We start from the raw sequence: 114,721 nt of genomic DNA, 5'->3' as shown, positions 1-114,721 counted from the left end.
GCCGAGCCGCGCGATGACGGCTTCCGCCTCGCGGTAGAGCGCACCCCAGCGCACGAAAGACGGGCGGTTGTGGTGGCTGGTGAAGATGTTCTCCGCAACGTCGAGGTCCGGAAACACCATCGGTTCCTGATAGATCGCGGCAACGCCAGCCGCCTGCGCCTCCTGCGTGGAGCGGAAGGTGACCGGCTTGCCGTCCACCAGCATCTCGCCGGAGGAGGGCGCCTGAAAGCCGGTCATGATCTTGATGAGGGTCGACTTGCCGGCGCCGTTCTCGCCCACCAGCGCGTGGATGGTGCCGGGCTCCAGCGTGATCGAGAAATCGTCGAGCGCCCGCGTGGAGCCGAACGACTTCGACACGCCGCGCATCTGAAGAACAGGGGCCGTCATGGCGCCTCGATGGGATTGAGCGGAAGGATGCGCACCGGCCGGAGCCGGTGCGCGAGGTGGGAAGCCTACTTGGAGGCCGCCTCGACATTGTCCTTGTTGTAGACGGTGAACGGCCCCATCAGGACGCGGCGGCCGGCGTCTCGCGTGGGGTCCTTCTCGATGGTGTAGTCGCCCATCCGCCCGGCGGTGAAGCTGTCACCCTCGACGCCTTCCATCTGGTCCGTCGCGATCAGGTAGGAGACGTAGTAGGTGAGGTAGCCAAGGTCGACGAAGTCCCACAGCGCGAACTCGGGCGCGCAGTCGTTCATGGTGTAGCTCACCATTTCGGCCGGAACGCCGAGCCCGGACACCTTCACCTCGTCGCAAAGGCCCTCGTCCTGCATCGCCTTGGCGGCGGCGACGATGCCCACCGACGTCGGCGACATGATGAGGCCGAGGTCGGGGTGCTTGTCGACCAGCGCGAGCGCGCGGCTGTAGCTCTTCTCGGACTGGTCGTCGCCATAGACGGTGTCGACCAGCTCGATGCCGGAATATTTCTCGTCCTTCAGGGCCTCGTTCATGGCGGCGATCCAGGCGTTCTGGTTCGCAGCGTCCGGCGTTGCGGAGAGGACCGCCATCTTGCCTTCGCCGTCCAGAATGGAGAGCGCCATGTCGGCCATCACTGTGCCGATGTCGGAAAAGTCCACCTGCGCCACGAACACCTGTTCGCCCTCAGCCGACCCGATGGGGCTGTCCCACGTGACGACGGTGGTGCCGGCGTCCATCGCGGCCTTGGCGGCGGGGACGATCTGCTCGCCGGCATTGTTGGACAGCATCACCGCGTTCTGCCCCTGCGAGGCGGAGGTGGTCATGATCTCGATCTGGCCGGCGACCGAGTTCTCCGGCGTCGGGCCCGTGTAGAGGAGCTTGCCGGGGTTTTCGAGTTCGGCGTGGGCTTCTTCGGCGCCCTTGTTGGCCTGGTCGAACGGCAGGATGCCGAGGAATTTCGGCAGGAGGACCATGTTGGCCTCCTTGCCTTTCTCGGCCACGACCGTCTGGGCGGTCACTGGAGCGGCCAGAAGAACGGCGGCCACGGTCCCAAGTAATACGGTGCGAATACGGTTTGCGCGTGTCATTTTCTAAATGTTCCCTCCCAATTGCCGGGCCGTTTTCGGCCTCTGTGGTGGTGCAAATTGGTCAGGCCACTTCACAGCGCGGTGCCAGTTGTGTCAACCATGGAATTGGGCGACCGAAATCAGGCCGACGGACCGGGCCGTGACGACGTGCGTAAGTGTGGCCGGCGGTGGCCGATGCTAGCGACTGGCGAAAGTTTAACCTGATGCGCAGGAGCCATCACATGCTGACGCCTCGTCTCTTCGCGATTGTTTGCCTTATGCTGCCGTCCGTCGCCTTCGCGCAGGCGCCCCAAGCGCCCTATTCGGGTCTTCAGGATCGCAGGATCGCCAGCCTTTCAGAGGACGATATCGGCGAGATCCGGCGAGGCGGGGGCTGGGGGCTGGCGCTGCCGGCCGAGCTGAACGGCGTGCCGGGTCCGGCGCATCTTCTGGAAAATGCCGATGCGCTCCAGCTCGGCGCGGAGCAGGTCTCGGAGATCCGCGCAATCTACGAGGAGATGCGCGCCGATGCGATCGCCGCTGGCGAGCGGCTGATTGAAACGGAAGCGGCGCTGACCGATGCGTTCCGTGATGGGACGCCGGATGCGGCGATGCTGTCCAACCTGATCGAAGCTGCGGAAGCCAGTCGCGCTGCGCTCCGCTTCGTCCACCTGTCTCGCCATATTGAAACGCCGGCACTTCTGACCGAGGCGCAGCTCCGCCGCTACGCGGTGCTGCGCGGCTATGCCGAAGACCCATGCGACACGGTACCAGAGGGGCACGACGCGGCGAGGTGGCGGCAGCACAACGGGTGTCAGTGAAGATCCGCCAGGGGGATCGCCGCTTCTGGATGGCGCTCACCCCTGGCAAACTGGCGCGCGGCAATACCGGCGGTTGCTGCGCGGACGAACAATAAGCCGGACTGGGAGAGACGCATGAAACTGACGATCACCGCGTGGTCGTTCACCGAACTCACGCTCCGCGAGGCGTGGGGCGTGACGCAGGCGATCGGGCTTGGCGCAATGGATCTGGGGCTTCTGCATCGCCCGGCGCTGGACCGCGCCGCCATCCTTGCCGACCCGCAAGCAGCCGCCGCCAAAGTACGCGACATCGGGATCAGTGTTTCCAACCTGTACTGGCTGTTCGGCGCTTCGCCGTTCGACAGGGCGGTCAGCGATCCCGCCGCGCTGGACGAGAACCTTGCCGACTTTCGCAAGGTTGTGGCGTTTGCCGCGGCGATCGGCGCGCCGTCGATCTTCGTCCTGCCCGGTGTCGCCCATGCGGGCACGCGGCTTTCCGATGCGTTCGCGGCGTCGGTCCGCGCGCTCGCTGCGCTGAAGCCTGTGGCGGACGAAGCCGGCGTGCTCCTCACGGTGGAGCCGCACGTCGGCGGGCTGATCGCGTGCCCCGAGATGGCCGAGCAGCTGGTGGACGCGGTGCCCGGCCTCAAGCTCACGCTGGACTATGCGCACTTTGTGGCGATGGGTTATCCGCAGGCGGAGATCGACAGGCTGGCGCCGCACGCGGGGCACGTTCACCTCAGGCAGGCCCGCCCCGGCGCGCTTCAGGCCAAGCTCGGGGAAGGGACGCTCGATTTTGTCGCGATGATCGAGACCCTGCGCGCAGCGGGCTACGACGGTTACCTCGCGCTGGAGTACGTCCACCAGGCGTACATGAACACGCTGTCCGACGACGTGCTCACCGAGACGGTGAGCCTGAAACGCCTGATCGAGCCTGCGCTGTGAGTGCGCTACATGGAGCCGAGGAAGCCGCCGTCCACTGCCAGAATGTGCCCGTTGACGTAGGCCGCTGCGGAGCTGGCGAGGAAGATTGCAGCGCCCGCAATATCGGTGGGATCGCCCCAGCGGCCGGCGGGCGTGCGTTTTTTCACCCAGCCATTGAACTCGGGGTCGTCGATCAGCGGCTGGTTCATGTCGGTCGCGAAGAAGCCCGGCGCGATTCCGTTGCAGTTGATGCCCTTGTCGGCCCACTCGGCCGCCATGGCGCGGGTCAGCATCTTGAGGCCACCCTTGGCGGTCGCGTAGGCGGAAACGTTGGGGCGCGTGACCTCGCTGGTCAGCGAGCACATGTTGATGATCTTGCCATGTCCCGCCTTCAGCATCGCAGGCGCGCAGGCCTTGGCAAGGAAGTAGGCGCCATCGAGGTGGATGCCCATGATCCTGTGCCAGTTGTCATCGCCGAACTCGACCAGCGGCTTGCGGATGTTGATGCCGGCGTTGTTGACGAGGATCGACGGGACGTCCCCCTGCGCGGCCAGCGCCGCAACGCCTTTGGCAACTGCGCCCGCATCCGAAACGTCGAACGCTGCGGCAACGGCCGACAGGCCGTCCGCGGTAAAGGTTGCGGCAGTCGCCTCCGCGCCCTGAATGTTGGTGCCATGGATGATGACGCGGGCGCCGGCCTCGGCCAAGCCGCGCGCGATGAAGGAGCCGAGCCCGCGGCTGGAGCCCGTCACCAGGGCAATTTCGTTGTCGAGGCGGAACATGGTGGCGCCGTTCATTGCGCTTTCTCCCTTGCGCCGGAGGCGCTTGTTATCGTTTCGAATAAATCCACCGTTAAGCGGCGGCGCCGGGCCGCACAAGCCGCGCTCCCCTCAAGAAGGTCCTGACCCCGATGAAGATCAAAGCCGTCCGCACCAAGCTGTACGAGTGGACCGGACCCACCGAGGCCCCGTCGCAAAAGCTGTCCAACAATCCGCTCGACATCTTCGAGACCTCGTCCGAAGCCGGCGGCAACACGTTGAAGAGCTTCGCTTTCCACAACTGGCTGATTGTGGAGGTGGAAACCGATAACGGCATCGTCGGCATCGGCAACGCGGCCCTCTCGCCGCAGGTGACGCGCGCGGTGATCGACCATCATTTGCGCGCCATCGTGGTCGGCGAAGACCCGTGGGACATCGAGCGGCTGTGGCAACTGATGTACCGCAAGACCATCGCGTTCGGGCGCAAGGGTGCGGTGCTGGCAGCGATCAGCGCCATCGACATTGCGGTGTGGGATATTCTGGGTCAGGCGGCAGGCCAGCCGGTGTACCGCCTCATCGGCGGCGCGACGCGCGATGCGATCCCGGTTTATGCGTCGAAAATCTACAATCAGCCGCTGGACGCGCTGATTGCCGAGGCGGCGGACTACAAGCGCCAGAATTTCCAGGGCGTGAAAATGCGGCTCGGCTACGGCCCGCGCGACGGGGCAGCGGGGATGGCAAAGAACATCGCCAACATCCGCGCCGTGCGCGAAACCATCGGCGACGAGGTGGATCTGATGGTCGAGGTCTACATGGGGTGGACCTTCAACTACGCCCGGCAGATCCTGCCGCGCCTTGCCGAGTTCAACCTGCGCTGGGTGGAGGAGCCGCTGCTGCCGGACGAGATCGAGGGCTACGCTGAGCTCAACCGCCTCGGCCATGTGCCGATTGCGGGCGGCGAGCACGAACACACGCTGGCCGGCTTCCGCACGCTGGTGGAAAAACGCGCGGTGGACTATCTGCAGTTCGACACCAACCGCGTCGGCGGCATCACGGCTGCGCGCAAGATCGCGACGCTGGCGGAGGCGTTCGGCGTGGAGTTCGTGCCGCACGCGGGGCAGATGCACAATTATCAGGTGGTGATGTCGAGCTATGCGGCGCCGATGGCGGAGTTTTTCCCGCCGTGCCCGATCGAGGTCGGCAACGAGCTGTTCTGGTACATCTTCGACGGTGAGCCGCTGGCCGAAAACGGCACCATCCGGCTTGACCCGAACAAGCCCGGCATGGGGCTCAACTTGAGCGAAAAGCACCTCCACAACTTCCGCATCACGGAAGGCGGCTGAGGTCCGTCAGCGTGGCGGCTCGAAACTGTTGCAGATCTCGATCAGCCGCCGCGCTCCCGCCTCGTGCGAAAATTCGTCGGTCACCGCATTTGCGGCGGCGTTGCCAAGGGCGGTGCGGCGCGGCTCGTCGGTCCACAGCGCGTCCAGTGTCCGGCGAAGGGCAGCCGCATCGCGCAAGGGGGTGAGGATGCCGGTCGTGCCGTCCGCCACATAATCGTCCGCGCCATTGGCGTTTGTGGCAATCACCGCCGCGCCGAACATCATCGCCTCCACAATGGTGACGGTGCCGGCGCCCATGGCCGCGCCATCCAGCGGCACCACATTGATGCGGGCCCGCTGGGCGAGCGCGTGGCACTCCACCAGCGGCAGGCCGGAGCGGACGGTCACGTTATCCGGCAGGTCCAGCCCTTCGGTGGCATGGGGGCCGGCCACAATGGTCGCATTGCCCGGAAAGCCGCGCAGCGCCTCGCACAGCGTCGCATAGTCCCGGTGGTGAGAGCCCATGGCGACGACAAACGGCGCGTCCTCGTCCACCTTCAGGCTGCGCACCTCGCGCCGCACGGTGAACGGCGCAAACGCGAACCGCGTTTCGGGCAGCCCCAGCGCCGTGGCGTAGGCGGGAATTTCGAGGTGAGTGGTCAGGACGAAACGGTCGATCCCGCCAAGGCCGAGTGTCGCCACGCGGCGTTTGATCCGCGAGCCAAGCGCGCCGGTGTTGAAGTAGTAGGCGATCACCGGGACGCGGGACAAGGTAAGGCGCTTCAACAGCCCCACCGCCATGGCAAGCTGCGGAAACACGGTGATGATGCCCACCGGGCCGCGGTGCCGGCGGGCGGCGGCGAGCACGGCGCGTGCCTGCCCGAAATAATCCCCCCACTGGCCGAGCGAGGTCGAGGCGCGCGATCGGTCGTGGTCGTAGGTGGCAGCGACCGTCTCGAAGGTGTGGCCGCAATCCTCGGGCGCAAAGTGCGGCAACCATGTGTGATGGGACTCGCGCGGGTTCGACGGGGCGACGATCCAGTGCATTTCGGTTCCGTTCGGGCGTGGTGGGGCGGCAATGTCGCGGCGCGGAGACTCTAGCGTTCAAAGGCCCGATGGCAAATCGCCCATCGCGGCGGCGGGTCGATCTGACCGTCAGATCTCCATCCGCTCGTGATAACAGCACTGTGCCGGGTTGGCTCGGCCGCCCGAAAGACTGCGCTGGTCTCGCCTGCGAGCTGGCGGCCCCGCCGAAAATCAGGCCGCCCGGTCATCTGACGGCTTATTCCGGGGGGCGCTATGCCGATCCACCCTTGACCACCCGGATTTAAGCTCACTACCGTGCCGCCGCGGGCAATTCGCCTACAGTTTCCGGTTGAAGGTCTGATGAGCACAATTCCCGTTATCATCCATCTGCACGTCCCGAAATGTGCAGGAACTTCAATCAAGTTCAGTTTGAAGGAGCGCATTGGCCTGCGCATGCTCAGCGCAGAGCACAGCGACGAGATGGCCAGGTTCGAGGCGATGCCCGCAAGCGAGCGGGATGCCGCATACGACTGTGTCGCCGGCCACATCGTCTGGGGCATGCATGAAAAGTTCACGCGGCCGGTGATCTACATTTCCGTCGTGCGCGATCCGCTCGAACGGCTGTGCAGTTTCTTCAACTACGTCCACCTCCAGCCAGGTCACCCGGCCCATGAGCGGATCGCCAACACGCTGCCGGATATCAACGCCATCAATCCCCACTGGATCGAGCGCACGCCTGGCTTCCGCGCCCAGTTCACCAATCTCATCTGCCGGCACTTTGCCGGCAAGGAGGTTACGGAAGCCGGATATGATGCGCTGGAAACCCGCCTTCTGGATGATATGAGCGCGGGCCGCTTCGTGACGGGCACGCTGGACGTGGTGGAGACGTGGCTGTCGGAGAACGACGTCGTGATTCCCGGCAAGACGCTGCCACACGTCAACCGCAGCAGCGATTACAAGGCGGACCACCCGTTCGTGAAGGCATCGCCCGAGATGCTGACGCCGCGGACACGCCGCCTGCTCCTGCGCCTCAATGCGCTGGACTACAAGCTGATCGAGACCATCAGCTGGGCCAATTTTGTGGCAGGGCGCGGGCCTCGGCCCGAAGAAGGGTGGCGGCAGGCACAAGCGGCCCGCGCCAAGGCGGCGGAAGGCGAGACCGCCGCCAGAGAGCCCGGCCGGCCTAAGACGACAGCTGCATAAGCGCGTTGGCAAGCACGGTGGCGCCGCGGGCAATTTCGGCATCGCCTGTGAACTCTGCCGGGGCATGGCTGATCCCGTTGCGGCTCGGCACGAAGATGAGCCCGGTGGGGCAGAGCGCCGCCATGGTCTGCGCATCGTGCCCGGCACCGGACGGCAGATGTTGCATCCGGTAGCCGAGGCGCGAGCATTCGGCTGTGAGTAGATCCACGATCGCGGTGTCGAGCCGCACGGGGTCGAGCCAGCTTGCCGTCTCCATTCCGGGCATCACGCCAAGGCTCTCGCCGACATTCGCCACAAGATTTTCAATGCGTTTCATGAGCGCCACCATGACCGGGCGCGCCGTGTCGCGCAGGACGATGGTGAACCGCGCCTCGCCGGCAATGGTGTGAACCGCATTGGGTGACAGCGACACGTGGCCGATGGTGATCCGCGTCTGGTCCGTGCCGTGGCGGCTGGCAAGGTCCGGCAGGGCCGCGCCAATTTCGGCGAGCGCCTGAAAGGCATCGGCGCGCATGGTCATAGGCGTGGTGCCGGAGTGGTTGGCGCGCCCGGTGAGCGTTACGGCCAGAACGCAAACGCCCGAAACACTGCCCGCAATGCCGATTTCGGCGCGGGATTGTTCCAGCACCGGACCCTGCTCGATGTGCAGCTCGATGAAGGCGCGGACCGAGCCGGGCGCTCTCGCCGCACCCGGCACCGCGGCTGGGTCGAGCCCGGCCTGCCGCATCGCGTCGGTCAGCCGCACACCGTCGGCGGCCACTGCGGCGGCGACGAATTCGGCTGTGGCGGTGCCGGTGATCGCCTGCGATCCCAGCATGCCGCCGAAGCGGCCTTCCTCGTCAGCCGTCGCCACCACCTCGATGGCGGTGGCGGGGACGATGCCGCGGTCCTGCATGGTCCGCACAGCCTCCAGCGCGGCAGCGCAGCCGATCACGCCATCGAAGGCCCCGCCGTCCGGTACGGTATCCAGATGCGAGCCGGCCATGATGCACGAGCCGTCCGCCGGGCCATAGCGGCCGAAAAGGTTGCCAGCGCCATCGGTGCTGACGGTCAGCCCGTCCCGTCGCATCTCGTCGGCAAACCACGCGCGGGCGGCCATGTCCGCCTCCGAGAACGCCACCCTGTCGAAGCCGCCCGTCTCAGCGTTGCGGCCGAAGGCGTTGATGCCGCCGATGAGGGCGGCAAGGCGCGCCGGGTCGATGGCGAGGGGGGCACTGGTCATGCTGCGGCCCCGGCGGCGTGGGTGCCGAATTGTCCGGTCCGGTTGTCATCGGCGCCGGTGGTGTGGTTGGCTTGGGCAAACAACGCAGAAGGAGCGAACCCATGGCCCGCATCTTTTCCGCGGTCGTTCTGGCGATTGCGACTGTTGCCGGCGCAATGTTCGCCGGCCCCGCAAGCGCGCAAACGCCGCCCGGCGTTCTCGTGGTCGGCCAGATTGCCGAGCCCAAGTCGCTCGACCCGCACGCCGTCACGGCGGTCAACGACTTTCGGATACTGGTGAACCTCTACGACGGTCTGGTCCGTTTCAAGGACGGGACGCTGGAGGTCGAGCCTGCGCTCAGCGAGAGCTACGACGTCTCGGACGATGGTCTCACCTACACGTTCCAGCTGCGCGATGGCATCACTTTCCACGACGGCACGCCGTTCAATGCCGAGGCTGTGGTGTTCAACTTCGAGCGGATGTTGAACGAAGATCATCCCTTCCACGATACTGGCCCGTTCCCGCTGTCGTTCTTCTTCTCCGCGGTCGACAAGGTCGAGGCGGTGGACGATGCTACCGTCCGCTTCACCTTGAAGGAACCCTACGCCCCGTTCCTGTCGAACCTTGCCTACCCCACGGGCCTCATCGTTTCGCCCGCCGCGGTGGAAGCGGGCGGCGCGGACTTCGGCCGCAATCCCGCCGGCACCGGCGCCTTCAAGTTTGCCGACTGGACGCCCAACCAGCGCGTGGTTCTGGAAAAGAACGCCGACTACTGGGATGGCGCCCCGCCGCTTGAGGCCGTCGTGTTCCGCCCCATCACCGACGCCAACACGCGGCTGGCCGAGATGCTGTCCGGCGGCATCGACGTGATGGTCGAGACCCCGCCTGACGCCGTCGCCCAGTTCCGCGATGACGCGGCCTTCACCGTGTACGAGCAGGCCGGCCCGCACCTGTGGTTCCTCATCTTGAATACGAAGGAAGGCCCGTTCGCCGACAAGCGCATCCGCCAGGCGGCCAACTACGCCATCAACAAGGGTGCGCTGACGAAGGACATCCTTCAGGGCACTGCCGAGGTGGCCGCCGGCCCCACGCCGCCCGCGTTCGCCTGGGCGCATGACGATACGCTGGAGCCGTACCCCTACGATCCCGAAAAGGCCAAGGCGCTGCTGGCGGAGGCGGGTTACGACGGCACCCCCGTCACCTTCTACGTCACCGAGGGCGGCTCCGGGATGCTCGACCCGGTCGCCATGGGCACGGCCATCCAGGCCGACCTCGAAGCCGTCGGCATGAAGACCGAGATCGAGACCTACGAGTGGAACACCTATCTCGGCCTCGTGAACCCCGGCCTCGAAGGCAAGGCCGACATGGCCGAGATGGCGTGGATGACCAACGACCCCGACACGCTCCCCTTCCTCACGCTGCGCTCCGAGGCGCTCCCGTCGGAAGGCGGCTTCAACTCCGGCTACTACTCCAACCCGGAGGTGGACACTCTCCTGGAGGAAGCCCGCCGTGCCACCGATCAGGACGAGCGCGCCACGCTGTATAAAAAGATGCAGGAGATCGTTGCGGACGATGCGCCCTGGGTGTTCGTCGCCAACTGGAAGCAGAACGCCGTCACCAACGACAGGGTGGAGGGCTTCAAGCTCCAGCCGTCCTTCTTCCTGATGCTGCAGGACGTGGCGAAGAATTGAGGCGGGGTGCATGGTGCCGGTGGCCGCCCATCTCCCCCGTCCGGCGCTGAGGCGTGAGAAGCTTCATTGCGGACACGCTGGCGCTGGTGGTGTTCTTCACCATCGTCGGGGCGCTGAACGAGCGCTTCGTCGCGGGGATGGGGTGGGACGAGGTCGCCACCGCACGAATGATCGGCGCGCCCCTGATGGTGCTGACGGCGCGCCCCTACGGCCTGTGGCGGGACTGGTTTGTCGCGCGCACCGCACCACCTTTGCCGCAGTTCGTGGCGGACGCTGTGGCGCTGCTCGTTTTCCAGGTGCCGATCTATGCCGCAATCGTCGCCATGGGCGGGGCGTCCGGCGCCGCCATCCTGCGCGGCTGCCTCGGCTTTGCGGTTCTGATGATGCTGGTCGGCAGGCCCTACGGCATCTGGCTCGATTTCATCCGTGCCCGCTTCGGCCTTGGTGCCGGCGGCATGCGCCCGATGTCGCTCCAGTGATGGCGCATCGCGGCGAGTCGGCTGGGGGGGCGGCATGAGCGCGACAATCCTCAAGCGTTTCCTCGCCGCAATCCCGGTGCTGCTCGGCCTTACCGTGATCGTGTTCGTGATCATGGCGCTGATCCCCGGCGACCCGGCCACCGCCATTCTCGGCTCCTACGCCACGCCGGAAAATGTCGAGCGGCTCAACCGCCAGCTCGGCCTCGACCGGACCTTGCCGGAGCAATACGCCATCTGGCTCGGCAACCTCGCGCAGGGCGACCTCGGCCGCTCCTACGCCCTTAACCGCCCGGTGCTGGACGAGGTGCTGGAGCGCCTTTCCGCAACGCTGCTTCTGGCCGGCACCGCGCTGGTGATCGCGTCGATCCTCGGCCTTCTCGCCGGCATCGTCTCTGCCGTGCGTCAGTACGGCCTCACCGACAAGGTGCTGACATTTCTGGTGCTTGTCGGCATTTCCATGCCGGCCTTCTGGCTGGGGCTTCTCCTCATCCTCGGCTTTGCGGTCACCTGGCGGCTATTTCCGGCAAGCGGCATGGTCGCGATCTATGGCGGCGGCGGACCGGCGGACATTGCCTACCACCTCGTTCTCCCGGCCCTCACGCTTGCGATCGTGGCAACCGGCGTCATTGCGCGCCTCACCCGCACGGCCATGCTGGAGGTGCTGCGGCAGGACTTCATCCGCACGGCGCGCGCCAAGGGGCTGTCCGAGCGCAAGGTCATCTTCAAGCATGCCTTCAAGGCAGCGCTGGTCTCCGTCATTCCGGTCATCGCCATTCAGGCCGGTTTCGTCCTTGGCGGCGCGGTGTACGTGGAAACCGTGTTCCAGTGGCCCGGCATCGGCTCCATGCTGGTCAATGCCATTGCGCAGAGGGACATCCTTCTGGTGCAGGGCGGCGTGCTGGTGGTGGCGGCCGCCTATGTGCTCTTCAATCTCGCCGCGGACGTGGTGCAGATGCTGATCGACCCGAGGCTGCGCTGATGGCCGCCGCCGCAGGGTCCGCCGCCGCTGTCACGCGTCCGGGCGCATGGTCGCTCCTCCTGCGCAACACGCTGGCAACCACCGGGCTTGTCCTTCTGGTGCTCATCGTCGCCATTGCGCTTTTCGCCCCGCTCCTGCCGCTGGCCGATCCCGACGCGACGGCACCCGCGCGGCGCCTGATCCCGCCCTTTACCGATGGCCACCTCTTCGGCACCGATGCGCTGGGGCGGGACATTCTCTCCCGCCTTGTCTGGGGCACGCGGGTCAGCCTCGCGGTCGGTGCATCGGCCACACTGATTGCGGCGCTGGTGGGCTCGGTGATCGGCCTTGTTGCCGGCTATGCCGGCGGCTGGGTCGACAGCATATTGATGCGCGGCATCGATATGGTGCTGGCCTTTCCCTACATCCTCCTGGCGCTTGCCATTGTTGCGGTGCTGGGCCCCGGCCTCATCAATGCGCTCTACGCCATCGCGGTGGTCAACATCCCGTTCTTTGCGCGCAACGTGCGCGGCCTCGCGCTCGGCCTCTCGCGCCGCGAATTCGTGGATGCCGCCCGTCTCTCGGGCCAGAACGACGCGGCAATCCTGTTTCGCGAAGTCCTTCCCAACGTTCTTCCGGTCATCGTCATCACCATGTCGACCACGGTCGGCTGGATGATCCTGGAAACCGCGGGCCTCTCCTTCCTAGGCCTCGGCGCGCAGCCGCCGCAGGCCGATCTCGGCTCCATGCTGGGGGAGGGGCGCAAGGTCCTGTTCAACGCCCCGCACGTTTCGGTGGTGCCGGGGGTGATGATCTTCGTCCTCGTCATGAGCATCAATCTTCTGGGCGACGGGGTGCGCGATGTGCTCGACCCGCGCCTGCGCTCAGGCGCGGTTGCCCGGCCGAGCGCCCGCACCGCGGTGGCTCGCAGCGCTGCACCGCCTGCATCGAGCCACCCCGATGCGGCGCTGGACCTTGCTGGCATGTCCACCGAGTTCCGCCTCGGCGGCGCCACCATCAAGGCCGTCAACGGCATCGACATTCATGTGGGCGAGGGCGAGTGCGTCGGCCTTGTGGGGGAATCGGGGTCCGGCAAGTCGGTGACGGCCATGTCGGTGATGGGGCTGGTGCCCTCGCCGCCGGGGCGGATTTCGGCCGGGGCGGCCTACTTCAAGGGGCGCGATCTGTTCGCGATGCCCACCGGGCTGCTGCGGACCCTGCGCGGCGGGGCGGTCTCCTACGTCTTCCAGGACCCGCTGTCCACGCTGCACCCGCAGTTCACCATCGGCCAGCAGCTGATCGAAGCGATCCGCCTCCACAAGCCGATGGGCCGGAAGGCGGCAGCCGACCGCGCCGCGGAGCTTCTGACGCTGGTGCGGATTTCCAGTCCCGCGCGCCGCCTTGCCGCCTACCCGCACGAACTGTCGGGCGGAATGCGCCAGCGCGTCGGCATTGCGATGGCACTTGCCGGCAGTGCCGAGGTGGTGATCGCAGACGAGCCGACCACCGCGCTCGACGTGACGGTGCAGGCGCAGATCCTGTCGCTCCTCAACCGCCTGCGCCGGGAGCGCACCGTCGGCGTGCTCTTCATCACCCACGACTTTGGCGTGGTTTCCGCGGTCTGCGACCGGGTGGCGGTGATGTACGCCGGCCGCATCGTCGAGACCGGCCCCACCGCCGACATCCTGAAGGCCCCGGCCCACCCCTACACTGCAGCGCTGGTGGCGTGCGTGCCGGTGCTTGGCCAGCCGGACCGGCACCTTGCCACCATTCCGGGCCGTCCGCCCTCGCTGGCGGACCTGCCGCAAGGGTGCGCCTTCGCCGCCCGCTGCCCCCGCGCAAAGGACGATTGCCGCAAGGCGCCGATCGAGATTGCACCCTTCGGCGAAGGCCGTGCCGTGCGCTGCATCCACCCGCTGGAGGCGTCCGATGCCGTCTGACAGTGTGATGCAGATTTCAGACCTGGTGCGCACCTTTGGCGGCGGCCGCCGGCTCTTCGGCGGTTCGGCCCCGGCGGTTCACGCAGTGCGCGGCGTATCGCTTGCCGTCCGAAAGGGCGAAACGCTGGGCGTGGTGGGAGAATCCGGCTGCGGAAAATCAACGCTCGCGCGGATGATGGTGGGCCTTGATGCGCCCACGGCCGGCACCATCCGCATCGAAGGCGAGGGCGGCGCAATCACGCCAGGTGCCCGCCGCGCGGAAACTGCCCGCGTCACCCAATACGTCTTTCAGGACAATTCGGCCGCCCTCAATCCGCGCAAGACCATCCGAGCCGCGCTCGAAATTCCACTGCGTCACCTGACCGCGCTTGGCGCCGAAAAACGCAAGGACCGGCTCGCTGAGCTGATGGCGCTGGTCAATCTCGACCCGTCCTTTCTGGAGCGCTATCCGCATGAGCTTTCCGGCGGGCAGGCGCAGCGGGTGGGCATTGCGCGGGCGCTTGCAGCGGACCCTCAGCTTCTTGTGCTGGATGAGCCGGTTTCAGGGCTGGACGTTTCGATGCAGGCGCAGGTGCTCAACCTTCTGGCGGAGCTGAAGGCGCGGCTCGGTCTCACATTCGTCTTCATCAGCCACGACCTTTCGGTGGTCGAGGCCGTGAGCGACCGCGTTGCGATCCTTTATTTCGGCAAGGTGGCGGAGGTGGGTCCCGTTCGCACGGTGTTTGCCCGCCCGCAGCACCACTACACGGCACTTCTCCTGCGCAGCGTGCCAGCCCCCGGCCGCCCGCTGGACGTTGCCGAAGACGAGGACATGCAGCTCCCCGACCCATACGACCCCCCGCAAGGCTGCGCGTTCGCAGCGCGCTGCCCCGCAGCCGAACCCGTCTGCCAGCGCGAACAGCCCCCCCTCGCAGCGCACGGCGATGACGGCAGCCACACCAGCGCCTGCCACTTCCCCCTCGGTCACCCGTCAAGATAGGGCATCGCCGGCGTCAAGGCCGCGCCCGGAGCCACGCGCAGCCGCAGGCGAGCATGGCGAGGACGTGGCCTTGACGCCGGTGACGCCCGAAAAACGCTCGCATCAGGGGCTCAGGACAGTCGGACGCGCAGCGGCCGGATGCCCTGAATCCCTGCCCGTCGGCGAGATGGGGGAGCGCGAGGGGGAACACCTCGCACCGTTTCAAGTGAGATGCCGGCGCGCAGCGCCGACCTCAATCTGCTGGCTCCGGCCTCAGCCCTGGTTGCCGCCGGCGTAGGTGCCGTGCCAGCCATCCACCATCCGGGTTGCCTCCCTGGCCACCGGCCGGTCGCGCCATGGTGTGGCGGACGCGTCGGAGATGGCGCGTAGTGCCGCGATCCGGGGTCCTGCGGTGCGCCGCAGGAAGTCGTCACGGCCGTCGACGTCGAGAATGTTCATGGCCTCCTTCCAGATGGCACGGCCGCCCAGGAAGCCGGACGCGCCGCCTTCGCACGCGGCGCGCACCTGCATCATGAAATCCTCGAACGGAACACCGCCGGAAAGAACGACCCAGGGAAGGCGGGTTGCGTCGGTCACCGCCTGACAGGCGGCAACCATGTCTTCAAAGGGCGCATCGTCCAGCAGCGGGTATTCGAGCTTGAGGATGTCGGCGTAGGGATCGAAGGTTTTAGCGATCTGGGCAACGAGGCCGGGAAGGGCTTCCTTGAACGCCGGGTCGGTCTTCTTGCCGGACGGGGCGTAGGAGATCGGCTCCAGCACGAGCGCGATGTCGGCATCGCGGCAGGCGTCGGCGACCTTGCCCACGAAATCTTCCTGCGCAGAAGCCGCGGCTTCGGACGGGTGATACTGGACGAGGAGCTTCACGCCGTCGGCGCCCATCCGCTTGACCGCGTCCACCGTCCAGCCCGGTTCCAGCACATTGAGGCGGCCGCCGTCGCTCTTGTCGAAGCCGGAGCGTTCGACGGCCACCACAACGCCGATGGCGCCGGGAATTGCCCCGCTCGCCACAAGCGGGCCAGCGGTGAACAGCGGATCCATCAGGACGGCGGTGGCGTGCCCCGCCATGGCGCGGGCGAGACGCTCCTTCTCGGCAACCACCTGTTCCCAGGTGGCATTGCCGCTGAACATTTCCGCGGTCAGCTGCGCGAAGGAGTTGCGGTGGTCGAGGGCCAGCATGGAGTAGGTGCCGTTGGCAGCGGCCATGGAGTCGAGGCCGCGCAGTTTGCCGAGCGTGAGCATGAAAGGTTCCTTGTTAACAGGGGACTGGGAGGGGAGCTGACCGCCGCCCGGTCTGTGCGCGTGCAAACAGAACGGGGGCGGCGTGGAGGACGGCGTCGCTGCCGAGGATGGCGTGGCGGATCTCCACGCTGGTGCTTGGCACCGGGGCGCGCAGGTGCTGCCGGATGGCCGCAGCGAGGGCATCGCGCGGAAAACCGGGCCGGCCATGGAGGCCGCCGCCAAGCAGGAGCACATGCGGGTCCAGCATGTTGACCGCCGCGGCAAGACCATGGGCGAGGGCACCGACATAGGTCGCAACCCCTTCGGCCGCGGCAGGGTGGGTGAACACGTCCGCCACCGGGACGCCGGCATCGCGGGCAATCGCCTCCAGCGCGTGCCCGGAGGCGTAGGCTTCCAGACAATCGATGTTGCCGCAGATGCAGCGGCGGCCATGGTCGCGGATCGGCAGATGGCCCACCTCCACCGCACCGCCGGATGCGCCGCGATAGGGAACGCCCGCCACCAGCATTGCGCCGCCGATGCCGGTGCCGATGAAGACGCCCAGCATGGAGGCGGCACCGGCGCCTGCGCCGGAAATCCATTCCCCGGTTGCCAGCAGCACCGTGTCCCGGTCGACCACCACCGGCACGCCGAGCTTCTTTGTCAGCTCCTTTGCCACCGCCACACCCTCGAAGCCGGCAAGGTTGGGCGAGGACAGCGCCACGATGCACGCCGCGTCGAACGAGACGGGAAGGCCGACGACGGCGCCGATGAGCGTCTTGCCGTGGGGGACGGCTGCATGGATGATTGCAGCCAGCGAGTCCAGCGGTTCGCCGCCGAGCCGGCTGCTCGAGAAACGGTCCATGTCGCCGGCGCCTTCACGGGTGACGGCGCCCACGCGGGTGGTGGTGCCGCCGACATCCACCGCCACGAGCGTGTCACCGGGGCCGAGGCTGGTGGAGGACGAAACCGGCTCCATCGGCGCTAGAGCAAGCCGCGCCAGCGCCGGGGATCCGGCGCATCGGCGTCCCGGTGCTCGGCGTAGGTGGCAAGGGTCAGGCTGCCGGCCTTCAGCGCCGCAATGCCGCTTGTCCCTTCGGCAATGGCGTCCACCGCAAGTGCGGCGTAGGCGGCGGCGGCGGCGCGGTCGCGCACCGAGGGCGAGCCGCCACGCTGGGCGTGGCCGAGGCGGACCATCCTCAGCCGCGTTGCCACCCCTTCGGCGATGGTGCCGAGCGTCGCCTCCAGACTGGCGACGCCTTCGCTGGCAACGACAAGGGCGTGATCGCCGGCGGCCAGAGCCTCGCCGACCGCGTCAGTCACCTTGCCAAGGTCGGCGTCTTCTTCGGGGATCAGCGTTGCAACGGCGCCTGCAAGCCGGCCGACCGCCGCTGCAATGTGGCCGGTGGGGCCGCCCAGCGTTTCCAGCGCAAAGAAGCGCGGCAGGCTCTCGGCGGTGTCGCGCAGCCTGTCCGCCGCCTCCATGCCGTAGGCAACGGCAGTATCGAAGCCCAGCGAGAGATCCGTGACCGCAACGTCATTGTCGATGGTGCCTGCGATGCCGACCACCGGAATGCCGGCCGCCTCGGCAATCCGCCCCGCGCCGGCCAGCGACCCGTTGCCGCCGAGGATGACGAGGCCACCGATACCGAGCGCGTCGATCGCCCCGGCAATCTCGCCGAGCCGCGCCGGCAGGTCCGGTAGGCGCGAGGTGCCGAGCCACGTGCCGCCCAGCCGGGCAAAGCGTGCGGCCATGGCGGGGTCGATGGGAGCGGCGCTCCGCGCGAGCAGTCCGGCAAAGCCGCCGGGGATGCCGAGGGCTGTCCACCCTCTGGCGGCGGCGGCGCGGTCAAGGCGCCAGACGGCGGCGTTCATGCCGGGGGAATCGCCGCCCGAAGTGAGGATTGCGAGGCGCATCAGCCGCCCATCATCAGGCGGACAATTTCCTCGTCGCTGGTTTCGTCGGGCGTGCGTTCGCCGGCAACCTTGCCGCGCGCCAGCACGATGATCCGGTCTGCCGCCGCAAAGATGTCTGGCAGGTTGTGGCTGATGAGGATGATGCCGACGCCATCGGCCTTCAGCCGCTTGATGAGGGCCATCACCTCACGCTGTTCCGGCACGCCCAGCGCGGCGGTCGGCTCATCCATGATGACAAGCCGCGCCTTCCAGTGGATGGCGCGCGCAATGGCGATGGCCTGCCGCTGGCCGCCCGAGAGGTTGTGCACCGGGAGCGCCGCGTTGGGCACCACAATGCCGAGCCGTTCCAGCACCTTGGCGGCTTCCTCGCGCATTCCCGCACGGTCCACGAACGGGATGCCGGCAATGCGCTTCGTCTTCTCGCGGCCGAGATAGAGGTTGAGGCCGACATCGAGGTTATCGGCGAGTGCAAGGTCCTGATAGATGGTCTCGATGCCCGCATCGCGCACCTCGGCGGGCGGGCGGCCGGAAATCACCTTGCCCTGAAAACGGGCCCTGCCGCCGCTCGGCTCGTAGACGCCGGACAGCATCTTGATGACGGTCGACTTGCCGGCGCCGTTGTCGCCCGCCAGCACCACGCATTCGCTGGGGTAGACGGAGAAGGACACATCGCGCACCGCCTCCACGCCGCCGAACCGCTTGGAGAGGTTTTCTGCAACCAGAATGGGTTCGCTCATGACAGGTGCCCCGTCAGCTTGTCGCGCGACTGGTCGACGAGAACGGCCACGATGATGACGAGGCCGACGGCCACGAACTGCCAGTAGGGCGGCAGGCCCGAGAACACGAGGCCGAACTGGATGGTCGCGATGATGATGGCGCCGATGACGGTCCCGATGATGGTGCCCTGTCCGCCGGTGAGCGATGCGCCACCGATGAACACGGCCGCAACGGCATAAAGCAGGATCGGTTCGCCCGCGTTTGCTGCACCCGCCGAGAAGCGCCCGGTGTAGATGAGCCCGCCCACGCCCGCGGTGAACGCGGAGAGGATAAACAGCATCATCAGGTGCCGCTTGACGTTGATTCCCGCCCGCTCGGCCGATGCGCGATTGGCGCCGATGACGTAGGTGTGGACGCCGAACCTGGTGTGCGCCAGCAGGTAATAGAACGCGATGACGAGCACGATGGCGACGGCGATGGGCATTTCGATGCCGAGGACCTCGCCATTGCCGAAGAAGCGCGCTTCCTCGGAGCGGATGGAGACCGTGGCGCCGCCGGCGACAATCAGCGCCACGCCGCGCGCAACGCCGAACGTGCCCAGCGTGCCGATGAACGATGGCACATTGAGGCTCGCCACCAGCCACCCGTTGACGATGCCGACACCGATGGCGCCGAGAATGCCTGCGCCCATGCCCAGAAACAGCGCGAGAAGGCCGCCGACCATGGGGTCGGTCAGGCGGATGACGAGGGCCATCAGCACGGCGGCAAGGCCGGTGGAGAAGGCGATGGAAAGGTCGATATGCCCGGCGACGACAACCATCGTCAGCCCAAGGGCAAGCACCAGAATCTGGGCGGCGGCGACCCCGATCGCCTGAATGTTGTAGGCGCGGAAGATGAAGGTCGTTCCGACGTTGCGCTGCGCGTAGATCTCGAAAAAGGCAAGGATCAGCGCGAGGAACAGCCAGGACCAGCCGTTGAGAAGAGTTTTGACGATGGATTTGACGGCACTTGGCGAAGCCGAGCCGTCGGAGCGATTGGGGGCTGACATCTGAGCCTTCGCGGAACTGGCAATAAGAGAGACAGCGAACGGGGGCGCGGCGTGCCGCGCCCCCGTTGCCGGCGAAGGGCCGATTATTCGGAGTAGATGAACTTCTTGGTCGCTTCGTCGTCGACATTGTCGGCGTTGATGACCGTGAAGCCGGTGCCGATTGCAGGCGGCACGGACTGGCCCGTCAGGTGGGCATAAGCGGTCATGACGCCGTAATAGCCGATTTCGGCGGGGTGCTGCGCGATGGCAGCATCGACGAGACCGGACGAGATGTTGTCGACAATGGACTGCGGGGCATCGAATGCGATGACCGTGATGTCGCCGGACTTGTCGGCGCCCTGGACGCCGTTGGCAGCGCCGATGGCGGAGAAGAGGTTCGCGCCGAACACGCCCTTGATCTCCTGGTCACGGGCGAAGACGGCGTTGAACTGCGAGGCGGCGAGCGAGGCGTCGTTCTCGTTGTACTGGGTGTCGAGCACGGTCACGTCCGGATAGTTCTCGGCCATCTCGGCCTTGAAGCCTTCTTCGCGCTGGTCGGTCGTCGAGATGCCGGGGCGCACGTTGGAGACGTAGACCGAGCCCTTGCCGCCGATGGCGTCGGCCATGAAGCGGGCTGCCATGCGGCCGCCGCCGACATTGTCGGACGCGATGTAGGAGACCGGGAAGTCGCCGTCGCCGGAGCCGTCCTGATACTTGCCGTCACCGATGAAGGTGTCGACGGTGATGACCGGGATGCCGGCCTCGTCGGCGCGGCGCAGCGGCTCGATGAGCTGCGTGGTGTCCGTCGGCGCAATCAGGATCGCGTCGGGGCCGCGGGCGATCACGGCGTCGAGCACCGGGGTCTGAAGGACGGGATCGAATTCTTCGGCGCCCTGGAAGTCGACGGTGATGCCGAGAGCTTCGGCAGCGGCCTGCGCGCCGCGGTTCATGGTGATGTAGAAGGCGTCCGTCGTCAGGCCGGGCACCAGCGTGATGGTGACGTCCTTGTCCTGCGCGGTTGCAGGGACGGCGAGCGTAAGCGCGCCGAGCGCCGTCATTGCGGCAAGCGTCATCGTCTTGAGCATTCTTGTCTCCTCCTTGGGTGGCCCGCCTTGCCCGCCGCAATCTATTCGCGCGATCAGGATGGTGGTGCCTTGTTTTGTTCGTGAAACCTACGCGCCGGTCATGGCGGTTAGCAAGACGAATCATTGGACTTGTCGGGCAAGGATGACGTTTGCAAGAGTGCAAACAAAACGAGCAGGAGGTGACTTTGGGCGCGGCCGTCACAATAGTATCCGCAGGCGAAATCCTGGCTGAATTCATCGCTGTGGACGCTGCGGGTGTGCCCATCGACGCGTCCGGGCAGGACCCGCAGCTTTACGCCGGACCCTTTCCCAGCGGGGCGCCGGCCATTGCCGCCGACCAGGCCGCCCGGTGCGGCGCCCCCACGCAGATGTTCGGCGCGGTTGGGGATGATCTTTTCGGCCGGGCCATCGTATCGCGGCTGAAAGAGGGCGGCACGGACGTGTCCGGCATCGAGATTGCGCAGGATGCGCCGACCGGCACGGCACACGTCGCCTATCATGGCGACGGGTCCCGCGCGTTCGTGTTCCACATCGAGGGCAGCGCGGCCGAGCGTTGCCTCGTGCCCGCTGTTCCGGCCGGCGCGATCCTGATGGTGTCCGGCTCCACGCTGGGGATTCCCGCCTTGCGCGCCGCGGTGCTGGATGCCGCGGTGCGGGTGCGCAAGGCCGGCGGCCGGATTGCGGTGGACCCCAACGTGCGCGCGGAGCTGATGCGCGAGCCGGGGGCGGCCTCTGCGCTGAACGCCCTTCTTGCGGGGGCCGATTTTGCAACGCCGAGCGAAGAAGACCTTGCCGCACTCATGCCGGGGGCGAGCGTTGCCGAAGCCGCTGCCAGCTTGCGAGAGAGCGGGATCGACACCGTGGCCGTCACCTGCGGCGCGGGCGGCGTGCGCGTGTTTCACCCTGGCGGCGAGCTGGCGCTGGACGGGCACGCGGTGGACGTGGTGGATCCCACCGGGGCGGGCGATGCGTTTGCTGCAACCTTCGTCGCCACGCGTGCAGCCGGGGCGAGCGTTGCGGAGGCGGCGCGGTTCGCCAATGCGGCAGGCGCGCTCGCTGTCACCCGGCTGGGCCCGATGGAGGGCAACAGCAGCCTTGGCAAGATCCGCGCCTTTCTGGGGGACGGCGGCTGAGCCAGAGCTGGCGGAAACACCCGAGTGGACACTCACGGGGCTGGACAGGCTGCACAATCCCGCGGCACCCTTGCTCAGCCGCAACGCGGCGGATAAGGCAGGATCGAAGCGCGCCCGTGGGCAACCGGCGGCGCGGCAGGGAGGACTGATGGCGCGTTTCCGTGTCGCAATCAGCGGCGATTTCATCAACCTGGATGGGTCTCCCGCTTTCTTCGACTTCGACATGTCGTCCCTTCACTCAGACCTGGACATCGACCTTGAGGTGGTGGGTCCCCGCAGCGGCATCATCCCGGCGGGGGCGCTGGAAGGGTTCGACGCGCTGATCCTGATGTCACCGCGTTTCACCGCGCAAAGCGTGCCGGCGGACGGACGGCTGGCGCTGATTGCCCGCTACGGCGTCAGCACCGACAACGTGGACCTCGACGCCTGCACCGAAGCCGGCATTGCCGTATCGATCACGCCGGACGGGGTGCGCCGGCCGGTGGCCGTGTCGATCCTCACCTACATTCTGGCCCTGTCCCAGCGGCTTGGCATCAAGGACCGCATCACCCGCCTTGGCAGCGAAGGGTGGGCGGCGCGGGACCACCACATCGGCACCGGCCTCAAGGGGCGGGTTCTGGGTTCGCTCGGCATCGGCAACGTGGGCGCCGAACTCTACCGCCTGGCCGCGCCCCTGGAGATGGAGCACATCGCCCACGACCCGTTTGCCGACCCCAAGTCCGCAGGCGTATGCGGCGTGCGCCTCGTCGGTCTGGATGAGCTGTTTGCACGCTCGGACTTCCTGTCGGTGAGCTGTCCGCTGACGGACGAAACCCGCCGGATCGTCAACGCCGACAGGCTGGCGCGGATGAAGCCCACGGCGTTCCTCATCAACACCGCGCGCGGCCCCATCGTCGACCAGCGCGCCCTCACCGAAGCGCTGCGCGAGGGCTGGATTGCCGGCGCCGGGCTCGATGTGTTCGACCACGAGCCCACCGCGCCGGACGATCCACTGATGCAGATGGCCAACGTCATCTTGTCGCCCCACTCCATCTGCTGGACCGACCAGTGCTTCGCGGACATTGGCGCCTGCAACATCGACGCCGTGGAAGCCGTGCGGCGCGGCGAAGTTCCACACGGCCTTGCCAACCGCGCGGTGCTGGAAAGCGCGGCGTGGCGTGCGCGGCGTGGCTGACCGTTCACGCCCATGACGCCGGCGCGGCATTTCACCGATGGAGCGACCCCATGACCCACCGCGGCACCCTCATCGGCTGCGGCTTCTTTGCGGAAAACCACATGCACGGCTGGGCCGATGCGGCGGGCGCCGAGATTGTCGCCGTCTGTGATCTGGACCGTGCCAAGGCGGACGCGATGGCGGCGCGGTTCGGCATTCCGGCCGTCTACACCGACGCTGCGCAAATGCTCTCAGCCGAGCAGCCGGACTTCGTGGACGTGGCAACCACCGTCCCCTCCCACCGGCCGCTGGTGGAACTTGCGCTCAGCCACGGCGCGCTCACGGTGTGCCAGAAGCCGTTTGCGGAGACCTACGCGGACGCCAAAGCCATGGTCGATGCCGCGGACGCTGCGGGCAAGCCGCTCATCATCCACGAGAATTTTCGCTGGGAGGCGCCGTTGATGGCGCTGAAGGCGGCGCTGGACAGCGGCGTCATCGGCGCGCCCACCTATGCGCGCCTCTCATTCCGGCATGGCTACGACGTTTATGCCAACCAGCCTTATCTGGCGCAGACGGAGCAGTTTGCGCTGATGGACGTCGGCCTGCACCTCTTCGACACCGCACGCTATCTCCTCGGCGATGTCCGCGACATTCACTGCCGCACCCAGAGCCTGAAACCGGGCATTGCCGGGGAGGACGCCTTTGTCGCCACCCTTCGCCATCAAGGCGGCGTGGTTTCCACCATCGAGTGCTCGTTCTTCTCTAAAATCGTGCCGGACCCGTTCCCGCAGACGCTGGCCTGGATCGAGGGCATGGACGGCACGCTGGAGCTGACCGGCGACTACACGCTCCGCCTCCACAAGGAAGGCGAGCTGACCGCGCGCAACGTGGAGCCCGATACGCCCGCCTGGGGCGGCCGGCCGTGGCACGCAGTGCAGGATTCCGTGGTGGCGTTCCAAGCCCATGTGGTCGACGTGCTGGACGGCCGCGCGGAGCCGCAACCCTCCGGCGCCCACAACCTCGAAACCCTGGCGATGGCGCTGGCGGCCTATCGCTCCGCAGAAACCGGCGCGACGGTGGACCTTGCAGCGTTCATCGCCACCGGTGCGGTGTAGGGCGTTTCCCTTCGGAATATTCCCGCGCAGCACGCCCGGAGCCGCGGCGCAACGGTCCCGCTCCAAGCCGGCGTCAACACCGTGGTCGCCTCGGCGGACGAGACGCTGCGGATGGTTGCCGAGGCGGATGTGCCGGGGGGCCGACAAATTCATCGACGACAAGCTGCGCACTCGCGGGCTCTAATCCCGGATGGGTGCCGTCCGCCCCCCTCAAGAAGAACAACAACGGAGAACCCCGATGGTGCAGCTTTACGATGAAACCCTGACGCGGCGCGACGTGATGGCGCGGGCCGGCGGCCTCTCCGCCTTCGCCGGCGTGCGGTTGATGACCCTGGGTGACGGTGTGGAGCGCGGCATCCGCATGCTGGAATTTCGCACAGGCAGCGGCCTTGTCTTCACCGTGCTGGTGGACCGCGGCTTCGACATTGCCGACTGCAATTATCGCGGCCTTGCGATCGGCTGGCACTCGCCCGCCGGCTTCCGCAACGCCGCGCTCCACGAATATGAGGGGGAGGGCGGCCTTGCCTGGCTGCGCTCCTTCTCCGGCCTCCTCGTCACCTGCGGGCTCGACCACATCCTCTTCATGCACGAGGAGGACGCCAGCCACTTCATCTACGGCCCCCGCAAGACGGTGAAGCACTCGATCCACGGCAGGGTCAGCACCATCCCGGCGCGTCTCTCCGGCTACGGCGAAACGTGGGACGGCGACGAGTGCGTCCTGTGGGCAGAGGGTGAGGTGCGGCAGGCAACCGTGTTCGGCGAGGATCTGACCCTTACCCGCCGGATCGAGATCAACGTCGGCACCAACGAGATCCGCCTGACCGACCGGATAGAGAACCGCGGCTTTTACAAGACGCCGCACATGCTGTGCTACCACATCAATGTCGGGCACCCGGTGCTGGCGGAGGGCTCGCGCTACATCGCCCCGATCGAGGACGTGGTGTGGGCCGCCCACGCCGGCGCGTACGAAAAACAGGGGGTCGGCTATCGCACGCTCCCCGGCCCCAAGCCCGGTTTCCACGAGCAGGTGTGGCAGCACGAGATGGCGGCGACGGATGGCGAGGTGCCGGTTGCGCTGGTCAACGACAAGCTCGGGATCGGCTTTGAGCTGGTCACGCGCAAGGACCAGTTCCCCTGCCAGTTCCAGTGGCAGAATTTTGCAGAAGGCCAGTACACCATGGGGATCGAGCCTGCCACCAATCATATTCTCGGCCACGGCTACGCAGCGGACAAGGGCGAGCTGATCTGGCTCGAGCACGGTGAAAGCCGCCGCTACGACACCGTTATGCGCATCCTCCCCGACACCGATGCCATCGCCGGCGCAGAGGCCCGCATCACCGCCATCGCGGCGCAACCGGCGGAGGACTACCCCGCGCCATCGGGCAACCACCGCCCGATCCGAGGCCGCTGATGAGCGCCTTTGCGGTGACGCGCCCGGACGGGACGCGGGGCGCCCCAGCGAGATTGCGCGAAAGCGGTTCATTCCGCAGCACGACGGCCGGCCGAGCCGCCGCTGCGCATGGGCCGACGCCACCGTGAATGACGCCGCGTGATGCTATCGCGGCACACTCTCGCCGCCGTTAAGAGCGTCACCGTGCGCCCCGGTGTTCAGATGCCGCTGAAGCGAACCACAAGCCGCGCCGGCGTCTGACGCGGCGGCAGCATGACCGCCCCGTCCGGCCCGACACCGAGCGGCACATCGTCCAGCGCCGCCGACGCGACGGTCTTGCCCGAGACGGCAAAGCGCGCCGTGGGGCCAGCCGGCAGCATCGCCTCGAATGCATCCGCCTCGAACACGACGTCCGACAACCGGCTCAGCGTTGTGGTGATCCTGAGATCCGGGCCGTCGACAATCAGCCCGCCGCCAGCGGCCACACGCAAGGTTCCGGCCGGGATGGCGACCGGGCCGAGCACACCATCGCCGAGCGGCGCGCCCAGCGAGAGGCCGTCCCACGGGGTCACGTCGGCGGCAACGCCGGTGGCCATCAACGGCAGGAGCGCGCCCCAGGAATAGAACGGGTCGGTGTCGGACTGGTCGAGGATTTCGCCGGTGGCGCCGTTGTAGTTTTCGCCGCAGAGGCGGTCCTGCCAGCCGTGCTCGTCGAACAGGCGCCAGCTCATGGCTGCAAGTGCGCGCGCCTCGGCGGTGCGTCCGGCGCGCGCAAGGCCCTGATAGGTCCAGTAATTGAGCGGACCCCAGATGCGGCCGCGCCAGTAGACGTTGTCCTGATAGGCGGGCTGGTTGCGCGGCGCCGATGGCAGACCGGGAAAGCCGCCGAACATGTCAGGGTCGGCCAGCCACCGGGTGAGGCTCTCCACCTGCTCTGGCGTCGCTGCGCCCGCCACCATGGGGAAAAACGATGTGGGCGCCAGCGGCTCCACAAAGCCGCCGCCGACGAGGCGGTTGGCGAAGATCCCGCGCGAGGCATCCCAGAGATGGGTGCTGATGGCGGCTTTGTGGGTGGTGCTGGCGGCGGTGAGGCGGGCGGCGTCCCCGGATTTGCCAAGGGTTTCGGCAATCATCGCAAGAACCTCGCCGTCGAGCGCGAGGAGAGAGTTGAGCGCGACGTCGTAGGACATCAGGAGGCCGGTTGCCTCATCGAACGGGGCGGGGTCGTGGATGGCCATGTTGTCCATGGACGATTCGTCCTTGGCGGCGAGTTTGGTGCCCTTGTAGAGGCCGTCGCCGGCGTCGAGGCTGGTGCCGTAGACCACGAGGCCGGCCTCGCCTGCGCTGCGCTTTTCCCACCACCAGTCGTGATTGCGCACGAGGCCGTCATAGGCCCATTCCAGGAGCGCGGTGTCGCCGTGGCGGGCGGCAATGGTCCACACCGCGTAGGAGACGATGGGGGGCTGCGAACGGTCCAGCCACGCATCGTTGCCGGTGATGAGGCACGGAAAGTTGCCGGCCTCCGTCTGCCACGCGAACACCGCCGCAAGGTTTTCGCGGGCGCGTGCAAGGTCGAACGGCGACCACATCATCGCGTTGAACACGATGTCGTTCAGCCATACGCCGAAGCCGCCGAATTTTCGCGTGTTCCAGTAGCGGGTCAGCACCGTGTAGGGGCGGTCGTTGACGCTGTCCCACACATGGTTCCAGGCCATCACGTCGTGCACGGCATCCAGTGGGCCGTTGGCCTCCGTGCTGGCGCCAGCCAGGGGCAGCGCAACGGCCGGCAACGGCGGGCGCTTTGGTGTGCCGGGGGCAATGGAAAGCGCCATTGCGGGTGCTTCCTCGAGGTTGAAGCGAAGGGCTGCGACGGTGCCCGCCGTGCCGCGGGAGGCGAGATAGAAGTAGCCGTGCTCGTGAAGCTCGGCCGTCACCGCGTCGATGCTCCGGTGGAAGGTAGCCATCAGCGGCTTTTTGGCCGCGGCGACGGCAAGCCATGCCTCCGGCGCGGAAAGAATGCCGGTGGCGGGGTCGTAGGTGAGCGCGCCCGCGCCGGAAACGCACAGCACCACCCAGAAGCGCAGGCCCCATTCACCGTAGGTGTCGGTCCACCAGTCGATGGTGGCCGCCGGGCCGTTGAAGCCGTAGCGGACCGTGAGCGTGGTGCCGGCATGGGTGACGCGGAAGGTGGCGCTGCTGTCATTGCGGGGGCGGGCGCCCAGCACAAGGTCCGGCCCCATGCCGATCTGGCTGACCGCACCGGCCCGTGCCGAATAAAGCAGCGGTGTCACGGTCAGCCCGCTTGGCGGATGCACCAGTGCCGCTGGCCGGTCTGCCGACCATGTGCCCCAGCCGCGGTCGCTCATGGTGCGCCCCAGGCGGACAGAAGTTCGGCCGTGTCCACCGTTTCCACCTGCTGGTCGAAGCGCGATTGCATGAGCGTCAGGGCGGCGTCGTGGGAAGCGGGAACGGAGCTTGCCATTGCATCGCGCACCAGCACCACGCGGTGGCCAAGGTCGATGGCGGACAGCACAGAAGCGAGAATGCAGACATCGGTCTCCACGCCGCAAAAAACCAGCGAGGCAGGCCCGTCGATGCCGACGCGATCTGCGAAGGGCTGCGCATCGAACGCGTCGTGGGTGGTCTTGTCGAACACGTTGTGCGGCAAGGCGTGGGGGCGAAGGGTCTCGTGGAGATTGAAGGGCGCCGTGCCAATCCGGTCCACCGTCACGCTCGCCCACCTTGTGTAGTAGCGCTGCCAGGCGCCCGATGCAGTCTCCGCACGATCGGCGGAGATGAACCGGGTGAACAGCGTCTGCGCCGGGCGGGCGCGCACCAGCGCTTCGACGTTCGGCAGGATCGTGAGTGCCTCCGGGCAGAACCAGTCGCCGGGCTCCATGAACAGGCGCTGCATGTCGATGCACAGGACGAGCGTGTCGTCCGGCAAGGGGCCGAAGGTGAGGCCCGTCACGGCGCGACGATGACCGCGTCGGCCGGCTTGAAACTCAGCTCCACGGGGGTTCCGGCGGCAAGGGATGCGCCGCCGCTGTTCTGGGTGAACACCTTGATGGTCTCCTCGCCGCGCGCCACCAGATAGCTGACGCTGCTGCCTTGAAAGATGACTTCGGACACCGTTCCGTTGAGCGCGTTGGTGCCGCTGGCGGGGCCTGCGGATGGCGCGATGATAATGCGCTCGGGCCGCACGGCCACAGTGGCGGCACCGGCGGGCACGGCCTCTTCGGGCGCAATCCGGGCGCCGTCTTCAAGCTGGATGATGCCGCTGTCGGCGTTGCCGGCGAAGAGGTTCGCCTCGCCGAGAAAGGTTGCAGCGAACGCGGTCTTCGGCCTGTCGTAGATCTCGCGCGGGGGGCCTTCCTGCACCAGCCTGCCATCGCGCAGGACGCCCACCTTGTCGGACAGGGTCAGCGCCTCTTCCTGGTCGTGGGTGACGAAGATGGTGGTGATGCCGATCTCGCGCTGGATCCGTTTCAGCTCCACCTGCATTCCGGTGCGAAGCGCCTTGTCCAGCGCGGACAGCGGCTCGTCGAGCAGCAGGACGCTGGGGCGGATGACCGTCGCACGGGCGAGCGCCACGCGCTGCCGCTGGCCTCCGGAAAGCTGATGCGGCCGGCGGCGGTCGTGCTCGGTGAGGCGCACCAGCGCCAGCGCATCCTTCACCCGGCGCCTGATCTCTCCGCCCGGCACGCCGCGCACCTTGAGGCCGAACGCCACGTTGTCGAACACGCTCATGTTTGGAAACAGCGCGTAGCTCTGGAACATCAGCCCGATGTCCCGCTTTTCGGGCGGCAGGCTCTCGATGGGCGCGCCGCCGATCTCGATCGTGCCGGCGTCCGGAAATTCGAACCCTGCGATGGCACGCAGGAGCGTGGTCTTGCCGCTGCCGGAGGGGCCGAGGAGGCCGTAGAAGCCGCCGTCGGCAAACTCGATGGACACATCGTCGAGCGCCGTGACGGGGCCGAAGTGCCGCGAGAGATTCTTGACCGAAACGGACGCCATCAGCGGTCTCCCCCGAAGCGATAGAAGCGTGAAACGATGATGAGGATCACCATGGAAGAGACGATGACGATGGTGGAGATGGCGTTTATCTCGGGCGTGAAACCCTTGCGGATGGATGTGTAGATTTCCACCGGCAGCGTGGAAACACCCGGCACCGCAAGGAAATAGGAAATCACGAACTGATCGAACGACACGGCGAAGGCAAACAGTGCCGCGGCAATGATGCCGGGTGCCAGAAAGGGCAGGGTGACGTGCCGCGCCACCTGCCACGGGCTTGCGCCCAGCGAGCGGGCGGCGGCCTCAAGGTCGGGGTCGAAGGCCTTGAGCCGGGCCGAGACGACGATGATCACGTAGGGCAGCGCCAGCGCCACGTGGCCAAGCACCATGGCGTGGAGGCCGCGGCCGACCCCCGTCCAGAAGAAGAACAGAAGCATCGCCGTGCCCGTGATCAGCCAGGGGATGGCAATGGGCGGGAACAGGAGAAGTTGCAGGATGCGCTTGCCGCGAAACTCGTAGCGGAAGAAGGCAAGCGACGCCGCGGTGCCGAGCGCCGATGCAATGACGGTGGTGATGATTGCAATGACGATGCTGTTGAAGCCGGCCTCCAGAAGGCGCTCGTTGCCGGCAAGGTCGTCGTACCAGCGCAGCGACCACTGGATCGGCAGGGTATAGAATTGCGACTTGTTAAACGACATGGCCGCCATCACGGCAATGGGCGCGTAGAGGAACACCAGAACGAGGCCGAGATAGATCCGTCCCGCAACGCCCAGCATCACGCCGCCCGCTTCAGGATGGGGGCGAACAGCGCAAAGATCACGAGCACGCACGCCAGCAGGATGAACGAGAGCGCAGCCCCCAGCGGCCAGTTGAAGACGGCGGTGAACTGGTCCTCGATCACCGTGCCCAGGAACGTGCCTTGCCGTCCGCCCAGAATGCGCGGCTCCATGAAGGACCCGATCACCGGGACGAAGATGAGCACGGCCCCGGCGACAAGGCCGGGGAGCGACAGCGGCAGAATGATCCGGCGCAGGATGGTGCCCCACCCGGCCCCCAGCGAGCGGGCCGCCTCGATCAGGTCGTCATCAATTGCCTGGAGCGAGATGTAGCAGGTGAGGATCATGTACGGCAGGTACGAGTGGACGAGGCCGATCACCACAGCCTCGTAGGTGAACATCAGGTTCAGCTCTGCGTCCGGAAAGACGGCATGGATGGCGGTTTCCAGAACGCCGTTGCCGCGCAGGACCATGGTCCACGAAAAGACGCGGACCAGCGCGTTGCTCCAGAACGGGATGATGACGAGGATGAAGAGCGCCTCGCGCCACCGCCCCTTCACCGTTTTTGCAAGCACGTAGGCGCAGGGAAAGCCGAGGACGATGCAGATCGCCACCACCTCCGCGCCGAGCTTCAGGGAGCGAAGGAGAAGGGTTGCGTAAAAATCCTTCTCGAAGAAGGCGCGATACTGATCCAGCGTCAAGGTGCCGGTGCCGCCGGCCAGCGGCGCTTCGGTCAGGAAGCTGAAATAGAGCATTGCGGCTATGGGCAACAGCACCGTCAGCGTCAGCCACACATAGGCCGGCCCGGTCAGCATGGCGATGGACCGCGCGGCGGACGGGCGCCGCGCGGGGTGGGGCGTGCTGGTGCTCAACGCCGAAGCTCCGGCCTATTCCTGGAAGTAGGTCTTCGTTTCCTGCCACAGCTCAAGCATGTTCTTGCGGGTGTCGTCCGCAATCGGCCCCATGAACTGGAGCCGGCCTTCGTCGGCGGCCTTGGCAAGCACTTCGCGGTTGAACGCGCCTTCGGGCAGCTGGTCCATGGCGGCGGCATTGGCGGAGGCCGGTGCGCCCACGTCGGTGTCCCACTTCACGTAGAAGTCCGGGTCGATCATCCAGTCGATGAACTGGTAGGCTGCGTCCGGGTTCGGGGCATCCTTGGCGATGGAGAGGCCGTCAAGCCAGCCGATGGCGCCTTCCTTCGGAATGACGAATTCGACCGGCAGCTCGAAATTGGTGGCCGACCGGGCCGCCGAGCCGCTCCAGTAGGTGGCAGCGTCGAATTCGCCGGATGCCATGTACTGGTTCCAGTCGTTCTCGGATGTCCAGAATGTGCGGATCTGCGGCTTCAGCGCCCGCAATTTTTCGCGGATGGCATCCATGTCCTTGGGGTCGTTGATGTCCTGCCCCAACGCGATTGCGGTGAGCTGTACCGATTCCACCGCGTCGTCACGCCAGCCGATGCGCCCTGCCATGTCGTCCGCCCACAGCACTTCGATGGTGTCGGGCGCGGCCATCTTGTCGGTGTTGATGGCAAAGGACGTGGCACCCCACACCCAGGCGGCGCCGTAGTGCTTGCCGTCCATCATCAGGTTGGGGTTGTCGCGCAGGTCGGCAATCGCGTCGGCAGCGTTGGTGAGCTTGGCCATGTCGAGCGGCTCGATCAGTCCCTCGCTTGCCGCCTGCGGGGTGTAGGCGCTGTTGATCAGCACCACATCGTAGCCGCCGGGGTTGGTCCGGAGCTTGGTGAGCATCTCCTGCTCGGAGTTGAAATATTCGTGCTCGACGGTGTGGCCGGTCTCGTCCTCGAATGCCTTGACGGCCCAGTCTTCATCCGTGCCGTAGCCTTGCCAGTTGAGGACGCGGATCGTCTCCGCGGTGGCCGCAGTGCTGCCGGCGCCGGCAACCGCCAGTGCAATGGCGATGGAAGCCAGTTGTGGGCGCATCTCTCACTCCCCAGTCTATCCGTGGACATTGACGCACGGCTGCCGCGGTCTGCGTTTGCATGCAAACAGCATCGCCTGCACCGACAAGGTGTCAGGCAGCTTGCCCGGCTGCAAGTCCAAAGCATTGCGGCAATGAATTGATTGTGCCGCCTGTTTCGCCGGTCAGCGGGCGTAGGGGGTTCGGCGCACGCCTTCGATCCCCACATCCACCCGCAGGAGACCGCCGGACATGGGAAGCGCGGCGCGCGCGGCATCGGTCATCTCCACCGTGGCGGTGGTGATGTAGAGGCTCGTGCCGACGAAGGCGCAGGACGTGGCCTTCTCCACCGGCAGATCGAGAATGCGGTCGGTCGAGCCATCCGGCGCAAAGCGGATGAGGCAGCCGCCATCCCACCTTGCGTTCCACAGGTAGCCCTCGGCATCCACGGCCGAGCCATCGGGCGAGCCGGGCAGGGTGGGGTCTGGACGGAAGCTGTCGATCCGGTCGCCCAGCGTGCCGGTGTCCGGGTCGTAATTGTAGGCGCCGAGGTCGCGGGTGGCCGTGTCGGCGTTGTAGAGGATCTTGCCGTCGGGGCTGAAGGCGATGGTGTTGGCGATGCCGATATCGGTCCGCAGGATTTCGAGGCGGCCCGTTGCGCCGAGCTGGTAGAGCGTGCCGTCGCTGCCGCCGGCCATGTTCATCGTGCCGGCGAGGAAGCGTCCGGCGGAATCGGTGCCGGCATCGTTGAAGCGGTTGTCGGCGCGGTCCGCTTCCGGCTGGTGCAGGAAAGGGCTGCGCTGGCCGTCGGCGTTGAACAGCGCGATCCCGTCCCAGAACGCGCCCACATAGTTGCCGGAGGCCGCGGGCGCGAAGCCGGTCAGCGCCGTGTCGAAGGTGAGCGAGGTGACGGCGCCGGAGGCAAGGTCCAGCCGGTGCCAGCGCCGGGTCATGATGTCGACCCAGCGGAACGAATTGTCGGCGGCGTCGTGGACGGGGCCTTCGCCCAGCACATCGTCCGTGTGGGCAGCCAGTGTGATTTCAGCCATCAGGTGTCACCCTCCTTGAGCCTTGTGATACGGGCAAGGTCGGAACTGCCCATGGCAACCAGTTGATGCATCACTTGTCCAGCGAGAACCGGGTCGCGCATCCGGATCGCTTCGAGGACTTCGCCGTGGATCTGCAGCGTCTTGCGGTAGTTGGCCGAGGCGGATGTGGTGAGGCGGAAGCTCATCCGCAGCGCTGACCCGATCACCGCACCGAAGCTGGCATAGAACGGGTTGTGGCTGGCCACCAGCACCGCGAAGTGAAAGGCCTCGTCCGCCTTTGCGGCGTCGTCGATGTCGCTGGTCGTTGCTCGGTTCATCCACGCGAACGCCGCATCGATGTGCCCGAGATCCGTGCTGGTGGCGCGCTCGGCGGCAAGCCTCGCGGCCGCGGGCTCGATCGCCATCCGCGATTCGTTGAGGCTGCGGATGAACGCGTAGTCCGGCTCCATCATCTCCCGCCAGGCCAGAAGCTCCGGGTCGAGGTGGTTCCACTGGGTCGATGGTAGCACCACGGTGCCGGAGCGCGTTCGGCTGGCAATCAGCCCCTTGCCGGCGAGGGTGCGGATGGCTTCGCGCAGTGCCGTGCGGCTGACGGAAAAACGCTCGCTGAGATCAGCCTCGGAGGGAAGCTTCTCGCCGGGCACGAACGTGCCGCCGAGGATCTGCTTGGCGAGTGTGGAGACCACATGGGCGCGCGGGCGTTCGGCGCGCGTCTTGTCAGCGCGTTGGTCTTCCATCCATCAGCTCTTGTTGAGCCGGTATTCGGCGAGGAAGACGGCGAGGATCAACAGCGTTCCCTTGGCAAGCATCTGGTAGAAGGTCGGCACGGAGGTCAGGATCATTCCGTTGTTCAAAATGCCGATGATCGCAACACCCAGAAGCGCGCCGACCACAGTTCCCTTGCCGCCCTGCATGGCGCAGCCGCCGAGGAAGGCCGCGGTGATGGCTTCCAGTTCCAGCCCCTGCGACCCCGAAATCGGCTGCCCCGACCCGGTGCGCGCGGCAAGAAGGATGCCTGCAATTCCCGCGACAAAGCCCGAGAGGATGTACATCGACACCCGGTAGGCGGTGAGGTTCATGCCCGAAAGCCGTGCCACCACCGGGTTGCCCCCGATGGCGTAGAGGTTCCGCCCTTTGATGGACTTGTGCATGAAGATGTAGAACGCGACGGCGACGAGGATCAGGATCCAGATCGGCGCCGGCAGACCCATGACGCGGCCGATGCCGATCCAGCGGAACGCATCGTTGAAGATGGAGATCGACTGCCCGTTGGACAGGATGAACGCTACGCCGCGGAAGATCGCCATGGTGCCCAGCGTCACGATCACCGCGTTGATCCGCCCGTAGGTGATGAGCAGGCCGTTGACGAGCCCGGCCATCGCACCGATGGCAAGCCCTGCCGCAATGCCGACACCGGCAGCGTCGGTCTGCTGGATCGCCATGGCGGTGGCGACGGTGGAAAGGCCGACGATGGACCCGACCGAGATGTCGAGCCCGCCGGACACGATCACCGCCGTCTGCGAGATGGCGAGGACGCCGAGGATCGCGACCCCCATGCCGATGTTGAGGATGTTGCGGGTGGAAAAGAACACGTCGCCCCGGAGCGTCCCGAAGATGACGAGCAGGACCACCAGCGCCAGGATGAGGCTGAGATTGTGGATGCCGACGCGCTCCACAATGCGGGTCAGCGTGGGGGTGGGCCGGGCTTCGGCAGGGCTGGAAAGGGTCATGCGAGTTCTTCCGCGAGGGGTCGCGCCGGTGCGCCATGGGGCATTGCGGCGTTGAGGATGGCGGTTTCGGACACGTCGTCCGCGCTGAATTCGGCCCGGATGCGGCCGTCCGACATCACGAGGATGCGGTCCGACATGCCGATCAGCTCCGGCATTTCCGAGGAGATGACGATGACGCCGAGGCCGTTGTCGGTGAGCGCGCGGATGGTCTGGTAGATCTCGCCCTTGGCGCCGACGTCGATGCCGCGGGTGGGTTCGTCCAGAATGAGCACGGAGGGTTCGGCGGCGAGCCAGCGGGTGAGCACCACCTTCTGCTGGTTGCCGCCGGACAGGCTGGAAACGGGCGTGTCCAGCGACGGCGCCTTGACCGACAGCCGCTCCGCAATGGCGCGGATGACGCCGAGCGCCTTGCCGCGGGAGTAAAAGCCGGCGGAAGACACCTTGTCCGGAATGCACAGGACCGCGTTGTCGAGGATGGACTGCATCAGGAGAAGCGCCTCCTCCTTGCGGTCTTCCGGCGCAAAGCCGATGCCGGCGGCAATGGCAGCGGCGGTGTCGCCCGAGGGGAGCGCCTTGCCGTTGAGCGTCACGGTGCCGGCCTTGCGGCGGTGGAAGCCGAAGATGCCCTTGGCAAGCTCGGACCGTCCGGCGCCCATCAGGCCGCCGATGCCGAGCACTTCGCCGGCCTTGAGGTCAAACGAGATGTCCGTGACATGGTCGGTGGTCATGCCATCGACCTTCAGCACCACGGCGCCGGTGGAGGGATCGCGCGGCGGGTAGAGGTCGCTGAGCGCGCGGCCGACCATCATCTCGCCGATTGTCTCCTCGGTGACGGTGTCGACGGGCACAACGTCCACCAGCCGGCCGTCGCGCAGGACGGCGACGCGATCGGCGAGCGCCTTCACCTCGGCAAGGCGGTGGGAGATGTAGATGACCGCGACGCCCTCGCTGCGCAGCCGGTCGATGATCTTGAACAGGCGCCGCGCCTCGTCGTCCGTCAGCGAAGACGTCGGCTCGTCGAACGCGATCAGGCGGCCGCCGGCGTGGACGGCGCGCATGATCTCGATCATCTGCCGCTGCGCCGGGCCAAGGCCCTCGCAGTGGCGGCTGGCGGAGAGTTCGCTTGCCATGCCGAATTCGGCGAGCAGCGCGTCGGTCATCCGGTTGAGCTTGCGCCGGTCGAGCAAGACGCCGGCGAATTTGGGGAGGTGGCCGAGATAGATGTTTTCCGCCACGCTCATGTGCGGGACAATTTCGGGCTCCTGGTGGATCACCCGGATGCCGTGCCCGTGCGCATCGCTGGGGCCGGAGAACGAGACCGCCGCGCCGTCCACCACAATGGTGCCGGAAGAGGGGCCGAAGACACCCTCGATCAGCCGCATCAGGGTGGATTTGCCAGCGCCGTTCTCGCCCACCAGCGCCAGCACTTCGCCGGCGCGAAAGTCGAGCGTCAGTCCCTCCAGCGCAGTCACCGCGCCAAAAGTCTTGCCGATGCCATCGACCTTGAGAATGGTTTCACCGCTCACGGGTCAAGCCTTTCGGTGATTGTCGGGAAAGGGGGCGGGCCGCGACGGGCCCGCCCGGACGGCCTCAGTTGCAGAGGCGGTCCTTGTAGTCGGCGAAGTTGTCCATGCTGATCAGCTCGGGGTCCGAGTAGGTCGCCGCCGGAAGCTCGGTGCCGTCCTTGATCGAGGCCAGCAACAGCTCCACCGCCTGGCGGCCGTGGTTGGCCGAGTTCAGCCACATGGTGCCGCGGAACGCCGAATCGCGACCCGAACCGAACGCATCGCAGGCGCGGCTGCCGTCGATGCCGACGCCCATGCCGTCCGCCGCCGCATAGCCGGAGTTCTCCATGGCGCGCGCGGCACCCAAAACGCCGTCGTCGTTGCAGGAGAAGAACACCCACTTGGTCGCCTGCGGGTTGGCGGTCAGCGTGGTGGTCATCACGTCGATGGAGTTGACCATGGTGTTGTCGTAGGGAACGCGGACGACGTTCTCGGGGTCGAAGTCCGGCACGTTCTCGAGGAAGGCTTCCTCGGCGCCCTTGTTGCGCTGCATGCAGGTGTCCGCCTTGCGGTCCTCGATGGAGGCAACGCGCACCTCTTCGTCCGCCCAGCCCTCTTCCTTGTAAAGCCGCGCCAGCTCCTCGCCCACGTTGCGGCCGATGGAGTAGGCGTTGAGGCCCACGTAAGGCACCGGCGTGCCGTCCTCGAAGTTGATGTCGTCGTCCACTGCAATCAGCGGCACGCCGGCTTCCTTGGCGCGGGCGGCGACCACGGGGCCGAGCGCCTTGTCGGGCACGACAATGGCGATGCCCTTCACGCCGTCGCCGATCATGGTGTCGAGCGTGGTGATGGTGAGGTCGGCGTTGAACTGCACGTCCTGGCTGACGAATTCGGCGCCGCCGGCCTCGGCCGCCTTCCGGGCGCCGTCCACTTCGGCGACGAACCAGGGGTGGTCGCCCATCTTGTTGATGTAGCCGATCTTCACGTCGTCCTGCGCCGAGGCGGCGGTGGTCAGGGCGGCGAGTGCGATGCCGGCAAGAAGTTGTTTCTTCATGTGGTTTTTCCTCCCGTTGGGGTCAGTCGTGGTAAAGCGCCGAGCGTCCGCCATCGATGACGATGGTCTCGGCGTTGATGAAGGGCGCCTCGTCGGAGGCGAGGAACACCGCGGTCATTGCGACTTCTTCGGGTGATCCGATGCGCCGGGCGGGATGCATCGCCTCGGCCCGTGCGCGCTCTGCGGCGGGGTCGTCGAACTCCGCCCAGTAGTCGCGCGCAATCTCAGTATCGATGTAGCCGGGCGCGATGGCGTTCACCCGCACCCCCTCGGGTGCGTACTCGACGCCGAGCGACCGCGTGAGCCCGATCAGCCCGTGCTTGGCGACGGGGTAGGGGAAGGTGTGCGGGATGATCTTGAACCCGTGCACGCTGGCAATGTTGACGATGGCGCCGCGCTTTTGCGCCCGCATCCCCGGTAGCACCGCCTCCGCCATCGCCCAGCAGGCTTCCAGGTCGAGCGCCATGCAGCGCGCCCACTCCGCGCGCGGCATCTCGTGCGGCCGGTAAAAGACGTTGGCGCCGGCGTTGTTGACCAGAATGTCCACCGTGCCAAGCGTCTGTGCGGCCTGCACGGCGCCCGCAACGTCGGCGGCCACCGTCACGTCGGTGCGCACGAAAAGCCCGCCGATCTCTTCGGCGACCTTCGCGCCGGTCGCCTCGTTGCGTTCGGCGACCACCACTTTCGCGCCTTCGCTGGCGAACGCGCGCGCGATGGCCTCGCCGATCCCCTGTCCGGCGCCTGTGACCAGCGCCACCTTGTTTTTCAAGCGATCCATCATCTCACCAATCCACGACTGTGCCGTCGGGCATGACGGCGTTGGCGGTGTGCAGCACTTCCTGCTCGAAGGGGTGCTTCGCGATCTCGGCCTCGTTCACCTCGATACCGAGACCGGGCTTCTCGGGGCAATCCCAGCGGCCGGGCGTGCGCGCGATGGGCCAGCCGACGACATCGTCGTACCAGGGCACGGCGCCAACCATCTCTTCCTGGATGATGAAGTTGGGCGTGGAGATCCCGAAATGCAGCGCGGCCACCCCCGCGATCGGCCCCAGCGGGTTGTGCGGCGCAAGGCCGATGCCCGCCGTCTCGCAAAGCGCCGCGATCTTCTTGGTCTCCAGAATGCCGCCGGTGTGGCAGATGTCCGGCTGCGCAATGTCGAATGCGTGGCGCGCGACGGCAGGGGCGAACTCGCGCCGCCCCACAAACCGTTCGCCTGCTGCAATCGGCACCGGCGAATGGGCGGTGAGGAAGGCCGTGCCGTCCAGATCCTCCGGCGGCACCGGCTCTTCCACGAACAGCGGCCGGGCAGGCGCCAGCGCCTCGATATAGGCGAGCGCCGCATGGCGCGACGCGGGGCGGCCATGAAAATCGACCATGATGTCGACGTCGGGGCCGACGGTTCCGCGAAGGCCCGTCAGCATCCGGCCGACAGCGTCGATGTTCCGGTTGGAGGCGGTGTAGTGGGTGTAGGGGATCGGCACGACCTTGACGGCATCGTAGCCGGCGTCGACCACCTCGCGGCCCTTTTGCGCCAGCCGCTCGCCCTCCAGCGTCTCGTAGACCGAGCCCATCTCGCCCATGCCAAGGTGGGTGTAGACGCGCAAGAAATCCCGGCACTTGCCGCCCAGAAGCCGCCAGACTGGCTGGTCGAGCGATTTGCCCAGAATGTCCCAAAGCGCAAGCTCGATGCCGGAGACGGCGGACATGCCAACCACGCCGAGCCGCCAGAAGCCGTGCTTGAGCATCGTCTGCATCAAATGCTCGATGTCGCGCGGGTCCTTGCCGACGAGCAGCGGCTCAAGGTCGGAGATGGTGCCGACGACGCCGCGGGTCTTCCACTCCAGCGTCGCCTCGCCGTAGCCGACAAGGCCCGGCACGTCGGTCTTCACCCGGACGAAGATCCAGTTGCGCATGACCGCATTGCACACCAGCGCGTCGATCCCGGTGATCCGCAAGCTCTGTTCTCCCGGCAAGCGCGCAGGCTGGCCTGCACGAAAAAATTGCATTGATCCGAAGCGCGAGGTTGCGCCGCGAGAAACAAGAATGACGGGAAGGCGGCAGTGGGCGCAGCGATGCCACGCGCAAATCCGGCCGCTCCTGACGGGTCCCCCCGGACGTTCTTGTTCTTCGTTGCCTGGAAGCTCCCATAAAAATATTACAGAAGCAACATATAAATACGATATAAAAGCGGTGGGAGCCGAATGAGGGTAGAGGCGGGGTCAAGGCTTCGCCCGGAGCCACGCGCAGCCGGCGGCGAGCATGGCGAGGACGGGGCCTTGACCCCGCGGCTGCCCGCGAAACGCTCGCATCAGGGGTTCAGGCAAGGCAGACGCGAAGCGGCTGATCTGTCCTGAACCCCTGCCACGTGGCGAACGGGGGGAGCGCGAGGGGGAACACCCTCGCTCTTTCAAGTGAGACTCCGGCGCGGCGCGCCGTCCAAACCCTCTGGCGTTGCCGCGTGATGTGGCATCTTCTGGGTGAAAGAGGCGCGGAGGAGGGCTTAATTTGGAAAAGATAATTCTCGTCACAGGTGGATCGCGGGGCATCGGCGCTGCCACCTGCCGGCTCGCGGCGCGGCAGGGTTTTGCGGTCGCCGTCAATTACCGCGCCGACCGCGCCGCGGCGGACAGCATCGTTTCGGAGATCCGGAATGGCGGTGGCCGTGCCATGGCCGTCGGCGCTGATGTTGCGGATGAACAAGCCATAAGCGCAATGTTCGAGGCCGTTGTTTCCGAGCTTGGCGTGCCGACTGCGCTCGTCAATTCAGCCGGGATCAGCGTCCACGGGCGCGTCGAGAATTTTGACGGTGACGCGCTAGCTCATCTGATGCGGGTCAACGTTGTCGGGACCATGCTGTGCTGCCGGGAGGCGGCGCGGCTGATGTCGACTGCCAATGGCGGGAAGGGCGGGGCCATCGTCAATGTATCGTCGATGGCGGCGACCATCGGCGGGCGGCGCGAGGCGAGCGCCTACGCAACGTCCAAGGCGGCTGTGGATGCATTCACCGTCGGTTTTGCCAAGGAGGTGTCCGCCGAGGGCATCCGCGTCAACGCATTGCGTCCGGGCGTGACGATGACGGACATGACGACAGCGCTGCGGGAAAACCCGGCCGTAATGGCTGAGATTGTGGCGACCATCGGGATGAAGCGCCCGGCGGAGGCGGCCGAGATTGCGGCGCCGATCCTGTTCCTGCTGTCGGACGAGGCGTCGTTCGTGTCAGGCGCGACGCTCGATGTTTCGGGCGGCGGCTTTCTTGTTGCGGGGAGCACCGGGGGCCGCTAAGGCGCCCGGCGCGACGGCGCTACCACATCACGTCGCCGCCATTGGGCGAAACGCTCTGGCCGATCATGTAGGTGCTCTCGTCCGACGCCAGGTAGACGTAGGCGTGGGCGGCCTCTTCGGGGGTGCCGAGGCGCTTTGCGGGCAGCGAATTCAGCTTCCATTCGGCCCAGGCGGGGTTGCCGGCCGCGCCGGTGCGCCACATGGGCGTGTCGATGGGGCCGGGGCACACGATGTTGACGCGCACGCCATCCGCCGCAACCTCCTGCGCCACCGAAACCGACAGTGCCACAACGCCAGCCTTGGAGGCGCAGTAGATGCTGTTGCCGGGCGCAGGCTTGTGGGCCAGCTGCGACGCGGTGTTGATGATCGACCCGGAGCCCTGCGCCAGCATGATCGGCACCACGGCGCGCATGGCATGGGCCACCCCCATGAGGTTGACGCTGAGGACAGCGTCCCACACCGCAGCGTCATGCTCCTGGAACGGCTTTTTCGGCGCGGACACGCCGGCATTGTTCACCAGAACGTCGATCCGGCCGAACGCCTCGTGGGCGCGGGCGATGGCAGCGTCGATCTCGGCCGGGTTGCGCACGTCCACTGCGGCGGTGAGGCAGGTTTGGCCCATGGCCTCCACCTCGGCCCGCAGCGAGGCAAGCTCGTCGTCCTTGCCATGGTCGGCTGCCAGAATGTCGGCGCCTTCCCTGGCGAAGAGCTGCACCACAGCGCGGCCGATCCCGGTGCCGCTGCCGATCACCACGGCCTTCTTGCCTTCAAGCCGGCTCATGCCGCCACTCCTTTGGCAGGAGCCGGAAAATTGCGGGCCCAGTGGCGCGCAATGTCGCCGCGCTTGCAGAGCCACACACCCTCGTGCGCCGCCACATGTTCCAGAAAGCGCGTCAGCGCGACCGCCCGGCCGGGATGCCCCGCCACGCGGCAGTGAAGACCGACGGACATCATCCTCGGAGCGGTTTCGCCCTCGGCGTAAAGCATGTCGAAGCTGTCCTTGAGATACTCGAAAAACTGGCCGGCCGTGGCGATGGCGCCGCGTGCGAATTTCGCATCGTTGATGGCGAGGCTGTAGGGAATGACGAGGTGAGCCCGGTCCCGCACGTGGGTCCAGTAGGGCAGCTCGTCGTTGTAGGCGTCGCTGTCGTAGGCAAAGCCGCCGTGGGCGACCACAATGTCACGGGTGTGGACTGTGGGTGCATAGCGGCAGTACCAGCCCATCGGCTCGGTTCCGGTGTGGCGGGTCAGCGAGGCGAACGCGGTGGCAATCGCCTGCTCCTCGGCCTCGCGGCTCAGCGTCTGGTGGCGTTCCCAGCGCTGGCCATGGCCACACACATCGCCGGAACCGCTGGCCACGGCATCGCGGATGGCGGCGGCAATTTCCGCATTGCGCTCAAGCACCTGCGAGCAGGTGAAGAAGGTGGCGGGTGCATCATGGGCCCGGAGGATGCGCAGAAGGCGCCAGAAGCCGACACGGCTGCCATACTCGAACATGGATTCAGCGGCGAGATCGCGACCCTCGAAGGCAGCACCGCCGCCTTCGGCAAGCCCGGTCTCGGAGACCGCATCGCCGTCCGGCACCGACGGTTCGGACCCTTCTTCCACGTTGACGACAATGTTGAGCGCAAGGCGGGCGCCGCCCGGCCATCTGGGATCCGGCGGATTGGCGCCGTAGCCGACGAAGTCGCGGGGGAGGGCTGGTTCAGACGACAATGGCAAAGGCTCCTTCCAGCTGGCGGATCTCGGTGTCGCTGCCGTCCGCGATGCGGCGGATGAAGCCGGCAACGGTGGTCGGTGCCGTCTGCGAGGCCATGCCAAGGTGCCAGGTGCCCACACGGTAGATGACGGCGTGGCGCGGCGGGATGGCGAAGGCTGTGAAATCGCCCGCACCGGGCGTTTCGATCTCCGGCGGGGCGGCGACCACCAGAAGAGGCTCGTCGCCCAGCGGTACGAACACCTGCACGCTGAACGGATGCCGCTCGATGGTGAGGGGCACCGCCGCCTCGGGCGGCAGGACGGAGTTCAGCGACATGCGCGCCTCGCCGTCTGTGGGTTCGCCATCGAATGAAAGCGGCAGCGGGATCCGGTCGCCAACGGCCGGCGCCGGAACGATGGCGCCGAAGGGGGCGAAGTTTTCCGCAGTGGCTGCGCGCGCCTGGAGCGTCGCGGTCGGGTCAATCATGGCCGTCCTGTCAGAAGAGAACCGAAGGAAGCCACAGCGCAAGCTGCGGCACGTAGATGAGGATGGCGAGGAAGATCACCATCGCCAGCACAAATGGCAGGACACCGATGTAAACGTCCAGAATGCTGCCCTGCTTGATGCGGATATTCTGCACCACAAACAGGTTGAGCCCCACCGGCGGAGTGATCAGCGCCATCTCCATCAAAACGATGATGAAGATGCCGAACCACACCGGATCGAACCCCAGCGCGATGACGAGCGGGTAGACGACGGCAATGGTGGTCACCAGCATGGCGACCGCTTCGAGGAAGCAGCCGAGCACCGCGTAGAACAGCACCAGCAGCCAGATCGTCCCATATTTGCCGAGGTCGAGCGAGACGACCCAGTTGGCAAAATCCTGCGGCACCCCGGTAACGCTGAGCTGGAAATTGAGAATGAACGCGCCGACGATCACGAGGAGGATCATGGCCGTGGTCTTGAGGGCGGACTCAAACGCCGTGTGCAGCATCCTGATGGACAAGGTGCCGTTGAGCGCGGCCAGCAGCAGCGCTGCCAGGATGCCGATGGCGGCGGCCTCGGTGGGTGTCGCGATGCCGAGATAGATGCTGCCCATCACCATCGCGAAAACGAACATCACCGGCAGGATGTTGACCAGCGAGCGGATCCGCTGGGCTAGCGTCAGCTGGTCTTCCAGCTTTTCGGCCTTGGAGCCCTTGATGAGCGAGATGACGATCACGATCAGCGACATGGTGATGGCAAGGACGATGCCCGGCAGGATGCCGGCGGCGAACAGGCGGCCGATGGAGGTGTTGGTGAGGGCGCCGTAGATGATGATGTTGATTGACGGCGGAATGAGGATGCCGAGCGTCCCGCCTGCTGCGATCGAGCCCAGCACCAGCTTCTGGTCGTAGCCGAGGCGCAGGAGCGTCGGCTGTGCCACGGTGCCGATGGTTGCCGCCGTGGCGACGCTGGAGCCGGAGGCCGCAGCAAACAGCGCGCAGGTGGCAATGTTGGCGTGGACGAGGCCCCCCGGCAGCCAGCCGACCCAGTTGGCAAGGCTGCGATACATCCGGTCCGCCACGCCGCTCAGCGAGAGGATTTCGCCGAGCAGCACGAACAGCGGGACGGCAATGAGAATGTAGGAATTCATCGTGCTCCACACGATGTTGCCCACCATGTTGGGCAGGATGCCGAGCGACATCGCATCCGCCCCGAAGGCGAGCATCACCAGCGCCGCACCCACGTAGACGCTGGTGCCGAGCACCACGAGGATGGCACCGAAATAAAGGAGGGACGCGCTCAATTGCGGATCTCCTCAGCGGTGCCGCGCGCGGCAAGGTCGCCCTTCACGCGCGTGATCTCTTCGTCGAGCGTTTCGGAGCCGAGGCGGCGGCGCACGAAGTCGATGTCGCCGCGGATGAAGGCGGCGACGCAGCGCACGAACAGGATGAGTGAGATCAGCGCAAAGAAGCCGAGCGCCCCGGCCCAGATCGACTGCGGAATCACGAGCGGTGTGCGCAGTGGCGTGTTGGACAGCGCATCCATTGCCACCGTGCTGCGCACCACGCCGATGGCAACCCACACCAAAACGATTGCGGTGAAGAGGAGCGCGAGTAGCGCAAACAGGTCCACCAGCGCCTGCGCGCGCGGCGGCAGGGGCTGGCGCAGGAGTTCGATGCGCACATGGGCGCGTTTCACCAGCGCATGGGAAAAGCCGATGGCGGCGACGACGGCCAGAATGTATCCGCCATACTCGTCGACGCCCTGAAGGCTGGTGCCGAAGAACTTGCGCAGGATCGCGCTCGCCACGGTGGCCAGCGAGAGTGCGATCAGCACCCACCCGCCTGCAATGCACAAGGTGCGCGTCACCTTCTCGATGGCGTGGTCGAGCCCGTTCATGGCGTTGTGTTCCGCTTGAAAGAGAGACGGGCGCCCCCTCTCGGAGACGCCCTCAAGGGGTTGGGCAAAGGCCCGCGCCCGAGTGTCGATCCGTCGCCGGGAGGCCCCGGCGCGCGGCTCAGAGCTGGATGTCGAGGATCTTGCCGACGGTCTCGTTCCACTGGGCGCGGCAGTCGTCGACGACGCGCTCGCACTGCTCGACCCAGGTGGGCAGAATGACGTTTTCGAGCGCGGCCTTCATTTCGGCGCGGCCCTCGTCGGTAACTTCGAGGAGGCTCATCTTGCCGACGATGCCGTTCTTGCAGGGCTCGGCGCCGATGTTGCAGTTGATGCCGTCCTGGTTGTCGTCAACGCCCATCTGCCACAGAGCATCGCCGAGCTCTTTCATTTCCGCGGTCAGCACCTCCTGCTGTTCGGGCGTGAGCTTGTTCCAGCTGTCGAGCCGGATGGTGTGGATCGCGACGCCCGAACCGCCCAGCGGCACCGGATAGAGCGTGTCCGTCACCTCGTGCCAACCGTTGACGTTGCCGTAGACGCTGCCGGTGGCCGAACAGTCCGCCACGCCCTGCAGGAGTGCCTGATACACTTCCGGGCCGGCCAGCGTGATCGAAGCGCCGCCGAATTCCTCGACCGCCGCTGCGCTGAACGCGCTGGAGACGCGCACCTTCTGGCCCGCGAGATCCTTCAGGCTGGTGATGTCGCCCTTGCAGAAAAGAATCTGCGGCGGGTAGGCCCAGACCGCCATGAGCTTGGCGCCGTAACGCTCCTGCAGGCGTGCGTCGAGCACGGGGCTGTAGGCTTCGAGCAGTTCGCCAAGCTCGTCGAAGGTGTAGGACAGGCCCGGCAGGTCAGCGCCCATGAACAGCGGATCGTCACCGCTGACGTGGGACACCTGGATCGAGACCACGTCGAACGCGCCGGTCTGCAGGGTGCGCAGCGCCTCGAAGCCGGTCAGGCCAAGCTCGTCGATGGTGCGGAACTGCGCAGAGAACGTGCCATCGGTCCGCTCTTCGAGCCCCTTCCAGAACGGGGCTTCGATGTCCTGCTGCTGGGGTTGGTTGCCGTACCAGCCGAGGACGCGCAGGTCGACATCCGCAGCAAGCGCGCCAGCCTGCCCGAGGGTTGCAAGCATGCCCCCGGCAGCGGCGAGGCGTGTGGCAGCACGAAGAATGGTCATGGGCATGGGTATCCGGTTCGGTGAGGCCTGATGCCGGCTGGAAGGCCGGCGCACGCTGCATTCATGCACAGACGATGCCAGCGCCGCCGTCGCGCTGGCGGCAAAAATAATATCCGGGTAGAATTGACAACGCTGATTATACCCGGGTAAAAGCCCTTCTGGATCTATCAGGAGTGAGTTCGTTGGCGGAAGAATGGAACAGGGCGGCCGCAGCGTTTGCTGGCGGGCGGATGGTTGCGGAAGGCGCGCTGCTTGAGGTCGCGCTTTGCGTGAAAGCGGCCGGTGATGCGGGAGAGACCGGGCTACTGGTGCTGGACGACGCCACAGGCGCCGTCATCGATGTGGATGTGCGCGGCGACCGGGAGGAAATTGCGGCCCGGCTGGCGGGTGCTTCCGGCAAGAGCGCCGGGGCGGATGCGCCCGCGGCGTCCGGGCGGCGGGGCCGGCCGAAGCTCGGCGTGGTTGCACGGGAGGTGACGCTGCTGCCCCGCCACTGGGACTGGCTTGGTGCCCAGAAGGGCGGCGCCTCTGCCACGCTACGGCGCCTGATCGATGAGAAGCGCCGCGGCACCGCGGGCGCCGACACTGCCCGCGCTGCGCAGGATACAACCTACCATGCGATGACAGTGCTCGCCGGCGACCGTCCCAATTACGAGGAGGCGACGCGGGCACTCTTTGCCGCCGACATCGCCCGCTTCAACACGTTGATGGCGGACTGGCCGGCGGACGTGCGCACCTACCTTGCGCGCCTCGCTGCGCCGCTGGGCGCGGCGGCGGAGACCGCGGCGGCTCAGAGCACGTAGGCGTAGACCAGCACCCAGCCGGACAGGACAAGGGCGCACAGCACCGTGTAGAGGCCATTCCAGCGAAGGCCCACATGCCATGCGCTCTTGTCGGCAAACGAGCCGGTGATGATTGTAGTTGCGGTGAACGGCGAACACGCGCCGGTCAGCGCCCAGCCTGCCGTGACCGCCACCTGCAAGGCCGTGGGGGAGATGCCCATGGCGGCTGGCGTGGGCAACAGCGGCAACAGGAGAGAGGCTGCCAGAAGCGGGTTCATCGCAAACTGCCCCGCGATGGGGAAGATCCAGATCAGCCCGACCAGAATGGCCGCGGTCGGGATCGTTTCGAAGCTGATCCCGGCTTCGGCGATCCATGGCGCAAGGAGAACGCCGCCGAGCGTGCCGATGTAGCCTGCCATCGACAACAGCGTGATCTCGCCGCGGTAGCTCGGCAATTCGCTGCGCACATACTCACGCGAGCGGCTGACCATGTGGCGGACCCGGTTGCCGGGCTCCGCCTGCGCGCCAATCCACAGGAGTGAGACCAGCGGCACCACCAGCGTGACGACGCCCACGGTGCGCACGCCCGTTGCCACATGCAGGACACCGACCAGCCCGAACAGGATCGCGAGCAGCATCAACAGCGGGTAGAGCGAACTCCAGCCGCCCTCGACCTTGCGCGGCTGCGGGCGCGGGCGGTTGAGGCGGGGCTTGAACAGCGTGTCCATGGCATAGCCGGTGCCGACCAGAATGAGGCCGGAAACGAGGCTCGGGACCACGACGCTTGCCCACGCCGTGCCCGGAATGAGCGCCGTGGAGATGGCGATGGAAAAGGACAGCGGCGACCATGGCAGCGTCGACACCATGGCGCGCTGGATCGCAAGGAGCATCCGGCGCAGGCGAATGGTGCGGATTTCGAGGTCCGGCTCTTCCCTTGCGCTGGTGGCGGCGAGGCTCCCCAGAAGCGCTATGGCGCCGTAGTTGAGCAGCAACGAGAAAAGCTGCCCGCCGACCGAAAGCGCCGCATAGCGCCGCCCTGGCGGCTGGCTGGCCAGAAAGGCACCGCAGGTGCGGATGGCGGGTGAAGTCTGCGCAGCGTTGCGCAACGTGGCGAGCGCCGAGAAGAACGCCACGATGAAGGCGGTAACGCCGAGGCCGCGCAGGACGTCATCCTGCCAATCGTCATGCAAAATGGCGACGGCGACGGTAAGCCCGGCCGCAGCAAGAATGAAAGCCAGCCGCGCCGCACGCACCTTGAACGCAAGCACCAGCGCCAGCGCCACCGTTGCGACGGGGGTCACCATGCCGACGAACGCCGAACCGCCCCAGTCTGAAATCACGACAAGGAGGGTGACGAGGACGATCAGCAGTCCGACGAGGGGCGAGGCGCCGCTCGTGCGGCTCTGCGGCACCCCGAGCGGGCCGACACTGCCGGCGGGGGAAGGGGCGTTCAGCGGTCTTGCTCCCGGCGGACTGCCCGGTGGGGAGGCGCGCAGCCGGCATTCGAGGGACGGACGAGCGGGTCCGCGCGGCGTGGACTGGACATGGGCAGATACGTTCGGTGAGTTCGGATCAGGACGGATAGTAGGGCTAAACCCTCCGGCCGAATTCACCAAACCTGCCGTGCGACCCTGTCCTGCGTCTGCCGCCGGTTACGCTGATCGGCATCTCAGATGGAAGCGCCGAGGCGGCTGATGCTTTCCGTGCCTTCGCCGGCCGCTTCGCCGTGGGTGAGGGTTCCACTTGCCGTCTCGGCCACCAGCGCCGCCAGAGGCGGGATCAAGGCGTCCAGCGGCGCGTGGCCCGTGACCACCGGGCTTGCGTCAAAGTCGATCTGCCCGGTGAGGCGGGCGGCCGTGTCGGGGTTTGCGCTCACCTTCAAGGTCGGGGCGAGGGCGGAGACGTAGGGGTTGCCGGCGCCGGTGGTGAAGAGGGCGAGCTGCGCGCCGCCTGCCACCATGGACGTGATGGATTCTGGCGAAAAACAGGGCGTGTCCATCAGATAGAGGCCGGGTGCGCCGCCGAGCGGGTCCCCCTCGCGCAGAAGTCCGCTGATGGGCTGGTCGCCGCCCTTGGCGATGGCACCGAGCGACTTTTCTTCCAGCGTGGTGATGCCGCCATCGTGGTTCTGCGGGCCGGGGTTGCCGGCCTGCACGTCATGCCCGGCGGCCGCGGCCAGCGCGTGGCGACGGGCCATGGCGGCGCGGATTGCATCGGCGACCGCCGGCGATGCGGCGCGCTCGCACAGGATTTCGTCTGTGCCCGTCCATTCCAGCGTTTCGCTGAACACGGCGCGGCCACCGGCGGCCACATGCTGTTCCATCAGCCGTCCGCACAGCCGGTTGGCGACAAGGCCGGAGGTGGCGTCCGAATGGCCACATTCCACCGCAATGGACAGCGCCGACACGGGATGCGCGCTGCGCCGCGCCTGTGATGCGGTGCGGATGAGCGCCGTCAGCGCCCGCGCCCCTTCGTCGATCAGGCGGAACCGGTCCTCGCCAATCCCCTGAAGCGAGAGGGCAGCGTGCGGGCGGCCGGCGCGCGCCAGTGCAGCGGCCACGTCCGCCACCATCGCGTTGTCCGCCCCGAGGACGAGACAGGCGCCGGTATTGGGGTGGGTTGCGAGGGCCGCCATGGTCTGCCGCTGAAAGGTGCGATCGTCGCCCACATGGCCGCGCCCGTAGGTGGAGGCCACCAGCACCGTTTGCGGAAACAGCCTGTGAAGGGCGCGTGCGGCCCCGTGCTCCAGCCCGCTGAGCGACAGGATGACAACATGGTTGCGCACGCCGGGCGGCGTTGTGGCCCGCGTGTAGCCGAGAAATGCGGTGTCCGGTGCGCTCATGCGGCGTCTGCTCCGGCCGCGGAACGGCGCGCGGCGCGGCCGGCAAAGCCTTCCAGATTGTGCAGGTGGACGTGGGCGCCTGCTGCAATGGCGGCGGTGGCTGCGCCGATGGGCGCCCCATATTTCAGCACGGTTTCGCCGGCGGCAATGGGACCGAGGGCAAATTTGTGGCCGCGCGGGATGGCCGAAATCAGCATTGGTGCGGCCACCGCCGTGCCGGCTTCGTCCACCACGCGGGGCTGGTCTCCGGCCCCCAGCGGTCGCAGCGCGGTGGCCACGGTGTCCGCCCGCGTGAGGCGGATGGCATCCCACTGCGGGGCTTTCGGCGTGGTGGTGGCGTGAGTCACAGGCTGTTCCTCGCAAGACATGTTGCACAGATGCGAAGCATTGTGCCTCAATAGAGGTCCTCGCAAGCAATGCTTGCAAGAATGCCCGCAGACCGCAAAGGCGCCGCGATGCAGCTCGATGTCTTCACAGTCCACGTTTCGGACAAGACAGACTGGATCGTGCTGCGCCTGACCGGGCCGGACGGCTGGGTCGGCATCGGCGAGGCGACACTCAACCGCGAAACTGCTGCCGTGCTGGCGGCGGTCGAACCTGCCGCTGCGGCTGCGGCGGGCGCAACGTCCGCCGAGGCTGCGCGGATGGCGGTGATCGCGGCGATCGACGGTGCGGTCGGCCGGGCCATTGCCAGCGGACTGGAACAGGCCGCTCTCGATCTTTCCGGCCGGCGGACCGGCCTGCCGGTCCACGCGCTCCTTGGTGGCGCGTTCCGGCACAAGGTGCCGGCCTATGCCAACATCAATCGTGGCACGCTGTCCCGCACGCCGCAGGAATTTGCCGCCCGCGCGCGAAAGGCGGCTTCCGCCGGCTACACCGCCGTGAAACTTGCCCCGTTCGACGCGGTGACTGCGGCGGCAACCGATGATGCGGCCCGCGAGGCGCTGCTGGCGGACGGGCTTTCGCGCATCAGGGCCGTAACGCAGGCCGTGCCTTCCGGCGTTGGCGTACAGATCGACTGCCATTCCCGCTTCCGCGCTGACGAGGCGGCGGCCATGCTGGAGGCGGCCGCCGGGTGCGGGGTGAGCTGGTTCGAGGAGCCGGTGGCCGAGACGGCGGCCAACCGGCCGGCGCTGGCAGCACTTCGCCCGCAGGCGAGCGCGCTCGGCGTGGTGACGGCAGGCGCCGAAAGCGCCGGGAACCTTGCCGAGTTCCTGCCCTTTGTGGTGGGCGGCACCTACGACATCGTCATGCCCGACATCATTCTGGCCGGCGGCCCGCGCGAGGTGGTGCGGATCGGCCATCTTGCAGCCGCGTTCGGCGTGGGCGCCAGCCTTCACAACCCGTGCGGGCCGGTGATGGACATGGCGAGCGCCAACACCGCAGCCGCGATGCCGACGCTGGTTTCGCTGGAACGCCAGTTCGACGAATCCGCCCTTTACGACGAGATCGTCGCCGCCCGTGCACACAATTTTCAAGACGGCGCGATCGGCATGACCGACGCGCCGGGTCTCGGGATCCGGCTCGACTTCAGCCACCCTGCGCTGGTCTGGCAGGCAAGCCACGCGGTCAGCCTGTGACCGGGTTCTTGTCCGTCCGCGCGCAGCAGGCGCCGCGTCTCTCAGGGGGAGTGCGCGATGGCTGAATAACCGGCCGCCGTGGGTTCACCCGCGAACATACGGCCGGCTTGCGGACGATGAGGTTTGTAAAATGCGTTCCCCAAAACAATAAAATCGAGGAAACACCATGACCACACGTCGAACTCTTCTGGGCCGCGCTGCGGCGCTGACCATTGCCGGCGCCGTTGCCTGCGTCGCCACGCTGAGCGCGCCGGCCGCGCAGGCCGAGGAGGCCTGGCCCACAAAACCGGTCCGTGTCATCGTGCCGTTCAAGCCCGGCGGGCGAACCGATACGGTCGCTCGCCTTGCCGCCAAGGTGATCGAGGAGAAGGATCTTCTCGGGCAGCCGCTTATCATCGTGAACATGCCGGGCGGCGGCGGCGCGATCGCCGGACAGGCGGTGCTGGATTCGGACGACAACCACACGATTGCCCACTGGCATCACCAGATGCTGATCGCCAATGCCATGGGCGTCATCCAGTTCGGCCCGGAAAACTTCAAGTCCATCGGCTTCACCGGCGGCGGCAGCCCCGTGTGGGTGGTGCGCAGCGATGCCGGCATCGACAGCCTGGAAACGCTGGTGACCAAGCTGAAGGCGGAGCCCAACTCCATGGTCGAGGTCATCGGCATCGGCTCGATCCCGCACTTCGTCGGCGCGCTGCTTGCCGACAAGGCCGGCTTCGAAACGCGGAAGGTGCAAGCCAACTCCGGCGCCGACCGGTTGAAGATGATTGCCGGCAACAACGCCGACATCGCGCTGTTTGCCGCATCCGAATATCTCAACATGAAGGACGTGGGCTCCGGCCTCGACGCGCTGGTGTTCTTCGGCCCCAACCGGATCGACAACATCAAGGACGTGCCCACTGCCAAAGAGCTTGGCTACGACGTGACCTGGGCCAACCCCAACTGGTGGCTCGCCCCCGCCAGCATGCCGGACGAAAACGTCGAGAAGCTCGCCACTGCCTTGAAGACGGCAATGGAGGACGAAAGCGTCCAGACCTATTTCGCGCAGAACGCGCTGGACCTTTACTGGACCGATGGTGCGGACGCGCAGGCGCAGTCCGACGCGCTGCTGACGGAGCTGCAGGCTGTCGCCAAAGACATTCGCTGAACCGCAGCCAATGTCACACAACGCCAACCCTCAAGACACCGGCGCCCCCCAAAGGGCGCCGGCAACGGGCGATCTCGTCTTTTCCGGCATCATCATCGCGCTGGCCGCGGTGGTGTGGGTCGGGACCGCAGGTCTGCCGCCGCCGCGCTACGAGCCGATCGGCTCGGCCGCGATCCCGCGCGGCGTCGCCCTCATCATGGCCTGCCTTGCGCTCATCGTCGGCGTTCGCGCGCTGCGCACCGGCGCTGCATCCTCGGCAAGCGGGGATGCGGTGTCGCGCCGCGCGCTGGCGACCACCGTGGTGCTGATGGCGGCGACGCTTCTTTATGTGGCGCTGATGGATGCGGGCATTGCCGGCTTCCGCCTTGCCACGGTTCCGTTCCTCACGCTGTGCGGCGTGCTTCTCGGCGGGCTCAACTGGCGCAACGCCCTGATCGCGTTGGTCTTTGCCGCCATCCTCACCTTCGCGCTGCACTTCATCTTCACGCAGCTTTTCTACATCGACCTGCCATGACCGGACGGCACCCCCATGCTTGATGCCTTCCTCGCGCTCGCCGCGCCCTGGCCGGTCTTCTATCTCATCATCGGCACGGCGCTCGGCATCGTTGTCGGGTCCATACCGGGCCTTACCGCCTCGATGCTGATTGCGCTGACCCTGCCGCTCACCTTTTCCATGAGCCCGACCAACGCGATGACGCTGCTCATCGGCGAATATGTCGGCGGGATCTCCGGCGGCCTGATTGCGGCAACCCTCATGCGGATGCCGGGCACGCCCGCGTCCATCATGACCACGTTCGACGGTTTTCCCATGGCCCAGCGCGGCGCGGGCGAACGGGCGCTGAGCCTCGGCGTGATGGCCTCGTTCATCGGCGGGCTCATCTCGTGGGGCTTTCTGGCGCTGCTGTCGCCGCCGCTGGCGCGCCTCGCGCTCACCTTCGGCCCGTGGGAATATTTCACGCTGGTGCTGATGGCGCTGGTCATGCTCGCCTCGCTGTCTCAGGGGTCGATGCTGAAGGGGCTGATTGCCGCCTGTCTCGGCGTTCTGCTCGCCATGCCGGGGATCGACCCGTCCATCGGCCAGCTCCGGCTGACGTTCGGCTTCAACGACATGACCGGCGGCCTCAGCCTCCTGCCGGTGCTGATCGGAACCTTCGCGGTGAGCCAGATCATCAAGGACGTGCTCACCATCGAGAAGAAGCTGCCAAGGGTGACGGTTTCGCGCAGGGGTGTTGCCTTGCGCTGGTCCGACATCCGGATGCACGGCGGCAACCTTGCGCGCTCCGGCGTCATCGGCACGTGGATCGGCCTGTTGCCGGGCATTGGCGGTAATATCGCCGCCATGATGTCCTACGCCACCGCGCGCCAGGTCTCCAGAACGCCGGAAAGGTTCGGCACGGGGCACGAGCCGGGCGTGGTGGCGGCCGAAACCGCAAACAACGCCTCCATCGGCGGGGCGCTGATCCCGCTCATCACCATGGGGATTCCAGGCTCGGTGACGGAGGCGATCCTGATCGGCGCCCTCATCATCCACAACCTGCAACCGGGCCCGCTCCTTTTCATCACCAACCCGGAAGTCGCCTACGGGGTGATCGCGTCCTACCTCGCTGCCAACGTGGTGATGGTGGTGATGATGCTGGCCTCCATCTCGTACATCGCTCGGTTGATGTATCTGCCGCGGGCCTACCTTCTCACCGCAATCCTGCTCTTTTGCGTGGTCGGCACGTTCGCGCTCAACAACCGCTTCTTCGATGTGTGGGTGATGCTGGCGTTCGGCGCCATCGGCTATCTGCTGGAACGGGTGAAGGTGCCGCTGGGCCCGTTCGTCATCGGCTTCGTCCTGTCGCCCATCGCCGAAGAACAGCTGCGCTCCGCCGCCATGTCGTCGGGCGGGGACTTCACCGCGATCTTCACGCGGCCATTCGCGACAACCTTTCTCATCATCTCGCTGGCAACGCTGGTGTGGCCCTTCGTGGCTGCCCGCCGCCAGGCCAGCCGCGCAACCCAGGACCCGCAATGACCGAGCGCCCAAACATCATCCTCATCATGACCGATCAGCAGCGCTACGACACCATTGCCGCGCTGGGTTACCCGCATGTCGAAACCCCGAACCTCGACCGGCTGGCCCGCGAGGGCACCAGCTTTTCCAACTGCCACATCACCGCGGCGTCGTGCGTGCCGTGCCGGGCAAGCCTCTTCAAGGGCTACTACCCGCACACCACCGGCGTGGTCGCCAACGGGCAGCCGTGGCAGCGCACCTGGGTCGAAAAGCTCAACACGTCCGGCTACCACTGCGTGAACATCGGCAAGATGCACACCATCCCCTACGAGTCGGACTCCGGCTTCCATGAGCGCTACGTGGTCGAGAACAAGGACCGCTACATGGAAGGCCGCTACTATTTCGACGAGTGGGACAAGGCGCTTGCTGCCAACGGCCTCGTCAAGCAGCAGCGCGAACTCTACCGCCTGCGGGACGACTACAAGGAGCGCCTCGGTGCCTTTGAGTGGGAGCTGCCGGCGCACCTTCAGTCCGACAATTTCGTGGGCAATCTGGCCAAGTGGTGGGTGGACACCTACCCGCCGACCGAGCCGCTGTTCTTGCAGGTGGGCTTTCCCGGCCCGCACCCGCCCTACGACCCCACGCCCGAAATGGCCGAGCGGTACATGGCGCGCGACGACATTCCGCTGCCGAACCCGACAGAGGACGAGCTGGACCGTCTGCCAGGCCCGTTCAAGGAAAAGCGCCAGCACGATGTGGAGGTGGACCACGATTCCGTCGCCTGGTCGCTCGACCCGACACCAGAGCAGATGAAGCGCCTGTGGGCCCACTACCTCGCCAACGTGACCATGATCGACGAGAAGATCGGCGCGCTGCTGACGTCGCTGAAGAACCGCGGCTACCTCGAAAACGCCGTCGTCATGTTCACGTCCGACCATGGCGACTGCCTCGGCGACCACGGCCTCATCCAGAAATGGTCGATGTATGAGGAGATTGTCCGCGTGCCGCTGATCGTGTGGTCGCCCGGACGGTTTGCCGAAGGGCGGACGGTGGACGATCTGTGCCAGCTCTTCGACATCGGGCCGACCATTCTGGAGCTTGCCGAGTGCGAGGTGCCGGCGAGCTTCGAGGCGAAAAGCCTGATGGGCGCGCTGTTGCCGGACGGTGAGTTCGTTCCGCGCGACCATGTGTTCTGCGAGCAGGGCGGCGACGTGAACCTGACCGGTGCGTCGTTCATCACCATGGTGCGGTCAAGCCGCTACAAGCTGGTTCATTTCCGCGGGCTGGATGAAGGTCAGCTGTTTGACCTTGAGGAAGATCCCCGTGAGGTGAACTCGCTGTGGGACAGCGCCGACCATGCGCCCATCAAGGCAGAGATGCTGGACGTGCTGCGCGAATGGCTGATCGAGAGCAATTTTCACACGCGCGGCTGGGCGGCCGAATTCCGGTAGCTTCGAAGAGAGAGCGGGATGAAGATCGAAAGCGTCACCAGCCACGTCCTTGAATATGAATTGCCGGAGCAGCTCGGCTACTCGCAGCAATATTATTCAAAGCGCACCGCCCATCTGGTGGAAGTGCGGACCGACGATGGCGCCGTCGGATGGGGCGAGTGCTTCGGTCCCGGCGGGGTTGCACGGGTCAACCGCACCATCATCGAGACCGTGCTGGCGCCGCTTCTGATCGGCCGTGACCCGTTTGCGCGCGAAGCCTTCTGGCACGACGCCTACAACAGGATGCGCGACCACGGCCAGAAGGGGATGCCGTTGCAGGCGTTGTCCGGCATCGACATCGCGCTGTGGGACCTGGCCGGCCGGATCCTTGGCCGGCCGATTGCCGATCTCATCGGCGGCCGCTGCCGCGACACCGTGCCCGTCTATGGCTACGGGATGATGCTGCGCCCGGTGCCGGACCTTGCCGCCCGCTTTGCCGAGAAGGCTGCGATGCTGGAGGCCCGTGGATTTGCGGCGCTCAAGATGAAAGTGGGCCTTGGCGTGCGCGCGGACATCGCGCTGGTGGAGGCGGTGCGCGGCGCGTTGCGGGATGACACGCGGCTGATGGTGGACGCCAACCATGCCTACCACACCGCCGATGCGTTCGCCGTGGGCCGGGCGCTTGGCGGCCTCGGCGTCCACTGGTTCGAGGAGCCCGTGGTGCCTGAGGACCTTGAGGGCTACCGCGAACTGCGCGCAGGGCTCACCGTCAACATATCGGGCGGGGAGGCGGAGTTTACGCGCTGGGGCTGGCGGCGGCTCCTGGAGGCGCGGGCGCTCGACATCGCGCAGCCCGAAGTCTGCGCGCTGGGCGGTATCAGCGAATATCTGAAGGTGCTGGCGCTTTGCCACGCGCACTTCACGCCGGTGGTTGACGTTGCCCCAGAAGTGTCCCCGCTCATAGCTGGACTCTGTTCGTGTTGTGGTCCCATCGGGACCGGGTTGCAAACTCGTTCGGGGTGAGGCCGCCCAGGCTGGTGTGCGGCCTGTCGTGGTTGTAGTCGGTGCGCCATTCCTCAATGATGCGGCGAGCGCCCGGAAGGCTGCGGAAGAGATGCTCGTTGAGGCACTCATCGCGGAAGCGACCGTTCAGGCTCTCTACGAAGCCGTTCTGCATCGGCTTGCCGGGCGCGATGTAGTGCCAATTGACGCGGCGGTCCTCCTGCCATTCGAGGATGGCATGGGAGGTCAGCTCGGTGCCGTTGTCGCTGACGATCGTGAGCGGCTTGCCGCGACTGACGATCAGGCGGTCGAGTTCCCGTGCCACGCGAGCCCCCGACAGTGATGTGTCGACAACGAGCGTCAGGCACTGGCGGGTGAAGTCGTCGAGCACCACCAGCACACGGAAGCGGCGCCCGTCGCTGAGCTGGTCGGAGACAAAGTCGAGGCTCCAGCGCTGGTTTGGTCCTCGCGGCAAGGTCATTGGCGCCCGCGTTCCGATGGCACGTTTTCGGCCGCCGCGCCGTCGTACACTCAGCCTCTCCTCGCGGTATAGGCGGAACAGCTTCTTGTGGTTCACCTCGATACCCTCGCGCCGCAAAAGGATATGCAGCCGCCGATAGCCGAACCGGCGCCGTTCGTTCGCCAGCGTTTTCAGGCGTTGGCGCACCGTCGCATCGTCCGGCCGCTGCGACCGGTAGCGGTAAGTCCTTGGATGCATCCCGATCAGGGCACAGGCGCGCCGCTGGGAATACCCCTTCTTTTCAATCGCCCAACTCACGAAGCCTCTCCGTGCGCTGGGCGTCAGAAGTTTTTTCCCAGAGCGTCCCGCAGCGTCGCCACATCGAGCATCTGTTCGGCGAGAAGCTTCTTCAGGCGGCCGTTCTCATCTTCCAGCGCCTTCAGCCGCCTGGCTTCAGACACTTCCATTCCGCCGTAGCGCTTGCGCCACGTGTAGAACGTCGCGTCGCTGATCCCGTGCTTGCGGCACAGCTCCGACACACCGATCCCCGCGGCATGCTCCTTCAGGACCGCGATGATCTGCTCTTCGCTGAAGCGGCTCTTCTTCATCTCCGTCTCCTTCTGACGGAGTCCAGTTCAGACCGAGGACATTCCAAGGGGCAACGTCATGGTGAACCACGTCTGGGGTTCGGCGGTGGCGGTGGCCACCAACCTGCAGCTGCTGGCCGCCATGCCGCCGCTGCCCGGCGGCCTTCACCCGGACGAGCCGATGCTGGAATTCGACACGACGCACAACGCCTTCCGCGACGATCTTGCGCTGGAGGGGCTGCCCATTGCCGCGGAGGTGGCAAGGACGGGCCGCACCAAAGTGCCGCGCCGCCCCGGCCACGGTGTGACGCCGGACCCCGAGCTTATCGCCCGCTACGCGGCCGACTGAGCATCGCAGCAGCGCGGGATGCCCCGAGGGACGCTGCAAAGCCTCAGGGGTCGGGCAGTGCCGGGATTGCCTTCAGATAGGCGGCGACCGCGGCGCGATCGGCATCAGGCACCTTGGACCAATGGTCGACGATGGGTCCCATCGAACCGCCGATGGAATCGTAGTCCGGCGTGAACCCGCTTTCGAGCAGGTAGGCAATGTCCGCTGCGCTCCAGTCGCCAATGCCATCCGCGGAGGGGGTGATGTTGGGAACGCCGCCGTCCCCCTCCAGCGCCGGGGCACCTGCGAGCCAGCGCGAAGGGTCAGGCGCAAACGCCAGCGTGCGCGGGGTGTGGCACTCGCCGCAATGGCCAAGCGCCACGGTGAGGTAGTGCCCGCGCTCGACCTCCGCACTGGCGCCGTCCGGCGCTGCGGGCAAATCCGGCAGCAGAAATCTTTTCCAGATGCCGATGGGGCGGCGCCACGAGAACGGGAAGGGCAACCCGGTGGCTGCCGCCGCATTGTCCGAGGCAGGCAGCGTGTCGAGATAGGCCTTCAGGTCCAGAATATCGGGCACCGTCATGCCGCGATAGGACGTCCACGGAAACGCGGGCGTGAAGTAGGTGCCATCTGGGGAAACGCCTTCCTTCATGGCGGTCACGAAGTCGGCAGCGGACCAGGCGCCGATCCCGTGGGCCGGATCCGGCGAGATGTTGGGGACCGTGATCGACCCCAGCGGCGTTTCGAGCGCCAGGCCGCCCGCCAGAATCGGGCCGCCCTCCGGGTTCGCGGCATCGCCTGCGGCTTTGGCCCCATGACAGGACCCGCAGCCGGCTTCGTTGAACAGGATTTCCCCGTTTCCGGCATCCGGCGTGTGCGCGGGAAGGGTTGCGGCGTCCACCCGGTCCGGTGCGCTCAGCCACCGGAAAAGACCGCCAAGACCGACGACGATGGCAGCAAGAACAATGACGATGCGTGAAGTCATGGGCCAATCCGTGCAAGGCGGTTCACTGCGGCCGGGGTCCGTCGCCCGGCCGCCATTCGGTGCGGGGCTGGCTTCAGCCGCCAGCCCCGCTGTGATGCGTCATTTTTCTGCGCGGTAATCGGTGTGGCAGGCGCGGCAGGTGCCGCCCACTTCGCGAAATGCCACGCTGAAGGGCTCCTGCCCCTCATCGGCCGCCACCTTTGCCGCTTCCGCGTTGTCCACCATGGCGGCGGCGTGGGCCTCAAAGTCGGCCCAGTTTTCCCAGATCGCGGGCAGGGCGCGGGTGTCTTCGCCGGTTTCCGAACCTTCGGGGAACAGGGTGACGAATTCCTTGCCGTTGGCGATGAGAACATCCAGCGCGGCTTGCGCCTTTGCGGTGTCGTAGGGCGTTTCACCCTTCACCATGGCGCCGAGCACCTTGGTGCTGTCACCGATCTCTTCCATCAGCATGTGGCGCTGGGCCTGCGGCGAGTCGGATTGAGCGGCGGCGACCGAAACTGCGCAGGTGGTCAAAAGGGCAGCGGTAAACACGCGAAACGTCGTCATTGGCGGTCCTCCAGAATGAGCCTTCGTTTGGCGCCCCACCATACATTGGAATTTTATCGGGTCGAATGAAGCTTTCATTGCGGGTGGCCTGAAGGGGGCCGCTGACCGCGGCATTCACGGGCGAAAATCCAACGACGAACCGGCATGCCTCGCTTTCACGGACTTTTATTATTGCAAGGCATCACCGGTTTGCGGGTGAACACAGCACCAATTGCGCTCGATCCCAAGCGGTCACGTTCAGGCGTGAAGTCGATCCGGCATCTGCGCAATGAACAGGAAATTGAAGGTGATCATCAGTTGATTGATGATTTCTTCGGCAAGACCGTCGATATCCGGATCGTCCTTCGCGTGCTTGAACCGTTCTGAAAAGATCAGTCCACCTGTTGTGCAATCCGTGAAGTCGACATCGATAATATAGTGAGTCGATGAAACGCGGACGGTCCCGTCGATGATATAGTCGAGGCTGGCTTTTCGCTGTATTTCTTCCATGCTGAGGTAGCGCATACAGACATTGTTGCACGATCCGTGAACAACAATGTCCAGAATCGGCGATGAATTCAAAAAATTAGTCGCCCGTCGTGCAATTTTTGACCCGAATGAAGATCCATCATTTTCAGGGTCGATTCCCGTGAATGGAATTAGCGCAACGCGGAGAGGATTGGTCGCCACGCTAATATCTGACCTGATAGACCTACAATGGTTCATGATTTTATCCTGATAATTACTTGAGTTACGCCGGAGAACAACCAAGAAATAACAATCGGAATCGAGGTGCGGTGCGAATTAGGCGTGATTCACGCTTTTTTTCCGGGCTTTTCACGTCAGTGTTCAAAAAATTTCGAATAGTTTTACTCGAAATCGCCTGAAGCGGCGTCGCGTAATTCGAATTCAAGAGGAACACGTATGTCGAACGCAAACCTTAAACTTCAGGCTGTAGTTGATGGCTCGCTGACGGTCCCCCGCGTGAAGCCGGTGTCCAAGATCGAGATCGCAGGCGGCATGAACCCGCCCCGCGTGAAGCCGGTGTCCAAGATCGAGATCGCAGGCGGCATGAACCCGCCCCGCGTGAAGCCGGTGTCCAAGATCGAAATCGCAGGCGGCATGAACCCGCCCCGCGTGAAGCCGGTGTCCAAGATCGAAATCGCCGGTGGCATGAACCCGCCGCGCGTGAAGCCGGTGTCCAAGATCGAGATCGCCGGTGGCATGAACCCGCCCCGCGTGAAGCCGGTGTCCAAGATCGAGATCGCCGGCGGCATGAACCCGCCCCGCGTGAAGCCGGTGTCGAAGATCGAAATCGCGGGCGGCATGAACCCGCCGCGCGTGAAGCCGGTGTCCAAGATCGAGATCGCCGGCGGCATGAACCCGCCCCGCGTGAAGCCGGTGTCCAAGATCGAGATCGCCGGCGGCATGAACCCGCCGCGCGTGAAGCCGGTGTCCAAGATCGAAATCGCCGGTGGCATGAACCCGCCCCGCGTGAAGCCGCTCCTTGCTGCCTGAAGAGCTGACCCTCGACAGAACGTCCTTTCGGTGCATCTCTCGGCGTCGATACGTCTCCGCCGGGAGCGGTACAAAAAAGGTCGAAGACTATGACGGCAGAAGCGGCGATTGCGCCGGCTGAAAAGCCCCCCGTGCGGATCTGGAAGGCCTACAAGCCGGCGCCGGATATTCTGAAAGCCCAGAAAAGTGCAGCCGGTATCATGCCGGCCGGCGCGTTCCAGTATTGCGAGGCGATGCGCGTCGCCTCCGGTTTCGGCTGGTACATCTACCCGCCCAAGGACATGTCGCTCTATTTTGACGGGCGCGAGAGCTATTTTTACGAAGACGACCAGTGGTTCCCGGTCAAGTCGACCCAGTTCGGTCCCGATTTTCAGGCCGAGTGGAACGAGCAGGCGCCCGACGACCTCGCCTTTCTGAACCCCCCTTTCATCACCGAACTTTTCGTGCCCGGCGGGATCCAGATCTGGTCCGGCTATTTTGTCGAGACCGCGCCGGGGTGGAGCCTCGGTGTCCGCTCGCCGGTGAATTACGACATCAGAAGCTCGATTTCCCACTACGAGGGAATTATCGAGACCGCCGATTTCAAGCCCTGCCCCCTGTTCATCAACTTCAAGATCGTCAAGACGGACACGGAAATCTTCCTGCCGCGCGACCGGCCGCTGTTTCAGATGCAGCCGATCCTGCGCGCGTCCTACACTGACGGTGATCGCGAGCTTGATGTGGTCAGCGACATGAACGACCCCGGCGCCCCGTTCGACTGGGAAGGCCTCGGCGGGATCATGCGCAAGTCCAGTGAACGGGATCAGCGCCGTCCGGGACGCTACGCGGCCGACAGACGAAAGATCGCCTGATCCGTGGCCCGCGCAGTCTGGTTCTCGGCTGAATCGCGGGTCGTCCTCTTTTCGGCCGTGGGCTCGCTGCCGCTGCATCTGACGGCAGTTCTGGCCAGCACCGCCAGCGGGGTTGGCGGCGTCGCCCCCGGTGTTCTCGCCAGTGCCGCGCTTCTCGGCCTGTTCGCATCATCCAGCCTGCGCTCTTTCGGGGTCGTCGAGCGGTTCTGGCGCCTCTGGGCTGACGAATTGCGCTCCATCGTGCGCCATCCGTTCGTCACCATCAGCCTTCATGTCGGCGTTCTGCTGGCCCTGCCTTTCCTGACCGGCCCGCTCTCGCTGGCCGGTTGGTTTGCGGTGGGCTGGATCAGCGGCATCTACATGTTCAACGGTATGGTGGCAGCGGCCAGCGGGGCGAGCAAGTTTCTCGGCTTCATGGCGCGCCTGTCGGCGGCCATGGTTCTGGCAGGAATCATCGCCATGGCCGTGCAGTGGATCGACGCCAGCGTGCCCTACACCCGCCTTTGCGTGGCGTATGCCGTCGTCATTCTGGCCGTCGCTCTGATCCTGAGGCCGGACGGGCGTATCCTTTCGGCAGAGATTCCCTCCCGGCCGGAAATCGCCAGTAACCGGGGCGAGCAATATGTTGCGCTTGCGGGTCTCCTCGGTTTTTTCATGGCGGCGCTGATGTTCGTCTCCAATATAGGCACGTTTCTGGATGCCGGCCAGAGCCTCATCGACCGGACTGCCGGTTCGGTCGGCCTGTCCAAGATTGCTGCCGGGGTGATCCTCTCGCTTACCGTGGCGCTCTGGGGGCGGGACAGCACCGCGCGCCTTCTCGTCACGGCAACGGCGCTCATCATTTCCATGGGATTGCTGGACGGCGCGGCAGGCGTTGCCATCTCGCTGGTCATTCTGGTGGCGTTTGAAATTGCGCTCAACATCGGCGGTTCCGCGGCCATGGCCGAGGTTGCAAGGGTCGGCAGCCCCTTCGTCAAGCGGATGATCCCCACTATGGGCCTTGCCGGTGTGGCAGCCGGGCCGCTGGTGGGCGCTGCTCTCCTGTCGCTGGGATCGCCGGCCTGGGTGCGGTGGGGGGCAATGCTGGTGATGGCGGTGAGTGTCGCGGCGATCGTCGGCGTCCACCGTGTCGCCGTTGCCCGCCAGCGCCGCTGGGCCGAAGGCCGGGACACGACACCGGGCAACGGCGACACCATGGCACTGGCCACACGTTAGGCGCGCGCACCGCGCGGTCTGGCATCGCTTTGCCGGGGAGGGGCGCCTTTCGCCCACCGTGGTGCGGTGGCAGGAAAGGCGCGGGCACAAGCCCCACAGCCTCAAAACCCGGACAGAAAGATCCCCATGACCGACCGTTTCGACGAGGGAATGCGAACGCGAAGAGCCGTTCTCGGCGATGCCCACGTGGACCGCGCGGAAAAAGCCAAGACCGCGTTCGACGAATCATTTCAGACGCTGATCACCGAGGGCGCCTGGGGCACGGTCTGGTCACGGCCGCACCTGTCCCACCGCGAACGCTCCATGCTGACGCTGGCGCTCCTCGCCGCCGCCGGCAATTTCGACGAGATCGCCATGCATGTGCGCGCGACCGAAAGCACCGGGGCAACGCCGCAGGACCTGATCGAGTCGATGCTTCACGTTGCGGTCTATTGCGGTGTGCCGAAGGCCAATCACGCGATAAAGATCATCAAGGAAACGTACCGGGAGATGGGTGTCGAGCTGTCGTGACAGGCGCTTCCGGCAGGCAACAATCATAAACGGGAGAAGGCGATGCCCCACTTCATCGAGATCGACGGTCGCGCGCTGCATTGTGAATTCAGGCCCGGCGCGGCCGGTCGCACGCCGGTGGTCTTTTCCAATTCGCTCGGCACCGATTTGCGGATCTGGGATGGGGTTGTGGCGCTGTTGCCGGCGCAAACGCCGATCCTGCGGCTCGACAAGCGCGGCCACGGGTTGAGCGCCATGGGGCCGGTCACCATTGCGGCGCTGGCGGAGGATATGGCAGCGGCCATGGCGCATTTCGGCCTCACTGCGGCATGCGCCTGCGGCGTGTCGGTGGGCGGGCTGATCGTGCAGGCACTGGCGGCGTCGCGACCGGATCTGGTGGCGACCGCCGTGCTGTCCAACACGGGCTTGAAGATCGGTAACGATGCAATGTGGAACGAGCGCATCGAGATTGCGCGCACCAGGGGCCTTGAGGCCATGGCCGACGCCATCATCACCCGCTGGTTCAGCCCCGGCTATGTCGCCGGGCAGGCGACCGACCTTGCCGGCTACCGCGCCATGCTGACGCGCACCCCCGCCGAGGGTTATGCGCGCGTGAGCGAGGCCATCCGCGATGCGGACCTCACCGCGGATGCGGGCAAGCTGCACCAGCGCACCGTCTGCATTGCCGGTGAGACGGATGCGTCCACCCCCGTCGCGATGGTGACGGCGCTGTCCGAGGCGCTGCCGGACGCCGCGCTCACCGTGGTTCCGGCGGTGGGCCACCTGCCGTGCATCGAGACGCCGAAAATCGTGTTCGATGCCATTGCGTCGCTCGGAGCGCTCGACTGATGCGAAGACTGCCGCGTCAACCAGCCCGAAGGCGTGCGCCGTGACCTTCGACGACCCGCTGCTGGCGGCCTTCTTCGGTGACGATGCGGTGGCAGCCCTGTGGTCGCCGTCGGCGCAGCTTGCCCATATGGTCGCGTTCGAGAGGGCGCTTGTTGCGGCACGGGCGGCGGTCGGGCAGATCAGCCCGGCCGATGCGTTGGCCGCCGATGCCCATCTGGTCGCCTGGACGCCGGATTTTGAACTGCTGGCCGGCGGCGTTGCGGCAGACGGCCTCGTCGTCCCGGCCTTCGCGCGGATGATCCGCGAGGGGGCACCGGTGCCGGAGATCATCCACACCGGCGCCACCTCGCAGGATGTGCTGGACAGCGCCCTGGCGATGACGCTCGACCGCCTCATTGGCCTGTATCTCGGCCGGCTCGATAAGCTGTCCGATGCCTTTCGCGCGCTGCAAACCGAGCACGGGACCCGGCGCCTGATGGGGCGAACGCGGATGCAGGCGGCGCTTCCCATACTGGCAGGCAGCCGGATCCGCACCTGGATCGACCCGGTGGCGCACGTCAGGGCGCAGCTTGAGGCGATGCGCCCGCGGGTGGCACGGGTGCAGCTGGGCGGCGCGGTGGGCGACCGGCACCGGTTCGGCCCGGCCGCGGCGGAGATTGCCGACGGGGTGGCGGACCGCCTCGGCCTTTCCCGTGCGCCAGCCGCCTGGCACACCGACCGGACGGCCATTGCTGAGTTCGCGTCTGCGCTGTCGGTGCTGACGGGCACGCTCGGCAAGTTCGGTGCCGACGTCACGCTGATGGCGCAGCAGGGCGTGGACGAGATCAGGCTGGCAGGTGGCGGCGGATCGTCGGCCATGCCGCACAAGCAGAACCCCGTCCATGCCGAGCTGCTCGTGACGCTTGCGCGTTACAATGCGGCGCAGGTGGGCGCCATGCATTCAGCGCTTGTCCATGAGCAGGAGCGGTCCGGTGCGGCCTGGACGCTGGAGTGGCTGACCCTTCCGCCGATGACGGTTGCCGCGGGCCGCGCGCTGACCGCCGCCACCGAGCTTGCCGGCGCCGTGACGTCAATCGGCCAGATCGAATAGGGATCGCAGGACGCTGCGCGAAATTGATTGCGCGCTGGCTAGTCTTGCGTTCCGTGCATCCACCCGCTTTGGTCTGCCCGAATGCAAAAAAAAGCGGCTCAGCCGGTCTTCCAGGAAACGCCAGATGCCCAAACGCACCATGCGCCCGTCACCGCTCGCGGTTGCCACCGTACTTGCGGCCACATTGGGGTTCGCCTCCCTTGCCAGTGCTCAGGACTACACCTTCAAGCTGCACCATTTCCTGGGAGCCAAGGCGCCGGCGCAAGCCCGGATGCTGGAACCCTGGGCAAGGCAGGTGGAGGAAAATTCCGGCGGTCAGGTCAAGATCGAAATCTTCCCCTCGATGACGCTGGGCGGCCGTCCGCCCGAACTGGTCCAGCAAGCACGCGACGGCGTGGTCGATCTCATCTGGACCGTGAACGGCTACACCCCCGGCCTTTTCCCGCGCACCGAAGTGTTCGAGCTGCCGACCGTTTACGGGAACGACCCCGCCGCCACAAATCTCGCGATCGCGCAGATGTTCGCGAGCGATCTGGCGGACGATTATCAGGGGCTGGAGGTGATGTTCCTGCACGTCCACGCCGGGCAGGCAATCCAGATGCGGGACCGGCCGGTGCGCACGCCCGCCGACCTTTCGGGCGCGCGCTTGCGCATTCCCACCCGCACCGGTGCGTGGGTGATCGAGGCGCTGGACGCAACGCCGGTGTCCATGCCGGTCCCCGAGCTGCCGCCCGCACTCCAGAAAGGTGTGGTCGACGGCGCGCTCATTCCGTTCGAGATCATTCCGCCCCTGCGCATTCAGGAGCAGACCGACTACCAGATGGAGGGCGCAGATGGCTGGCGTCTCGGAAATACCACGTTTCAGGTCTCCATGAACAAGGCGCGCTGGGACGGTCTGCCGGCTGAGATCCAGCAGGCATTCCGCGACGCCTCCGGTCCGGATTGGCTTGCCGAAGTGGGGTCGATCTGGCTGGCGTCCGATGCATTCGGCATCAGGTTCGCCACCGATGGCGGCAACGAGCATATCGTCTGGTCCGAGGCTGAGACCGACGCGTTTCGCGATGCGCTGACGCCGGTTGTCGGACGCTGGGTCGAGGACATGGCGCAAAAGGGGATCGACGGCGCCGCGCTGGTGGACAGCGCTCGCGCCGCCATCCAAGCCAACGCCGCGCCGCGCTGAATGGGGGCGCCGGGGACGGGTTCGCCCGTCCGCCGCCTTGTTGGCGGTGTCATCACCGCATGGGCGATCTTGGGCGGCGTCCTTCTTCTGGCGGTGGTTGCGATCAACGTGGCGGCGGTTGTCGGCGGCATTGCCGGGCTGCCGCTGCAGGGTGATTTCGAGCTGACCGAGATGGGCGTTGCGGTCGCGGTGTTCGCGTTCCTGCCCTATTGCGAGCTGACCGGCGCCAATGTCAGTGCCGACATCTTCACCACCCGCCTCAAGCCTCGCGCGCGGGCAGGGCTGGCGCTGATGGGTTCGCTTGCTGCGTTCGTCTTCAGCCTCGTCCTTTTGTGGCGGATGTCGGCGGGTGCGATCGACCAGCGGGCCTACAATTACACCACGGCCATCCTCCAGGTGCCGGTCTGGGTTGCCTTCATCCCCATTCTCGTATCGCTGGCGCTGCTTGCGCTGGCAGCGCTTTTCACGCTTGGCGCGCACGCAAGGGAGGCCGGGCGGGCGCATGTCTGATCCGATCGTCCTCGGGCTCGTCTCTTTCGGTGTGCTCGTTGTTCTCATCGTGCTCAGGATGCCCATCGCCTATGCGATGATCCTTGTCGGCGGGGTCGGCATCGCGTCGGTCAACGGCCCGGCGCTGGTGCTCAACCAGCTGAAGACGCTCGCCTACGGCCAGTTCGCCATCTACGATCTTTCGGTCGTCCCGATGTTCATTCTGATGGGGGCGCTGGCGGCCCGCACCGGACTGAGCCAGGCCCTGTTTCGCGCCGCCAGCGCGTGGCTCGGGTGGATGCGCGGCGGGGCGGCGATGGCGGCCATTGCGGGGTGTGCGGGGTTTGGCGCGGTCTGCGGGTCCTCGCTCGCCACCGCGTCCACCATGGGGCGCGTCGCCCTGCCGGAACTCCGGCGGCAGGATTATAGCGGCGCGCTGGCAACAGGATCGCTGGCGGCGGGCGGGGTTCTCGGTATCCTCATTCCGCCATCCGTCGTTCTCATCATCTACGCCATTCTCGTGGAAGCGAACGTCGTCACCATGTTTGCCGCGGCGCTCTTGCCGGGCATCCTCGCGGTGCTGCTCTTTTTGGTGGTGGTTGCGCTCTACACCGCCGTGCGGCCGGAGGCAGGGCCCCGCCGTCCCTTTCCGGGCTCTGCCGAATTTCGGGCCGCCACGCTGGGCGTCCTGCCTGTTCTCGTCATTTTCACGCTGGTGCTGGGCGGGATCTATGCCGGGTTCTACAACCCGACGCCGGCGGCTGCCGTCGGCGTGGCGCTGGTGGCGCTCTACGGCGCGGTCACCCGGCAGTTGAGCCTCGCCGGGCTTGTGGATGCCTTGAAGGAGACCGCATCCAGCGCCGGGATGATCTACCTCATCCTTCTGGGTGCGGAGCTGATGAAGATCTACGTCTCGCGCCTTGGCCTGCCGCAAGCCACGGCGCAGTGGATCGTTGCGTCTGGGTACGCGCCGATGACGGTGCTGCTGCTGCTCCTGATCGCACTCATCGTTCTTGGCTGCCTGATGGACAGCCTCTCGATGATCCTCCTCGTCATCCCATTCTTCTGGCCCGTTCTCGTCGACCTCAATGGCGGGCTGTACATGGGAACCGATGGCGCTGGCTTCGGCATGAGCACCGAAGATCTCAAGATCTGGTTCGGCATCCTGGCGCTGATTGTCGTGGAGCTGGGGCTGATCACACCGCCGGTGGGGATGAACGTTTTCGTTATTTCAAGCCTCGCCAAGGGTACGCCCATGAGCGAGACATTCCGCGGGGTGATACCGTTTTTCTGCGCGGAGCTCCTGCGGGTGGCGCTGCTTCTGGCCTGTCCGGCGCTGGTGCTGTGGCTGCCGGGGCTTTTGTCGGGCTAAAGGCCGATGCGGGTGGGGCGTGCCGGCGACAGCCCCGCACCAGCAATCTCCTCTTTAACTACAGATCGACTGTGGATTGATGAGGAGGTCAGTGTGCAAAATGCGTTGGGTGCAGAAAGCAACTTCACGTTGGCTGACCGAAAGCTGGCGGACGTCATGTCGCCAGCCGACGATGCGGAGCAATCCGGCAGGCGGTTGCGGGCGACGAAACAGGCGCTCTGCCTTGTGGTTGCGCTCATCGCCGCGCTGCCGCTGGTTCTTGGCTGGGGCGCGGGCATAGACTTGGCCAAGCGCCTCCTTCCTGATTCGGCAGCCATTGTCCCCACAACGTCGCTGGCGCTGCTTCTCGTGTCCGGTGCGCTCTTCCTCGACACACGCTATCCGGACCGCAATTGCGGCGCGGTCTGCTTCTGGTCCGGCGCCACGCTGATCGGAATGGGGGTGGCAAGCATCATCCTCAGGAACGTCACCGGCTTCAACGGCTTGAGCAGCTTTCTCGTGCCCGGAACCATCGGTTCGGAGGGGACGGCGGTCGCCACGGCCGCCGGCATGGTGATTGCCGGGTACTGCCTTGCCTGCCTCAACATTCCCACACCTGCTGCAAGGCGGAGCTACGAAGCGGCGGCCACGGCTGGCCTCATCTTTTCGCTCCTTGCCGTCGTTTGCTACGCGTTCGAGCGAGACGCGTTGTTCGGCATCAGCTTCTTCAACTCCATGTCGCTCCCCACAGCCACAGCGTTCGGGCTGATCTTTCTCGTCTTCCTGCTCGTCCGGCGACAGGAAACCTGGTTGCGGCACATCACGTCGGCCCACTCCGGCGGGCGGGCCGCAAGGCGGTTGTTTCTGATCATGGTGGTCGTGCCGCCGGTCTTCTGCCTCGTGGCGCTCAAACTCGTCCAGCAGGGGAAGATCGATGTCGGTTTCGCCTTCTCCCTCCTTGCCGTCGTATTCGTCGTCACGTCCATGGTTGCGCTGGTGCGCACCGCGTCGCTCGGAAATGCCGAGCAGCTTCGCCGCACCATCGTCGAGCTGCGCGCGCTGAACGACGACAAACAGGTGCTGCTTGCCGAGGTCTACCACCGGGTAAAAAACAACCTTCAGCAGATGTCGGCGATGATTCAGCTGGAGCGGTCAAAGGTGACCGACACCGACGAACGCGAGCGGCTGGACAAGATCCTCTACCGGATCCGCTCCGTCGGCGTGGTGCATCAGATGCTGGTAGGCTCGAAGTCGCCGTCCCGCGTGGAAGTTGCGCACTTCCTGGGCGAACTCGTGGATGGGCTTGCCACGGGCTACAACCTCAAGCAGCGCGATATTGCGCTGAAGATGGACGCTGACGATCTCACGCTGCCGATCGACGTGGCAGTGCCCATCGGTCTGCTCGTCAACGAACTGGTCACCAACGCGATCAAGCACGCATTCCCGGACGGGCGCGCTGGCCTGATCACGGTGGGATATCACGCTGTCCGAGGCGGTCTTGAGCTCAGCGTGGCGGACGACGGCGTTGGCCTCGCTGACGGGGCGGTGCCGAACGAGCGCGGCCTCGGCACCATGATTATCAAGGGGTTGGTCAACCAGCTCCGGGGCGAAGTTAATATTCAAACCAGTGGGGGGACCACCGCTGTGGTGCATTTTCCCATCAACGCACAGGGCGGCGAACGGAAATGAGCACTCTGGGAACAGTCGTAATTGTCGAAGACGATTTTCTGATCGCGGCAGCCCATCAGTGCACCTGCGAGGATGCCGGCATTGAGGTGCTGGGCATCTGTGATACCGGCGAAGAGGCGGTGGAAACGATTTGCCGCCTGAAGCCCACCTTTGCCTTGATCGACGTGCGCCTTGCGGGCGTTCGGGACGGGGTCTACGTCGCCAGCGAAATCAAGGCGAAGGGCCTCGATACGGTGGTCATCTTTGCGACAGGGTCGACCGAGGCGAACACTCTTCGCAAGCTCAACGAGCTTCAACCGCGCCGGATCCTGCGCAAACCCATCGAATCCGAAGAACTCAAGAACTCGCTTCTGTCATAGGCCGACCGCAATTTGCGCTGGCCTTCCAGGGGGCGCTGCGGCCGCTGCGCCAAACCACAGCCTGGCGCAGGATGACGGGAAAATAATGGGAGCAGATTCAGGCGATCGGCCCACCACAATGCACGACCGCTCCCAGCGTTCTCTCATGATCCACCGAAAGAGGTGTTCTGGTGCAACAAGACAGGCATAGGGTGCCGACCGTCGTCATCGTCGAGGACGATTTTCTCATCGCTGCGGCTTACCGGACCATGGCTGAGGAGGTCGGCATCAAGGTTCTGGATGTCTGCGATACCGCGGCGGCCGGGATCGCCGCCATTGCCGCCCACCAGCCGACGTTCGCCGTGCTGGACCTGAACCTTGCGGGCGGCGCTGACGGTGTGCATGTGGCCGCTGCCGTCCGCCAGAACGAGATCGCCACAAAAATCATCTTTGCCACCGGCTCGGCGACGCCCGACACCCTGCGCCGTCTTGATGCCGTCGGCGCCTTCAACGTGCTCATCAAACCCATCGACCCGAAAGACTTTATCGCGGCGCTCGACTCCGACGCACCGTCGCACGCCGGGAGCAACAGCCCGCCGGGCCCGCAGGACAAGGCCTACATCGCCCAAATGGCCCGGCGGACGGACTGAGGACACCTTCTCTGGAACTCATTTCCCGGCGAAGGTTGGCATGCCACCCGCACCCCCTCTACATCTTTGCAAAAGAGGGGAAATCTGCGGTGAATCTGGGCATCAAGGGACGGCGCGCACTTCTGACGGGCGCAAGCAAGGGGATGGGCCGCGCGTGCGCCATGGCACTGGGCGGCGAGGGCGTTTCGCTCACCATCGTCGCCCGAGGCGCCGACGCGCTCCACCGCACCGCGGCCGACATTGCCGCCACGACCGGTGCGACGGTCCACCCCGTGGTGGCCGACATCACGACCGCAGAAGGCCGTGCCGCAGCGCTCGCCGCATGCCCCGAGCCCGACATTCTCCTCAACAATGCCGGCGGCTTTCCCCCCGGCAACTTTCGCGACTGGGAGCGCGAACACTGGATCGAGGCGCTGGACATGATGATGCTTTCGCCCATCGCCATGATCCGCGCCACGTTTGACGGGATGGTCGACCGAGGCTTCGGGCGGATCGTCAACATCGCCTCGCGCTCGGTGAAAATTCCGGCCGCCGAACTCGGTTTGTCCAACGGTGCGCGCACCGGTCTCGTCGGGTTTTGTGCAGGCCTTGCCCGCGAGGGCATTTCGCGGGACGTGACCATCAACACGCTGCTTCCCGGCATCTTCGACAGCGATGGCCAGCGCCAGCATGTGGCAGGCCTCGTCACCCCCGGCGGCCCCACCTATGACGAGATCTGGGCCGAGCGCGGCGCAAAGAACCCGGCCCGGCGCTACGGCCGGCCGGAAGAGATTGGCGCCTATTTCGCCTTTCTGGCGTCCGCCCACGCCGGATACATCACCGGCCAATCCCTGCTCATCGACGGCGGAAGTTATCCAGGCACGTTCTAGGGCCGGCACGAAGCCTGCATGAAAACGGCAGGAAAGGTTTGCCTGTCATTCCAAACCGATGTTCAAATAAGCAAAAGCGCAGCCAAGGAATGGAACCGATGGCCCACACCAAACCCGAAGGGTCTTTCGTCGCCCTCATCACGCCGATGAACGCAGACGGGTCGGTGGACTATGCCGGCTTCAAGACATTGATCGACTGGCACGCCGAAAACGGAACCACGGCGCTGCTCATCATGGGGTCGACCGGCGAAGTTTCCATGCTGTCGCCGGAAGAACGCCGTGAGATCGTCTCGCGCACGACGCGGATGAAACCGCCGGGTGTTGCAATGTATTACGGGTCCACCGGCAACAACACCGAAACCACCATCGGCTACGTCGCGCATGCGGAGGCTGAAGGCGCGGATGGCGTCATCATCGCCGCGCCCGCCTACATCTGCGCCGACAATGCCGCCATCACCGATTACGCGCTGGAAGTGTGTGACTCCACCAGCCTTGCCGTGGGCTTCTACAACAACCCGCCCCGCGTGAAGACCGACCTTGGCTGGGACGATATCCTGCGTCTCGCGCGCCACGAGAACATGGTGGTTCTCAAGGAATCCACCACGCGGGTCGGTCAGGTGGCCAAGGTCTGTGCGGCAAAGCCTGACATTGCGATCATGTGCTGCTGCTCGCCCAATCTCGGCCTCGTCATTCCGACGATGGCGCTGGGCGGCCATGGCACCGCCAACATGACGGGCAACCTCATCCCGCAGGAAATGGCGGTGATTTCAACGCCGTGGCGCACGGGTGAGGACGCGTTTGCCTGCCGCGAGGCATGGCTCGACAATCTCGACATGCTCCATTTTGCCTACAGCGCCATCAACCCGGTGGCCGTCAAGTCGCTGATGCGTGCCGTCGGCCTGCCGGCGGGGCCGCTGCGCAAACCGCTCCAGCCGCTTGCACCCGATGCGCTCTCCAGGGGCCTCGACATCGTGCGCAAACTGGGTCTCGACCGGAAATACGGGTTCCGTACCGGGCCCGACGCCATCACCGCAGCGGCCGCCTGAACAAGGCGGCGCAAAGCGGCAAGAAAATTGCTTTTTCGCAGCAGACAACAGGCCCCGGATGCGAGGGCCGAAGATCAAGGGTGGACCATGCTTCTTCCAAGACTATGCCTTGCCGGCGCCGTGGCGCTTGGCACCGCAGGCCTTGCCGTCCCGGCCGTTGCGCAGGACATCACCATCGCGATCGGCTCGGAGCCGTCGACGCTGGACCCGCAGCTGCGCGACGATGGCGGCGAACGCCAGGTCAACGACAATATCTACGAAACGCTGATGGCCCGCTCCGCCACCGGCGAGCTGATGCCGGGCCTTGCCGAGGCTGCACCCACGCAGATCGACGAAACCACCTGGGAATTCGAGCTGCGGGACGGCGTCACCTTCCACAATGGCGAGCCGTTCAACGCCGATTCCGTGGTGACGAGCGTGGAGCGGATCATCGACCCCGCCAACAACTCCGAGCAGATGGGCTACCTCAACACCATCTCCGGCGCTGAGAAGGTGGATGACGACACCGTTCGCATCACCACCACCGGGCCCGACCCCATCCTGCCGTCGCGCATGTACTGGATGAAGATGATCCCGGCCGAATACGGCAAGACCGGCAACATCGGCGAAGAGCCCGTGGGCACCGGCCCCTACAAGTTCGTCTCCTGGGACCGCGGCAACGACATCGTCCTCGAAGCCAACGCCGATTATTGGGACGGCGAACCGGCTGTCGACAAGGTGACGTATCGCTTCGTCGGAGAGTCCGGCACGCGCCTGTCCGGCCTGATGGCGGGCGAGTTCGACGTCATCACGAACCTTCTCCCCGAGTTCGTGTCCACGGTTCCCAACGCCGCCGCGGTGGACGGGCTGGAGACCTCCGTTCTCATCCTCGGCACCGACAATGAAGGGCCCATGAGCGACCCGAAGGTGCGTGAGGCGCTGAACCTTGCCATCGACCGCGACGCCATGGTCGAGGGCCTGTTCCAGGGCTATGCCACGGTTGCCGGCGGCCACCACATCAACCCGCGCGCCTTCGGCTTCAACGCCGACCTGGAGCCCTACGCCTACGATCCGGAAAAGGCGCGTGAGCTGATCGAGGAAGCCGGTGCCAAGGGCAAGACCATCCGCCTCGTGGGAGAATCCGGCCGCTGGCTGAAGAGCCGCGAGCAGATCGAGACCGTTGCGCAGTACTGGACCGAGATCGGCCTCAACGTGGAGATCGAGGTGCAGGAATTCTCTCAGTACCTGAAGAGCCTGATGGGCGACGGACCGCGCCCGGATGCCATCTTCGTCGCCAACTCCAACGAGCTGATGGACGCCGACCGCGAGTCCTCGTTCATCTACCACATGGAGGGGGCCGCCGCCTCCAACTCGGACGCCGAAATGGCGAAGATGATCGACGATGCGCGCGTCACCACCGACACCGGCGAGCGCGAGGCGCTCTATCACGCCATCTTCCAGAAAGGGCGGGACCTCAACTACACTGCGCCGCTCTTCAACCTGCAGGACATCTATGGCATGTCCGAGCGGATGAGCTGGCAGCCCCGCACCGACCAGAAGCTCCTCATCAAGGAAATGTCGGTCAGCGAGTGACAATCGTTCGGGCGCCCGCGTGGCGCCCGGCCTGAAGGGTAGTTTGTGGCACGTTACATCCTGGCGCGGCTCTGGCAGGGGCTGCTCGTCGTCCTCGGGGTGACGCTCGTCGTCTTTGTGGTGACGCGCGTGGTCGGCAACCCGGTCGACCTGATGCTGCCGCTTTCGGCCACGGCTGAACAGCGTGCCGCCTTCGCCCAGCAGATCGGCCTCGACCAGCCGCTCCCCCTCCAGTTCGCCCGTTTCGTGGGCGATCTCGTCACGCTCGATTTCGGCGAAAGCGTGTGGCAGCGCCGTCCGGCCGCCGAAGTGGTGTTCGAGCGCCTGCCCAACACCATGCTCCTCATTGCAGCCGGTCTCGGCGCAGCGCTTCTGCTGGCGCTGCCGCTGGGCATCATCGCCGCCACCCGGCCGGACGGGCCGGTGGACCGGCTGATCGTCAGCGCCGGGCTTCTGGGTCTGTCCATGCCGCAATTCTGGGTCGGGCTGATCCTCATCACCATCTTTGCGGTAAACCTCAAATGGCTGCCCACCTCCGGCGCCACCACCTGGGCCCACCTCATCTTGCCCGCCGTCACCCTCGGCCTCGCACCGCTTGCGCGGCTGACCATGCTCACCCGCTCCGCCGTGATCGACGAACTCAACAAGCCCTACGTGAAGACAGCCCGCGCCAAGGGGATGCCGGCGCACCGTGTTCTCGGCATCCATGCGCTGCGCAACGTGCTGATCGGCGTCCTTACGCTGGCCGGCTGGGAGCTGATCCTCGCCCTTTCCGGCTATACGGTTGTGGTGGAAACCGTGTTCGCGTGGCCGGGGCTGGGACTGACCGCCATCCAGGCAATCCAGCGCGGCGACCTCTTTCTGGTGCAGGCCATCGTCTTCGTCATTGCGGCGCTGATCGTCATCATCAACCTTGCGCTCGATCTTGCCTTCAAGCTGATCGACCCGCGGATCGACGTGCGCTGATGGCTGCCCTCCGTGCCCTTTCCAGCGCGGCATGGCTGCGCGAACTGCGCCACGACAAGGCCGCACTCCTCGGTCTCGTCGGCGTGGTGACCGTTGTGCTGGTGGCGGTGTTCGCCCCGCTGCTGGCCCCCTACGATCCTGCGGCGCAGGACGTGCTGGCGCGGCTGAAGCCCCCGGCATGGGCCGCCCGCGGCAGCATCGACCATCTGCTCGGCACCGACCATCTGGGCCGCGATGTTCTCTCCCGCCTCATCTATGGCTCGCGCATCACGCTGGCCATTGCGGCAACTGTGGTCCTGCTTGCCGGCTCGTTCGGTGTCCTGATCGGGCTTCTGGCGGGCTATCTCGGCGGGCGGGCCGATGGCTGGCTGATGCGCGCCGTGGACGTGCAGATCTCCTTTCCGGGCATTCTGCTCATCCTTCTCATCGTGTCTGTGATCGGGCCGGGCGTTGTCACCCTGGTTGTGGTGCTCGCCGCCACCAACTGGATGATCTACGCCCGCATCGTGCGCGGGATTGTGCTGGCGAGCCGGCAGAGCGCCTACGTGGAAGCGGCCGAAGTGATCGGCTGCGGCCCGTTGCGCGTCATCGGCCGGCACATCCTGCCCAACCTCACTGCGCCGCTTCTCACTTTGGCGATCCTCGAATTCACCAACATTGTGCTGGCCGAAGCCGCCGTCTCTTTCCTCGGGCTTGGCGTGCAGCCGCCGGCGACGAGCTGGGGCCTCGATGTGGCCGGCGGGCGTGATTATGTGTTCATCGCGTGGTGGCTGGTCACCTTTCCCGGCCTTGCCATCGTCTTCACGGTCCTCTCCATCAACCTCTTCGCCGGCTGGCTGCGTGTCACCAACGACCCGCAGGAGCGCGAAAAGCGGTTCGCCCGGCATGAGACCCGGCGCCAGCGCAAGCGGCCGCTCGCCCGCCGGATTGCGCCATGAGCAAACTCCTCGACATTCAGGATCTCAAGGTCGCGTTCGCCACCACCGGCGGTACGGTGGAAGCGGTGCGCGGCGTTTCCCTCACGGTGGACCGAGGCGAGACGCTGGGCCTCGTCGGCGAATCCGGCTCCGGCAAGAGCGTAACGGCGCAGGCGCTTATGGGGCTGATCGATCCGCCGGGCGAAATCGTCGGCGGTGACATCCTGTGGGATGGCAAGTCCGTCTTCGACGACCGCAAGGCGTGGCTGAAGCGGCGGGGGCAGGACGTCTCGATGGTCTTTCAGGACCCGATGACCTCGCTCAACCCCCTGATGACGGTGGGCGACCAGATCACCGAGACGCTGCGCTACCACAAGCGCCTGTCCACCGCCGACGCCCGCCGCCGCGCGGTGGAGCTGATGGGCCACGTCGGCATCGGCGCGCCGGAGCGGCGGCTCGACCAGCGCCCGCACGAGTTTTCCGGCGGCATGCGCCAGCGCGTGATGATCGCCATGGCGCTCGCCTGCGACCCCGTGCTCCTCATTGCCGACGAGCCCACCACCGCCCTCGACGTGACGGTGCAGGCCCAGATCATCGACCTCCTCACCGACCTTCAGCGCGAACTCAACCTTGCGATCATCCTCATCACCCACGACCTCGGCGTGGTCGCCGAACTCTGCCGTGACGTGGCGGTGATGTACGCGGGCCGCGTGGTGGAAACCGGGAGCGTGGAGCGGATCTTTGCCGCCCCGCAGCACCCCTACACGCAAGGGCTCCTGCGCTCGACACCCACGCTGGACGGCGTGGAAAAGCGGCTCGTCTCGATCCCCGGCGCGCCGCCCCGGCTGGTGGGGCCGCCCACCGGCTGCGCCTTCCGCCCCCGCTGCCCCGCCGCAATTCCCGCCTGCGAAACCGCCCCGGCGCTGGAGCCGGCGAGCGGCGGCGGCACGGTCGCCTGCCTGCGTCCGGGCGTTGACGCATGGGCCGAGCCGGCGGCGGCGACATGAGCCAGCCTGCCGTCACCGCCCAGAACCTGGCTGTCGACTACGCCGCGGCGGCCGCCACCCTTCTCGGCCCCGCGCGCAAAATCCGCGCTGTGGAGGGCGTCAGCTTCGCCATCGCCAAGGGGGAGACGCTGGGGTTGGTGGGCGAGTCCGGCTCCGGCAAATCCACGGTTGGCCGCGCGATCCTCCGCCGCACGCCGCTCGCCGAAGGCCGCGTCCTTCTGGACGGCGAGGACATCACCCACACAAGGGGCCGCGCGCTCCAGCGTCTGCGCGGAAAGATGCAGCTGGTGCTCCAGGACCCCTACGCCAGCCTCAACCCACGGATGCGCGTGGCCGAAATTGTCGCCGAACCGCTTATCGTCCACCGCCGGGTAAAATCCCGCGCGGAGGCGAATGCGCGGGTGGCGGACATCCTGCGCCTTGTTGGCCTGCCGGACGATGCCCATGCGCGCTTTCCGCATGCCTTTTCGGGCGGGCAGCGGCAGCGCATCGGCATTGCGCGAGCGCTGGCGCTGGAGCCGCAGCTGATTGTGGCCGACGAGCCGGTTTCGGCGCTGGACGTGTCGGTCCGCGCGCAGGTCATCAACCTGATGCAGGACCTGCAGGAGCGGCTCGGCCTCTCCTACCTCTTCATTGCGCACGACCTTGCCATCGTGCGCCATATCTCGCACCGCATCGCGATCCTCTACGCCGGCCGCCTCGTCGAGATTGCGGCGCGCGACGCCATCTACACGGCGCCGCGCCACCCCTACACCGAGGCGCTGCTGGCCGCGGTGCCGGTGGCGGACCCGTCCGTCGTCCGTGCGGAGCGCGACCATGGCGCTGCCCCCGCCGAGCTGCCGGATCTTGCGAACCCGCCGCCCGGCTGCCTTTATGCAATGCGATGCCCGCTGGCGACCGACCAGTGCCGCAGGGAGGCGCCACCGCTGACCGAAAAGGCGCCCGGCCATCTCGCCGCCTGCTGGCACCGATGACCCCGCGGCTGGTACGCTGACACCCGGCCCCGACAAGGCGCCTGACGACCCCAAGGACGGACCTTCATGAGCTATCGCATCGGCGCGGACATCGGCGGCACCTTCACCGACCTCGTGATGGTCGACGATGCCGGCACCGCCTTCCATGTCGCCAAGGTGCTGACGACGCCCGCCGAGCCCGACCGCGCGGTGCTGGACGGCGTCGACACCCTGCTCGCGGGCAACGGCGTTTCGGCCGAAGCCGTCGGCCACCTCATCCACGGCACCACGCTGTTCACCAACGCGCTGATCGAGCGCAAGGGCGCGAAGACGGCGCTGATCACAACCCGCGGCTTCCGCGACGCGGTGGAGATCGCCCGCGAGTACCGCTTCGACATGTACGACCTCTGGATGGAGCGGCCCGACCCCATCGCCCCCCGCCACCTTCGCCTTGAGGTCGACGAGCGCATCCTCGCCGACGGCACGGTCAAGACCGAACTCGACGAAGCCTCGGTCGAAGCGCTGATCCCGGGCCTTCGCGAGGCCGGCGTCGAGGCCGTGGCGGTCTGCCTTCTCCACGCCTACCGCAACGCTGCGCACGAACAGCGCATCGGCGAGATTCTCGCCGAAAAGCTGCCCGAGGTCGCCGTGTCGCTGTCGTCCGAGGTGAACCCCGAGATCCGCGAATACGACCGCGCGTCCACCACGCTCGCCAACGTCTACGTCAAGAAGATCGCCGACGAGTATCTGCACCGGCTGGAAGAGCGGCTGCGCGAGAAGGGCGTCCCCGGCGCGCTTTACGTGATGCAGAGCCAGGGCGGCGCGTGCGATATCGCGACGGCAACCTCGCTCCCCATCCGCCTCGTGGAGTCCGGCCCTGCAGCGGGGGCGCTGGCCGCCGCCGCCTACGGCAAGCTGATCGGCGCCAGCGACCTGTTGTCGTTCGACATGGGCGGCACCACCGCCAAGGCGTGCCTCATTCTGGATGGCGAACCGCTGATCGCACCGGAATTCGAGGTCGACCGCAAATACCGCTTCAAGAAGGGTTCGGGCCTGCCGGTAAAGGTGCCGGTGATCGAGATGATCGAGATTGGCGCGGGCGGCGGCAGCCTCGTCACCCGCGACGCGCTGGGCCGCCTGCAGGTCGGCCCGCAGAGCGCAGGCGCCGTGCCGGGGCCGGTCAGCTACAACCGCGGCGGCACCCAGCCCACCGTGACCGACGCCGACCTGGTGCTCGGCTACCTCGACCCTGCCTTCTTCCTCGGCGGCACCATGGCGCTTGACGTGGACGGCGCGCGCGAGGCGCTGCGCAAAACCGTCGGCGAGCCGCTCGGCATCGGCGCGGAAGCTGCCGCATGGGGCGTCCACCGCCTCGTCAACGAGAACATGGCGTCCGCCGCCCGTATCCACGCCGTGGAGCGCGGCAAGGAGGCCGACAAGCTGCCGCTGTTCGCGTTCGGCGGCGCGGGGCCTGTCCACGCCTTCGGCGTTGCGACCATCCTCGGCTCGCCGCAGGTGGTCTATCCGCTCGGCGCGGGTGTGATGTCCGCCGCAGGGCTTCTCGCGGCGCCGCTGTCGTTCGACTTCGTGCGCACGATGCCCGCCGGGCTTGAGGCGATGGACTGGGCCGCCATCAACAATGCGCTCACCGAGATGGAAGCCGCCGGCCGCAAGGTCATCGGCCGCTCGGTGCCGGAAGACGCCATCACCTACCGCCGCACCGCAGACGTGCGCTACCGCCGCCAGGGCTACGACCTCACCGTCCAGGTGCCGGGCGGGACGCTCGGCGAAGACAGCGCCGCCACGATCCAGGCCGCCTTCGAAGACGCCTACCGCGCCATCTACGGCCAGACCCCCACCAACGTGGAGCTGGACGTGATCTCGTGGCGCGTCGTTGCCGCAGGCCCCACGCCGCGTCTGGTCCTCCCAAGCGCCGCCACCGCGGCGGGCGACGCCACCGCCGCCATCAAGGGTCACAGAAAAATCTTCCGCGCCGACAGCGAGACGATGGAAGAGGTCGCCGTCTACGACCGCTATGCGCTGGGCGTCGGCGCCACCTTCAAGGGGCCGGCCATCGTGGAGGAGCGGGAAAGCACCGTGGTGCTGAACGGCCCCTGCCGCGCCACCGTCGACACTCACGCCAACCTTATCGTCGACATGCCGACCAGCGCCAAGGGAGACGCCTGATGGCCCTCGACCAGCTCAAGCTCGAAGTCCTGTGGAACCGGCTGATCGCCACCGTCAACGAGCAGGCCGCCGCGTTGATGCGCACGTCCTTCACCTCCATCGTGCGCGAGGCGGGCGACCTCTCCGCCGGCGTGTTCGACCGGCGCGGGCGGATGGTGGCGCAGGCCGTCACCGGCACGCCCGGCCACATCAACGCCATGGCCACCTGCATGCATCACCTTCTGGGTGCGTACCCGGTAGACACGCTGAACGAGGGCGACGTCCTCATCACCAACGACCCGTGGATGACGGCCGGCCAGCTCAACGACATCACCATCGTCACGCCGGTCTTCAAGAACGGACGCTGCGTCGGCTTCTTCGGCAATTGCTGCCATGCGCTCGACATCGGCGGCCGCGGCCTCTCCGCCGACAGCCGCGAGATCTTTGAAGAAGGCCTCCAGATTCCGATCCTGAAGCTCTACGACGCCGGCAAGCCCAACGAGACGCTGTATGCGCTGCTCAAGGCCAACGTGCGCACGCCGGAAGAGGTGATGGGCGACCTCCACAGCCAGGTGGTCGGCAACGAGGTCGGCGCGCGGCAGCTCCTCGCCTTCATGGCCGACTTTGGCCTCGACGATATCGAGGAGGTGGCCGACGCCATCGTCGAGCGTTCCGAGGCCGCCATGCGCGACCGGATTGCCGCGCTGCCCGACGGCACCTACGGCTTCGAGATGATGACGGACGGCTTCGACACGCCGATCAAGCTCGTCTGCACCGTCACCATCGCCGGCACCGAGCTGACGGTGGACTACGAAGGCACGTCGGACGCGGTGGACCGGGGCATCAACGTGGCGCTCAACTACAGCGCCGCCTACACCACCTACGGCATCAAGTGCGCCATCTCGCCGGACATTCCCAACAACGAGGGGAGCTTTCGGCCCGTGAAGGTGACGGCCCCCCTGGGCTCCATCCTCAACTGCCAGCACCCGAGCCCGGTGGCGGGCCGGCATCTGGTCGGCCATTTCCTCCCCAGCCTCGTCTTCGGCGCGCTGGAGGAAATCCTGCCCGAAAAGGTGATGGCAGCGAGCTTCGATGCCCTCTGGGATTCGCAGGTCTACGGCGACCGGCCGGAAGGCGGGCGCTTTGCCTATGTGTGGTTTGCAGCTGGCGGCGTCGGCGCGATCCACGGGCGGGACGGAATGTCGGCGACGGCGTTTCCCTCGGCCATCGCGGGCATCCAGTCCGAGATGATCGAGGCGCTGGTGCCGATCTTCATCGCCAAGCGCGAGCTTGTTGCCGATTCCGGCGGGGCAGGGCGCTGGCGCGGGGGTCTGGCGCAGTCGTTCACGCTGGGTGTGCGCGGCGGCAAGCCGTTCACCTTTTCCGGCCTTTACGACCGGATGCACCATGCCGCGGCCGGGCTTGCCGGCGGCCAGCCGGGTGCGGTGGGCAAGATCACCACCCGCTCCGGCGACCCGCTGCGCGCCAAAACCCGCAACACGCTCCCCGGCGACGAGGAGGTGACGCTGGAGCTTCCCGGCGGCGGCGGCTACGGCAACCCGCACGAGCGGCCTGCGGACAGCGTGCGCGCGGATGTGGAGGCAGGCTATGTGTCGGCCGAGCGCGCGCGGTCGGACTACGGCGTTGCGATCGACCCCAAATCACTCGCCATCGATGAGGCGGAAACCGCAAGGCTGCGCGCGGCCATGGCGGCGGCGTAGGCCCGCTCACGGCTCCGGCAGCGCGAACTCCAGCCAGTCGAGGTTGGTGCCGGAGCCGGCGATTGTGCCGGCCGCGCCGCACGCGGCGATGGATCGCACGATCGTCGCCGCGGCAGGTGAGAGGCCGACCTCTTCGCGCCAAAGTGCTGCAATGGTGCGGCCGATCTCCGGCTCCACCAGCAGCCTGTGGGCAAGCCGCGAATGATCGTCTCGCGGCAGCGCAATGCCCGGAAGCGCCGTCACGCCGACGCCCTGCTGGATGTAGCCATTGACCGTTGCAAGGTTGGACAGTTCCGCCACGATCTTGAAATCGACCTGGCCGGGTCCGCCCATCTCGTCGACGATGTCGCGAATGGCGGTGTCGGCGCTCATCATGATGAACGGGTGGCGGGCGAGTTCATGCCACGTCATCCGGGGGGCCGTTTCGAGCGGATGGCCGCGCGGAAACACGGCATGGAAACGGTCCCGTGCCATTTCCACAAAGGCCAGCTCCTCACCGGGGCCAGGGGTGCTGCCGAGCCCGAGGTCGGCCTCGCCGCTGCGCACGGCATCCTTGATCTGCCGCATCCGCATGTCGCGCACCTCGATGGTGATGCCGGGGTACATGTCGGTGATCATGGCGAGCACCGGGGGCATCAGGCGCCAGGCCAGCGATGGCACGCACGCCACCACAACGCGGCCCCGGCGGCGGGCCACAAGGTCCTCGATGTCGTGGGCCATGGTGTCGAGGCTGGCGAGAAGCGCGCGGGCCTGCGGCAAGAGGCTGAGGCCCACGGCGGTCAGCTGCACCTTGCGTGTGGTCCGCACGAAAAGGGGGGCCCCCACCTCCGCTTCCAGCTGGCGGACGCTCTGGCTGAGTGCCGGCTGAGAGAGGCCGAGCGACCCAGCCGCCGCGACGAAGCTGCCATTCTCGGCCACGGCAATGAAGAGGCGCAGCTGCCGGAGGGTGAGATTGGACGCCTTCATGCCGTGCGGTAGATGACGGCGACCGGCCCGCCGCCGTCCGGCCCCTGGTGTTCCGCGCCGCCGGACACGAACAGCTCCGCGTGGCCGACGAGGCCCGCCAGCACGCCCGCGACAAAGCCGCGCGCATGCCGGGTCGGCGAAATATCGGAATCGTCGAGCATCGTGTGGCGGTGGCCGCGCAGCCGGCCTGTGGATGACGGCTCCGCCTTCGCCAGCACGCAGATGACGCGTTCGCGGGCAGCGCTGCTGAGAAATGCATCATCGCTAAGGCCGGTGCGGGCGAAAATGCCGGCGAGGGCGCGGCCGTCGGCAGCGTCCGCCATCACCGCATGGTCGATCCGGCACGGTCCGCGCCACGACGGCGCGTGGCCGAGGACGACAATCTCGTTGGCCATCAGCTCTATCCCCGCCGAGGCGCTGGCCCGCCCGCTGAACAGCGTCCGGTCGGTGGTGATGGCGTCATCGCTTGGCGTGTCGATCTCGCCCAGCGCCAGTGCCACGCCGAGCGATGCGGCGCCGCGGGAAAACCCCATGGATTTCAGCGTGTCGCCTGTTGCTACCGTTGCCCCGCGGGCTACCGCTGCAGCCGTGCGTTCCGCTGTGATCAGCGGGCATTTCACCTGTACGAAGTGGACGTCCTCGGCGTTCTCGATACCGGCGGTTGCCATGGCGGCGCGCACGCCGCTGGCAACCAGCGCCACCTGCGCGTTGCGGCCGATCTCCTCCGGCGCCAGATCGCGTGTGGTGTGGACGCCGACGGCGAGTGCGTTTTCGCCCGGACCATCGTCGGGCAGCGCCTCGAACACCAGCCAGTGCGGGGCGAGGGCGCCTTCCGTGCCACCGGACATCACCATCGCAATTTCGGCGACGGCATCGGCCGGAAGGTGCGCGCCCAGCATCAGCCGCAGCGACTGGACGGCAAAGGCCCGCGTGAAGTCGTTGACGCAGCCATTGCCCTCCGTCTTGGCGAAGATCGCCCTGATGGCGCCGGGGTCGATCTCGCCTCCGGCGATGGCCGCGCGGATGGGGGCCGTGTCATCCGGCGCGGCCATGGACAGGCGGGTCACCCTTGCTCGTGGCATAAATCCAAAATTCTCCCATTGTGCGAATCCGGCGCGCGTCTTGCTTCGCGCCAAGGGTCTGCGGTCGGTTTCATGCGCGGCATGAAGCGTGCCGAAGCAAAAAACTTACTGACGGTTCAAACAAATTGAATTCCGGCGGTATACAGTTTGCCAAATGGCTGGCTATGATCCGGCCCAATGGTCATGACTATTCAAAGGAGTGGGCGGAGCATGAAACGAACGATCCTCAACCTTTCGACAGCAGCGGTTGCGCTGCTTGCCGCCAGTGCGGTGTCGGCTGAAACCCTGCGCTGGGCGAACGATGGCGATGTTCTGACCCTCGATCCTTATGCCCACACCGAAAGCCTGACGTCCTCGTTCCTGCATCACCTTTATGAGCCGCTGGTGCGCCGCAACGCCGACCTCGGCTTCGAGCCGGCGCTGGCCACCGAATGGGAGCTGATCGAGCCGACCCGCGCCCGCTTCAAGCTTCGCGAAGGCGTGACCTTCCACAACGGCAACCCCTTCACGGCCGATGACGTGGTGGCCTCCATCACGCGGATGATCGACCCGGATTCGCGTGCGCGCGGCAACCTGTCCGCCGTCACCGCCGCAGAGAAGGTGGACGATCTCACCGTCGACCTCATCCTCACCGGCCCGACGCCGCTTCTTCTCAACGACCTTTCCGGCGTGTTCATGATGGACAAGGAGTGGATGGAGGAGCACGACGCGCTGACGCCGGGCAACACCACCACCGGCACCGTCACCTACGCGTCCGATCACGCCAACGGCACGGGCCCCTTCAAGCTCGAAAGCCGCACGCCGGACGCGAAGACCGTTCTCACCGCCTTCGATGACTGGTGGGACACGCCGATCCACAACATCGACACCATCGAATTCACGCCCATCGGCTCCGACGCCACGCGCGTTGCCGCGCTGCTGTCCGGCGAAGTGGACGTGATCACGCCCGCGCCGTTGCAGGACACCGCGCGGATCGACGGGGCGGACGGCGTTTCGGCCATCCAGAACCCGTCCCTGCGCACCATCATGCTCGGCCTCAACGTGGGCGACGACGAGCTGGACGCTGCCCCCGGCTCCGGCTTCAACCCCCTGAAGGACGTGAAGGTCCGCAAGGCGCTGTGGCAGGCCATCGACATGGACGCCATCGCCGCCAAGGTGATGCGCGGCAAGGCCCGCGTCGCCGGCCTGATGATCGCCCCGCAGATTGCCGGCTACGTTGCCGAAGACGACGTGAAGCCGGAATACGACATGGACGCCGCCAAGAAGCTTCTGGCCGACGCCGGCTATGAAGACGGCTTCACCATGGGCCTCGACTGCCCCAACGACCGCTACGTCAACGACGAGGAAATCTGCCTCGCCATTGCGTCCATGTGGAAGAATCTCGGCGTGGACGTGAAGCTCACCACCCAGACCAAGGGCAACCACTTCCCCAAGGTCGATAATGGCGAGACCGACGCTTACATGATCGGCTGGGCGACGCTGCCGGCCATGGACGGCTACAGCCCCGTGCGCGCCATGCTCGCCACCCGTGACGGCGAGATGGGCGGCAACAACCCCAACGGCTACTCCAACGCGCGGGTCGACGAGATCGCCAAGCTCGCCGGCGAGGAAACCGACGACGAGAAGCGCCTTGCGATGATCTCCGAAGCCATCCGCATCGCGCGCGACGAGATCGCCTTCATCCCGCTCCACCAGCAGCCGCTGGCTTGGGCTGCGCGCGACAATGTCGAGCTGATCCAGTTCCCGGACAACTACTTCCGGGCCTGGCACTACAAGGTCAACTGAGCGAAGGGGCGGCGGGCATGCTCGTCTTCATAGTCCGCCGCCTTGCGCAGGCGCTGGTGGTAATCTTCGCGATCGCCATCATCTCCTTCGTGATGTTCCGGTACGTCGGCGACCCCGTCGCCACCATGTCGCGTGAGGACGCGTCTGTCACCGAACGCGCCGAACTGCGGGCCAGACTGGGGCTCGATCAGCCCGTAATCGTCCAGTTCGGTGATTTCGTCTCGCGCCTGTCGCGCGGCGATCTCGGCATTTCCTACCGCAACCAGCGCCCGGTGGCGGACATGATCGCCGAACGGCTGCCCGCCACGCTGGAGCTGGTTCTGGTGGCAACGCTGTTGTCGCTCGCCATCGGCATTCCGCTCGGCGTCATCACCGCCGTCCACCGCACGGGATGGCTCGCGACCACCGTCCAGTCGGTCTCTCTGGTGGGCATCTCGGTGCCCACGTTCGTGACCGGCATCATGCTCATTCTTGTCTTTTCGGTGACGCTGCGCTGGCTGCCCTCGTTCGGGCGCGGCGAAACGGTCGACCTTGGCTGGTGGACCACCGGCCTCCTCACGGTCACCGGCCTCAAGGCGCTGATCCTCCCGTCCGTCACCCTCGCCCTTTACCAGATGACCCTCATCATGCGCCTCGTCCGTGCCGAGATGATCGAGATCCTTTCGTCGGACTACATCCGCTTTGCACGCTCGCGCGGCCTGCCATCCCGGTCGATCCACTATCGTCTTGCGCTGAAGAACGGGCTGATGCCGGTCATCACCATCACGGGGATGCAGATCGGCGGCCTGATCGCTTTCGCGGTGGTGACTGAAACCGTGTTCCAGTGGCCGGGCCTCGGGCTTCTGTTCATTCAGGCCGTGTCGTTCGCGGACGTGCCGGTGATGGCGGCCTATCTCCTCTTCGTCGGCCTCCTGTTCGTGACCCTCAACGCCCTTGTCGACATCACCTATCTCATTGTCGACCCGCGCCTCAGGACCTCCAGACCATGAGCGGTTCCCCCTCGCTCTGGCGCGATTTCCTGCGCTCGCCCAAGGCAATCATCTCGGCCGTCGGCGCGCTGCTGCTGATCGGCGCAGCCTTTCTTGCGCCCGTCCTCGCGCCCCACTCGCCATTCGAGCTTGGCACCTTCAACCTGATGGATTCGGAACTTCCGCCGTCCTTCATGGAAGGCGGCGACCCGCGCTTCCTTCTGGGCACCGACATGCAGGGGCGGGACGTGTTCTCCGCCATCCTTTTCGGGATGCGCATCTCGCTCACCGTCGGCATTGCCGCCGTTGCAATCTCGGCCGGCATCGGCACGCTGATCGGCCTTTTCGCCGGCTTTTACGGCGGATTTCTGGACAGCGCGCTGATGCGCCTTGCCGACGTGGTGCTCTCCTTTCCAACTATCCTCATTGCGTTGCTGGTGGCTGGCATCGCGCGGTCCGTCGCGCCGCAGACGGCGGGCGGAGAGGGGGCGATCCTCATCCTGATCTTCGCCATCGCCATCAACGAATGGACGCAGTACGCACGCACCGTGCGCGGCCAGACGATGGTGGAAAAAGGCCTCGATTATGTGAAGGCGGCGCGCGTGACCGGCGTTGCCGAGGGCAGGATCCTGTCCCGCCACATCCTGCCCAACATCCTGTCGCCGGTGATCGTGATTGCCACCATCAACCTGGCGCTGGCGGTGCTTGCGGAAGCGACGCTTTCCTTCCTCGGCGTTGGAATGCCGGCAACCTCGCCGTCGCTGGGGACCCTCATCCGCATCGGCAACGAGAATCTCTTCTCCGGCGTCTGGTGGGTGGTCGTCTTCCCGGCGGTGGCACTGGTTCTGCTGGTCCTCTTCGTAAACCTCTTTGGCGATTGGCTCCGCGATGCCCTCAATCCCCGGATCGACTGAACCGCGCCTCCTCGTGCGCGGCCTCACCGTCGCTTACGGGCGTGCGGGCAAGCCGGCTGTCGATGGCATCGACATCGAAGCGAAGGCGGGCGAGATCGTCGCCATCGTCGGCGAGTCCGGTGCCGGCAAGTCGTCAATCGGCGCGGCGCTGCTCGACCTCGTCGACAAGCCCGGCCACTGGCATGCGGACACCATCGCGCTGGATGGCGCGCCGATCGACTACCGCACCACCCACACCCGTGGCCGCGACGTCAGCGTCATCTTCCAGGACCCGCAGACGGCGCTGAACCCACTCTTCACCGTCGAGCAGCAGCTCGTCCACATGGTGCGTCACCACGAAGGCCTCTCAGGCCGCGCCGCGCAGGACCGTGCGGTGGAAATGCTGGAGGCCGTCGGCATCCCCGACCCGGCCGAGCGCGTGAAACAATACCCGCACCAGTTTTCCGGCGGGATGCGCCAGCGCGTCGTCATCGCGCTTGCCATCGCGTGCAACCCGCGCCTCGTCATCGCCGACGAGCCGACCTCCGCACTCGACGTGTCGGTGCGCGGCCAGGTGCTCGACCTCATCCGCGCGCTGGCGCGCGAGCGCGGCACGGCGGTTCTCCTCATCACCCACGACATGGCGGCGGTCTCCCGCATCGCCGACACGGTGGCGGTGATGAAGAATGGTGAGATCGTCGAGACCGCTCCGACCGAGGCGCTGCTCACCCGCCCGCAGCACGCCTACTCCAAGATGCTGATTGCGGCGGTCCCGCCCGGCGAACGCACCATCCATCGCTTTGAGGTGCCGCCGCTCGCCGACGTGGCCGCCCCCGCCGTGCACGGTTTCTCTCTGGACACGTGGCTGCGCGCCGGCGGTGCCGACCGGCCGGGCGAAAAGCTCCTGAGAGTTGAGGGCGTGACGAAGACATTCGCGCTTTCGGCGGGCCTCTTCGGCGGCGGGCGCAAACGGTTCACCGCGGTGGACGACGTGTCATTCTCCGTCCACACCGGCGAGGCCTACGGGCTGGTCGGCGAGTCGGGCTCCGGCAAATCCACCCTCGCGCAGCTGGTGGCGGGGCTTTACACGCCGGACAAGGGGCACATCGCATTCGGCCCGCACGCGCTGGAGCCGGGGGCGCGGGAGGTCGAGATCCGCGAATATCGCCGCGGGCTTCAGATGATCTTTCAGGACCCGTTCTCCTCGCTCAACCGGCGCCTGCGGGTCGGCGATGCGGTGGCCGAGCCCATCGTCACCGCAGGCACGGAGGACAAGGCGACCATGCGCAAGATCGTCGAGGCACTGCTGGAGCGCGTCGGCCTCCCCGGCGACGCCATGCACCGCCACCCGCATGCGTTCTCCGGCGGCCAGCGCCAGCGCATCGCCGTCGCGCGCGCATTGGCCGGCCGCCCGCGCCTCCTCATCTGCGACGAGCCCACCTCCGCGCTCGACGTTTCCATCCAGGCACAGCTCCTCAATCTGTTGATGGACCTCAAGGACGACCTCGGCCTCGCGATGCTGTTCATCACCCACGACCTGCCGGTCGTGCGGCAGGTGGCGGACCGGATCGGCGTCCTCCAGCGCGGCAAGCTGGTGGAGGAGCAGGGTTCCGACGCCCTGTTCGACGACCCCCAGAATTCCTACACGACGGCGCTGATCGACGAACTTCCGCACCGCCATCGCAACAATCAACACCAAGGAGCACTGAATGGCTGACCTGCGGATCGACAACGCCGTTGTCGTCACCATGGACGGAACGCGTCAGGTGATCGACAACGGCTCGATCGCCATCACGGCGGACCGCATCGTGGCCGTCGGGCCGACGGCGGAGATTGCCGCCGCGCACCCCGCCGGCGAGGTGATCGACGCCAAGGGCATGGCCGCGATGCCGGGCCTGATCGACGTTCATGCCCACGCCGGCCACGGCCTCATCAAGACGCTGGCTGGCGGCGACAGCAACGCCTGGTTCGACGCCTGCCGCGTGGTCTACACCCTCGCGTCCGACCCCGGCTTCTGGCATGCCGAAGCCGCGCTCGCGGGCCTCGAGCGCCTCAAGGGCGGCGTCACCACCGGCGTCTCGCTCCTGGGCGGCGGCGACAGCGTGATGCGCACCGACACCCGCGACGGCGGCGATGCCCACCTCGACGCCGTGAAAGATCTCGGCATCCGCGTGCAGATGGCCATCGGCCCGACGCGGCCCCCGTTTCCGTGGACCTACGGCACCTGGAAAGACGGCGTGCGCACCGACTACGAGGTGACGTTCGAGCAGCAGATTGCCACCTGCGAAACGCTGATTCGCGACCGCCACAACACCGAGGGCGGCCGGCTCAACATCGCGATGCTCTCGCCGACCTTGCGCAAGGAGCACCTCGGCAACGCCAGCGCCGAGGACAAGGCGACCATGGTGGAGCAGGCCAAAAAGGCTTCAGCCGTCGCGCGCGAGCATGGCCTCATCTTCACGCAGGACGGCCACCGCCAGGGCACCGTCCAGTTCGCGTTCGACGAGCTGGGCATCCTCGGCCCCGAGGCGCTGCTGTCACACTCCACCGATTTCACCGACGAGGAAATCAAGATCTGCGCCGACACCGGCACCAAGATCGCGCACAACCCCAGCGCCATCGCGTCCGTCATGGGCCGCTGCCGTGCGCCCGAAATGATCGACGCCGGCATTGTCGTCGGCCTTGGCTCGGACGGCACGGCGCCCGACCGCTCCGGCGACATGTTCCGCCACATGCAGCAGTGCATGCACTACCACCGCCGCCACTTCCAGGACGGGTCCGCCATGCCCCCCGGCAAGGTGATGGAGATGGCGACCATCGACGCTGCAAAGGCGCTCGGCATGGAAAAGGAGATCGGCTCGCTGGAGCCCGGCAAGAAGGCCGACGTGATCCTCATCAACCTCGCCGCGCCGCACCTTTACCCGCCCAACATGCCGCTCTACCGCATCGCGTGCTTTGCCAACGGTGCGGACGTCGACACCACCATCTGCGATGGCAAGGTTCTGATGAAGGGCCGCAAGGTGCTGACGGTAGACGAGACCAGGGTGCTGGACGAAGCCGCTGCCGAAACCGAGCTGATGTTCGACCGCACCGGCTACCGCGACCTTCTGAAGACGCCGGACACTTTTTTCGGCCACACCCACTACTGACGAAAAAGGGCAGGGGCGGGGTCAAGGCCCCGCCCGGAGCCACGCACAGCCGGGCGCGCAGTGCCCCCGCAGCTGAATGTGAGGTTCAATACCCCCGCGAAAGATCCACCATGTCCGGCACGTCTTCGCCGGCGATGAAGCGGCGGAGATTGGCGGCGATCCGCTTTCCCCCCGCGTCGGGGTCAATCAGCGAGGCGACGTGCGGTGTCACCAGCACCTTGGGGTGTTCCCAGAAGGGGTGCTTCGCCGGCAGCGGTTCGGTGTGGAAGACGTCGAGCGTGGCGCCGTCGATCTGGTTGCGGGCGAGAGCGTCCAGAAGGTCGTCGTCCACCAGATGCTGGCCGCGGGCAGCGTTGATGATCGACGCGCCCTTCGGCAACCTGTCGAACAGAGACGTATTGAGGATGCCGCGCGTCTCCTCCGTCAGCGGCAAGAGGCAGACGAGGATCTCGGTGCGGGCGAGGAAGGCATCCAGTCCCTCGGGGGCGTGGAAGGTGGTCACGCCATCAATGGTCTTCTCGCTGCGGGACCAGCCGGCAACATCGAAGCCGAGCACGCTGAGAGCCTTCGCACAATCGGCACCGAGGTTGCCGAGGCCCATGATGCCGACCTTGCGCTCGTAGGCCGGCGGGTTGACGCTCTGGCGCCATTCGCGCAGCGGCATCGCCTCTTCGAGAGCAGGGAGGTTGCGGTGGAAGCGCAGGACATGCAGCGCCACGTATTCGCGCATCCGCTGGGTGAGGTCGTCGCCGGTGGCACGGATGATCGGGACGCCGGCGGGCAGTTCCGGGTCCTCCAGAATGTGGTCGATCCCGGCGCCGATGGAGTGGATCACCTCAAGGTTCGGGAACTGCTTCAGCCCGCCTGCGGGGGGCTTCCAGACCACGGCATATTTCACCGCCTCGAGGGGGCCGGGGTCGTCCCAGAGGCGGACGTCGAGCTCCGGCAGGAGGGTGGTCATGTGCTCCAGCCACCAGGTTTGGCGGGCCGGTCCGACGCGGATGACGAGCGTCATGGGTGTCTCTCCTGAGAGGCGTATCTGGCGTGAAGGCTGGTGTTGCGGGCGCGGCTGCAAGGCGGCGCGACCTACGCAAGGAAAGGGCGGCGCCGGATGTGCCCGGCGCCGCCCTTCGTGTGGTGCCGCCCCGTAAAAGGGGGCGGCGGGTCGCTTACATGTCTTTCTGGCCCATCTCGGCGATGGTCTTGTAGTCGGCTTCGCCCCACACTTCGGTGCCCAGCTCGTCGCGGACGGCCTGGGTGGCTTCGACCCACTCGGCCTTGTCCGGATAGGTGATGGCGACGCCGGCGGCTTCCATGTCGGCGATGTACTGCTTCTGCTGCTCGGGCAGCAGTTCCAGAACGCGGGTGGTGGAGGCGTCGTTGGCTTCCTGCAGGAGCGCCTTGTCATCGTCGCTGAGGCCGGACCAGAAGCTTTCGCCAACCATCACATAGGCCGGTTTCACGATGTAATCGACCATCGCAACGCCCTTCTGCACCTCGTAGAACTTCTGGGCGTAGATGGTTTCGATAGGGTTTTCCTGGCCGTCGACAACGCCGGTCTGCAGTGCGGTGTAGACTTCCTTGAACGCCATCGGCGTCGGGTTGGCACCGAGCGCTGCCAGCGACTTCACGTAGTAGTCCCGTTCCGGCGCGCGCAGTTTCAGGCCTTCAAGGTCAGCCATGGCATTGATGGGCTTGTTGGCGCTGATCTGGCGCGGATTGCGCGGCATGAAGCCGAGCAGGCGGATCTGGCGCTCGTTGATCAGCTTGTCGTTCCAGGCGGCGCCCACGTCGCTGCCGATCACGGCCTCGTAGTTCGCCATGTCCTTCATCAGGTAGGGGAGGGCGAGATACTCGATCTCCTTAATGCCGGGGTCGCCGGACGCCATCACCTGCGTGGTGCCGAGTGCCAGCTGGGCAATCATCTCGCGCGGGGTGCCGAGCTGGTTGGCCGGGAAGATGGTGACCGTGTGGTCCGAACCCTCTTCGACCACGCGCTTGAACTCGACGGCGCCTTCGTACTGGGCTTCGCCTTCCTTGGCCCAGAGGCCGTAGCGGATCTCGTCCGCCGTGGCAGCCGCGCTGCCGGCAAACGTTGCCACCATGGCAAGTGCCGTGAGCTTGAGTGTGAAGTGCTTCATAGGTCTCACTCTCCCTTGTGTGTTCGTGTGTCGGCGCCTTCGAGGTGCGCGACGAAGTCGGCGCAGAAGGTCACCAGATAATTGACGATCGCCTCGCCCTTGTCGGCGGAGGCGACGGCAGGGTCGCCGCCTGCAATGCCGTTGGCGCAGCGGTCCGTCACGTCGACGGGCATGGTCACGTCCACGCCCTTGAATTTTACCGCACCGAGGCCGGCTGTCGGCAGCCCGATCATGGTGCCGAACTCACCGGGGCGCTCCTCGAGGTCCGGGCGCATCATGTCCGGGAAGAGGTGCTTGTAGACGGAGGTCAGCGGGTCGGCGCCGTGGCCCTTGGCGCGGGGTGCGTCGTCACCGTAGAGCGGGTTGAAGACGCTGTCCGGCACCGAGCGCCACAGGTGGATGGCGGGCACCAGAATGCCGCGCTCCTTCTTGATCCGGCGGACCGTCATGTCGATCAGCGCCGCATTGCCGCTGTGGCCGTTGAGGATCACGACCTTGACGAGGTCATGGTCGAGGAAGTTGACGATCATGTCTTCCAGCACGGCGGAGAACGTTTCCGGCCGCAGGGCAATGCCGCCGGGCACGGTGCGGAAATAGTCCGCGTAGCCGAAGGGCATGATCGGCGCGACAACCGCGCCGGCCTGTTCGGCGACGCGGTCGGCGATCACCTCGGTGAGCTGGTAGTCGCCCATGGGGCAGCTCGGCCCCTGCTCTTCCTGCGAGCCGAGCGGGATGATGATGACCGGCTTTTCCGGAAGGCGGGCTTCGAACTCGCGGAAGGTCATTTCTGCGAGGCGGTGTTTTTGCGTGGTCATGGGGTCAGCCGAAAACGAGGTTGGGCAGGAAGAGGGTGAGCTGCGGGAAGAGAGCCAGCAGTGCCACCGCGGCGAACAGCGGGATGTAGAAGGGCAGCATCGCACGAACCATCTGCCCGAACGATATTTCGGCAATGTCCTGCGCGATGAAGAGAAGCACGCCGACCGGTGGCGTGCCGCCGCCGATAATCAGCGAGAACACCATCAGGACGCCGAAGTGCACGGGATCGATCCCGAAGGCGAGGATGACCGGCACGAGGATCGGCGTCAGCACGATTTCCGCCGAGGAGGCCACCATGAAGAGGCCCACCACCAACAGCATCCCGATGATGATGAAGAGCACCACGATGCTGCTGTCGGACACGGTGCCGAGCCCCGTGGCAATCACCTGGGGGACCTGCTCGCGCACCATGATCCACGAGAATGCCGACGCCACCGCAATGATGACGAGAATGCGCACCGACCCCAGCGAAACGCTCTGGAAGACGCGCCAGATCTCGCCCGCCGACACGTTGCGGTAGACGAACGCCGAGAGGAACAGCGCGTAGGCGACCGCAACCGCGGCCGCCTCGGTGGGCGTGAACACACCGGAGAGGATGCCGCCGACGATGATGACCGGAAACAGGATCGCCGCAGCGCCCCGTTTGGTGGCGCGCACCACGGTCGGAAAATCGGCACGGGGGTAGCGCGGGAAGCCTTTTGCGCGGGCATAGAAGTAGGTGAACACCATCTGCGAGAGGATGATGACGAGGCCCGGGATGATGCCGGCCAGAAGCAGCCGGCCGATGGAGACGTTGGCGAGCGCCCCGTAGATGACCAGCGCCACCGATGGCGGAATGATCGGGCCGACCATGGCCGAGGCAACGGTGACCGCAGCGGAGAAGGGGGCGGGGTAGCCCTCCTTTTTCATGGCCGGAATGAGGACCGAACCAAGTGCGGTGGTGTCCGCCGTCGCCGAGCCGGACATGCCCGAAAAGATCATGCTGGCCAGAATGTTGACCTGACCGAGGCCGCCGTGGATGTGCCCCACCAGCGCCTTGGACATGTCGACGATCCGCTCCGTCAGCCGGCAGGCGTTCATCAGCTCGCCGGCAAGGTAGAAGAAGGGAATTGCGAGGATCAGAAAGCTGTCGACCGACGCGGTCATCCGCTGGGCAAGCAGCGCAAGGTCGATGCCGACCGCCCAGAAATATGCAGCGGAGGCGATGCCGAGCGCAAAGAAGAGCGGCATTCCGAAGGCGAGAAGCACTGCCAGGAGTGCGAGAATGAGGCCGGTTGTCATGGGCGGGTGATCTGCAGGCTGGGGACGGTGCGGGTCACATCGCGTCCTTCAGGAAATTTTCGCGGGTGCGGGCAGTGCGGCGGCGGCGATAGACGAGGCGCAGCACGATGGCGAGCGCCATGAACACGGCCCCCACTGCAACCGGCAGCCGGACGATGCCGGACGGAAGCTCAAGCGCCCCCATTTCGGAAAAATTCTCGATCTTCACCAGCCGCAGGGTGGGCGAGATGAGAAGGATGCAGAACCCCACCGAGAGCGCGGCATTGATCAACCGCACGACGCTCCGCGCCACCAGAGGCAACGCGCCGAAGCCAACGTCGATGTTGAGATGGCGGCCGTCCCAGCAGGCGACGGCAGCGCCGATGAACGTGATCCACACGATCAGAAGCCGCGCCAGCTCCTCACTCCAGATCAGCGGACTGTCGAGCACGAAGCGAAAGAAGATCTGCGCTAACGTCAGAATGACGACGACGATGAGCCCGAGGGTGATCGCAATGCGCAGCGGCATGAACAGATCGAGCGCCGGGCGGCCCTGTTTCGCTGGCGCGCTGGTGTCTGTCATCGGGCAGGCTCGAAACCGCTCTGGCGCAAGGCGCCCTGCCTGGAAGCACGGATATGGAAATTCAAAGCGGGCTCCTCAGGGTGTTGACGCGTTGAAAGCGGGATAGTGCGAACTAGAATGCAGCAATGCAACATTTGAAATGGCTCGTTTGCATATATCGTGCGCACTGCCTAGACCGCAGGCAGTGATTTTGATGACAGCCTGAGGAGATGACGTGAGCACGCATGACGGCTGGAGGGCGCACTCACCTGTGTCGTTTGACTGCGAGAAGGCGGCAGCATCCGGGCGCTCGGTGGTGGTTGCAAACCATCCGCTGGGCACGGCGGCTGGCGTTGAAATGCTGGCTGCCGGCGGCAACGCCGTGGACGCTGCGGTCGCAACGCTGTTTGCGCTGACGGTTGTCGAGCCGATGATGGTTGGCATTGCGGGCGGCGGCCTGTCGCACGTGCGCCTGCCTGACGGGCGCCATCACGTGATCGATGCGATGAGTGTCAGCCCTGCCGACACGCATCCCGCAATCTTCGAGCCAGTGTCGGACGAGCCGGCCCGCCGGATGGAAACGGTGAACCGCCGCTCCGCTTACGGCCCGAGTGCGGTGGCCGTGCCTGGCAATCTGGTCGGCTGGACCAAACTGCACGGCACCTACGGCAAGCTCCCCTTCTCCGACCTGCTGGAGCCTGCGATCCGGCTTGCGCGGCGCGGCTTTCAGGCGACGCATTATCTGGCCGGGGCGGTTGGCGAGTGCGCTGCCGACATTGCCGCCGACGAGGCGATGGCCAGCGTCTTCATGCCCGATGGCCAATTGCCTTCGGCCGGCACCCGCATCGTCCAGAACGACTACGCGGAGAGCCTGCGCCTCATCCAGACCATGGGCGCCTGCGCGCTGCACGACGGCCCGCTCGGCGACGCTCTGGTGTCCAGAATCCATAACGACGACGAGACCGACGGGTGGCTGCGCGAGGAAGACCTCTACAATTATGAAGCGGTCGTGCGCACGCCCATCGTCGGCAACTATCGCGGCTTCGAGGTGGTCGGCCCGCCGCCGCCCGCGTCGTCCGGTGTGCACGTCGCCCAGATGCTCAACATGATTGAGCATTTTGACGTGAGAGGCGAAGGTTTCGGCACGCCAGCGGCTCTTTCCGCCCTGGTCAGCGTGCTGGGCGTTGCGATGGCGGACCGTGCGGCCTTCAGCGGCGATCCGGCGTTTGTGGACGTGCCGGTGGAACGGCTCATCTCCAAAGAATATGCCGCGCAATGCTGGGCGCAGATCAAAGCCGGGGCGCGCGAGCAGACGATGGCCCACACGCCCGAATCGGCCAACACCACCCACATCACCGTGGCCGACCGGGACGGGATGATCGTCACGGCGACCCACACCATCAACGGCATCTTCGGCGCCCGTTTCATGGTGCCGGAAGCCGGCTTCATCCCCAACAATTACATGATGAATTTCGATCCGCATCCGGGTCGTGCGCTGTCGGTGGCACCGGGCAAGCGCGTCCCCACGTCCATGGCGCCGATGATCGTGCGGCAGAACGGCAAACCGGTCTTTGCGCTGGGGTTGCCGGGCGGCGTGCGCATCTTTCCATCCGCCTTCCAGTCGATCCTCAATCTTCTGGACCACCGCATGTCCGTGCAGGAGGCGGTGGAGGCGCCGCGCCTGTGGACCGACGGCCATGAGGTGGAGGTCGAGGCGCTCTATGGCGAGCCGGCAGCCGATGCGCTGCGTTCCGGCGGCCATGCGCTAAAGGTGGTGCCCCACATTGGCGGCGGCATGAACGCGGTGTCCTTTGGCCCGGACGGTGTGGCGACGGGGGCGGCGTGCTGGCGCGCGGACGGAACGGTTGGCGCCATTGGCGGCGGCCTTGCCCGCCCCGGCGTGCGCTTCTGGCCCGGCCGCTCGCCTGACCAGGGGGAACCGCTTTCCGAAGCCAAACCCCCGCGCAACGCGGGACCCGTCGGCGAGGCCTCGCACTGAACCCCTCAAGCTGATGGCCGCCGCCCCGTGCCGGACTTGCCAGCGCGCCTCCAGACAGGCAAATGTTGCACCGTCAGGGCCTGTAGCTCAATTGGTTAGAGCCGACCGCTCATAACGGTTTGGTTGGGGGTTCGAGTCCCTCCGGGCCTACCACTACCCTGAAGAATCATTCCTAAAACCAGCCACTTATCTTCGCGGTGTTCAATATTTGAATGGCGCGTTCCGAACCCTGTCCGCTCATTTTCGACCCTTGGCCAGCAGCGTCAGTGTCCGGCGGTTCGCAAATTGGCGGGCTGTCTTGTGGTCGGAGACCTCCGGGTGGCCCCGTGCGGCCGCCTCTGCGCTGGCGTCGATGCCGCCGAAGATGTCGACAGCGGCGCGGTGGCTGGCGCGCTGGACCGGACTTCGGCGAACACCGGGCCGACGCCAATCAGCACAGGCTTGTCGCCGAGTTGCGCGACAGCATTCGGCAACGCGGCCAGAGAGCCGGACCAGACGGTCTCGTCGGCGCGTGAAACCGATGCCGCGGCGACTGCGGGGAGGGATGGGGCGACGCCGGCGGCCAGCGCACGAGCGACCCACGCGTGCGCGGTACGGGCGCCCATGTAGACGATTGCGGTGCGACCGGGGCCGAGGAGCGCGGCAAGGTCGAGGTTGTCGGGCAGCACGCCTTTCTTCGAGTGGCCGGTGAAGAAGGTCAGCGACTGTGCGTGGTCGCGGTGGGTGAGGGACATGCCGAGCCGCGCGGCCATGGCGGAGGCGCTGGTGATTCCGGGCACCACCTCCACTGGAATGCCTTCGGCGTTGAGGGATGCGATCTCCTCGCCGGAGCGGCCGAACACGGAGGGGTCGCCGGCCTTCAGCCGCACCACGCTGCGCCCTGCCTTGGCAAGCTTGATCATGAGTTCGGTGATGTCTTCCTGCCGGCAGGATTCCCGTGCGCCGCGTTTGCCGACGGCAATGCGTCTCGCCTCGCGCCGGGCAAGCTCCAGCACATCGTCGGAGACGAGATCGTCGAACAGGATCACGTCGGACGCCTGAAGCGCCCGCACCGCGGCCAGGGTGAGGAGAGAGGCATCCCCCGGTCCCGCGCCGACAAGGACGACCTTGCCGGCAGCATTCGGCGCGGTCTCTGCAATTATCGTTTCAGCGTCCGCCGCGGCGGGAGCAGCGCCGGAGAATGCGCGGTCGACGAAGCGTTCCCAGAAGGTGCGCCGGGGGAGCCCCGGTTCGAGCCGGGAGATGACCACGCTGCGCATCCGCTCGGCGAGAGCGGCCCAGTCGGAAAGGACCGGTGGCAGCAGCGTCTCGATGCGGCGGCGGATCGCCTGTCCGAGGATTGGTGCGGCGCCGGTGGTGGAAATCCCGACCACCACCGGCGAGCGGTTCACGATGGAGCCGAACTGGAACGCGCAATATGCCGGCTTGTCGATGACGTTGGCGGGCACACCCGCTGCGCGCGCTGCGGCGGCGAAGCGGGCGGCCTCAGCCTCGGTGTCGGCGTCCGCGATGGCGAGCGCGGCGCCCTCCAGCGCGGCGGCGTCCCAATTGCGCGGAATGAGCACGAGGGAGCCCGCGGCGGCGCCCCGCTCGACAAGGGCGTGCATTTCGGGGCTGGCGTTCTCTGCGTAGACCATGACATCCGCGCCGGCGGCGGCCAAAAGCTCGGCCTTCCAGGCAGCGGCCTCCGTGCCGCCGGCGACGACGGCCCCCTTGCCGCGAAGGTCGACGAAGATCGGCAGCGTCGTCAGCGCGTCGAGGCGGCGCAGCTTTGCCTCAGCGGGCGAGCGCACGGGCGTCAGCGTCATGGCGGTCTTCCTTGGTGGGGGTGGCGGTCTTGAGGATTGCAGCGATTTCCGTGCGGCAGGAGCCGCAGTTTGTGCCGGCTGACAGGGTCTCGCCGATGGCGGCCACCGTGCCGGCGCCGGCAAGCGCTGCGGCGCGGATCTGGTTGGCGCCGACCTGGAAGCAGGCGCAGACGGTGGGGCCGGGGTCGGGCTGGTCCGCACCCGGCCGGCCGGCCAGCACAGCGGCGCGCCCTGCCGGCTGGCCGAGCAGTCGCGCCACGAATGCCCGCGACACGCCAACCGGCCGCGGCGCGAGGTAGACGGCGCCCGCCAGCCGGTCACCGTCGAAGGCTGCGAAGGCCGCGGTTCCCGCGACGCTGTCCACAACGCCGGACAGATCATCGCGCTTCAGGAGCGAAGCTGCGAAGGCGCTGAGGTCGGCCGGAGCCTCAAGCGCTGCGAACTCCACCGCTTCGCCGCACTTGAGCGTGGCGCGGGCGAAGTAGTCGGTCCCGGGCGACAGGGGCCGGGTGGAGACGGCGTAGCCATAAAAGACTGCCGGGAAAGGGCGCACGGCGACCCGCGCCGACTTCAGCGCAGGCTGGCCGGAGACCGGGTCGGTGTGCGGGGTGACGAGATTGTCCACACGCGCGTTGGCGCTGGTGGCATCGGTCCAGTGGATCGGCACGAACACGCCGCCGCGCTGCTGCCGCGGCGTGAGGAGCGCCCGCACCGTCACCATGCCGAGGGGGCTTTCCACGCAAACGAGGCTTGCCGCGGTGATCCCGAGCGCCGCGGCATCGTCCGGGTGAAGCTCGGCGAAGGGTTCGGCAAGGTGGGCCGACAGGGTTGGCGAGCGGCCGGTGCGCGTCATGGTGTGCCACTGGTCGCGCACGCGGCCCGTGTTGAGAATGAAGGGATAGCGCGGCTGGCGCGGCTCGGGCGCCACGAAGGGCGTCGGCACGAGGCGGGCGCGGTGACCCTTTCGATAGAAGCCGCCGGCGGCAAAGAAGCGCGTCTGACGCGGCCCGTGTACGGGTATGGGCCACTGCTGGGGCTGAAGCCGCGCGTAGCCGCTGGCGCCAAGGTCGGCGAGACCGCCGATGTCGAAGTCGCGCTGCCCCTCGTTGCCGGCGGCCGAGAGCGCGGCGTGTTCGGCGAAAATTTCGGCGGGGCTCGCATAGTCGAAGCCATCGAAACCCATGCGCCGGGCAACGTCCGCAACGATCGCCCAGTCCGGCCGGGCCTCGCCGGGGAGGGGAAGGAAGGCGCGCTGGCGGGAGATCCGGCGCTCCGAGTTGGTGACGGTGCCGTCCTTCTCGCCCCACGCGGCGGCCGGAAGCGCAACGTCGGCATGGCGCAGCGTGTCGGTGTCCGAGACAACGTCGGAGACGGCGAGGAACGGCACCTTGGCGAGGGCGGCATCCACCCGCGACGCGTCTGGCATCGACGCCGACGGGTTGGTCGCCATCACCCACAGCGCCTTGATGCGGCCGTCATGGATCGCCTCGAACAGATCCACCGCCTTGAGGCCCGGCCGGTCGGCAACCCGCGGTGCGCCCCAGTGCCGGCGCACGATGGCGCGGTGTCCGGCATCTTCGAGGTCCATGTGGCAGGCGAGCGTGTTGGCAAGGCCGCCGACCTCGCGCCCGCCCATGGCGTTCGGCTGGCCGGTGACGGAGAACGGCCCCATGCCCGGCGAGCCGATCCGCCCCGTGAGGAGGTGCGCGTTGATGATCGCGTTCACCTTGTCCGTCCCCGAGGCGGACTGGTTGACGCCCTGGCTGTAGACGGTGACGACGCGGCGCGTCTTCGCGAACATGTCGTAGAAGTCGGTGATGGCACCGCGGTCCAGCCCCGTTGCGGTGGCGACGTTTTCGGCGTTCCAGCCTCTGGCTTCGGCGAGTGCTGCCTCCGGCCCTTCGGTGTGCCGGCCAAGGTAGGTGTGGTCGATCCGGCCGGTTGCCGACAGGTGGTTGATGAGGCCGTTGAACAGGGCGACGTCGGTCTCGGGTTTCAACGCCAGGTGCAGGTCTGCGGCAGCTGTCGTGGCGGTCTCCCTGGGGTCGATCGCGACGATTTGCAGAGGCCGCGCCGCCCTGGCTGAGACGAGGCGCTGGAAGAGCACGGGATGGCACCAGGCAAGGTTGGAGCCGACGAGGACGACGAGATCGGCCTCCTCGAAATCCTCGTAGGTGCCGGGCGCCGTGTCGGACCCGAACGCGCGTTTGTGGCCGGCCACCGAGGAGGCCATGCAAAGGCGCGAATTGGTGTCGATGTTGGCCGACCCGATGAACCCCTTCATCAGCTTGTTGGCGACGTAGTAGTCCTCGGTGAGGAGCTGGCCCGACACGTAGAATGCGACGGCGTCCGGCCCGTGCTCCCGCACCGCGGCGGAGAAGGCATCGGCGGTGCGGGTCAGCGCCTCGTCCCAGCTCACGTGGCGACCGTCTGATGATGGGTGCAGCAGGCGGCCCTCGAGGCCGACGGTCTCGCCAAGGGCGGTCCCCTTGGAGCAGAGCCGGCCGAAGTTTGCCGGATGCGCAGGGTCGCCCTTTATGCTGACGCGGCCGCTGGCGGCGCGCGCCAGCACCCCGCAGCCGACGCCGCAGTAGGGGCAGGTGGTGGCGACGGCCGGCGGCGGCACGGCGCTGTCCATCACACGCTTTCCTTCGGCGCGACGCGCCGGGCGGCGGTGTTCGGGATCGTCTCCGGGGCCGCGCCCTCCGCCACAACCGCCCCCGCGCTGGCGGCGATGTCTGCGTCTGACGCATTTGCGGCGACCGGGTGGCGGGTGATTTCCGCCGGCAGGGCGATCAGGATGTCGCCGTCCACCACGCGCACGGGGATGGTGTCGACGCGGCCCTCGTCGGGCCCGACGACCAGGCCGGTTTCGAGGCTGATCACCGTGTTGTGGAGGGGGCAGGTCACCGCCGTGCCGTGAACGATCCCCTCCGACAGCGGTCCGCCGCGGTGGGGGCAGCGGTTGTCGATGGCGAATATTTCGTCTGCCGCCGTACGGAAGACGCCCACAGGACCGCGCGCTGTCTTCACGCAGCGCCCGCCGAGCGGCGGAATGTCGGCAACCCGGCCGATCCGGACATATTCGCCGCTCATTCGGCCGGCTCCAGCACCTTGGAGGACGGCGGCTTCGGCTCGAAGTGCTTGAATTCGCTGACGTGGCCCTCTGTCGGCTCGTCCTTGGCGCGCTCGGCCCAGGGGTCGAGCTGCGCGTATTTCTGGCTGAGCACGAAGCGCTCGAAATAGGCGCGGCGCCCCTCGGCATCGTCCACGATCTGCTTGCGCACGGTGTCGAGGCCGAGGCGCTTGGCCCACTTGTAAATGCGCTCCAGATAATGCCCGGTCTCGCGGTACATCTGGGTGAGCGCCACGATGTGCTCCAGCGCCGCGTCCTCGGTCGCGACCAGCGTGAGGACCTCGGTGCCCTTGATGTCGAGCCCCGCAGCGCCGGCGAAGTGGATCTCGTAGCCGGAGTCCACGCACACCACGCCGACGTCCTTGCAGGTGGCCTCAGCGCAGTTCCGCGGGCAGCCGGAGACGGCCATCTTGACCTTCGCCGGCGTCCACGAGCCCCACATGAACTTCTCGATCCGGACGCCAAAGCCTGTGGAATCCTGCGTGCCGAAACGGCACCAGTCGGTGCCGACGCACGTCTTCACCGTGCGAAGCCCCTTGGCGTAGGCGTGGCCGGAGACGAAGCCGGCCTTGCCGAGATCCGCCCAGACGGCGGGGAGGTCTTCCTTGCGGATGCCCAGCATGTCGATGCGCTGCCCGCCGGTTACCTTCACGGTGGGGATCTCGAACTTGTCGACCACGTCGGCAATGGCGCGCAGCTCCTTGGAGGAGGTCTGCCCGCCCCACATCCGCGGGACGACCGAATAGGTGCCGTCCTTCTGGATGTTGGCGTGCGCGCGCTCGTTGATGAAGCGGGACTGGAAGTCGTCGACGTATTCTTCCGGCCAGTCGGCGATGAGGTAGTAGTTGAGCGCCGGGCGGCACTTGGCGCAGCCGTTGGGCGTCGTCCACTCCAGCTCCTGCATCACGGCCGGAATAGTCTTCAGCGCCTTTGCCTTGATGAGGCGGCGCACGTCGTCGTGGCCGAGCCGGGTGCAGCCGCACATCGGCTGCACGGCAAGCGGGTTGTAGCCCTCGCCAAGCGTCAGCTTGAGGAGCTGTTCGACGAGCCCTGTGCAGGTGCCGCAGCTTGCGGACGCCTTGGTGTGGGCGCGCACCTCGTCCACCGAGCCGAGCTTCCTGTCGGCAATGGCCTGTTCGATCCGCCCCTTCGAGACGCCGTTGCAGCCGCAGATCTCGGCGTCAGCCGGTAAGGCTGCAACGGCCGCCATAGGGTCCAGCGGGCCGGCCCCCGCGTAGGCCTGGCCGAAGATCAGCGTTTCGCGCAGCTCGGCAATGTCGGCATGGTCCTTCAGCATCTGGAAATACCAGGCGCCGTCTGCGGTGTCGCCGTAAAGGACGACGCCTTGCACCTTGTTCTCCTTCAGCACCAGGCGCTTGTAGACGCCGGATGCGGCGTCGCGCAGGACGATGTCTTCGCGCCCCTCGCCCTCGGCAAAGTCGCCTGCGGAGAAGAGGTTGATGCCGGTGACCTTCAGCTTGGTGGAGGTGACCGAGCCCTGGTAGGTGCGCGCACCGCCGGTGAGCTGGTCGGCAATCACCGCCGCCATCTCGTAGAGCGGCGCGACGAGGCCGTAGCAGGTGCCCCGGTGCTCGACGCACTCGCCGACCGCGAAGATCGCGGGGTCGGAGGTGCGCAGCGTATCGTCCACCACAATCCCGCGGCCGACTTCGAGCCCCGCGGCCTTGGCAACGCCGGTGGCGGGGCGGATGCCGACGGCCATCACAACCATGTCGGCGGGGATTTCGCGCCCGTCCTTCAGCTTCACGGCGGTGACGTGGGTCTCGCCGTGGATGGCCTCGGTGTTTGCCCCGGTGATCACCTCGATGCCGCGCGCGACGATCTCCCGCTCCAGCAGATAGCCGGCGGCCGGGTCGAGCTGGCGCTCCATCAGCGTGTCGGCAAGGTGGATGACGGTGACGCGCATGCCGCGCATCGCGAGCCCTGCGGCGGCTTCAAGGCCTAGGAGGCCGCCGCCGATCACCACCGCGCGGCGCCCGCCGGGCATGGCGGCGGTGATCATCTTCTCCACGTCCTCAAGGTCGCGGTAGGTGACGACGCCTTCGAGGTCATGGCCCGGCACGGGGATGATGAATGGGCTGGAGCCGGTCGCGATCAGCAGCGTGTCGTAGTCGGCAACCGTGCCGTCCGCTGCGGTCACCCGCTTCGCATCGCGGTCGATCTCATCGACGCGCTTGCCCTGGTGGAGCGTGATGGCGCGGTCGGAATACCAGGTGTCGTCGTGGATGATGATGTCTTCGTAGGTCTTCTCGCCGGAGAGGACCGGGGACAGCATGATGCGGTCGTAGTTTACCCTCGGTTCGGCGTTGAAGATGGTGACGTCGTAGGCATCGGGCGCGGCTTCGAAGAGGCGCTCCAGCACGCGGCCGGGGGCCATGCCGTTGCCGATGACGACGAGGCGCTGCTTGTCGGGCATGGGGGCGATCCTCACAGATACCACACGGCGACGGCGGCAAGGCCGGTGTCGCGGTAGACGGGAAGGGCGACGAGGGTGGCAAGGCCCGCGATCCGGGCCGCGGATGCGATGACGTCCGGCTCGCCCGAAAGGTCGGCGCTGACGGCAGGGATGCCGGTTGCGGCCGCCGCGCCGACGGCGCCCTCGCCGGCGCCGAGCCTCAGCGGTGCTGCGCCGAGAAGGCCCGCCCGCTCGCAAAAACCGTCGGTGAGCGTCAGGCCGCCGTCCGCCTCCAGCGACCACACCTCGAACCGGCGGGCGATGGGGGTGGCGAGCGCCGAGAGAAGCGTGAGGACGAAGACGCCGGGCTCGGGCGTTGCGACCGGAATGCCGATCCCGCGCGAGATGCCGACCTCCTGCGCCTTCTCCCAGCGCACGAAGCGCGGGGCGCGCAGGTCGGCGAACACGACGGGCCGCTCCGCCTCCCACGTCTGGCCCGGAAGCCCGCTGCCCTTCATGAAATTGACGTGCCGTGCGGTCCACTCGAACACGTCGGCCGTGCCGTAATAACCATCGGCAAGGGCCATCTCGTAGGAGCCTTCGGGCGTGTGCCACAGCTCGATGGCGCCCACATGATCCCTGTCCTCGCCGCAGAAGAGGACGAGGACGGCATTGAGGGTTTCGCCCTCGAAGACGGGAACGGCGAGGGCACAGGTGAGACCGGCCGCTTCCGCCGCCGCCCCGCGCTTGAAGTAGGACCCGACGAGATCCTTCAGCACGATCGGCCGCGCCTGTGCCCAGGCCTTGCCGGGAAGGCCCTCGTCGCGTGCAAAGCGGGTCTCGCGGGCAACCTTCTCGAACTCGGCGAGCCCGCCATAAAGGCCGTCCTTCAGGGAAAGTTTGCCATCGGCACCGGGCACCCAGACCTCGGTGACGCGGATGAACGGGCGCTTGCCGGAAAGGACGTCACGTTCGGAACGCACTGCCGTGTCGATGGCCATCACGCCGCCTCCGCCTTTTTGCTGGTTGGGGTCTCGTCCCGGCCGTCCGCCGTCGCCGCCATGGTGGCAAGGCGCTCGGGGTCGGGGGTCGCGCCGCCTTCGTAGGCCTCCAGGAAGTCGAGGAGGGTCTGGCGGTAGCGGTAATAGTCGGGGTGTTCGAGCAGCGCCTTGCGGGTGCGCGGGCGCGGCAGGTCCACCTTCATGATGTGACCGATGCGGGCGTTGGGGCCGTTGGTCATCATCACCACGCGGTCGGCCAGCAGGATTGCCTCGTCAACGTCGTGGGTGATGCAGACCGCCGTGACCCTGGTGCGCTTCCACACCTCCATCAAAACGTCCTGAAGCTCCCAGCGGGTCAGCGAGTCCAGCATCCCGAACGGCTCGTCGAGCAGCAGGAGCTTGGGCGAGAGGGCGAAGGCGCGGGCAATGCCGACGCGCTGCTTCATGCCATTGGACAGGTCCGCCGCCCGCCGGCCCGCCGCGTCCAAAAGGCCGACGCGGGCGAGATAATATTCGACGATCTCGTTCTTCTCGGCGCGGGAGGCGCGCGGATAGACCTTGTCGACCCCGATGGCGACGTTGTCGTAGGCGGTCAGCCACGGCATCAGCGACGGGGCCTGGAAGACGACGGCGCGCTCGGGTCCGGCACCGTCGATCTCGCGATTGTCGAGGACGATGCCACCGGCGGAAATGTCGGTGAGGCCTGCCGTCATCGACAGGACGGTGGACTTGCCGCAGCCCGAATGGCCGATGAGGGTGACGAACTCGCCCTTGTCCATCTTGAGGTCGAACCCGTCCACCACGGTGAGCGGGCCCTTGGGCGTCGGGTAGACCTTCTTGACGCCGGCGAACTCCAGATAGCGCCGCTCCACCGGGCTTGCGGCGGCCGCGCGGTAGGCGCTGGGGAGCTGCGTGATCGGCGTGACGTTGGGGAGCGACTTGTCCGCTGCATCCGCCTTTCGCTCCTGGCCGACGCCCATCAGATAGCCGGTGATCTCGCGCCGAAGGCTGGTGAATGCCGGATCGGAGTTGACCGCCGCCCGGTCACGCGGGCGGGGAAGATCGACGCAAAATTCCGGACCCAGCGTTGCGGCCGGGGCGGGCGTCAGCGGGATGATCCGGTCCGCCAGCAGGATCGCCTCGTCCACATCGTTGGTTATGAGGATCACGGTCTTGCGGTCATTCTCCCAGATCGCCTCGATCTCGTCCTGCAGCTTGCCGCGCGTCAGTGCATCGAGCGCGGAGAGCGGCTCGTCGAGGAGCAAAATCTCGGGGCTCATGGCGAGCGCCCTTGCCACCGCCACGCGCTGGCGCATGCCGCCGGAGAGTTCGGCCGGCTTGCGGTCCGTGGCGTGGCCGAGGCCGACCATCTCGACAGCGCTTTTCACCCGCGCCCTGCGCGCCTTGCGGCTCTCCTTCGGGAACACCTGATCCACCGAAAGCGCAATGTTCTTTTCGACCGAAAGCCACGGCATCAGCGAATAGGACTGGAAGACGACGCCGCGGTCCGGGCCGGGGCCGGTAATCTCGGCGCCATTCAGCGTGACCGAGCCGCTTTCCGGCGCAATGAGGCCGGCAAGCAGCGAGACCAGCGTCGTCTTGCCGGACCCGGAGAAGCCGACGATGGCGACGAATTCGCCCTTCTCGACGTCGAGGTTCACGTCTTTCAGGACCTCGGTACGGTCTGGCCCGTCGCCGTAGTGCTTGGAGAGGTTTTTCAGTGTGAGGTACGCCATGGTCCGTTCCCTCAGCGCTGCTTGGAGAAGGTGAAGGCGGCCTGGAGCGCGTACATCAGCCGGTCGAGCATGAAGCCGACGATGCCGATGGTCAGGACGGCGACCATGATGCGGGCAAGACTGTCGGACGATCCGTTCTGGAACTCGTCCCAGACGAACTTGCCGAGACCCGGGTTCTGCGACAGCATCTCGGCGGCAATCAGCACCATCCAGCCGACCCCCAGCGACAGGCGCAGCCCCGTGAAGATCAGCGGCAGCGACGATGGCAGCACGATCTTGGAGATCATCCGCCTCGTCGGAAGCTGCAGGACGCGGCCGACATTGGTCAGGTCCTTGTCGACGCTCGCCACCCCGAGCGAGGTGTTGATCAGCGTCGGCCACAGCGAGCAGAGCGTGACGACGATGGCCGAGATCAGCATGGATTTCGGCATCGCCTCGGACGCGTCCATGTAGGTCGCCGAGACCACCATTGTCACGATCGGCAGCCACGCCAGCGGCGACACGGGCTTGAAGATCTGGATCAGCGGGTTGATTGCCCCGCCGACCGAGCGCGAAAGCCCCGCCGCAATGCCGAGAGGCACTGCCACCACGGTGGCGAACACGAAGCCGAGCACCACGGTTTTCAGCGAGGTGACGATCTGGTCCACGTAGGTCGGCGCGCCGGTATAGGTGCGCCATTTCACGCGGTCGGCCTTGCCCGTTTCGGTGAGCTTTGCGTTGCGCTCCTCCTGCCGTGCGTAGAAGGCGTCAGCCTTGCCGCGCTCCCTTGCATGGTCATCAAGGAGCTGGCCGGCCTGGCTCCACACCGCAGCGGGGCCAGGGATGGCGCCGAGCGAGGTCTGCACCTGCGGCGCAAGGATCGCCCACGCCGCAATGAACAGGCCGATGCCGACAAGCGGGATCACGAGGCTCTGCACGATTTCGCCGCGCTGCGCCCTGAAGCTGTCGCCCGCTGCGATCTTCAGAAGAGGCGTGACAAACCCCAGACCGAGTACGGAAAACCAGCCGGCGGACCGGGTGATGAGCGCGAACCGCTTTTCCCGGCGCGCCTCTCTGGCGCGCATGACGTCGGGGTCGGTTCCAGTGGTGATGGCCATGGACCTTATGCTCCAGCGAAGGGACGGGGCGTCGCGCCCTCTCCGGAGCGCGGCGGGACGGGGAGGGTCAGCCGCCGACGACCGAGGCGCCTTCGACGCGCTGCTCGCCCTTGAGGCCGATGGAGAAGTTTTCGAGGTATTCGGCGGGCTTGCGGCCATCGAACGTCACGCCGTCGATGAAGTCGCCCTGCGGATCGCGGTAACCGTCGGTGCCGAAGGGGAAATCGGCTTCGTCGACGAAGCCTTCCTCGATGAGGAGCTTGGCGGCCTGCTCGTAGATGTCCGGCCGGTAGACCGACTTCGCGACTTCGTCGTACCAGCTGTCCGCCTGCGGTTCGGCAATCTGCCCCCAGCGCCGCATCTGGGTGAGATACCAGACGGCATCCGAATAATAGGGGTAGGTCGCGAAGTAACGGTAGAAGACGTTGAAGTCCGGCACGTCGCGTTTGTCGCCCTTCTCGTATTCGAAGGTGCCCGTCATCGAGTTGGCGATGACCTCGACATCGGCGCCGACATAATTGGGCTGCGACAGGATCTCCGCCGCTTCCATGCGGTTGGCGTTGTCGTTCTCGTCCAGCCACTTGGCGGCGCGGATCAGCGCCTTGACCACGGCGAGCGTGGTGTTGGGGTTCTCGTCGATAAAGTCCCTGGTCATGCCGAAGACTTTTTCGGGGTTGTTCTTCCAGATCTCGTAGTCGGTGATGACCGGGACGCCGATCCCCATGGCGACCGCCTGCTGGTTCCACGGCTCGCCGACGCAGTAGCCGTAGATGGTGCCGGCCTCCAGCGTGGAGGGCATCTGCGGCGGCGGCGTCACCGACAGGAACGCGTCCGCCATGATCTGCCCGGAGGTATCGGACGGCGAATAGTAGCCGGGGTGGATGCCGCCGGCGGCCAGCCAGTAGCGCAGTTCGTAGTTGTGGGTGGAGACGGGGAAGACCATGCCCATGTCGAAGCGCCGGCCCTCGGCCCGAAATTCGTCGACCACCGGCTTCAGCGCGTCGGCCTTGATGGGGTGCTGCGGCTTGCCGTCGGCATCGGTCGGGATGTTCGGCTTCATGCGCTCCCACACCTCGTTGGACACGGTGATGCCGTTGCCGTTGAGGTCCATGGAGAACGGGGTGACGATGTGGGCTTCGGTGCCGTAGCCGATGGTGGCGGCGAGCGGCTGACCGGCCAGCATGTGCGCCCCGTCAAGCTCGCCGGTGATCACCCCGTCGAGCAGCACCTTCCAGTTCGCCTGCGCTTCCAGCGTGACGAACAGGCCCTCGTCCTCGAAATAGCCCTTCTCGTAGGCGATGGCGAGCGGGGCCATGTCCGTCAGCTTGATGAAACCGAAGGTGAGTTCGTCCTTCTCCACATCCAGCCAGACGGTCTCCTGCGCCTGTGCGGCGCCGGCCGCAACAAGGATGCTGGAGGCAAGAAGTGCTGTTGTGAAACGGCGCGTCAGCTTGACAGCCATCGTTCAATCTCCGTCATCGGCCCGCTGGGCCAGAAAAAGCACAATAAAAAACGCCGCTGGCGAACCTCGATGCTCTCCCAAAGGGAGGTCGAGGGGCCGGCGACGTTGCCGTTGCCATCGCGTCGTGAAAACGACGGGGCGAAACTCTTTATCGGTCCAATCCGATGGGAAGATTTCTAAACAAATCCCTCCGATTTGAAAGCCCAAATAAAGGCCATAACGTGCACAGGTTGCAGGCAGCGGCTTTTGCCGTTCACCGCAGCGCTTTGCCCACTTCGAAGGCGGACGCGTATCCGGCAACATCGTCCGGGTCGAAAATGCGGCCGTCGAAGAAGCCATCGCGCGGCAGAACGAGGCGGCCGGTGGTCGACCCCGCCGGCTGCGGGGCGGCAAGCGCGCCCTCAACCTTCGCGTTGGCGCCCGGCAGGGTGACGTCGGTGCCGGCAAAGGCGCGGCGGAAAAGATCCGGCCGGTAGGCGCCGGCCGCGGCGCGCATCGCCTCCGCAGAATGCTTCACCTGGCCCCAGCGCAGCATCTGCGAATAGAACCACAGCGCGTGGCTGCGCCAGGGAAAGCTCGCCCCGTCGCGGTCGAACACCACATAGTCGGCAATGGTTTCGGCCGGGCCGTCGTCCAGCGGCACGCGGCCGGCCAGCGATCCGGCGATGGTGTCCGCCGCCATGTCGAGGAGTGCGGGCTCGGCCATCATCGCGGCGAGGCGTTGCCGGTTGGCCGGATCGTCCGCCCACGCCCCGCCGGCCTTGACCGCGCGGATGAGGCGCAGCGCCACGTCCTCCCGGTCCGCGGCAAAATCCTCACGCACTGCAAGCACCTTTTCCGGGCCGAAGCGCCAGATCTGCGGCTTGACCGCGATCACGCGCGTCAGCCCCTCCTGAAGACCGATACTTGTCCACGGTGCACCGACGCAGAAACCGTCGATCAGGCCGCCGCGCAGATGATCGACCACGAAAGGAGGGGGCACGACCACCAGATCGACGTCCTCGTCGGGGTCGATGCCGGCAGCGCCCAGCACATAGCGAAGTTCGTAATTGTGCGGCGAGAACGGGTGGACCACCGCGAACGTCAGCCGCGGCGCGCCCGCCGCCTTGCGCGCGGCGATGACCTTCGCAATGGCGCGGCCCTTGCCGGCAAGATCGTCCGGCGCGGCAAACTCACGGCTCTCGGCCATCTCGCCATACAGCGCGCGGGAGACGGAGATGGCGTTGCCATTCATCGAAAGGCTCATCAGGGCCGAAAATGGCGGCTTGGGGTTGCCGATGCCGACCTTGGAGGCGACCGCGATCGGCGCCAGAAGATGCGCAGCGTCGATCGCGCCGACGGCAAGCTTGTCGCGCAGCGTCGCCCACGAGGTTTCACGCGTCAGCGCCACATCGAGGCCTTCTGCGTCCGCGAAGCCGAGTCCCACGGCGGCGACGAGGCCGGCGCAATCGATGAGCGGGATGAAGCCGATACGCACGGGGGTCACGGTCGTTTCTCCAGAAGCTGGGACGCGGAGACCAGCGCCCGCGCCACATCGGCGATGGTCTGGTGCTGATCCATCGCCGCGCGTCGCAGCATGGCGTAGGCGGCGGGCTCGTCGATAGTGTGGCGCCGCATCAGGATCGCCTTGGCGCGGTCGATGGATGTGCGGTCGGCGAGCGCGCGCTTGGTGTCGGCCAGCTCCCTTTTGAGCCGGTTGAAGGCGTTGAAGCGCGAGACGGTCATCTCGACGATTGCCTTCACCCGCTCCTTGCGCAGCCCGTCGACGATGTAGGTGGAGACGCCGGCTTCCACCGCCCGCTCGATCATCCCGGCGTCGGACTGGTCGACGAACATGCCGATAGGGCGCTCCACCGTGCGCGAGACCTGGAACATGCTTTCCAGAACGTCGCGGCTCGGGTTTTCGAGGTCGATGAGGATGACGTCAGGGTCGATCTCGACGATCTGGCGCATCAGAAGGCGCGTCTCGGAGAGGATCGTGACGTCCTCCAGCCCCGCCTCGCGGAGGCCCTCCTCAAGGATCGACGCGCGCAGCGGGGTTTCATCGATAACGAGTACGCGCAAATGGGACCGCCTGGAGCCGGAGTTGGCCGTGTCCCCCCAAACGCAAATCCTGCGCCAGATGTTTTTGCCGTAAGCGCGGACGGGTGCGGCGCGAGGAGTTGATGAACTGCCGGCCAGCCCCGAAGCGCTCTACCGGGAGCTGTCACGCCGCAGCAAGGCGCTTGAGCGCGCTGGTTCCTCGGGCGGTCGCGCCGTCTCCTGACTGCTGTCCGCAGCGTCCATTCGGACAGGCGGTGTTGCCACCGATGTCAGCGTTGCTGTGACGATAAGGATGATGGTGATGGCGGCCGCTTCCATGCGGACGGAGCGCACGATTTCGGTTCGCGCCCCTTCCCGGCCGGACGCCAGGGCGGGGACGAGGCGAAACTTGTTCAGCGCCGCAAGGCCGAGGAGCATTGCCACCACGCCAAGCTTGACGAGAATGATCTGGCCGTAAGCGCTCTGGAGAAGGCCCGCAGGGCTGCGGATCAGCGCTGCGGCAAAAATTCCACCGGCTCCGACCAGAACGGCAACGCCCCACACGGCGGAGCGGCCGAACGCTTCCAGCAACGCTGCGGCATCTGCGCGCGCGAAGTTGCGCGTTGCGCCAATCAGCGGCGCGAACGAGCCGAACCAGAGGCTCGCCATCAAAAGGTGCAGGGTGAGCACGAAGGCAAGGAGGAGCCGCGGCGCCTCGGTCGCATGGCCGACGAACGTGTAGGACACCGCGGTGGCGAGCGCGCCGATCCCGATCAACACTGCGCCAGGCCAGTGCCGGAACGCCGCAAGGCCGACCACAATTGCCGCAAGGCCCGCAATGCGTGACGCGACCGCCGTACCCACGGCGCCTTCCCAGACGATCTGGAGCATCACCCCATCGGTCATTCCCGAAAGGCCCATGCCGGACAGCCTTCCGGCCCGCATGCCGAGGCCCAGCAGGGTGGCGACAATGGTGGCAACGGCTGCAACGGCGCCGAGCAGGGCCGTTCGCCGCATGACGCGGTCAACGGCAGACGGTTCGGTGCCGTGGTAGGTGCGCGTGCCCCAGGCAAGCAGGAAAAGGCCGCTGCCGGCCGCCAGAAGGCTCCCCGCATACCCCAGCGCGCGCACCGCAATCGCGAGGATCGTGAAGGCGCCGATCTCGCTCACGGCTCGATCTGAAAGTCGACCGTGCCTTTCATGATGTGCCCGTCCGCGCTCATCCCCCGCCACTCGATCTCGTAGGCGCCGGCACCCATCTCGCCTTCGGGGCGCGCTTCGAGCGTCGTGACCGGCTGCATGCCGTCGGTGCGGGCCAGCTTCACCTCGCCGGCAGGGCCGACGAGCTTGAGCACGGTGATCCGCATCGGATCGCCGAAATTGAGGCGGACCAGCTCCGGCGGTGCGGACAATGTTTCACCATCCGCCGGTGCACCAGGCTTGGCGGCGGAATGCGCAAGCGCGAGGCCCGGCGCCATGACAATGGCGAAAACAAGGGCAAGCATATGATGTTTCATGGCGTTTCCTGAGTGTTGTGCAGAGGATCCGTCGGATCTCGATGATCATGGGCTTGTCCCCTGCATGGGCAACGGGCGCTGTGAGGGCGAGGACGCTGGTGTCGAGCATCGGCCATTGCCATCCTCCTCGTCACCGCAGGCGTCAGCTTTGGCTAGGCCTGCGCCTTTTGCAGCAGAGCGATCAGCTCGTTGAACTTGGTGCGC

The 114,721-nt window shown here is 66.5% G+C and carries 105 protein-coding genes, 1 tRNA gene and 1 pseudogene (2 of these 107 only partly in view); 50 read left to right on the top strand and 57 right to left on the bottom strand.

Going from position 1 to position 114,721, the window contains the following annotated elements; translation table 11 throughout:
• Nucleotides 1-387, bottom strand: partial view of a sugar ABC transporter ATP-binding protein gene (locus RDV64_RS04070; protein ID WP_309198004.1) — the start only. Its footprint begins 1,119 nt before the window's first position; the window shows 387 of its 1,506 coding nt (coding positions 1-387); it begins with the start codon at nt 385-387; its stop codon lies off the left edge, out of view.
• A gap of 65 nt (nt 388-452) precedes the next feature.
• Nucleotides 453-1,502, bottom strand: coding sequence for a rhamnose ABC transporter substrate-binding protein (locus RDV64_RS04065; RefSeq protein ID WP_309198003.1), 1,050 nt, complete (start codon nt 1,500-1,502; stop codon nt 453-455).
• A gap of 221 nt (nt 1,503-1,723) precedes the next feature.
• Between RDV64_RS04065 and RDV64_RS04060 the strand changes: the two genes are divergently transcribed.
• On the top strand, nt 1,724-2,302 hold the full coding sequence (locus tag RDV64_RS04060) for a hypothetical protein (protein ID WP_309198002.1): 579 nt from the start codon (nt 1,724-1,726) through the stop codon (nt 2,300-2,302).
• Between the two features lie 114 nt (nt 2,303-2,416).
• The gene (locus RDV64_RS04055) at nt 2,417-3,226 is read left to right on the top strand and encodes a sugar phosphate isomerase/epimerase family protein (RefSeq protein WP_309198001.1); all 810 of its coding nucleotides are present in this window, start codon (nt 2,417-2,419) and stop codon (nt 3,224-3,226) included.
• 5 nt (nt 3,227-3,231) lie between these two features.
• Here RDV64_RS04055 and RDV64_RS04050 read toward each other — a convergent pair whose 3' ends face one another.
• Nucleotides 3,232-4,002: an SDR family oxidoreductase gene (locus RDV64_RS04050; protein ID WP_309198000.1), complete on the bottom strand. Its 771-nt coding sequence runs from the start codon at nt 4,000-4,002 to the stop codon at nt 3,232-3,234.
• A 113-nt stretch (nt 4,003-4,115) separates the two neighbouring features.
• On the opposite strand from RDV64_RS04050, the gene RDV64_RS04045 reads away from it, so the two are divergent.
• Entirely contained in the window at nt 4,116-5,306 is a 1,191-nt protein-coding gene (locus tag RDV64_RS04045) for an enolase C-terminal domain-like protein (RefSeq protein ID WP_309197999.1), read from the top strand.
• A gap of 6 nt (nt 5,307-5,312) precedes the next feature.
• On the opposite strand, the gene RDV64_RS04040 is transcribed toward RDV64_RS04045, so the two are convergent.
• Nucleotides 5,313-6,332, bottom strand: coding sequence for a glycosyltransferase family 4 protein (locus tag RDV64_RS04040; protein ID WP_309197998.1), 1,020 nt, complete (start codon nt 6,330-6,332; stop codon nt 5,313-5,315).
• Between the two features lie 339 nt (nt 6,333-6,671).
• On the opposite strand from RDV64_RS04040, the gene RDV64_RS04035 reads away from it, so the two are divergent.
• Complete coding sequence (locus RDV64_RS04035; protein ID WP_309197997.1) at nt 6,672-7,514, top strand: sulfotransferase family 2 domain-containing protein; 843 nt, start codon at nt 6,672-6,674, stop codon at nt 7,512-7,514.
• Here the strand turns inward: RDV64_RS04035 and RDV64_RS04030 are convergent.
• Nucleotides 7,495-8,736, bottom strand: a complete 1,242-nt coding sequence (locus RDV64_RS04030; RefSeq protein WP_309197996.1) for a Zn-dependent hydrolase — start codon at nt 8,734-8,736, stop codon at nt 7,495-7,497. The genes RDV64_RS04035 and RDV64_RS04030 overlap by 20 nt on opposite strands.
• Before the next feature lie 101 nt (nt 8,737-8,837).
• On the opposite strand from RDV64_RS04030, the gene RDV64_RS04025 reads away from it, so the two are divergent.
• Genes RDV64_RS04025 through RDV64_RS04005 form a run of 5 tightly spaced genes read left to right on the top strand, consistent with a single transcriptional unit; the run spans nt 8,838 to nt 14,762 of the window.
• Entirely contained in the window at nt 8,838-10,406 is a 1,569-nt protein-coding gene (locus RDV64_RS04025) for an ABC transporter substrate-binding protein (RefSeq protein WP_309197995.1), read from the top strand.
• A 53-nt stretch (nt 10,407-10,459) separates the two neighbouring features.
• Nucleotides 10,460-10,885 carry an L-alanine exporter AlaE gene (gene alaE, locus RDV64_RS04020; RefSeq protein WP_309197994.1) on the top strand — a complete coding sequence of 142 codons (426 nt, stop codon included), beginning with the start codon at nt 10,460-10,462 and terminating at the stop codon, nt 10,883-10,885.
• Between the two features lie 34 nt (nt 10,886-10,919).
• Nucleotides 10,920-11,864 carry an ABC transporter permease gene (locus RDV64_RS04015; protein WP_309197993.1) on the top strand — a complete coding sequence of 315 codons (945 nt, stop codon included), beginning with the start codon at nt 10,920-10,922 and terminating at the stop codon, nt 11,862-11,864.
• Entirely contained in the window at nt 11,864-13,783 is a 1,920-nt protein-coding gene (locus RDV64_RS04010; RefSeq protein WP_309197992.1) for a dipeptide/oligopeptide/nickel ABC transporter permease/ATP-binding protein, read from the top strand. Before RDV64_RS04015 ends, RDV64_RS04010 begins: the two co-directional genes overlap by 1 nt.
• Nucleotides 13,773-14,762 carry an ABC transporter ATP-binding protein gene (locus RDV64_RS04005; protein WP_309197991.1) on the top strand — a complete coding sequence of 330 codons (990 nt, stop codon included), beginning with the start codon at nt 13,773-13,775 and terminating at the stop codon, nt 14,760-14,762. The genes RDV64_RS04010 and RDV64_RS04005 overlap by 11 nt, the downstream gene beginning before the upstream one ends.
• 252 nt (nt 14,763-15,014) lie before the next feature.
• On the opposite strand, the gene RDV64_RS04000 is transcribed toward RDV64_RS04005, so the two are convergent.
• From RDV64_RS04000 to RDV64_RS03975, 6 genes are all read right to left on the bottom strand, one after another.
• A complete protein-coding gene (locus tag RDV64_RS04000; RefSeq protein WP_309197990.1) occupies nt 15,015-16,001 on the bottom strand; it encodes a tagatose 1,6-diphosphate aldolase in 987 nt (328 codons plus the stop codon).
• 13 nt (nt 16,002-16,014) lie between these two features.
• A complete protein-coding gene (locus RDV64_RS03995; protein WP_309197989.1) occupies nt 16,015-16,959 on the bottom strand; it encodes an ROK family protein in 945 nt (314 codons plus the stop codon).
• 5 nt (nt 16,960-16,964) lie between these two features.
• Nucleotides 16,965-17,897, bottom strand: coding sequence for a 6-phosphofructokinase (locus tag RDV64_RS03990; RefSeq protein ID WP_309197988.1), 933 nt, complete (start codon nt 17,895-17,897; stop codon nt 16,965-16,967).
• Entirely contained in the window at nt 17,897-18,634 is a 738-nt protein-coding gene (locus RDV64_RS03985; RefSeq protein ID WP_309197987.1) for an ATP-binding cassette domain-containing protein, read from the bottom strand. Before RDV64_RS03985 ends, RDV64_RS03990 begins: the two co-directional genes overlap by 1 nt.
• Nucleotides 18,631-19,662, bottom strand: coding sequence for an ABC transporter permease (locus tag RDV64_RS03980; RefSeq protein ID WP_309197986.1), 1,032 nt, complete (start codon nt 19,660-19,662; stop codon nt 18,631-18,633). Before RDV64_RS03980 ends, RDV64_RS03985 begins: the two co-directional genes overlap by 4 nt.
• 83 nt (nt 19,663-19,745) lie before the next feature.
• A complete protein-coding gene (locus RDV64_RS03975; RefSeq protein ID WP_309197985.1) occupies nt 19,746-20,726 on the bottom strand; it encodes an ABC transporter substrate-binding protein in 981 nt (326 codons plus the stop codon).
• Nucleotides 20,727-20,911: 185 nt separating this feature from the next.
• Here RDV64_RS03975 and RDV64_RS03970 point away from each other — a divergent pair, with 185 nt between their 5' ends.
• From RDV64_RS03970 to RDV64_RS03955, 4 genes are all read left to right on the top strand, one after another.
• A complete protein-coding gene (locus tag RDV64_RS03970) occupies nt 20,912-21,859 on the top strand; it encodes a PfkB family carbohydrate kinase (protein WP_309197984.1) in 948 nt (315 codons plus the stop codon).
• Nucleotides 21,860-22,007: 148 nt separating this feature from the next.
• Entirely contained in the window at nt 22,008-23,033 is a 1,026-nt protein-coding gene (locus RDV64_RS03965; protein WP_309197983.1) for an NAD(P)-dependent oxidoreductase, read from the top strand.
• 50 nt (nt 23,034-23,083) lie between these two features.
• Nucleotides 23,084-24,127, top strand: a complete 1,044-nt coding sequence (locus RDV64_RS03960; protein ID WP_309197982.1) for a Gfo/Idh/MocA family oxidoreductase — start codon at nt 23,084-23,086, stop codon at nt 24,125-24,127.
• A gap of 238 nt (nt 24,128-24,365) precedes the next feature.
• Entirely contained in the window at nt 24,366-25,538 is a 1,173-nt protein-coding gene (locus tag RDV64_RS03955; protein ID WP_309197981.1) for an aldose 1-epimerase family protein, read from the top strand.
• A 197-nt stretch (nt 25,539-25,735) separates the two neighbouring features.
• On the opposite strand, the gene RDV64_RS03950 is transcribed toward RDV64_RS03955, so the two are convergent.
• The 13 genes from RDV64_RS03950 to RDV64_RS03890 all read right to left on the bottom strand — a co-directional run bounded on the left by RDV64_RS03950 (nt 25,736) and on the right by RDV64_RS03890 (nt 39,520).
• Nucleotides 25,736-27,883 (bottom strand): trehalase family glycosidase, encoded by a 2,148-nt coding sequence (locus RDV64_RS03950; RefSeq protein ID WP_309197980.1) that lies wholly within the window; start codon nt 27,881-27,883, stop codon nt 25,736-25,738.
• Nucleotides 27,880-28,488, bottom strand: coding sequence for an isochorismatase family cysteine hydrolase (locus RDV64_RS03945; RefSeq protein ID WP_309197979.1), 609 nt, complete (start codon nt 28,486-28,488; stop codon nt 27,880-27,882). The genes RDV64_RS03950 and RDV64_RS03945 overlap by 4 nt, the downstream gene beginning before the upstream one ends.
• The gene (locus tag RDV64_RS03940; protein ID WP_309197978.1) at nt 28,485-29,534 is read right to left on the bottom strand and encodes an ABC transporter ATP-binding protein; all 1,050 of its coding nucleotides are present in this window, start codon (nt 29,532-29,534) and stop codon (nt 28,485-28,487) included. Before RDV64_RS03940 ends, RDV64_RS03945 begins: the two co-directional genes overlap by 4 nt.
• Nucleotides 29,534-30,307: an ABC transporter permease gene (locus RDV64_RS03935; protein WP_309197977.1), complete on the bottom strand. Its 774-nt coding sequence runs from the start codon at nt 30,305-30,307 to the stop codon at nt 29,534-29,536. Before RDV64_RS03935 ends, RDV64_RS03940 begins: the two co-directional genes overlap by 1 nt.
• Nucleotides 30,307-31,122 carry an ABC transporter permease gene (locus RDV64_RS03930; protein ID WP_309199425.1) on the bottom strand — a complete coding sequence of 272 codons (816 nt, stop codon included), beginning with the start codon at nt 31,120-31,122 and terminating at the stop codon, nt 30,307-30,309. Before RDV64_RS03930 ends, RDV64_RS03935 begins: the two co-directional genes overlap by 1 nt.
• Nucleotides 31,123-31,194: 72 nt before the next feature.
• Nucleotides 31,195-32,250 (bottom strand): extracellular solute-binding protein, encoded by a 1,056-nt coding sequence (locus tag RDV64_RS03925; RefSeq protein ID WP_309197976.1) that lies wholly within the window; start codon nt 32,248-32,250, stop codon nt 31,195-31,197.
• Nucleotides 32,251-32,412: 162 nt separating this feature from the next.
• Nucleotides 32,413-33,276, bottom strand: a complete 864-nt coding sequence (locus tag RDV64_RS03920) for an SMP-30/gluconolactonase/LRE family protein (protein WP_309197975.1) — start codon at nt 33,274-33,276, stop codon at nt 32,413-32,415.
• Entirely contained in the window at nt 33,276-34,013 is a 738-nt protein-coding gene (locus tag RDV64_RS03915; protein ID WP_309197974.1) for a FadR/GntR family transcriptional regulator, read from the bottom strand. The genes RDV64_RS03920 and RDV64_RS03915 overlap by 1 nt, the downstream gene beginning before the upstream one ends.
• Before the next feature lie 3 nt (nt 34,014-34,016).
• Nucleotides 34,017-35,006 (bottom strand): ABC transporter permease, encoded by a 990-nt coding sequence (locus RDV64_RS03910; RefSeq protein ID WP_309197973.1) that lies wholly within the window; start codon nt 35,004-35,006, stop codon nt 34,017-34,019.
• Complete coding sequence (locus tag RDV64_RS03905; RefSeq protein WP_309197972.1) at nt 35,003-36,532, bottom strand: sugar ABC transporter ATP-binding protein; 1,530 nt, start codon at nt 36,530-36,532, stop codon at nt 35,003-35,005. Before RDV64_RS03905 ends, RDV64_RS03910 begins: the two co-directional genes overlap by 4 nt.
• A 64-nt stretch (nt 36,533-36,596) precedes the next feature.
• Nucleotides 36,597-37,565 carry a substrate-binding domain-containing protein gene (locus tag RDV64_RS03900; RefSeq protein ID WP_309197971.1) on the bottom strand — a complete coding sequence of 323 codons (969 nt, stop codon included), beginning with the start codon at nt 37,563-37,565 and terminating at the stop codon, nt 36,597-36,599.
• Between the two features lie 22 nt (nt 37,566-37,587).
• A complete protein-coding gene (locus RDV64_RS03895; protein WP_309197970.1) occupies nt 37,588-38,346 on the bottom strand; it encodes an SDR family oxidoreductase in 759 nt (252 codons plus the stop codon).
• Between the two features lies 1 nt (nt 38,347).
• Nucleotides 38,348-39,520, bottom strand: a complete 1,173-nt coding sequence (locus RDV64_RS03890; protein WP_309197969.1) for an enolase C-terminal domain-like protein — start codon at nt 39,518-39,520, stop codon at nt 38,348-38,350.
• A gap of 550 nt (nt 39,521-40,070) precedes the next feature.
• On the opposite strand from RDV64_RS03890, the gene RDV64_RS03885 reads away from it, so the two are divergent.
• Complete coding sequence (locus tag RDV64_RS03885; protein ID WP_309197968.1) at nt 40,071-40,847, top strand: SDR family oxidoreductase; 777 nt, start codon at nt 40,071-40,073, stop codon at nt 40,845-40,847.
• 19 nt (nt 40,848-40,866) lie between these two features.
• Here RDV64_RS03885 and RDV64_RS03880 read toward each other — a convergent pair whose 3' ends face one another.
• From RDV64_RS03880 to RDV64_RS03855, 6 genes are all read right to left on the bottom strand, one after another.
• On the bottom strand, nt 40,867-41,628 hold the full coding sequence (locus RDV64_RS03880; RefSeq protein WP_309197967.1) for an SDR family oxidoreductase: 762 nt from the start codon (nt 41,626-41,628) through the stop codon (nt 40,867-40,869).
• A complete protein-coding gene (locus RDV64_RS03875; protein WP_309197966.1) occupies nt 41,625-42,563 on the bottom strand; it encodes a polysaccharide deacetylase family protein in 939 nt (312 codons plus the stop codon). The genes RDV64_RS03880 and RDV64_RS03875 overlap by 4 nt, the downstream gene beginning before the upstream one ends.
• Entirely contained in the window at nt 42,553-43,032 is a 480-nt protein-coding gene (locus RDV64_RS03870) for an ureidoglycolate lyase (protein WP_309197965.1), read from the bottom strand. The genes RDV64_RS03875 and RDV64_RS03870 overlap by 11 nt, the downstream gene beginning before the upstream one ends.
• 10 nt (nt 43,033-43,042) lie before the next feature.
• Nucleotides 43,043-44,335, bottom strand: a complete 1,293-nt coding sequence (locus tag RDV64_RS03865) for a TRAP transporter large permease (RefSeq protein WP_309197964.1) — start codon at nt 44,333-44,335, stop codon at nt 43,043-43,045.
• Nucleotides 44,332-44,931 (bottom strand): TRAP transporter small permease, encoded by a 600-nt coding sequence (locus RDV64_RS03860; protein ID WP_309197963.1) that lies wholly within the window; start codon nt 44,929-44,931, stop codon nt 44,332-44,334. Before RDV64_RS03860 ends, RDV64_RS03865 begins: the two co-directional genes overlap by 4 nt.
• Nucleotides 44,932-45,049: 118 nt before the next feature.
• On the bottom strand, nt 45,050-46,108 hold the full coding sequence (locus tag RDV64_RS03855) for a TRAP transporter substrate-binding protein (RefSeq protein ID WP_309197962.1): 1,059 nt from the start codon (nt 46,106-46,108) through the stop codon (nt 45,050-45,052).
• A 173-nt stretch (nt 46,109-46,281) separates the two neighbouring features.
• Here RDV64_RS03855 and RDV64_RS03850 point away from each other — a divergent pair, with 173 nt between their 5' ends.
• The gene (locus RDV64_RS03850; RefSeq protein ID WP_309197961.1) at nt 46,282-46,911 is read left to right on the top strand and encodes a DUF2239 family protein; all 630 of its coding nucleotides are present in this window, start codon (nt 46,282-46,284) and stop codon (nt 46,909-46,911) included.
• Here the strand turns inward: RDV64_RS03850 and RDV64_RS03845 are convergent.
• From RDV64_RS03845 to RDV64_RS03835, 3 genes are all read right to left on the bottom strand, one after another.
• On the bottom strand, nt 46,899-48,302 hold the full coding sequence (locus RDV64_RS03845) for a hypothetical protein (protein WP_309197960.1): 1,404 nt from the start codon (nt 48,300-48,302) through the stop codon (nt 46,899-46,901). The two genes, RDV64_RS03850 and RDV64_RS03845, sit on opposite strands and share 13 nt — an antisense overlap.
• 257 nt (nt 48,303-48,559) lie before the next feature.
• The gene (locus tag RDV64_RS03840; RefSeq protein ID WP_309197959.1) at nt 48,560-49,732 is read right to left on the bottom strand and encodes a UxaA family hydrolase; all 1,173 of its coding nucleotides are present in this window, start codon (nt 49,730-49,732) and stop codon (nt 48,560-48,562) included.
• Nucleotides 49,729-50,079, bottom strand: coding sequence for an SAF domain-containing protein (locus tag RDV64_RS03835; RefSeq protein WP_309197958.1), 351 nt, complete (start codon nt 50,077-50,079; stop codon nt 49,729-49,731). Before RDV64_RS03835 ends, RDV64_RS03840 begins: the two co-directional genes overlap by 4 nt.
• A 108-nt stretch (nt 50,080-50,187) precedes the next feature.
• On the opposite strand from RDV64_RS03835, the gene RDV64_RS03830 reads away from it, so the two are divergent.
• From RDV64_RS03830 to RDV64_RS03805, 6 genes are all read left to right on the top strand, one after another.
• Complete coding sequence (locus RDV64_RS03830; protein ID WP_309197957.1) at nt 50,188-51,312, top strand: enolase C-terminal domain-like protein; 1,125 nt, start codon at nt 50,188-50,190, stop codon at nt 51,310-51,312.
• Nucleotides 51,313-51,478: 166 nt separating this feature from the next.
• On the top strand, nt 51,479-52,462 hold the full coding sequence (locus RDV64_RS03825) for a tripartite tricarboxylate transporter substrate binding protein (RefSeq protein ID WP_309197956.1): 984 nt from the start codon (nt 51,479-51,481) through the stop codon (nt 52,460-52,462).
• Nucleotides 52,463-52,472: 10 nt separating this feature from the next.
• A complete protein-coding gene (locus RDV64_RS03820) occupies nt 52,473-52,976 on the top strand; it encodes a tripartite tricarboxylate transporter TctB family protein (protein WP_309197955.1) in 504 nt (167 codons plus the stop codon).
• A 15-nt stretch (nt 52,977-52,991) separates the two neighbouring features.
• Nucleotides 52,992-54,479: a tripartite tricarboxylate transporter permease gene (locus tag RDV64_RS03815; protein ID WP_309197954.1), complete on the top strand. Its 1,488-nt coding sequence runs from the start codon at nt 52,992-52,994 to the stop codon at nt 54,477-54,479.
• Nucleotides 54,476-55,909, top strand: a complete 1,434-nt coding sequence (locus tag RDV64_RS03810; protein ID WP_309197953.1) for a sulfatase-like hydrolase/transferase — start codon at nt 54,476-54,478, stop codon at nt 55,907-55,909. Before RDV64_RS03815 ends, RDV64_RS03810 begins: the two co-directional genes overlap by 4 nt.
• Nucleotides 55,910-55,927: 18 nt before the next feature.
• Complete coding sequence (locus RDV64_RS03805) at nt 55,928-56,911, top strand: mandelate racemase/muconate lactonizing enzyme family protein (RefSeq protein ID WP_309197952.1); 984 nt, start codon at nt 55,928-55,930, stop codon at nt 56,909-56,911.
• On the opposite strand, the gene RDV64_RS03800 is transcribed toward RDV64_RS03805, so the two are convergent.
• A protein-coding gene (locus tag RDV64_RS03800) for an IS3 family transposase (RefSeq protein ID WP_309195819.1) occupies nt 56,847-57,958 on the bottom strand; the annotation gives its coding sequence in 2 pieces (ribosomal slippage) (nt 56,847-57,709 and nt 57,709-57,958; 1,113 coding nt in all). The two genes, RDV64_RS03805 and RDV64_RS03800, sit on opposite strands and share 65 nt — an antisense overlap.
• 58 nt (nt 57,959-58,016) lie before the next feature.
• Here RDV64_RS03800 and RDV64_RS03795 point away from each other — a divergent pair.
• A complete protein-coding gene (locus tag RDV64_RS03795; protein WP_309197951.1) occupies nt 58,017-58,286 on the top strand; it encodes a hypothetical protein in 270 nt (89 codons plus the stop codon).
• A gap of 43 nt (nt 58,287-58,329) precedes the next feature.
• On the opposite strand, the gene RDV64_RS03790 is transcribed toward RDV64_RS03795, so the two are convergent.
• The 3 genes from RDV64_RS03790 to RDV64_RS03780 form a co-directional block, all read right to left on the bottom strand.
• A complete protein-coding gene (locus tag RDV64_RS03790; RefSeq protein WP_309197950.1) occupies nt 58,330-59,250 on the bottom strand; it encodes a cytochrome c in 921 nt (306 codons plus the stop codon).
• A 99-nt stretch (nt 59,251-59,349) separates the two neighbouring features.
• Nucleotides 59,350-59,796, bottom strand: a complete 447-nt coding sequence (locus tag RDV64_RS03785; RefSeq protein ID WP_309197949.1) for a cytochrome c — start codon at nt 59,794-59,796, stop codon at nt 59,350-59,352.
• Between the two features lie 237 nt (nt 59,797-60,033).
• Nucleotides 60,034-60,465 (bottom strand): hypothetical protein, encoded by a 432-nt coding sequence (locus tag RDV64_RS03780; protein ID WP_309197948.1) that lies wholly within the window; start codon nt 60,463-60,465, stop codon nt 60,034-60,036.
• 234 nt (nt 60,466-60,699) lie between these two features.
• Between RDV64_RS03780 and RDV64_RS03775 the strand changes: the two genes are divergently transcribed.
• The 21 genes from RDV64_RS03775 to RDV64_RS03675 all read left to right on the top strand — a co-directional run bounded on the left by RDV64_RS03775 (nt 60,700) and on the right by RDV64_RS03675 (nt 82,701).
• Complete coding sequence (locus RDV64_RS03775) at nt 60,700-61,293, top strand: hypothetical protein (protein WP_309197947.1); 594 nt, start codon at nt 60,700-60,702, stop codon at nt 61,291-61,293.
• A gap of 89 nt (nt 61,294-61,382) precedes the next feature.
• On the top strand, nt 61,383-62,144 hold the full coding sequence (locus RDV64_RS03770) for a DUF6065 family protein (RefSeq protein WP_309197946.1): 762 nt from the start codon (nt 61,383-61,385) through the stop codon (nt 62,142-62,144).
• 3 nt (nt 62,145-62,147) lie between these two features.
• The gene (locus tag RDV64_RS03765; RefSeq protein WP_309197945.1) at nt 62,148-63,359 is read left to right on the top strand and encodes a hypothetical protein; all 1,212 of its coding nucleotides are present in this window, start codon (nt 62,148-62,150) and stop codon (nt 63,357-63,359) included.
• A gap of 126 nt (nt 63,360-63,485) precedes the next feature.
• The gene (pcaC, locus tag RDV64_RS03760; RefSeq protein WP_309197944.1) at nt 63,486-63,869 is read left to right on the top strand and encodes a 4-carboxymuconolactone decarboxylase; all 384 of its coding nucleotides are present in this window, start codon (nt 63,486-63,488) and stop codon (nt 63,867-63,869) included.
• A 42-nt stretch (nt 63,870-63,911) separates the two neighbouring features.
• Nucleotides 63,912-64,697, top strand: a complete 786-nt coding sequence (locus RDV64_RS03755; RefSeq protein WP_309197943.1) for an alpha/beta fold hydrolase — start codon at nt 63,912-63,914, stop codon at nt 64,695-64,697.
• 40 nt (nt 64,698-64,737) lie between these two features.
• Nucleotides 64,738-65,787 carry a 3-carboxy-cis,cis-muconate cycloisomerase gene (locus tag RDV64_RS03750; RefSeq protein ID WP_309197942.1) on the top strand — a complete coding sequence of 350 codons (1,050 nt, stop codon included), beginning with the start codon at nt 64,738-64,740 and terminating at the stop codon, nt 65,785-65,787.
• Between the two features lie 124 nt (nt 65,788-65,911).
• The gene (locus tag RDV64_RS03745) at nt 65,912-66,967 is read left to right on the top strand and encodes a TRAP transporter substrate-binding protein (RefSeq protein ID WP_309197941.1); all 1,056 of its coding nucleotides are present in this window, start codon (nt 65,912-65,914) and stop codon (nt 66,965-66,967) included.
• On the top strand, nt 66,968-67,477 hold the full coding sequence (locus tag RDV64_RS03740; RefSeq protein ID WP_309197940.1) for a TRAP transporter small permease: 510 nt from the start codon (nt 66,968-66,970) through the stop codon (nt 67,475-67,477). It begins immediately after the preceding gene.
• Nucleotides 67,470-68,828, top strand: a complete 1,359-nt coding sequence (locus RDV64_RS03735) for a TRAP transporter large permease (RefSeq protein ID WP_309197939.1) — start codon at nt 67,470-67,472, stop codon at nt 68,826-68,828. The genes RDV64_RS03740 and RDV64_RS03735 overlap by 8 nt, the downstream gene beginning before the upstream one ends.
• Before the next feature lie 129 nt (nt 68,829-68,957).
• Nucleotides 68,958-70,496, top strand: a complete 1,539-nt coding sequence (locus RDV64_RS03730) for a sensor histidine kinase (protein WP_309197938.1) — start codon at nt 68,958-68,960, stop codon at nt 70,494-70,496.
• A complete protein-coding gene (locus RDV64_RS03725; protein ID WP_309197937.1) occupies nt 70,493-70,855 on the top strand; it encodes a response regulator in 363 nt (120 codons plus the stop codon). The genes RDV64_RS03730 and RDV64_RS03725 overlap by 4 nt, the downstream gene beginning before the upstream one ends.
• Nucleotides 70,856-71,046: 191 nt before the next feature.
• Nucleotides 71,047-71,484, top strand: a complete 438-nt coding sequence (locus RDV64_RS03720) for a response regulator (protein ID WP_309197936.1) — start codon at nt 71,047-71,049, stop codon at nt 71,482-71,484.
• A gap of 89 nt (nt 71,485-71,573) precedes the next feature.
• Entirely contained in the window at nt 71,574-72,353 is a 780-nt protein-coding gene (locus tag RDV64_RS03715) for an SDR family oxidoreductase (protein WP_309197935.1), read from the top strand.
• Nucleotides 72,354-72,451: 98 nt separating this feature from the next.
• Nucleotides 72,452-73,399 carry a dihydrodipicolinate synthase family protein gene (locus RDV64_RS03710; protein ID WP_309197934.1) on the top strand — a complete coding sequence of 316 codons (948 nt, stop codon included), beginning with the start codon at nt 72,452-72,454 and terminating at the stop codon, nt 73,397-73,399.
• Between the two features lie 87 nt (nt 73,400-73,486).
• Complete coding sequence (locus RDV64_RS03705) at nt 73,487-74,971, top strand: ABC transporter substrate-binding protein (protein WP_309197933.1); 1,485 nt, start codon at nt 73,487-73,489, stop codon at nt 74,969-74,971.
• A 45-nt stretch (nt 74,972-75,016) separates the two neighbouring features.
• The gene (locus tag RDV64_RS03700) at nt 75,017-75,937 is read left to right on the top strand and encodes an ABC transporter permease (RefSeq protein WP_309197932.1); all 921 of its coding nucleotides are present in this window, start codon (nt 75,017-75,019) and stop codon (nt 75,935-75,937) included.
• Nucleotides 75,937-76,875 carry an ABC transporter permease gene (locus tag RDV64_RS03695; protein ID WP_309197931.1) on the top strand — a complete coding sequence of 313 codons (939 nt, stop codon included), beginning with the start codon at nt 75,937-75,939 and terminating at the stop codon, nt 76,873-76,875. Before RDV64_RS03700 ends, RDV64_RS03695 begins: the two co-directional genes overlap by 1 nt.
• Nucleotides 76,872-77,861, top strand: a complete 990-nt coding sequence (locus tag RDV64_RS03690; protein ID WP_309197930.1) for an ABC transporter ATP-binding protein — start codon at nt 76,872-76,874, stop codon at nt 77,859-77,861. The genes RDV64_RS03695 and RDV64_RS03690 overlap by 4 nt, the downstream gene beginning before the upstream one ends.
• Nucleotides 77,858-78,835 carry an ABC transporter ATP-binding protein gene (locus tag RDV64_RS03685; protein WP_309197929.1) on the top strand — a complete coding sequence of 326 codons (978 nt, stop codon included), beginning with the start codon at nt 77,858-77,860 and terminating at the stop codon, nt 78,833-78,835. The genes RDV64_RS03690 and RDV64_RS03685 overlap by 4 nt, the downstream gene beginning before the upstream one ends.
• 66 nt (nt 78,836-78,901) lie before the next feature.
• Entirely contained in the window at nt 78,902-81,001 is a 2,100-nt protein-coding gene (locus tag RDV64_RS03680) for a hydantoinase/oxoprolinase family protein (RefSeq protein ID WP_309197928.1), read from the top strand.
• Nucleotides 81,001-82,701 carry a hydantoinase B/oxoprolinase family protein gene (locus tag RDV64_RS03675; protein WP_309197927.1) on the top strand — a complete coding sequence of 567 codons (1,701 nt, stop codon included), beginning with the start codon at nt 81,001-81,003 and terminating at the stop codon, nt 82,699-82,701. The genes RDV64_RS03680 and RDV64_RS03675 overlap by 1 nt, the downstream gene beginning before the upstream one ends.
• 6 nt (nt 82,702-82,707) lie before the next feature.
• On the opposite strand, the gene RDV64_RS03670 is transcribed toward RDV64_RS03675, so the two are convergent.
• Both RDV64_RS03670 and RDV64_RS03665 read right to left on the bottom strand, forming a co-directional pair.
• Nucleotides 82,708-83,667, bottom strand: a complete 960-nt coding sequence (locus RDV64_RS03670; protein ID WP_309197926.1) for a LysR family transcriptional regulator — start codon at nt 83,665-83,667, stop codon at nt 82,708-82,710.
• Entirely contained in the window at nt 83,664-84,749 is a 1,086-nt protein-coding gene (locus RDV64_RS03665; RefSeq protein WP_309197925.1) for a ring-opening amidohydrolase, read from the bottom strand. Before RDV64_RS03665 ends, RDV64_RS03670 begins: the two co-directional genes overlap by 4 nt.
• Before the next feature lie 210 nt (nt 84,750-84,959).
• On the opposite strand from RDV64_RS03665, the gene RDV64_RS03660 reads away from it, so the two are divergent.
• From RDV64_RS03660 to RDV64_RS03640, 5 genes are read left to right on the top strand one after another with little or no spacing between them, the layout of a single operon-like run.
• Nucleotides 84,960-86,534: an ABC transporter substrate-binding protein gene (locus RDV64_RS03660; RefSeq protein WP_309197924.1), complete on the top strand. Its 1,575-nt coding sequence runs from the start codon at nt 84,960-84,962 to the stop codon at nt 86,532-86,534.
• A 17-nt stretch (nt 86,535-86,551) separates the two neighbouring features.
• Nucleotides 86,552-87,523 (top strand): ABC transporter permease, encoded by a 972-nt coding sequence (locus tag RDV64_RS03655; RefSeq protein ID WP_309197923.1) that lies wholly within the window; start codon nt 86,552-86,554, stop codon nt 87,521-87,523.
• Nucleotides 87,520-88,416: an ABC transporter permease gene (locus RDV64_RS03650; protein ID WP_309197922.1), complete on the top strand. Its 897-nt coding sequence runs from the start codon at nt 87,520-87,522 to the stop codon at nt 88,414-88,416. The genes RDV64_RS03655 and RDV64_RS03650 overlap by 4 nt, the downstream gene beginning before the upstream one ends.
• Nucleotides 88,391-90,112: an ABC transporter ATP-binding protein gene (locus tag RDV64_RS03645; RefSeq protein ID WP_309197921.1), complete on the top strand. Its 1,722-nt coding sequence runs from the start codon at nt 88,391-88,393 to the stop codon at nt 90,110-90,112. The genes RDV64_RS03650 and RDV64_RS03645 overlap by 26 nt, the downstream gene beginning before the upstream one ends.
• Nucleotides 90,105-91,544 carry an amidohydrolase family protein gene (locus RDV64_RS03640; RefSeq protein WP_309197920.1) on the top strand — a complete coding sequence of 480 codons (1,440 nt, stop codon included), beginning with the start codon at nt 90,105-90,107 and terminating at the stop codon, nt 91,542-91,544. Before RDV64_RS03645 ends, RDV64_RS03640 begins: the two co-directional genes overlap by 8 nt.
• An 85-nt stretch (nt 91,545-91,629) precedes the next feature.
• On the opposite strand, the gene RDV64_RS03635 is transcribed toward RDV64_RS03640, so the two are convergent.
• From RDV64_RS03635 to RDV64_RS03615, 5 genes are all read right to left on the bottom strand, one after another.
• Nucleotides 91,630-92,559 (bottom strand): glyoxylate/hydroxypyruvate reductase A, encoded by a 930-nt coding sequence (locus tag RDV64_RS03635; RefSeq protein ID WP_309197919.1) that lies wholly within the window; start codon nt 92,557-92,559, stop codon nt 91,630-91,632.
• Nucleotides 92,560-92,713: 154 nt separating this feature from the next.
• A complete protein-coding gene (locus tag RDV64_RS03630; RefSeq protein ID WP_309197918.1) occupies nt 92,714-93,685 on the bottom strand; it encodes a TRAP transporter substrate-binding protein in 972 nt (323 codons plus the stop codon).
• A gap of 5 nt (nt 93,686-93,690) precedes the next feature.
• Nucleotides 93,691-94,500, bottom strand: a complete 810-nt coding sequence (locus tag RDV64_RS03625; RefSeq protein WP_309197917.1) for a creatininase family protein — start codon at nt 94,498-94,500, stop codon at nt 93,691-93,693.
• Between the two features lie 4 nt (nt 94,501-94,504).
• Nucleotides 94,505-95,782 carry a TRAP transporter large permease gene (locus tag RDV64_RS03620; protein WP_309197916.1) on the bottom strand — a complete coding sequence of 426 codons (1,278 nt, stop codon included), beginning with the start codon at nt 95,780-95,782 and terminating at the stop codon, nt 94,505-94,507.
• Between the two features lie 34 nt (nt 95,783-95,816).
• Entirely contained in the window at nt 95,817-96,344 is a 528-nt protein-coding gene (locus tag RDV64_RS03615) for a TRAP transporter small permease (RefSeq protein ID WP_309197915.1), read from the bottom strand.
• 214 nt (nt 96,345-96,558) lie between these two features.
• On the opposite strand from RDV64_RS03615, the gene ggt reads away from it, so the two are divergent.
• Both ggt and RDV64_RS03605 read left to right on the top strand, forming a co-directional pair.
• Nucleotides 96,559-98,322 carry a gamma-glutamyltransferase gene (gene ggt, locus RDV64_RS03610; RefSeq protein ID WP_309197914.1) on the top strand — a complete coding sequence of 588 codons (1,764 nt, stop codon included), beginning with the start codon at nt 96,559-96,561 and terminating at the stop codon, nt 98,320-98,322.
• Between the two features lie 76 nt (nt 98,323-98,398).
• A tRNA-Ile gene (locus tag RDV64_RS03605) sits at nt 98,399-98,475 on the top strand.
• Nucleotides 98,476-98,585: 110 nt separating this feature from the next.
• On the opposite strand, the gene cysG is transcribed toward RDV64_RS03605, so the two are convergent.
• The 13 genes and pseudogenes from cysG to RDV64_RS03540 form a co-directional block, all read right to left on the bottom strand.
• On the bottom strand, nt 98,586-100,130 hold the full coding sequence (cysG, locus tag RDV64_RS03600) for a siroheme synthase CysG (protein ID WP_309197913.1): 1,545 nt from the start codon (nt 100,128-100,130) through the stop codon (nt 98,586-98,588).
• The gene (locus RDV64_RS03595) at nt 100,099-102,768 is read right to left on the bottom strand and encodes a molybdopterin-dependent oxidoreductase (RefSeq protein ID WP_309197912.1); all 2,670 of its coding nucleotides are present in this window, start codon (nt 102,766-102,768) and stop codon (nt 100,099-100,101) included. Before RDV64_RS03595 ends, cysG begins: the two co-directional genes overlap by 32 nt.
• Before the next feature lie 149 nt (nt 102,769-102,917).
• Nucleotides 102,918-103,226, bottom strand: a pseudogene (gene nirD / locus RDV64_RS03590) (nitrite reductase small subunit NirD); the annotation flags it as partial.
• Nucleotides 103,223-105,703, bottom strand: a complete 2,481-nt coding sequence (nirB, locus tag RDV64_RS03585; protein ID WP_309197911.1) for a nitrite reductase large subunit NirB — start codon at nt 105,701-105,703, stop codon at nt 103,223-103,225. The gene nirB and the pseudogene nirD, both read right to left, overlap by 4 nt.
• A gap of 11 nt (nt 105,704-105,714) precedes the next feature.
• A complete protein-coding gene (locus RDV64_RS03580; RefSeq protein ID WP_309197910.1) occupies nt 105,715-106,683 on the bottom strand; it encodes a GAF domain-containing protein in 969 nt (322 codons plus the stop codon).
• Nucleotides 106,683-108,419 (bottom strand): ABC transporter ATP-binding protein, encoded by a 1,737-nt coding sequence (locus RDV64_RS03575; protein ID WP_309197909.1) that lies wholly within the window; start codon nt 108,417-108,419, stop codon nt 106,683-106,685. The genes RDV64_RS03580 and RDV64_RS03575 overlap by 1 nt, the downstream gene beginning before the upstream one ends.
• Before the next feature lie 11 nt (nt 108,420-108,430).
• Entirely contained in the window at nt 108,431-109,516 is a 1,086-nt protein-coding gene (locus RDV64_RS03570; RefSeq protein ID WP_309197908.1) for an ABC transporter permease, read from the bottom strand.
• Nucleotides 109,517-109,583: 67 nt separating this feature from the next.
• The gene (locus tag RDV64_RS03565; protein ID WP_309197907.1) at nt 109,584-110,978 is read right to left on the bottom strand and encodes a CmpA/NrtA family ABC transporter substrate-binding protein; all 1,395 of its coding nucleotides are present in this window, start codon (nt 110,976-110,978) and stop codon (nt 109,584-109,586) included.
• Between the two features lie 253 nt (nt 110,979-111,231).
• Nucleotides 111,232-112,464 carry a CmpA/NrtA family ABC transporter substrate-binding protein gene (locus RDV64_RS03560; RefSeq protein WP_309197906.1) on the bottom strand — a complete coding sequence of 411 codons (1,233 nt, stop codon included), beginning with the start codon at nt 112,462-112,464 and terminating at the stop codon, nt 111,232-111,234.
• On the bottom strand, nt 112,461-113,042 hold the full coding sequence (locus RDV64_RS03555; RefSeq protein WP_309197905.1) for an ANTAR domain-containing protein: 582 nt from the start codon (nt 113,040-113,042) through the stop codon (nt 112,461-112,463). Before RDV64_RS03555 ends, RDV64_RS03560 begins: the two co-directional genes overlap by 4 nt.
• 129 nt (nt 113,043-113,171) lie before the next feature.
• Nucleotides 113,172-114,170 carry a CopD family protein gene (locus RDV64_RS03550; RefSeq protein ID WP_309197904.1) on the bottom strand — a complete coding sequence of 333 codons (999 nt, stop codon included), beginning with the start codon at nt 114,168-114,170 and terminating at the stop codon, nt 113,172-113,174.
• Nucleotides 114,167-114,517, bottom strand: coding sequence for a copper resistance protein CopC (locus tag RDV64_RS03545; protein WP_309197903.1), 351 nt, complete (start codon nt 114,515-114,517; stop codon nt 114,167-114,169). Before RDV64_RS03545 ends, RDV64_RS03550 begins: the two co-directional genes overlap by 4 nt.
• Before the next feature lie 152 nt (nt 114,518-114,669).
• Nucleotides 114,670-114,721 carry the end of a metal-sensitive transcriptional regulator gene (locus RDV64_RS03540; RefSeq protein ID WP_309197902.1) on the bottom strand. Its footprint extends 224 nt past the window's final position, so the window shows 52 of its 276 coding nt (coding positions 225-276); the start codon falls outside the window, past its right edge; it ends in the stop codon at nt 114,670-114,672.

This window comes from Acuticoccus sp. MNP-M23 (genome assembly GCF_031195445.1).
GTDB lineage: Bacteria > Pseudomonadota > Alphaproteobacteria > Rhizobiales > Amorphaceae > Acuticoccus.
Note: the sequence above shows the minus strand (reverse complement) of the source record. Positions and strands in the feature narration are given on the sequence as shown.

Bases quoted from the DNA above. Each gene is read 5' to 3' on its own strand.
- cysG (WP_309197913.1), bottom strand. From the start codon at position 100,130: ATGACGCTGACGCCCGTGCGCTCGCCCGCTGAGGCAAAGCTGCGCCGC.
- RDV64_RS03955 (WP_309197981.1), top strand. From the start codon at position 24,366: ATGGTGCAGCTTTACGATGAAACCCTGACGCGGCGCGACGTGATGGCG.
- RDV64_RS03680 (WP_309197928.1), top strand. From the start codon at position 78,902: ATGAGCTATCGCATCGGCGCGGACATCGGCGGCACCTTCACCGACCTC.
- RDV64_RS03740 (WP_309197940.1), top strand. From the start codon at position 66,968: ATGGGGGCGCCGGGGACGGGTTCGCCCGTCCGCCGCCTTGTTGGCGGT.
- RDV64_RS03785 (WP_309197949.1), bottom strand. From the start codon at position 59,796: ATGACGACGTTTCGCGTGTTTACCGCTGCCCTTTTGACCACCTGCGCA.
- RDV64_RS04065 (WP_309198003.1), bottom strand. From the start codon at position 1,502: ATGACACGCGCAAACCGTATTCGCACCGTATTACTTGGGACCGTGGCC.
- RDV64_RS03795 (WP_309197951.1), top strand. From the start codon at position 58,017: ATGGTGAACCACGTCTGGGGTTCGGCGGTGGCGGTGGCCACCAACCTG.
- RDV64_RS03895 (WP_309197970.1), bottom strand. From the start codon at position 38,346: ATGATGGATCGCTTGAAAAACAAGGTGGCGCTGGTCACAGGCGCCGGA.
- RDV64_RS04040 (WP_309197998.1), bottom strand. From the start codon at position 6,332: ATGCACTGGATCGTCGCCCCGTCGAACCCGCGCGAGTCCCATCACACA.
- RDV64_RS03840 (WP_309197959.1), bottom strand. From the start codon at position 49,732: ATGAGCGCACCGGACACCGCATTTCTCGGCTACACGCGGGCCACAACG.
- RDV64_RS03655 (WP_309197923.1), top strand. From the start codon at position 86,552: ATGCTCGTCTTCATAGTCCGCCGCCTTGCGCAGGCGCTGGTGGTAATC.
- RDV64_RS03660 (WP_309197924.1), top strand. From the start codon at position 84,960: ATGAAACGAACGATCCTCAACCTTTCGACAGCAGCGGTTGCGCTGCTT.
- RDV64_RS03935 (WP_309197977.1), bottom strand. From the start codon at position 30,307: ATGCTGGGCGTTGCGGGACGGATCTATCTCGGCCTCGTTCTGGTGTTC.
- RDV64_RS03990 (WP_309197988.1), bottom strand. From the start codon at position 17,897: ATGCGCCTCGCAATCCTCACTTCGGGCGGCGATTCCCCCGGCATGAAC.
- RDV64_RS03820 (WP_309197955.1), top strand. From the start codon at position 52,473: ATGTCACACAACGCCAACCCTCAAGACACCGGCGCCCCCCAAAGGGCG.
- RDV64_RS03630 (WP_309197918.1), bottom strand. From the start codon at position 93,685: ATGAAGCACTTCACACTCAAGCTCACGGCACTTGCCATGGTGGCAACG.
- RDV64_RS03595 (WP_309197912.1), bottom strand. From the start codon at position 102,768: ATGGACAGCGCCGTGCCGCCGCCGGCCGTCGCCACCACCTGCCCCTAC.
- pcaC (WP_309197944.1), top strand. From the start codon at position 63,486: ATGACCGACCGTTTCGACGAGGGAATGCGAACGCGAAGAGCCGTTCTC.
- RDV64_RS03625 (WP_309197917.1), bottom strand. From the start codon at position 94,500: ATGACCACGCAAAAACACCGCCTCGCAGAAATGACCTTCCGCGAGTTC.
- RDV64_RS03580 (WP_309197910.1), bottom strand. From the start codon at position 106,683: ATGGCCATCGACACGGCAGTGCGTTCCGAACGTGACGTCCTTTCCGGC.
- RDV64_RS03775 (WP_309197947.1), top strand. From the start codon at position 60,700: ATGTCGAACGCAAACCTTAAACTTCAGGCTGTAGTTGATGGCTCGCTG.
- RDV64_RS04045 (WP_309197999.1), top strand. From the start codon at position 4,116: ATGAAGATCAAAGCCGTCCGCACCAAGCTGTACGAGTGGACCGGACCC.
- RDV64_RS03815 (WP_309197954.1), top strand. From the start codon at position 52,992: ATGCTTGATGCCTTCCTCGCGCTCGCCGCGCCCTGGCCGGTCTTCTAT.
- RDV64_RS03755 (WP_309197943.1), top strand. From the start codon at position 63,912: ATGCCCCACTTCATCGAGATCGACGGTCGCGCGCTGCATTGTGAATTC.
- RDV64_RS03570 (WP_309197908.1), bottom strand. From the start codon at position 109,516: ATGGCCATCACCACTGGAACCGACCCCGACGTCATGCGCGCCAGAGAG.
- RDV64_RS03910 (WP_309197973.1), bottom strand. From the start codon at position 35,006: ATGACCCTTTCCAGCCCTGCCGAAGCCCGGCCCACCCCCACGCTGACC.
- RDV64_RS03915 (WP_309197974.1), bottom strand. From the start codon at position 34,013: ATGGAAGACCAACGCGCTGACAAGACGCGCGCCGAACGCCCGCGCGCC.
- RDV64_RS03980 (WP_309197986.1), bottom strand. From the start codon at position 19,662: ATGTCAGCCCCCAATCGCTCCGACGGCTCGGCTTCGCCAAGTGCCGTC.
- RDV64_RS03830 (WP_309197957.1), top strand. From the start codon at position 50,188: ATGCAGCTCGATGTCTTCACAGTCCACGTTTCGGACAAGACAGACTGG.
- RDV64_RS03685 (WP_309197929.1), top strand. From the start codon at position 77,858: ATGAGCCAGCCTGCCGTCACCGCCCAGAACCTGGCTGTCGACTACGCC.
- RDV64_RS03670 (WP_309197926.1), bottom strand. From the start codon at position 83,667: ATGAAGGCGTCCAATCTCACCCTCCGGCAGCTGCGCCTCTTCATTGCC.
- RDV64_RS03615 (WP_309197915.1), bottom strand. From the start codon at position 96,344: ATGACAGACACCAGCGCGCCAGCGAAACAGGGCCGCCCGGCGCTCGAT.
- RDV64_RS03925 (WP_309197976.1), bottom strand. From the start codon at position 32,250: ATGCGCCCACAACTGGCTTCCATCGCCATTGCACTGGCGGTTGCCGGC.
- RDV64_RS03690 (WP_309197930.1), top strand. From the start codon at position 76,872: ATGAGCAAACTCCTCGACATTCAGGATCTCAAGGTCGCGTTCGCCACC.
- RDV64_RS03705 (WP_309197933.1), top strand. From the start codon at position 73,487: ATGCTTCTTCCAAGACTATGCCTTGCCGGCGCCGTGGCGCTTGGCACC.
- RDV64_RS03870 (WP_309197965.1), bottom strand. From the start codon at position 43,032: ATGATTGACCCGACCGCGACGCTCCAGGCGCGCGCAGCCACTGCGGAA.
- RDV64_RS03695 (WP_309197931.1), top strand. From the start codon at position 75,937: ATGGCTGCCCTCCGTGCCCTTTCCAGCGCGGCATGGCTGCGCGAACTG.
- RDV64_RS03710 (WP_309197934.1), top strand. From the start codon at position 72,452: ATGGCCCACACCAAACCCGAAGGGTCTTTCGTCGCCCTCATCACGCCG.
- RDV64_RS03645 (WP_309197921.1), top strand. From the start codon at position 88,391: ATGCCCTCAATCCCCGGATCGACTGAACCGCGCCTCCTCGTGCGCGGC.
- RDV64_RS04000 (WP_309197990.1), bottom strand. From the start codon at position 16,001: ATGCTCACGCTCGGCAAACTGCGCGGCCTCGACTCCATGGCCGCTGCC.
- RDV64_RS03960 (WP_309197982.1), top strand. From the start codon at position 23,084: ATGACCCACCGCGGCACCCTCATCGGCTGCGGCTTCTTTGCGGAAAAC.
- RDV64_RS03620 (WP_309197916.1), bottom strand. From the start codon at position 95,782: ATGACAACCGGCCTCATTCTCGCACTCCTGGCAGTGCTTCTCGCCTTC.
- RDV64_RS03545 (WP_309197903.1), bottom strand. From the start codon at position 114,517: ATGAAACATCATATGCTTGCCCTTGTTTTCGCCATTGTCATGGCGCCG.
- RDV64_RS04055 (WP_309198001.1), top strand. From the start codon at position 2,417: ATGAAACTGACGATCACCGCGTGGTCGTTCACCGAACTCACGCTCCGC.
- RDV64_RS03855 (WP_309197962.1), bottom strand. From the start codon at position 46,108: ATGACCATTCTTCGTGCTGCCACACGCCTCGCCGCTGCCGGGGGCATG.
- RDV64_RS03640 (WP_309197920.1), top strand. From the start codon at position 90,105: ATGGCTGACCTGCGGATCGACAACGCCGTTGTCGTCACCATGGACGGA.
- RDV64_RS03995 (WP_309197989.1), bottom strand. From the start codon at position 16,959: ATGGAGCCGGTTTCGTCCTCCACCAGCCTCGGCCCCGGTGACACGCTC.
- RDV64_RS03650 (WP_309197922.1), top strand. From the start codon at position 87,520: ATGAGCGGTTCCCCCTCGCTCTGGCGCGATTTCCTGCGCTCGCCCAAG.
- RDV64_RS03930 (WP_309199425.1), bottom strand. From the start codon at position 31,122: ATGCTGACCGGGCCGGCCTATGTGTGGCTGACGCTGACGGTGCTGTTG.
- RDV64_RS03665 (WP_309197925.1), bottom strand. From the start codon at position 84,749: ATGCCACGAGCAAGGGTGACCCGCCTGTCCATGGCCGCGCCGGATGAC.
- RDV64_RS03735 (WP_309197939.1), top strand. From the start codon at position 67,470: ATGTCTGATCCGATCGTCCTCGGGCTCGTCTCTTTCGGTGTGCTCGTT.
- RDV64_RS03940 (WP_309197978.1), bottom strand. From the start codon at position 29,534: ATGGCGTCCGTTTCGGTCAAGAATCTCTCGCGGCACTTCGGCCCCGTC.
- RDV64_RS04060 (WP_309198002.1), top strand. From the start codon at position 1,724: ATGCTGACGCCTCGTCTCTTCGCGATTGTTTGCCTTATGCTGCCGTCC.
- RDV64_RS03565 (WP_309197907.1), bottom strand. From the start codon at position 110,978: ATGGCTGTCAAGCTGACGCGCCGTTTCACAACAGCACTTCTTGCCTCC.
- RDV64_RS03975 (WP_309197985.1), bottom strand. From the start codon at position 20,726: ATGCTCAAGACGATGACGCTTGCCGCAATGACGGCGCTCGGCGCGCTT.
- RDV64_RS03920 (WP_309197975.1), bottom strand. From the start codon at position 33,276: ATGGCTGAAATCACACTGGCTGCCCACACGGACGATGTGCTGGGCGAA.
- RDV64_RS03790 (WP_309197950.1), bottom strand. From the start codon at position 59,250: ATGACTTCACGCATCGTCATTGTTCTTGCTGCCATCGTCGTCGGTCTT.
- RDV64_RS04025 (WP_309197995.1), top strand. From the start codon at position 8,838: ATGGCCCGCATCTTTTCCGCGGTCGTTCTGGCGATTGCGACTGTTGCC.
- RDV64_RS04005 (WP_309197991.1), top strand. From the start codon at position 13,773: ATGCCGTCTGACAGTGTGATGCAGATTTCAGACCTGGTGCGCACCTTT.
- RDV64_RS03810 (WP_309197953.1), top strand. From the start codon at position 54,476: ATGACCGAGCGCCCAAACATCATCCTCATCATGACCGATCAGCAGCGC.
- RDV64_RS03805 (WP_309197952.1), top strand. From the start codon at position 55,928: ATGAAGATCGAAAGCGTCACCAGCCACGTCCTTGAATATGAATTGCCG.
- RDV64_RS04010 (WP_309197992.1), top strand. From the start codon at position 11,864: ATGGCCGCCGCCGCAGGGTCCGCCGCCGCTGTCACGCGTCCGGGCGCA.
- RDV64_RS03675 (WP_309197927.1), top strand. From the start codon at position 81,001: ATGGCCCTCGACCAGCTCAAGCTCGAAGTCCTGTGGAACCGGCTGATC.
- RDV64_RS03770 (WP_309197946.1), top strand. From the start codon at position 61,383: ATGACGGCAGAAGCGGCGATTGCGCCGGCTGAAAAGCCCCCCGTGCGG.
- nirB (WP_309197911.1), bottom strand. From the start codon at position 105,703: ATGCCCGACAAGCAGCGCCTCGTCGTCATCGGCAACGGCATGGCCCCC.
- RDV64_RS03745 (WP_309197941.1), top strand. From the start codon at position 65,912: ATGCCCAAACGCACCATGCGCCCGTCACCGCTCGCGGTTGCCACCGTA.
- RDV64_RS03635 (WP_309197919.1), bottom strand. From the start codon at position 92,559: ATGACGCTCGTCATCCGCGTCGGACCGGCCCGCCAAACCTGGTGGCTG.
- RDV64_RS03860 (WP_309197963.1), bottom strand. From the start codon at position 44,931: ATGAACGGGCTCGACCACGCCATCGAGAAGGTGACGCGCACCTTGTGC.
- RDV64_RS03985 (WP_309197987.1), bottom strand. From the start codon at position 18,634: ATGAGCGAACCCATTCTGGTTGCAGAAAACCTCTCCAAGCGGTTCGGC.
- RDV64_RS03880 (WP_309197967.1), bottom strand. From the start codon at position 41,628: ATGAGCCGGCTTGAAGGCAAGAAGGCCGTGGTGATCGGCAGCGGCACC.
- RDV64_RS03900 (WP_309197971.1), bottom strand. From the start codon at position 37,565: ATGAAGAAACAACTTCTTGCCGGCATCGCACTCGCCGCCCTGACCACC.
- RDV64_RS03950 (WP_309197980.1), bottom strand. From the start codon at position 27,883: ATGAGCGACCGCGGCTGGGGCACATGGTCGGCAGACCGGCCAGCGGCA.
- RDV64_RS03575 (WP_309197909.1), bottom strand. From the start codon at position 108,419: ATGGCGTACCTCACACTGAAAAACCTCTCCAAGCACTACGGCGACGGG.
- RDV64_RS03965 (WP_309197983.1), top strand. From the start codon at position 22,008: ATGGCGCGTTTCCGTGTCGCAATCAGCGGCGATTTCATCAACCTGGAT.
- RDV64_RS04030 (WP_309197996.1), bottom strand. From the start codon at position 8,736: ATGACCAGTGCCCCCCTCGCCATCGACCCGGCGCGCCTTGCCGCCCTC.
- RDV64_RS03825 (WP_309197956.1), top strand. From the start codon at position 51,479: ATGACCACACGTCGAACTCTTCTGGGCCGCGCTGCGGCGCTGACCATT.
- RDV64_RS04015 (WP_309197993.1), top strand. From the start codon at position 10,920: ATGAGCGCGACAATCCTCAAGCGTTTCCTCGCCGCAATCCCGGTGCTG.
- RDV64_RS04050 (WP_309198000.1), bottom strand. From the start codon at position 4,002: ATGAACGGCGCCACCATGTTCCGCCTCGACAACGAAATTGCCCTGGTG.
- RDV64_RS03725 (WP_309197937.1), top strand. From the start codon at position 70,493: ATGAGCACTCTGGGAACAGTCGTAATTGTCGAAGACGATTTTCTGATC.
- RDV64_RS04035 (WP_309197997.1), top strand. From the start codon at position 6,672: ATGAGCACAATTCCCGTTATCATCCATCTGCACGTCCCGAAATGTGCA.